At 65.8% G+C, this 110,627-nt stretch carries 112 protein-coding genes and 1 tRNA gene (2 of these 113 running past the window's edge); 73 read left to right on the forward strand and 40 right to left on the reverse strand.

Translation table 11 applies throughout. From position 1 onward, the window contains the following. From G3A50_RS03355 to gor, 3 genes are all read right to left on the reverse strand, one after another. Window positions 1-821, reverse strand: the 5' portion of a protein-coding gene (locus G3A50_RS03355) for a glycosyltransferase (protein ID WP_163073941.1). The gene continues 478 nt to the left of window position 1, outside the view; 821 of the gene's 1,299 nt are visible here — the first part of the coding sequence; it begins with the start codon at window positions 819-821; its stop codon lies beyond the left edge, outside the window. Between the two features lie 69 nt (window positions 822-890). Beyond that, on the reverse strand, window positions 891-2,276 hold the full coding sequence (locus G3A50_RS03360; protein WP_163073942.1) for a class II 3-deoxy-7-phosphoheptulonate synthase: 1,386 nt from the start codon (window positions 2,274-2,276) through the stop codon (window positions 891-893). Window positions 2,277-2,461: 185 nt separating this feature from the next. Next, complete coding sequence (gene gor, locus G3A50_RS03365) at window positions 2,462-3,868, reverse strand: glutathione-disulfide reductase (RefSeq protein ID WP_163073943.1); 1,407 nt, start codon at window positions 3,866-3,868, stop codon at window positions 2,462-2,464. A gap of 217 nt (window positions 3,869-4,085) precedes the next feature. Between gor and G3A50_RS03370 the strand changes: the two genes are divergently transcribed. The 3 genes from G3A50_RS03370 to G3A50_RS03380 all read left to right on the forward strand — a co-directional run bounded on the left by G3A50_RS03370 (window position 4,086) and on the right by G3A50_RS03380 (window position 7,143). Beyond that, the gene (locus G3A50_RS03370; RefSeq protein WP_163073944.1) at window positions 4,086-5,048 is read left to right on the forward strand and encodes a Bug family tripartite tricarboxylate transporter substrate binding protein; all 963 of its coding nucleotides are present in this window, start codon (window positions 4,086-4,088) and stop codon (window positions 5,046-5,048) included. Window positions 5,049-5,136: 88 nt separating this feature from the next. Continuing rightward, window positions 5,137-5,619 carry a tripartite tricarboxylate transporter TctB family protein gene (locus G3A50_RS03375; protein ID WP_163073945.1) on the forward strand — a complete coding sequence of 161 codons (483 nt, stop codon included), beginning with the start codon at window positions 5,137-5,139 and terminating at the stop codon, window positions 5,617-5,619. 12 nt (window positions 5,620-5,631) lie between these two features. Then, window positions 5,632-7,143, forward strand: coding sequence for a tripartite tricarboxylate transporter permease (locus tag G3A50_RS03380; protein ID WP_163073946.1), 1,512 nt, complete (start codon window positions 5,632-5,634; stop codon window positions 7,141-7,143). 90 nt (window positions 7,144-7,233) lie between these two features. On the opposite strand, the gene G3A50_RS03385 is transcribed toward G3A50_RS03380, so the two are convergent. The 3 genes from G3A50_RS03385 to G3A50_RS03395 all read right to left on the reverse strand — a co-directional run bounded on the left by G3A50_RS03385 (window position 7,234) and on the right by G3A50_RS03395 (window position 9,206). Further along, a complete protein-coding gene (locus G3A50_RS03385; protein ID WP_163073947.1) occupies window positions 7,234-7,806 on the reverse strand; it encodes a DUF2059 domain-containing protein in 573 nt (190 codons plus the stop codon). Between the two features lie 26 nt (window positions 7,807-7,832). Continuing rightward, the gene (gene rpiA, locus G3A50_RS03390; protein WP_163073948.1) at window positions 7,833-8,534 is read right to left on the reverse strand and encodes a ribose-5-phosphate isomerase RpiA; all 702 of its coding nucleotides are present in this window, start codon (window positions 8,532-8,534) and stop codon (window positions 7,833-7,835) included. A gap of 102 nt (window positions 8,535-8,636) precedes the next feature. Then, window positions 8,637-9,206 (reverse strand): hypothetical protein, encoded by a 570-nt coding sequence (locus G3A50_RS03395; protein WP_246252092.1) that lies wholly within the window; start codon window positions 9,204-9,206, stop codon window positions 8,637-8,639. 179 nt (window positions 9,207-9,385) lie between these two features. Here G3A50_RS03395 and G3A50_RS03400 point away from each other — a divergent pair, with 179 nt between their 5' ends. The 3 genes from G3A50_RS03400 (at window position 9,386) to G3A50_RS03410 (ending at window position 11,309) form a co-directional block, all read left to right on the forward strand. Next, window positions 9,386-10,075, forward strand: a complete 690-nt coding sequence (locus G3A50_RS03400) for an HAD-IA family hydrolase (protein ID WP_163073949.1) — start codon at window positions 9,386-9,388, stop codon at window positions 10,073-10,075. A gap of 87 nt (window positions 10,076-10,162) precedes the next feature. Then, window positions 10,163-10,237 (forward strand) — tRNA-Val (locus tag G3A50_RS03405). Window positions 10,238-10,712: 475 nt separating this feature from the next. Beyond that, the gene (locus tag G3A50_RS03410) at window positions 10,713-11,309 is read left to right on the forward strand and encodes a L,D-transpeptidase (RefSeq protein ID WP_425483439.1); all 597 of its coding nucleotides are present in this window, start codon (window positions 10,713-10,715) and stop codon (window positions 11,307-11,309) included. 23 nt (window positions 11,310-11,332) lie between these two features. Here G3A50_RS03410 and G3A50_RS03415 read toward each other — a convergent pair whose 3' ends face one another. After that, complete coding sequence (locus tag G3A50_RS03415; protein WP_163073951.1) at window positions 11,333-11,713, reverse strand: gamma-butyrobetaine hydroxylase family protein; 381 nt, start codon at window positions 11,711-11,713, stop codon at window positions 11,333-11,335. 250 nt (window positions 11,714-11,963) lie between these two features. Between G3A50_RS03415 and moaA the strand changes: the two genes are divergently transcribed. The 3 genes from moaA (at window position 11,964) to G3A50_RS03430 (ending at window position 15,408) form a co-directional block, all read left to right on the forward strand. Then, window positions 11,964-13,010 (forward strand): GTP 3',8-cyclase MoaA, encoded by a 1,047-nt coding sequence (gene moaA / locus G3A50_RS03420; protein WP_163073952.1) that lies wholly within the window; start codon window positions 11,964-11,966, stop codon window positions 13,008-13,010. A 162-nt stretch (window positions 13,011-13,172) separates the two neighbouring features. After that, on the forward strand, window positions 13,173-14,360 hold the full coding sequence (locus G3A50_RS03425) for an MFS transporter (RefSeq protein ID WP_163073953.1): 1,188 nt from the start codon (window positions 13,173-13,175) through the stop codon (window positions 14,358-14,360). A gap of 145 nt (window positions 14,361-14,505) precedes the next feature. Beyond that, the gene (locus tag G3A50_RS03430; protein ID WP_163073954.1) at window positions 14,506-15,408 is read left to right on the forward strand and encodes a DMT family transporter; all 903 of its coding nucleotides are present in this window, start codon (window positions 14,506-14,508) and stop codon (window positions 15,406-15,408) included. A gap of 40 nt (window positions 15,409-15,448) precedes the next feature. Here G3A50_RS03430 and G3A50_RS03435 read toward each other — a convergent pair whose 3' ends face one another. Then, the gene (locus G3A50_RS03435; RefSeq protein WP_163073955.1) at window positions 15,449-16,594 is read right to left on the reverse strand and encodes a TRAP transporter substrate-binding protein; all 1,146 of its coding nucleotides are present in this window, start codon (window positions 16,592-16,594) and stop codon (window positions 15,449-15,451) included. Between the two features lie 164 nt (window positions 16,595-16,758). Continuing rightward, window positions 16,759-17,847 carry a TRAP transporter substrate-binding protein gene (locus G3A50_RS03440; RefSeq protein WP_163073956.1) on the reverse strand — a complete coding sequence of 363 codons (1,089 nt, stop codon included), beginning with the start codon at window positions 17,845-17,847 and terminating at the stop codon, window positions 16,759-16,761. Window positions 17,848-18,239: 392 nt separating this feature from the next. On the opposite strand from G3A50_RS03440, the gene G3A50_RS03445 reads away from it, so the two are divergent. Continuing rightward, window positions 18,240-19,046 (forward strand): hypothetical protein, encoded by an 807-nt coding sequence (locus G3A50_RS03445; RefSeq protein WP_163073957.1) that lies wholly within the window; start codon window positions 18,240-18,242, stop codon window positions 19,044-19,046. A gap of 98 nt (window positions 19,047-19,144) precedes the next feature. Here the strand turns inward: G3A50_RS03445 and G3A50_RS03450 are convergent, their stop codons facing one another. Then, the gene (locus G3A50_RS03450) at window positions 19,145-20,335 is read right to left on the reverse strand and encodes an Mrp/NBP35 family ATP-binding protein (protein ID WP_163073958.1); all 1,191 of its coding nucleotides are present in this window, start codon (window positions 20,333-20,335) and stop codon (window positions 19,145-19,147) included. 245 nt (window positions 20,336-20,580) lie between these two features. Between G3A50_RS03450 and G3A50_RS03455 the strand changes: the two genes are divergently transcribed. The 3 genes from G3A50_RS03455 (at window position 20,581) to G3A50_RS03465 (ending at window position 22,912) form a co-directional block, all read left to right on the forward strand. Next, complete coding sequence (locus G3A50_RS03455; RefSeq protein WP_163073959.1) at window positions 20,581-21,357, forward strand: ABC transporter substrate-binding protein; 777 nt, start codon at window positions 20,581-20,583, stop codon at window positions 21,355-21,357. A gap of 83 nt (window positions 21,358-21,440) precedes the next feature. Continuing rightward, the gene (locus G3A50_RS03460; RefSeq protein WP_163073960.1) at window positions 21,441-22,163 is read left to right on the forward strand and encodes an ABC transporter permease; all 723 of its coding nucleotides are present in this window, start codon (window positions 21,441-21,443) and stop codon (window positions 22,161-22,163) included. Beyond that, window positions 22,163-22,912, forward strand: a complete 750-nt coding sequence (locus G3A50_RS03465; protein ID WP_163073961.1) for an ABC transporter permease — start codon at window positions 22,163-22,165, stop codon at window positions 22,910-22,912. The genes G3A50_RS03460 and G3A50_RS03465 overlap by 1 nt, the downstream gene beginning before the upstream one ends. 12 nt (window positions 22,913-22,924) lie before the next feature. On the opposite strand, the gene G3A50_RS03470 is transcribed toward G3A50_RS03465, so the two are convergent. From G3A50_RS03470 to cobT, 3 genes are all read right to left on the reverse strand, one after another. After that, window positions 22,925-23,620: a uracil-DNA glycosylase family protein gene (locus G3A50_RS03470; protein ID WP_163073962.1), complete on the reverse strand. Its 696-nt coding sequence runs from the start codon at window positions 23,618-23,620 to the stop codon at window positions 22,925-22,927. 140 nt (window positions 23,621-23,760) lie between these two features. Then, window positions 23,761-24,288 carry a thermonuclease family protein gene (locus G3A50_RS03475; RefSeq protein ID WP_163073963.1) on the reverse strand — a complete coding sequence of 176 codons (528 nt, stop codon included), beginning with the start codon at window positions 24,286-24,288 and terminating at the stop codon, window positions 23,761-23,763. Between the two features lie 55 nt (window positions 24,289-24,343). Continuing rightward, window positions 24,344-25,366 carry a nicotinate-nucleotide--dimethylbenzimidazole phosphoribosyltransferase gene (gene cobT / locus G3A50_RS03480; protein ID WP_163073964.1) on the reverse strand — a complete coding sequence of 341 codons (1,023 nt, stop codon included), beginning with the start codon at window positions 25,364-25,366 and terminating at the stop codon, window positions 24,344-24,346. A 153-nt stretch (window positions 25,367-25,519) separates the two neighbouring features. On the opposite strand from cobT, the gene bluB reads away from it, so the two are divergent. Genes bluB through G3A50_RS03500 form a run of 4 tightly spaced genes read left to right on the forward strand, consistent with a single transcriptional unit; the run spans window position 25,520 to window position 27,916 of the window. Next, on the forward strand, window positions 25,520-26,173 hold the full coding sequence (bluB, locus tag G3A50_RS03485) for a 5,6-dimethylbenzimidazole synthase (protein ID WP_163073965.1): 654 nt from the start codon (window positions 25,520-25,522) through the stop codon (window positions 26,171-26,173). A 17-nt stretch (window positions 26,174-26,190) separates the two neighbouring features. Continuing rightward, on the forward strand, window positions 26,191-26,985 hold the full coding sequence (cobS, locus tag G3A50_RS03490; protein ID WP_163073966.1) for an adenosylcobinamide-GDP ribazoletransferase: 795 nt from the start codon (window positions 26,191-26,193) through the stop codon (window positions 26,983-26,985). A gap of 14 nt (window positions 26,986-26,999) precedes the next feature. Then, window positions 27,000-27,194 carry a DUF1289 domain-containing protein gene (locus G3A50_RS03495; RefSeq protein ID WP_163073967.1) on the forward strand — a complete coding sequence of 65 codons (195 nt, stop codon included), beginning with the start codon at window positions 27,000-27,002 and terminating at the stop codon, window positions 27,192-27,194. Continuing rightward, window positions 27,191-27,916, forward strand: a complete 726-nt coding sequence (locus G3A50_RS03500) for a retropepsin-like aspartic protease family protein (protein ID WP_163073968.1) — start codon at window positions 27,191-27,193, stop codon at window positions 27,914-27,916. The genes G3A50_RS03495 and G3A50_RS03500 overlap by 4 nt, the downstream gene beginning before the upstream one ends. Window positions 27,917-27,920: 4 nt before the next feature. Here the strand turns inward: G3A50_RS03500 and G3A50_RS03505 are convergent, their stop codons facing one another. Then, on the reverse strand, window positions 27,921-28,769 hold the full coding sequence (locus G3A50_RS03505) for a sulfite exporter TauE/SafE family protein (protein WP_163073969.1): 849 nt from the start codon (window positions 28,767-28,769) through the stop codon (window positions 27,921-27,923). Beyond that, window positions 28,769-29,770: a tRNA dihydrouridine(20/20a) synthase DusA gene (dusA, locus tag G3A50_RS03510; protein WP_163077251.1), complete on the reverse strand. Its 1,002-nt coding sequence runs from the start codon at window positions 29,768-29,770 to the stop codon at window positions 28,769-28,771. Before dusA ends, G3A50_RS03505 begins: the two co-directional genes overlap by 1 nt. A gap of 112 nt (window positions 29,771-29,882) precedes the next feature. On the opposite strand from dusA, the gene G3A50_RS03515 reads away from it, so the two are divergent. Continuing rightward, on the forward strand, window positions 29,883-30,944 hold the full coding sequence (locus G3A50_RS03515) for a site-specific integrase (RefSeq protein WP_163073970.1): 1,062 nt from the start codon (window positions 29,883-29,885) through the stop codon (window positions 30,942-30,944). On the opposite strand, the gene G3A50_RS03520 is transcribed toward G3A50_RS03515, so the two are convergent. Continuing rightward, a complete protein-coding gene (locus tag G3A50_RS03520; RefSeq protein WP_163077253.1) occupies window positions 30,941-32,029 on the reverse strand; it encodes an LLM class flavin-dependent oxidoreductase in 1,089 nt (362 codons plus the stop codon). The genes G3A50_RS03515 and G3A50_RS03520 overlap by 4 nt on opposite strands. A gap of 115 nt (window positions 32,030-32,144) precedes the next feature. Between G3A50_RS03520 and G3A50_RS03525 the strand changes: the two genes are divergently transcribed. From G3A50_RS03525 to G3A50_RS03540, 4 genes are all read left to right on the forward strand, one after another. Further along, window positions 32,145-33,155, forward strand: coding sequence for an ABC transporter substrate-binding protein (locus G3A50_RS03525; RefSeq protein ID WP_163073971.1), 1,011 nt, complete (start codon window positions 32,145-32,147; stop codon window positions 33,153-33,155). 4 nt (window positions 33,156-33,159) lie between these two features. Next, complete coding sequence (locus tag G3A50_RS03530) at window positions 33,160-34,032, forward strand: ABC transporter ATP-binding protein (RefSeq protein WP_163073972.1); 873 nt, start codon at window positions 33,160-33,162, stop codon at window positions 34,030-34,032. Further along, window positions 34,025-34,837, forward strand: a complete 813-nt coding sequence (locus G3A50_RS03535) for an ABC transporter permease (protein WP_163073973.1) — start codon at window positions 34,025-34,027, stop codon at window positions 34,835-34,837. The genes G3A50_RS03530 and G3A50_RS03535 overlap by 8 nt, the downstream gene beginning before the upstream one ends. A 135-nt stretch (window positions 34,838-34,972) precedes the next feature. Beyond that, the gene (locus tag G3A50_RS03540; RefSeq protein ID WP_163073974.1) at window positions 34,973-35,422 is read left to right on the forward strand and encodes an RrF2 family transcriptional regulator; all 450 of its coding nucleotides are present in this window, start codon (window positions 34,973-34,975) and stop codon (window positions 35,420-35,422) included. 41 nt (window positions 35,423-35,463) lie between these two features. On the opposite strand, the gene G3A50_RS03545 is transcribed toward G3A50_RS03540, so the two are convergent. The 4 genes from G3A50_RS03545 to G3A50_RS03560 form a co-directional block, all read right to left on the reverse strand. Next, complete coding sequence (locus G3A50_RS03545) at window positions 35,464-36,243, reverse strand: MetQ/NlpA family ABC transporter substrate-binding protein (protein ID WP_163073975.1); 780 nt, start codon at window positions 36,241-36,243, stop codon at window positions 35,464-35,466. A 15-nt stretch (window positions 36,244-36,258) separates the two neighbouring features. After that, complete coding sequence (locus G3A50_RS03550; RefSeq protein WP_163073976.1) at window positions 36,259-36,924, reverse strand: methionine ABC transporter permease; 666 nt, start codon at window positions 36,922-36,924, stop codon at window positions 36,259-36,261. After that, a complete protein-coding gene (locus tag G3A50_RS03555) occupies window positions 36,914-37,954 on the reverse strand; it encodes a methionine ABC transporter ATP-binding protein (RefSeq protein WP_163073977.1) in 1,041 nt (346 codons plus the stop codon). Before G3A50_RS03555 ends, G3A50_RS03550 begins: the two co-directional genes overlap by 11 nt. Before the next feature lie 123 nt (window positions 37,955-38,077). Then, window positions 38,078-38,281 (reverse strand): hypothetical protein, encoded by a 204-nt coding sequence (locus G3A50_RS03560; RefSeq protein ID WP_163073978.1) that lies wholly within the window; start codon window positions 38,279-38,281, stop codon window positions 38,078-38,080. Window positions 38,282-38,729: 448 nt separating this feature from the next. Here G3A50_RS03560 and G3A50_RS03565 point away from each other — a divergent pair, with 448 nt between their 5' ends. The 4 genes from G3A50_RS03565 to G3A50_RS03580 all read left to right on the forward strand — a co-directional run bounded on the left by G3A50_RS03565 (window position 38,730) and on the right by G3A50_RS03580 (window position 41,887). After that, on the forward strand, window positions 38,730-39,530 hold the full coding sequence (locus G3A50_RS03565) for a MetQ/NlpA family ABC transporter substrate-binding protein (RefSeq protein WP_163073979.1): 801 nt from the start codon (window positions 38,730-38,732) through the stop codon (window positions 39,528-39,530). Window positions 39,531-39,608: 78 nt separating this feature from the next. Continuing rightward, a complete protein-coding gene (locus G3A50_RS03570) occupies window positions 39,609-40,388 on the forward strand; it encodes an amino acid ABC transporter substrate-binding protein (RefSeq protein WP_163073980.1) in 780 nt (259 codons plus the stop codon). Window positions 40,389-40,463: 75 nt separating this feature from the next. After that, the gene (locus G3A50_RS03575) at window positions 40,464-41,144 is read left to right on the forward strand and encodes an amino acid ABC transporter permease (RefSeq protein ID WP_163077255.1); all 681 of its coding nucleotides are present in this window, start codon (window positions 40,464-40,466) and stop codon (window positions 41,142-41,144) included. Then, window positions 41,141-41,887 (forward strand): amino acid ABC transporter ATP-binding protein, encoded by a 747-nt coding sequence (locus G3A50_RS03580; protein ID WP_163073981.1) that lies wholly within the window; start codon window positions 41,141-41,143, stop codon window positions 41,885-41,887. The genes G3A50_RS03575 and G3A50_RS03580 overlap by 4 nt, the downstream gene beginning before the upstream one ends. Window positions 41,888-41,955: 68 nt before the next feature. Here G3A50_RS03580 and G3A50_RS03585 read toward each other — a convergent pair whose 3' ends face one another. The 3 genes from G3A50_RS03585 to G3A50_RS03595 form a co-directional block, all read right to left on the reverse strand. Further along, window positions 41,956-42,705: a transporter substrate-binding domain-containing protein gene (locus tag G3A50_RS03585; protein WP_170308623.1), complete on the reverse strand. Its 750-nt coding sequence runs from the start codon at window positions 42,703-42,705 to the stop codon at window positions 41,956-41,958. Window positions 42,706-42,789: 84 nt separating this feature from the next. Continuing rightward, window positions 42,790-44,289, reverse strand: a complete 1,500-nt coding sequence (locus tag G3A50_RS03590) for a tripartite tricarboxylate transporter permease (RefSeq protein WP_163073982.1) — start codon at window positions 44,287-44,289, stop codon at window positions 42,790-42,792. After that, window positions 44,289-44,750, reverse strand: coding sequence for a tripartite tricarboxylate transporter TctB family protein (locus G3A50_RS03595; RefSeq protein WP_163073983.1), 462 nt, complete (start codon window positions 44,748-44,750; stop codon window positions 44,289-44,291). The genes G3A50_RS03590 and G3A50_RS03595 overlap by 1 nt, the downstream gene beginning before the upstream one ends. A 90-nt stretch (window positions 44,751-44,840) precedes the next feature. On the opposite strand from G3A50_RS03595, the gene G3A50_RS03600 reads away from it, so the two are divergent. The 11 genes from G3A50_RS03600 (at window position 44,841) to G3A50_RS03650 (ending at window position 58,212) form a co-directional block, all read left to right on the forward strand. After that, window positions 44,841-45,824: a Bug family tripartite tricarboxylate transporter substrate binding protein gene (locus G3A50_RS03600; RefSeq protein ID WP_163073984.1), complete on the forward strand. Its 984-nt coding sequence runs from the start codon at window positions 44,841-44,843 to the stop codon at window positions 45,822-45,824. Window positions 45,825-45,844: 20 nt separating this feature from the next. Then, complete coding sequence (locus tag G3A50_RS03605; RefSeq protein ID WP_163073985.1) at window positions 45,845-47,179, forward strand: LLM class flavin-dependent oxidoreductase; 1,335 nt, start codon at window positions 45,845-45,847, stop codon at window positions 47,177-47,179. A gap of 35 nt (window positions 47,180-47,214) precedes the next feature. After that, on the forward strand, window positions 47,215-48,363 hold the full coding sequence (locus G3A50_RS03610; RefSeq protein WP_163073986.1) for an ABC transporter ATP-binding protein: 1,149 nt from the start codon (window positions 47,215-47,217) through the stop codon (window positions 48,361-48,363). After that, complete coding sequence (locus G3A50_RS03615; protein ID WP_163073987.1) at window positions 48,360-50,093, forward strand: ABC transporter permease; 1,734 nt, start codon at window positions 48,360-48,362, stop codon at window positions 50,091-50,093. The genes G3A50_RS03610 and G3A50_RS03615 overlap by 4 nt, the downstream gene beginning before the upstream one ends. Before the next feature lie 14 nt (window positions 50,094-50,107). After that, window positions 50,108-51,667 (forward strand): FAD-dependent oxidoreductase, encoded by a 1,560-nt coding sequence (locus G3A50_RS03620; RefSeq protein ID WP_163073988.1) that lies wholly within the window; start codon window positions 50,108-50,110, stop codon window positions 51,665-51,667. An 8-nt stretch (window positions 51,668-51,675) separates the two neighbouring features. Further along, window positions 51,676-53,064 (forward strand): LLM class flavin-dependent oxidoreductase, encoded by a 1,389-nt coding sequence (locus G3A50_RS03625; protein ID WP_163073989.1) that lies wholly within the window; start codon window positions 51,676-51,678, stop codon window positions 53,062-53,064. A 23-nt stretch (window positions 53,065-53,087) separates the two neighbouring features. Beyond that, window positions 53,088-54,161 (forward strand): ABC transporter substrate-binding protein, encoded by a 1,074-nt coding sequence (locus tag G3A50_RS03630; protein WP_163073990.1) that lies wholly within the window; start codon window positions 53,088-53,090, stop codon window positions 54,159-54,161. Window positions 54,162-54,218: 57 nt separating this feature from the next. Continuing rightward, complete coding sequence (locus G3A50_RS03635; protein ID WP_163073991.1) at window positions 54,219-55,814, forward strand: rhodanese-like domain-containing protein; 1,596 nt, start codon at window positions 54,219-54,221, stop codon at window positions 55,812-55,814. 23 nt (window positions 55,815-55,837) lie between these two features. Then, a complete protein-coding gene (locus G3A50_RS03640) occupies window positions 55,838-56,602 on the forward strand; it encodes an SDR family NAD(P)-dependent oxidoreductase (protein WP_163073992.1) in 765 nt (254 codons plus the stop codon). Between the two features lie 177 nt (window positions 56,603-56,779). Beyond that, the gene (gene epsC, locus G3A50_RS03645; protein WP_210255273.1) at window positions 56,780-57,652 is read left to right on the forward strand and encodes a serine O-acetyltransferase EpsC; all 873 of its coding nucleotides are present in this window, start codon (window positions 56,780-56,782) and stop codon (window positions 57,650-57,652) included. Further along, window positions 57,652-58,212: a flavin reductase family protein gene (locus G3A50_RS03650; protein WP_163073993.1), complete on the forward strand. Its 561-nt coding sequence runs from the start codon at window positions 57,652-57,654 to the stop codon at window positions 58,210-58,212. Before epsC ends, G3A50_RS03650 begins: the two co-directional genes overlap by 1 nt. Here G3A50_RS03650 and G3A50_RS03655 read toward each other — a convergent pair. The 6 genes from G3A50_RS03655 to G3A50_RS03680 all read right to left on the reverse strand — a co-directional run bounded on the left by G3A50_RS03655 (window position 58,200) and on the right by G3A50_RS03680 (window position 63,816). Then, complete coding sequence (locus G3A50_RS03655) at window positions 58,200-59,390, reverse strand: YeeE/YedE family protein (RefSeq protein WP_163073994.1); 1,191 nt, start codon at window positions 59,388-59,390, stop codon at window positions 58,200-58,202. The genes G3A50_RS03650 and G3A50_RS03655 overlap by 13 nt on opposite strands. Before the next feature lie 78 nt (window positions 59,391-59,468). Then, window positions 59,469-60,401 carry a sulfurtransferase gene (locus G3A50_RS03660; RefSeq protein ID WP_163073995.1) on the reverse strand — a complete coding sequence of 311 codons (933 nt, stop codon included), beginning with the start codon at window positions 60,399-60,401 and terminating at the stop codon, window positions 59,469-59,471. Between the two features lie 165 nt (window positions 60,402-60,566). After that, window positions 60,567-61,517, reverse strand: a complete 951-nt coding sequence (locus G3A50_RS03665) for a sulfonate ABC transporter substrate-binding protein (protein WP_163073996.1) — start codon at window positions 61,515-61,517, stop codon at window positions 60,567-60,569. 54 nt (window positions 61,518-61,571) lie between these two features. After that, complete coding sequence (locus G3A50_RS03670; RefSeq protein ID WP_163073997.1) at window positions 61,572-62,351, reverse strand: ATP-binding cassette domain-containing protein; 780 nt, start codon at window positions 62,349-62,351, stop codon at window positions 61,572-61,574. A gap of 3 nt (window positions 62,352-62,354) precedes the next feature. Then, window positions 62,355-63,203 (reverse strand): aliphatic sulfonate ABC transporter permease SsuC, encoded by an 849-nt coding sequence (gene ssuC, locus G3A50_RS03675; protein WP_246252096.1) that lies wholly within the window; start codon window positions 63,201-63,203, stop codon window positions 62,355-62,357. Between the two features lies 1 nt (window position 63,204). Beyond that, window positions 63,205-63,816 (reverse strand): NAD(P)H-dependent oxidoreductase, encoded by a 612-nt coding sequence (locus G3A50_RS03680; RefSeq protein WP_163073998.1) that lies wholly within the window; start codon window positions 63,814-63,816, stop codon window positions 63,205-63,207. Between the two features lie 134 nt (window positions 63,817-63,950). On the opposite strand from G3A50_RS03680, the gene G3A50_RS03685 reads away from it, so the two are divergent. The 8 genes from G3A50_RS03685 to G3A50_RS03720 all read left to right on the forward strand — a co-directional run bounded on the left by G3A50_RS03685 (window position 63,951) and on the right by G3A50_RS03720 (window position 72,278). After that, window positions 63,951-64,931 carry an aliphatic sulfonate ABC transporter substrate-binding protein gene (locus G3A50_RS03685; protein WP_163073999.1) on the forward strand — a complete coding sequence of 327 codons (981 nt, stop codon included), beginning with the start codon at window positions 63,951-63,953 and terminating at the stop codon, window positions 64,929-64,931. Between the two features lies 1 nt (window position 64,932). Further along, on the forward strand, window positions 64,933-65,796 hold the full coding sequence (locus tag G3A50_RS03690; protein WP_163074000.1) for an ABC transporter permease: 864 nt from the start codon (window positions 64,933-64,935) through the stop codon (window positions 65,794-65,796). Between the two features lie 3 nt (window positions 65,797-65,799). Then, window positions 65,800-66,558 carry an ABC transporter ATP-binding protein gene (locus tag G3A50_RS03695; RefSeq protein WP_163074001.1) on the forward strand — a complete coding sequence of 253 codons (759 nt, stop codon included), beginning with the start codon at window positions 65,800-65,802 and terminating at the stop codon, window positions 66,556-66,558. An 8-nt stretch (window positions 66,559-66,566) separates the two neighbouring features. Beyond that, on the forward strand, window positions 66,567-67,745 hold the full coding sequence (gene ssuD / locus G3A50_RS03700; RefSeq protein ID WP_163074002.1) for an FMNH2-dependent alkanesulfonate monooxygenase: 1,179 nt from the start codon (window positions 66,567-66,569) through the stop codon (window positions 67,743-67,745). Continuing rightward, entirely contained in the window at window positions 67,742-69,169 is a 1,428-nt protein-coding gene (locus tag G3A50_RS03705; protein WP_163074003.1) for an FAD/NAD(P)-binding protein, read from the forward strand. The genes ssuD and G3A50_RS03705 overlap by 4 nt, the downstream gene beginning before the upstream one ends. A 263-nt stretch (window positions 69,170-69,432) precedes the next feature. Continuing rightward, the gene (gene tauA / locus G3A50_RS03710) at window positions 69,433-70,452 is read left to right on the forward strand and encodes a taurine ABC transporter substrate-binding protein (RefSeq protein WP_163074004.1); all 1,020 of its coding nucleotides are present in this window, start codon (window positions 69,433-69,435) and stop codon (window positions 70,450-70,452) included. Window positions 70,453-70,584: 132 nt separating this feature from the next. Beyond that, window positions 70,585-71,376, forward strand: coding sequence for an ATP-binding cassette domain-containing protein (locus G3A50_RS03715; protein WP_246252099.1), 792 nt, complete (start codon window positions 70,585-70,587; stop codon window positions 71,374-71,376). After that, window positions 71,373-72,278 (forward strand): ABC transporter permease subunit, encoded by a 906-nt coding sequence (locus G3A50_RS03720; protein ID WP_163074005.1) that lies wholly within the window; start codon window positions 71,373-71,375, stop codon window positions 72,276-72,278. Before G3A50_RS03715 ends, G3A50_RS03720 begins: the two co-directional genes overlap by 4 nt. Before the next feature lie 69 nt (window positions 72,279-72,347). On the opposite strand, the gene G3A50_RS03725 is transcribed toward G3A50_RS03720, so the two are convergent. The 5 genes from G3A50_RS03725 to G3A50_RS03745 are packed head-to-tail and all read right to left on the reverse strand — an operon-like array spanning window position 72,348 to window position 77,277. Further along, complete coding sequence (locus G3A50_RS03725; RefSeq protein ID WP_163074006.1) at window positions 72,348-73,571, reverse strand: acyl-CoA dehydrogenase family protein; 1,224 nt, start codon at window positions 73,569-73,571, stop codon at window positions 72,348-72,350. A gap of 7 nt (window positions 73,572-73,578) precedes the next feature. Next, a complete protein-coding gene (locus G3A50_RS03730; protein ID WP_163074007.1) occupies window positions 73,579-74,577 on the reverse strand; it encodes an NrtA/SsuA/CpmA family ABC transporter substrate-binding protein in 999 nt (332 codons plus the stop codon). 18 nt (window positions 74,578-74,595) lie between these two features. Next, window positions 74,596-75,324, reverse strand: coding sequence for an ABC transporter ATP-binding protein (locus tag G3A50_RS03735; protein ID WP_163074008.1), 729 nt, complete (start codon window positions 75,322-75,324; stop codon window positions 74,596-74,598). Beyond that, a complete protein-coding gene (locus G3A50_RS03740) occupies window positions 75,321-76,163 on the reverse strand; it encodes an ABC transporter permease subunit (protein WP_210255213.1) in 843 nt (280 codons plus the stop codon). Before G3A50_RS03740 ends, G3A50_RS03735 begins: the two co-directional genes overlap by 4 nt. A 31-nt stretch (window positions 76,164-76,194) precedes the next feature. Further along, entirely contained in the window at window positions 76,195-77,277 is a 1,083-nt protein-coding gene (locus G3A50_RS03745) for an LLM class flavin-dependent oxidoreductase (protein ID WP_163074009.1), read from the reverse strand. 301 nt (window positions 77,278-77,578) lie between these two features. On the opposite strand from G3A50_RS03745, the gene G3A50_RS03750 reads away from it, so the two are divergent. The 3 genes from G3A50_RS03750 (at window position 77,579) to G3A50_RS03760 (ending at window position 82,115) form a co-directional block, all read left to right on the forward strand. Next, entirely contained in the window at window positions 77,579-78,772 is a 1,194-nt protein-coding gene (locus tag G3A50_RS03750; RefSeq protein ID WP_163074010.1) for a DUF932 domain-containing protein, read from the forward strand. A 175-nt stretch (window positions 78,773-78,947) separates the two neighbouring features. Then, window positions 78,948-81,011 (forward strand): ParB/RepB/Spo0J family partition protein, encoded by a 2,064-nt coding sequence (locus G3A50_RS03755; RefSeq protein WP_163074011.1) that lies wholly within the window; start codon window positions 78,948-78,950, stop codon window positions 81,009-81,011. Window positions 81,012-81,080: 69 nt separating this feature from the next. Then, window positions 81,081-82,115, forward strand: coding sequence for a DUF7146 domain-containing protein (locus G3A50_RS03760; RefSeq protein WP_163074012.1), 1,035 nt, complete (start codon window positions 81,081-81,083; stop codon window positions 82,113-82,115). A gap of 102 nt (window positions 82,116-82,217) precedes the next feature. On the opposite strand, the gene G3A50_RS03765 is transcribed toward G3A50_RS03760, so the two are convergent. Further along, a complete protein-coding gene (locus G3A50_RS03765; RefSeq protein ID WP_163074013.1) occupies window positions 82,218-82,400 on the reverse strand; it encodes a hypothetical protein in 183 nt (60 codons plus the stop codon). A 30-nt stretch (window positions 82,401-82,430) separates the two neighbouring features. Between G3A50_RS03765 and G3A50_RS03770 the strand changes: the two genes are divergently transcribed. The 6 genes from G3A50_RS03770 (at window position 82,431) to G3A50_RS03790 (ending at window position 86,078) form a co-directional block, all read left to right on the forward strand. After that, entirely contained in the window at window positions 82,431-83,357 is a 927-nt protein-coding gene (locus G3A50_RS03770; RefSeq protein ID WP_163074014.1) for a DUF2493 domain-containing protein, read from the forward strand. Between the two features lie 85 nt (window positions 83,358-83,442). Beyond that, window positions 83,443-83,697 carry a FitA-like ribbon-helix-helix domain-containing protein gene (locus tag G3A50_RS03775; RefSeq protein ID WP_132036189.1) on the forward strand — a complete coding sequence of 85 codons (255 nt, stop codon included), beginning with the start codon at window positions 83,443-83,445 and terminating at the stop codon, window positions 83,695-83,697. After that, window positions 83,694-84,116, forward strand: a complete 423-nt coding sequence (locus G3A50_RS03780) for a type II toxin-antitoxin system VapC family toxin (protein WP_163074015.1) — start codon at window positions 83,694-83,696, stop codon at window positions 84,114-84,116. Before G3A50_RS03775 ends, G3A50_RS03780 begins: the two co-directional genes overlap by 4 nt. A 283-nt stretch (window positions 84,117-84,399) precedes the next feature. Next, window positions 84,400-84,567 (forward strand): hypothetical protein, encoded by a 168-nt coding sequence (locus G3A50_RS22365; RefSeq protein WP_170308624.1) that lies wholly within the window; start codon window positions 84,400-84,402, stop codon window positions 84,565-84,567. A gap of 107 nt (window positions 84,568-84,674) precedes the next feature. Continuing rightward, complete coding sequence (locus G3A50_RS03785) at window positions 84,675-85,115, forward strand: hypothetical protein (protein ID WP_163074016.1); 441 nt, start codon at window positions 84,675-84,677, stop codon at window positions 85,113-85,115. A gap of 636 nt (window positions 85,116-85,751) precedes the next feature. Further along, window positions 85,752-86,078, forward strand: a complete 327-nt coding sequence (locus G3A50_RS03790) for a DUF736 domain-containing protein (RefSeq protein ID WP_163074017.1) — start codon at window positions 85,752-85,754, stop codon at window positions 86,076-86,078. Window positions 86,079-86,160: 82 nt separating this feature from the next. Here G3A50_RS03790 and G3A50_RS03795 read toward each other — a convergent pair whose 3' ends face one another. Beyond that, on the reverse strand, window positions 86,161-86,409 hold the full coding sequence (locus G3A50_RS03795; RefSeq protein ID WP_163074018.1) for a helix-turn-helix domain-containing protein: 249 nt from the start codon (window positions 86,407-86,409) through the stop codon (window positions 86,161-86,163). Window positions 86,410-86,656: 247 nt separating this feature from the next. On the opposite strand from G3A50_RS03795, the gene G3A50_RS03800 reads away from it, so the two are divergent. From G3A50_RS03800 to G3A50_RS03860, 14 genes are all read left to right on the forward strand, one after another. Beyond that, a complete protein-coding gene (locus tag G3A50_RS03800; protein WP_149574633.1) occupies window positions 86,657-86,923 on the forward strand; it encodes a DNA -binding domain-containing protein in 267 nt (88 codons plus the stop codon). A gap of 117 nt (window positions 86,924-87,040) precedes the next feature. Further along, on the forward strand, window positions 87,041-87,382 hold the full coding sequence (locus G3A50_RS22530) for a transcriptional regulator domain-containing protein (protein WP_246252101.1): 342 nt from the start codon (window positions 87,041-87,043) through the stop codon (window positions 87,380-87,382). Between the two features lie 64 nt (window positions 87,383-87,446). Further along, window positions 87,447-87,773 (forward strand): DUF2285 domain-containing protein, encoded by a 327-nt coding sequence (locus G3A50_RS22535; protein WP_281355863.1) that lies wholly within the window; start codon window positions 87,447-87,449, stop codon window positions 87,771-87,773. A gap of 123 nt (window positions 87,774-87,896) precedes the next feature. Further along, window positions 87,897-88,178 (forward strand): helix-turn-helix transcriptional regulator, encoded by a 282-nt coding sequence (locus G3A50_RS03810; RefSeq protein ID WP_012172356.1) that lies wholly within the window; start codon window positions 87,897-87,899, stop codon window positions 88,176-88,178. 8 nt (window positions 88,179-88,186) lie between these two features. Then, a complete protein-coding gene (locus tag G3A50_RS03815; RefSeq protein ID WP_163074019.1) occupies window positions 88,187-89,074 on the forward strand; it encodes a replication initiator protein A in 888 nt (295 codons plus the stop codon). A gap of 211 nt (window positions 89,075-89,285) precedes the next feature. After that, entirely contained in the window at window positions 89,286-89,939 is a 654-nt protein-coding gene (gene parA / locus G3A50_RS03820; RefSeq protein ID WP_163074020.1) for a ParA family partition ATPase, read from the forward strand. Then, entirely contained in the window at window positions 89,936-90,187 is a 252-nt protein-coding gene (locus G3A50_RS03825; protein ID WP_163074021.1) for a ribbon-helix-helix protein, read from the forward strand. Before parA ends, G3A50_RS03825 begins: the two co-directional genes overlap by 4 nt. Continuing rightward, window positions 90,184-90,705: a DUF2840 domain-containing protein gene (locus G3A50_RS03830; protein WP_163074022.1), complete on the forward strand. Its 522-nt coding sequence runs from the start codon at window positions 90,184-90,186 to the stop codon at window positions 90,703-90,705. Before G3A50_RS03825 ends, G3A50_RS03830 begins: the two co-directional genes overlap by 4 nt. Continuing rightward, window positions 90,702-91,247 carry a S26 family signal peptidase gene (locus G3A50_RS03835; RefSeq protein WP_163074023.1) on the forward strand — a complete coding sequence of 182 codons (546 nt, stop codon included), beginning with the start codon at window positions 90,702-90,704 and terminating at the stop codon, window positions 91,245-91,247. Before G3A50_RS03830 ends, G3A50_RS03835 begins: the two co-directional genes overlap by 4 nt. A gap of 1 nt (window position 91,248) precedes the next feature. Next, entirely contained in the window at window positions 91,249-91,911 is a 663-nt protein-coding gene (locus G3A50_RS03840; RefSeq protein ID WP_163074024.1) for a lytic transglycosylase domain-containing protein, read from the forward strand. 244 nt (window positions 91,912-92,155) lie between these two features. Beyond that, the gene (locus G3A50_RS03845) at window positions 92,156-93,895 is read left to right on the forward strand and encodes a relaxase/mobilization nuclease domain-containing protein (protein ID WP_163074025.1); all 1,740 of its coding nucleotides are present in this window, start codon (window positions 92,156-92,158) and stop codon (window positions 93,893-93,895) included. Window positions 93,896-93,913: 18 nt separating this feature from the next. Then, window positions 93,914-95,905, forward strand: coding sequence for a conjugal transfer protein TraG (locus G3A50_RS03850; RefSeq protein ID WP_163074026.1), 1,992 nt, complete (start codon window positions 93,914-93,916; stop codon window positions 95,903-95,905). Window positions 95,906-95,910: 5 nt separating this feature from the next. Further along, window positions 95,911-96,357 carry a CopG family transcriptional regulator gene (locus G3A50_RS03855; RefSeq protein ID WP_163074027.1) on the forward strand — a complete coding sequence of 149 codons (447 nt, stop codon included), beginning with the start codon at window positions 95,911-95,913 and terminating at the stop codon, window positions 96,355-96,357. Window positions 96,358-96,740: 383 nt separating this feature from the next. Then, complete coding sequence (locus tag G3A50_RS03860; protein ID WP_163077267.1) at window positions 96,741-98,549, forward strand: phage exclusion protein Lit family protein; 1,809 nt, start codon at window positions 96,741-96,743, stop codon at window positions 98,547-98,549. 226 nt (window positions 98,550-98,775) lie between these two features. On the opposite strand, the gene G3A50_RS03865 is transcribed toward G3A50_RS03860, so the two are convergent. The 3 genes from G3A50_RS03865 to G3A50_RS03875 are packed head-to-tail and all read right to left on the reverse strand — an operon-like array spanning window position 98,776 to window position 102,805. After that, window positions 98,776-100,614, reverse strand: a complete 1,839-nt coding sequence (locus tag G3A50_RS03865; RefSeq protein ID WP_163074028.1) for a ThiF family adenylyltransferase — start codon at window positions 100,612-100,614, stop codon at window positions 98,776-98,778. After that, on the reverse strand, window positions 100,607-101,653 hold the full coding sequence (locus G3A50_RS03870; protein WP_163074029.1) for a cyclic GMP-AMP synthase DncV-like nucleotidyltransferase: 1,047 nt from the start codon (window positions 101,651-101,653) through the stop codon (window positions 100,607-100,609). The genes G3A50_RS03865 and G3A50_RS03870 overlap by 8 nt, the downstream gene beginning before the upstream one ends. Before the next feature lie 12 nt (window positions 101,654-101,665). Further along, window positions 101,666-102,805 carry a patatin-like phospholipase family protein gene (locus tag G3A50_RS03875; protein WP_163077269.1) on the reverse strand — a complete coding sequence of 380 codons (1,140 nt, stop codon included), beginning with the start codon at window positions 102,803-102,805 and terminating at the stop codon, window positions 101,666-101,668. A gap of 138 nt (window positions 102,806-102,943) precedes the next feature. Between G3A50_RS03875 and G3A50_RS03880 the strand changes: the two genes are divergently transcribed. The 4 genes from G3A50_RS03880 (at window position 102,944) to G3A50_RS03895 (ending at window position 108,743) form a co-directional block, all read left to right on the forward strand. Continuing rightward, window positions 102,944-103,855 carry a helix-turn-helix transcriptional regulator gene (locus G3A50_RS03880; protein ID WP_163074030.1) on the forward strand — a complete coding sequence of 304 codons (912 nt, stop codon included), beginning with the start codon at window positions 102,944-102,946 and terminating at the stop codon, window positions 103,853-103,855. A 133-nt stretch (window positions 103,856-103,988) separates the two neighbouring features. Beyond that, on the forward strand, window positions 103,989-104,591 hold the full coding sequence (locus G3A50_RS03885) for a hypothetical protein (protein ID WP_163074031.1): 603 nt from the start codon (window positions 103,989-103,991) through the stop codon (window positions 104,589-104,591). Window positions 104,592-105,096: 505 nt separating this feature from the next. Then, a complete protein-coding gene (locus tag G3A50_RS03890; protein WP_163074032.1) occupies window positions 105,097-106,911 on the forward strand; it encodes an ATP-dependent nuclease in 1,815 nt (604 codons plus the stop codon). A gap of 8 nt (window positions 106,912-106,919) precedes the next feature. Then, window positions 106,920-108,743 carry a UvrD-helicase domain-containing protein gene (locus tag G3A50_RS03895; RefSeq protein ID WP_163074033.1) on the forward strand — a complete coding sequence of 608 codons (1,824 nt, stop codon included), beginning with the start codon at window positions 106,920-106,922 and terminating at the stop codon, window positions 108,741-108,743. 221 nt (window positions 108,744-108,964) lie between these two features. On the opposite strand, the gene G3A50_RS03900 is transcribed toward G3A50_RS03895, so the two are convergent. After that, window positions 108,965-110,350, reverse strand: coding sequence for a transposase (locus tag G3A50_RS03900; RefSeq protein WP_163074034.1), 1,386 nt, complete (start codon window positions 110,348-110,350; stop codon window positions 108,965-108,967). A 264-nt stretch (window positions 110,351-110,614) separates the two neighbouring features. Here G3A50_RS03900 and trbB point away from each other — a divergent pair, with 264 nt between their 5' ends. Then, a protein-coding gene (gene trbB / locus G3A50_RS03905) for a P-type conjugative transfer ATPase TrbB (RefSeq protein ID WP_163074035.1) crosses the window boundary here: on the forward strand, window positions 110,615-110,627 show its beginning. It continues 956 nt past the right edge of the window; the window shows 13 of its 969 coding nt (coding positions 1-13); its start codon is at window positions 110,615-110,617; its stop codon lies beyond the right edge, outside the window.

The following is a 110,627-nucleotide window of genomic DNA, read 5'->3' on the forward strand; positions in this document are numbered from 1 at the left end:
TTGATGAGCATCCACAGATTCTTGCGCGGCAGCGCCAGCGGCGCGATCGAGAGCACGAAGCCGTTCGGGAACGCCGCCGGCAGTTCGCCCTCTTCCGTCACGTCGAATTCATGGGCGAGCGGCACCCGGCGGATCCACTCCACCTGCCCGCCGAATGTGGGAACCGTCGCGGCAACATCGCGGCCGGTGTAGTCGGAAATGACGATGAAGCGGCGCGTCACCTGCACCACCTCCGCGAACCAGTCGCTGAATTGCTGGTTCATCTCGTGGATCTCGGGCGCGACGATGGGAATGAGGTCGTGCACCAGCAGCACCACCTCGACATCCCCGCGCGCCTGCAGCCCGGCGAGCCGTCGGCTCTGGTCGCGCACGTTCCACGCCATGCCGAGCAGCGCGATGCGTACCTTCTCGGTTCCGATATCCCAGGGACGCAGCGCCCAGCCCTTGGGCCGGTCCAGCTTCGGCGCCGGCTCGCGCCACATCTTCGCCCAGTGCTTGAGACGGCGCTCGCTGGCGTGGGTGAAGGCGCGCAGCGGGCGCTTGCGGTACTTGGCGTGGTTCACCGAGAACAGCACACCGCGCAGGTCGAGCGCGTTGTCGACCACGTCCACACGCTCGCCGAGCGCGTCGAAGAAGAACTCCGGATCGATGCCGACAAAGGCCCGGCGCTTGGGGTGGTAGAAGATGAATTCCAGACGCCCTTCGGCGTCGTTGTCGCGGGCGTGGCGCATCAGGCGGGTGACCACCCGCAATATGCCACCGACATTGTTGCCGCTGTGGATCTGTATGATCACATCGGAAACGTCGAAGACGATACGCACCCGCCCGCTACCCCTCGCCCTGCTTTGGAAAATTCCCGCCGCGCCGTCCGCCGGCGCGACGGGAAGGTCTCATTCGGCCGCCGCGATCACCGGCCGTTCGCGCCCCGACCGCTCCTGCTTGAGCAGCTCGGCGACGAGGAACGCCATCTCGATGGCCTGCTCGGCATTGAGGCGCGGATCGCAATAGGTGTGGTAGCGATCCTTCAGGTCGGCATCGGAGATCGCCCGCGCGCCGCCGGTGCATTCGGTGACGTTGCGGCCGGTCATTTCCAGATGCACGCCGCCCGCATAGGTACCCTCCGCCGCATGGACGGCGAAGAAGTCCTTCACCTCCTTGAGGATGTGGTCGAAGGGGCGGGTCTTGTAGCCGGACGGCGACTTGATGGTGTTGCCGTGCATCGGGTCGCACGACCACACCACGGAACGTCCCTCGCGCTTCACCGCACGCACCAGCGCCGGCAGGTGGTCACCCACCTTGTCGGAGCCGAAGCGGGCAATCAGCGTCAGCCGGCCCGGCTCGTTGTCCGGATTCAGCGTGTCGATGAGCCGGATCATGTCGTCCGCCTTCAGCGACGGGCCGCATTTCAGGCCGAGCGGGTTCTTCACGCCGCGCGCGTACTCGATATGGGCATGGTCGAGCTGGCGCGTCCGATCGCCGATCCAGATCATGTGGCCCGAGGTCGAGTACCAGTCGCCGGTGGTCGAATCCACGCGGGTCATCGCCTGCTCGTAGCCGAGCAGCAACGCCTCGTGGCTGGTGAAGAAATCCGTCGAGCGCATGTCCGGGTTGGTCTCCGGATCGATGCCGATGGCGCGCATGAAGTCGAGCGCCTCGGTGATGCGGTCGGCCAGCGCCTGGTACTTGCCCGACTGCGGGCTGTCCTTGACGAAGCCGAGCATCCACTGATGCGCGTTGGCGAGGTTGGCATAGCCGCCGGTCGCGAAGGCGCGCAGAAGGTTCAGAGTCGCCGCGGACTGGCGATAGGCCTCAAGCTGGCGGCGCGGATCGGGGATGCGCGCTTCCGGCGTGAAGGCGATGTCGTTGACGATGTCACCCCGGTACGAGGGCAGTTCGACCCCGTCCACGATCTCGGTCGGCGCCGAGCGCGGCTTGGCGAACTGGCCCGCGATGCGGCCCACCTTCACCACGGGAGAGGCGCCGGCATAGGTCAACACCACCGCCATCTGCAGGAAGACGCGGAAGAAATCGCGGATGTTGTCGGCCGAATGCTCGTGGAAGCTCTCGGCGCAGTCGCCGCCCTGCAACAGGAAGGCTTCGCCGTTGGCGACCTTGGCGAGCTCGCGCTTCAGGCGGCGGGCCTCACCTGCAAAAACAAGCGGCGGAAACGAGGCGAGCTGACGCTCCACCGAGGCCAGGGCCTCCGTGTCCGGATAGTCCGGTACCTGCTGTACGGGCAGGGCCCTCCAGCTTTCCGGCGTCCAGCGTTCAGACATCTTTGCCTCCTAACCACGGCACGGCCATGCGGGTCTGTCCCGCATGGGAAAGGCCGGCCTTATACACCCAAGCCTCGCGCGAATGCCAGCGATGCGGCGCGAGGGTTCATTGCAGACGTGCACAGCCACATTCGCGTGGCCCGCACCTTGCCGCCGGTCCGGCCGGCCGAAGCGGTCGCCGGCGGTCAGATCGCCGGCGTCGCCTCGGTCGACACCTCCGGGATCGTGTCGCTGGTGGGATGCTTGCTGCGCAGTGTCACCAGTTCCTCGGCGGATGAGGGATGAAGCGCCATGGTGCGGTCGAAATCCGCCTTGGTCGCCCCCATGTTCATGGCGATCGCCGCCATCTGCACCATCTCGCCCGACCCCTCGCCGATCAGGTGCATGCCGATCACCTTGTCGCCCGCATGATCGACGATCAGCTTCATGAAGGTGCGCGACGTCGATCCCGACAGCGTCGCCTTCAGCGGACGGAAATCGGTCTTGTAGATGTCGAGCCGGCGCCCCTGCGCTCGCGCCTGCTCCTCGGTGTAACCCACGGTGCCGATCTCGGGCTCGGTGAACACGGCGGTCGGGATGACGTCGTAGTTCACTGTCCACGGCGAGCCGCCGAACACGGTGTCGGCGAAAGCATGGCCCTCGCGGATCGCGACCGGGGTCAGGTTCACCCGGTCGGTCACGTCGCCCACCGCGTAGATCGAGGGGATGTTGGTGCGGCCGGTATTGTCCGTCGTGATCGCGCCGTTCTCGGTGAGGTGCACGCCGACCGTATCGAGTCCCAGCCCGACCGTGTTGGGCGTCCGCCCGATGGCGAGCATCACCTCGTCGGCCATCAGGTCCCGCCCGTCATTGAGGCGCACGCGCTTGGCCCCGCCCTCGGCATGGATGCTGTCGATCGACATGCCGAACTCGAAGGCGACGCCGTGCTGCGCCATTTCCCCGGCGATGCGCTGGCGGATTTCCTCGTCGAAGCCGCGCAGCAGCTTGTCGCCCCGGTGCACCACCGTCACCTTCGAGCCCAGCCCGGCGAAGAGCGAGGCGAATTCCAGCGCGATATAGCCAGCGCCCTGGATCACGATGTGCCCCGGCTGGCGCTCCAGATGGAACACCTCGTTGGAGGTGATGCCCAGCTCCCGGCCCGGTATGTCGAGGCCGAGATTGGGATGGCCGCCCGTGGCCACGAGGATCTTGCCCGCGCTCACCCGGGTGCCATCGGCGAGGCGCACCACATGAGGCTCCTCGATCACGGCCCTCTGCGGCACGATCTCGACGCCGGCGCGGTCCAGATTGGCCTTGTAGGCGCCCTCCAGCCGCGCGATTTCCTTATCCTTGTTGGCGATCAGGGTCGGCCAATCGAAGCGCGCGCCCTCCACGCTCCAGCCGAAGCCGGCCGCATCCTCGAATTCATGGGCGAAACGCGCGGCGTAGACGAACAGCTTCTTGGGCACGCAGCCGCGAATGACGCAGGTGCCGCCGACGCGGTACTCCTCCGCGATCTTCACCTTCGCCCCGTAGCCGGCCGCGATGCGCGCCGCGCGCACACCGCCCGACCCCGCCCCGATGACGAACAGATCGACGTCGAACTTATCCATGCCTCGGTTCCCCGCTGCCGTTGCGCCTGAGTAACGGGCATGTCGCCCCGCGCGGCGCCCGCGTCAAGCCGGAGCATGGCTGATGCGCGTTTGCCCTTAGTCTTCCGTGGAACTCGACACCGGTTGTGCCGCGCTCTAGCTTCCCAAACTGTGTGAAGTAAAAATGAGCGGCGACCGGAATTTAGTGGCGCCGCCAAGCATCCTCTGGAGGAAAAAAATGAAGCATATCTTCCGCGCAGCGCTTCTTGCGGCGGCCGTCGCCGCGCCGCTTGGCGCCGCCTCGGCCCAGGTCGACGAGCTCAAGATCATGGCCCCGGCCGCCCCGGGCGGTGGATGGGACCAGACCGCCCGCGCCATGCAGCACGTGCTGCAGAACGAGAAGATCGTCCCCAACGTCCAGGTCCTGAACGTGCCGGGCGCGGGCGGCACCATCGGCCTCGCGCAGTTCGTGAATTCCAGCAAGGGCGACCCCAACGCCCTCATCGTCGGCGGCTATGTGATGGTTGGCGCCATCATCTCCAACAAGTCGCCGGTCACGCTGGAGCAGGTCACGCCGCTGGCTCGCCTCACCGGCGAGTATGAGGCGGTCGCCGTGCCGGCAGCCTCGCCGCTGAAGACGATGGACGATCTCGTCGCCGCGCTGAAGGCGGATCCGCAGAAGGTGTCCTGGGCCGGCGGCTCGGCGGGCGGCACCGATCACATCACCGCCGGCCTGATCGCCAAGGCGATCGGCGTCGATCCCACCAAGGTCAACTACATCGCCTTCTCGGGCGGCGGCGAATCGCTAGCCTCGATCCTTGGCGGCAAGGTCACGGTCGGCATTTCCAGCCTGTCCGAATTCGATGCCCAGGCCAAGGCCGGCAAGCTGCGCATTCTCGGCGTCTCAAGCGCCGAACGCCTGCCCGAGGCCGAGGGCGTGCCGACCTTCAAGGAGAGCGGCGTCGACGTCGAAATCCAGAACTGGCGCATGGTCGCCGCTGCGCCGGGCATCTCGCCGGAGCAGAAGAAGGCGCTGAACGACACCATCGCCAAGATGGTGGAATCGCAGGGCTGGAAGGAGATGCTGGCGCAGAAGGGCTGGGCCAACACCTATCTTGCCGGTGCCGCCTTCGAGGAGCAGCTCGCCAAGGACATCATCGCGACCCGGGCGATCCTGAAGGACATCGGCCTCGCCCAGTGAGGCGATCGCCGAGCTGAATGCGCTGTTGCTCCCCCGCGCCCTCCCGGCCGCGGGGGAGCCCGCCCTGGCTGTTCCCCGGAGTTCCGCGATGAGTGATTTCGACACCTCTTCCCGAAGGCGGCCGGACAAGGCCCGCTTCGCCATCGCCTTCGGGCTCGCGATCCTGGCGCTGGTCATCGGCTGGGACGCGTGGCGCCTCTCCCATGTCAATGTGTTCTCCGCCGTCGGCCCCGCCGCCTTCCCCACTGTTATTGCCGTCGGCCTCGCGCTGCTATCGGTGGCGACGGTGATCGAGGCCGTGCTGGAGGGTGCGGTGGAGCGCCCGCGCGACGAGGTGGGCCCCATGGCGTGGGTGCTCGCCGGCCTCGTCGGGCAGATCATCCTGCTGCCGTTTCTGGGCTTCTCCATCGCCACCGGCTGGCTGTTCGCGGCGACCGCCCGCGGTTTCGGCCGCGGCCCGGTGTGGGGCCACTTCCTGGCCGGCACGGTGATGTGCTTCGCGATCTATCTGGTCTTCGCCAAGGGCCTGCAGCTCTCGCTGCCGGCCGGCCCGCTCGAACGCCTGTTCTGAGGCCGCCCCGCCATGGAAACCTTCGCTGCGCTCGGATCGGGGGTTCTCGTCGCCCTCCAGCCGATGAACCTGCTCTTCGCCTTCGCCGGCGTCATGCTCGGCACCGCCGTCGGCGTGCTGCCGGGCATCGGCCCCGCGCTCACCGTCGCGCTGCTGCTGCCGATCACCTTCAAGCTCGACCCGGCCGGCTCGCTCATCATGTTCGCCGGCATCTACTACGGCGGCATGTATGGCGGCTCGACCGCCTCCATCCTGCTCAACACGCCGGGAGAAAGCGCGTCCATCGTCACCGCGCTCGAAGGCAACAAGATGGCCCGTGCCGGGCGCGGCGGGCCCGCGCTCGCCACCGCCGCCATTGGTTCCTTCGTCGCCGGCACCATCGCCACCATCGGCCTGGCCCTGGTGGCGCCCACCGTCGTCGACATCGCCATCTCCTTCGGGCCGGAGGATTATTTCGCGCTGATGGTACTGGCCTTCACCACCGTCTCGGCGGCTTTCGGCTCCTCGGTCACGCGCGGGCTCACCAGCCTGTTCCTGGGTCTCTCGCTCGGCCTCATCGGCATCGATCTGCAGAGCGGACAGGCGCGCCTGTCCTTCGGCATTCCGGACCTGCTCGACGGCGTGGAAGTGACCACGCTGGCCGTCGCCCTGTTCGCGATTGGCGAGACGCTCACCGTGGTCGCCGCCGGTGCCCGCGCCGAGGAGATCATCGAGCCGATAAAGGGCTCGGTGTTCATGACGCGTGAGGACTGGAAGCGCTCCTGGTGGCCGTGGCTGCGCGGCACGGCGCTGGGCTTCCCCATTGGCGCCATGCCCGCGGGCGGGGCGGAAATCCCGACCTTCCTGTCCTATGCGCTGGAAAAGCGGCTGTGCAAGAAGGCGGATGAGTTCGGCAACGGCGCCATCGAAGGCGTTGCCGGGCCGGAGGCGGCGAACAACGCGGCGGCCGCCGGCGTGCTGGTGCCGCTGCTCACGCTCGGCCTGCCGACCTCGGCAACGGCGGCGATCATGCTGGCGGGCTTCCAGCAATACGGTCTCAATCCCGGTCCGCTGCTGTTCGCCACCAATCCGGATCTTGTCTGGGGCCTGATCGCCTCGCTGTTCATCGCCAATGGCATGCTGCTCATCCTCAACCTGCCGCTGGTGGGCCTGTGGGTGCGCCTGCTCGCCATTCCCCGCCCCTGGCTTTATGGCGGCATCCTGGTGTTCGCCACGCTGGGCACGCTGGGCGCCAACCCCTCGCTGGTGGAACTCGGCATGCTGCTGCTGTTCGGCCTGCTGGGTTATGTGCTCAGGCGCTACGACTACCCCATCGCGCCGGTCGTGGTCGGGCTCATTCTGGGGCCGCTGTCGGAGCAGCAGCTGCGCCGTGCGCTGGCCATCAGCGTCGGCGACCCGCTGGTGCTGTTCCAGAGCCCCATCGCCATCACGCTCTACGCGCTCTCCGCGCTGGCGCTGTTCGGCCCGCTGATCTTCTATCTTCTCACTGGCCACCGCGCGCCGGTCGGTGCGGACGAGGACTGAGGGAACGCACCTCTTGAAAAGCAAATGCCCGGCGCGAAGCCGGGCATTTTTCATTTTCAGAACTGCCGGGACCTGCCGGACGGCAAAGCGTCAGATGGTGAAGCCGCGCTTCTTCATCTCTTCGCGTACGCGCGCTTCCATCTCGCGGGAGAACTTGGCGCTCCAGGCCTGGATGTTGCGCAGCCCGTCGTCGAGGATCTGCTGCCGACGCTCCACCAGCTTGCGACCCACGGGCGAGTTGTAGAAGGTCAGAAGCTCATTGAGTTCCTCGACCGTGAACTGCGCCGCATAGGTGCGCGCCAGGATCTGCACGATCTCGGTGCGGCGCTTCTCATATTCGGGCGCGAGCTGCTGGGCCACTTCGCGCAGGTCGCGAATGAGGTCCGGATTGGCCTGCACGAAGCTGCCGGCCGCCTGCTCGATGATGCCGGGGATCAGCGATTCGAAGCTCGACGCCTCGCCATTGGCGACGAGGAGCTGATTGGCGAGCTTGAGCTGCTCGGCGCTGGGCTCGGCGACGGGCGCCGCGGCCGGGGCCGCCTGCCCCATCTTGAAGGGCGCAGGCTGCTGCGCCACCGCCGGCGTCGCCATGATGACCAGTGCGGCAAGGCCGGAACCGACCAGCCCCCGTGCGCTGCAACGTCCCGAAAGGCCAAGCCGCATGAAATATCTCCCTCTGACGAATTCTGTCACGCGCGGTCGAGAACCGTCACGCCGTCGGCGCCCGCGAGAATGACGCGGTTCGCAAGATTGATGAAGAGGCCGTGCTCGACGACACCCGGCACATTGGCCAGGCTCGCAGCAAGCGCAGCCGCGTCGGGAATGACGCCAAAGGCGGCGTCGAGGATGAGGTGTCCCTGATCCGTGACGAAAACATGGCCGTCCGCTCCACGCCGAAGCGCCAGCAGCCCATGGCAGCCGGCCGCCCGCGCGGCCTTCTCGATGCCGCGGCGAATCGCGGCGACGCCGAAATCCACCACCTCGATGGGCAGCGGGAAGGCGCCCAGCGTCTCCACATGCTTGGAAGCATCGGCGATCACGATCATCTGAGCCGCGGCCGAGGCGACGATTTTCTCGCGCAGCAGCGCGCCGCCGCCACCCTTGATCAGCGTGAGGTCCGGCCCGACCTCGTCGGCGCCGTCGACGCACAGATCCAGGGCGGGATAGTCGTCCAGCGTGCCCAGCGGCACGTTCAGGCTCTCGGCCTGCAGGCGGGTAGCCTCGGAGGTCGGCACGCCGACCACCTCCAGCCCCTCGGCCACGCGCTCGGCCAGCAGTTCGACAAAGTGCTTGGCGGTGGAGCCGGTGCCGAGCCCGAGCTTCATGCCGGAGCGCACATGCTCCAGCGCGCGGGCAGCGGCCTGGCGTTTCAGCATCTCGGCGTTGGACATGGCGATCCGTAAGCTATCATCGACGATGGGTCGGTCGCAGCGGTGCTAGCGCCGAATTGCCGACACAGCAAGTTTTTGCCGTGCCGGCGGCGCGTGGGCGCGTCAGCGCGCGGCGCCCGTGCACACCACCGAGGGCTCGACCCCGCCACCTTCCTTCGGCATGTCGCGCACATAGCAAATGCTCATCTGCCCGGTCTCGGTGTTGACCCGAAAAATGCCCGTCTCGCCGGAATAGCGCGTGGAAACAAGGTCATAGGTACCCGGCTCCGCCGGGCCGGCGCTGCTGTCGCTGGGGAAGCACTTGGTCACGCCGATCACGCTGCTCTCGGGCCGCTCGAACTGGCAGGCCCGCACCGCGCCGGTGCGTACATTCAGCGAATAGAGCCGGTTGGCCTGCGCCGAAGGGGGCGAGCCGAACACGAAGGGTCCCGCATCGGCCTCCGCCTCAGGAGAGGGGGCGGCGGCAGCCGGCGCGGCAGCCGGATCCGGCTGCGAGGGAGCGGGCTCGGCCGAGGTCGTGCCCGGCGTTGTCGGGTTGCCGCCGGCCGGCTGCTGCGCCTGCGCCGGCGCGGTCGCCGCCAGGGCAAAGGCGAACACCGTCGCGGCGCACAGCGCGCGTCCGGTGCCGTGAAGGGCGGCGCCAGGGCGGTGGAGGCGGGTCGTCGACGTCATACAGATGTACTCCCGAAAGCGTGGTGTCACTTACCATCGGACCTCGCCCGACGCATGCGCCCGATGGACGCGGCACGCTGGACAGGAAAAGCGGCAGGATTGTAGGCCATAAGGTGCAAGCCCGTCTCGCGGCGCCGGGCATCCACCAGTCCTTTCATTCGATCCCGGAAACCGCAATCATGCCCGCCATGCCTTCCCACCCCGCCGTCATCGCCTTCGACCTCGACGGAACGCTGGTCGACACCGCGCCGGACCTGCTGGATACGCTTGATATCGTGCTCAATGAGGCCGGCGCCCCTCCGCTGCCGCGCGAGGATACGCGCCGGATGATCGGCGCCGGTGCGCGCGCGCTGGTGCAGCGCGGGCTGGATGCCGCCGGCATCGCGGTCGATCCCGCCGCCTTCGACAGGCTCTATGACCGCTTTCTGGAGCACTACGCCGATCACATCGCCGATTCGTCGCGCCCCTTCCCCGGCCTTCTGGCGGCGCTCGACGCGCTGGAGGCGCGCGGCCATGTGCTCGCCGTGTGCACCAACAAGCTCGAATATCTCTCGCGCCTGCTGCTCGACCGGCTCGATCTCACCTCCCGCTTCAAGGTGATCGCCGGCGCCGACACTTTCGCTGTCCACAAGCCCGATGCCGGCCACCTGATCGGCACGGTCGAGCAGGCTGGCGGAATGATCACCCGCGCGATCATGGTCGGCGACAGCCTGACCGATGTTCTTACCGCAAGGAATGCCGGCGTCCCGGTGATTGTCGTGCCCTTCGGCTACACCGAGACTCCGGCGGAGGAACTGGGTGGCGACGCCTTCATCGGTCATTACGACCTGCTGCCCGAAACGGTGGATCGCCTGCTCGCAGGCGAATGATCGCGCGGCGCGCTTGACACCGGATAGGGCGGCACACTAAATCCTGCCGCCGCGAGACGAACGGCCCCGGCACATTTCGGGGCCAGCGGGCGATTAGCTCAGCGGGAGAGCACTCCCTTCACACGGGAGGGGTCGCAGGTTCAATCCCTGCATCGCCCACCATTCTTTTTCTTGCTATCTCACAACACCTTACACTTTTTTCCCTGCGAGCCGGCGACGGCCCGACCTGCATCGGGCTGGGCACTGTTCTGCGCACTCAGATCCCGTGGAGCCCTGCGATCCCGCCGGACAGCCGTGCCGGCAGGCCCCGATCCGCTCCGCGTCCCGCCGGCTACGGCACCACACTCGCCATGCCGCGCCATGTGATCGCGCCATCTGATGAAGATCATGACCGCGCGGATACCGGATGCCGCCCGTGTCCGGCGCTGGCGCCTGTCCCCCCCTTGATGGACGTCGTCGGGGCGGCGTCAGGACGGACGCCCGCAAACGGCTTTGGTAGCGCCATCGTCACGCCGCAGTTTGCGCTTTGCCCGCCATACTGACAGTATTCGCAGCATTACGGACGACCGGGGCATGCTCCCGCGGCCGCCCGAGCGAAGTCCGTGCGTGATGATATGCATTTCCCATGGGGCAAATGATGCGACTGAAAAGATGTGCCGCCCTTGCAGCCGTCGCCCTTGTGGCCGGCGCGATGTTGGCGGGCTCGGGTCCGGCGAAGGCCGAATCGTCTTCCTTCTTCGGTATTTTTCCGCGACCGTATGATTTCGGGAACGGCCCCGGCAAAGGGGCCTCGCCGGTCCGTCGCCAGGTGGTGCGCTATGACGGCAAATATCGCCCGGGCACCGTGATCGTGAACACATCCGAGCGCCGGCTCTATCTGGTCCAGGACAACGGAACCGCCCTGAAATACGGCATTGGCGTCGGGCGCGACGGTTTCCGCTGGTCGGGCGTCAAGACCATTACCCGCAAGGCCGAGTGGCCGGGCTGGACCCCGCCGCCGCAGATGCTCAAGCGCCGGCCGGACCTGCCGCGCTACATGCCGGGCGGCATCGACAACCCGCTGGGCGCGCGCGCCCTGTATCTGGGCTCCTCGCTCTACCGCATCCACGGTTCCAACGAGCCGGAAACGATCGGCCAGGCGGTGTCCTCGGGCTGCTTCCGCATGACCAATGACGACGTCACCGATCTCTTCGAGCGGGTGAAGGTCGGCACCACCGTCATCGTGATGAACTGAACCTCTGCGCGACCGCCGGCACGTCAGTGCCGGCGCACCGTTCCGGCCGCATCGCGGGAGAGGTTCCGCGATGCCAGCTCCTGCTGGTAGCGGGTCCAGCGCTCCTCATTCTCCGTGCCGAGCTGGTGGAAGGTGTCCCAGGTGTAGATGCCGGTCGAATGGCCGTCGTCGAACACCAGCCGCACCGCGTAATTGCCGACCGGGATCACCTCGCGGATACGCACCTCGCGCTTGCCCGCCACCAGCTGGCGGTCGGACGGCGAATGGCCCTGTACCTCCGCGGAGGGGCTTTCCACGCGCAGATACTCGGCGGTGAGCGTGAAGCTCGCGCCGTCCTCGAAGGCGATGGTCAGGGCGCTGTGGTCCTTGTGGACCTTGATTTCGGTCGGCCAGGCATCGGTCACGGCGATCTTTCCCCGGTTGCACGTCCCCCATCGAGAGACCATCTCCTCACATAGAGGCCGCTAGCCCGTGCGCCAAGCCTCGCGGATACGCCACGCCCCGGCGTGCGGATGGGGAAGATGTCACCCCGACGTGATGATCAAGTGGCTGTGGCAATCGCCCCATAGGCGCCAGCGCCTTGGCACCGCTGGGGCAAGCGGATAAAACCTAGCCAATGGCGACGTTTAGCGGCGCCCCCGGGAGCAACATGCCGTGACTGTCCAGGAAGCCCTCATCGACCGGATCCAGCGCGAGGCCCCGCGCGCGCCGCTTGTCGACACCTTCGGGCGGGCGGTCACCTATCTGCGTGTCTCGGTCACGGATCGCTGTGATTTCCGCTGTGTGTACTGCATGGCCGAGCACATGACCTTCCTGCCCAAGCCCGAGCTGCTGACGCTGGAAGAGCTGGACCGTCTGTGTTCCGCTTTTGTCGCGCGCGGCGTGCGCAAGTTGCGGCTGACCGGCGGCGAGCCGCTGGTGCGGCGCGATGTGATGACGCTGTTCCGCTCGCTCTCACGCCATCTCGATTCCGGCGCGCTGGAAGAGCTGACCCTCACCACCAACGGCTCCCAGCTCGCCCGCTTCGCCCGCGATCTGGCGGCCTGCGGCGTGAAACGGATCAACGTCTCGCTCGACACCCTCGACCCGGACCGCTTCCGCGCCCTCACCCGCTGGGGCGACCTCAACAAGGTGCTCGCCGGCATCGACGCGGCGCAGGAGGCGGGCATCCATGTGAAGCTCAACGCCGTCGCGCTGCGCGGCGACAATGAGGACGAGATTCCCGGCCTCATCCAGTGGGCCCACGGACGCGGCATGGACATGTCGCTGATCGAGGTGATGCCGCTCGGCGAGACCGGGGCGGAGCGTCTCGACCAGTATCTGCCGCTGTCCGAGGTGCGCGCGCGGCTGGAGCAGGACTGGACGCTGACCGACATCCCCTTCCGCACCGGCGGCCCGGCGCGCTACGTTTCCATCGCGGAGACCGGCGGCCGTCTGGGCTTCATCACCCCGCTGACGCACAATTTCTGCGAGGGCTGCAACCGGGTGCGCGTCACCTGCACCGGCACCCTCTATATGTGCCTGGGCCAGGAAGACGCCGCCGATCTGCGCACCCCGCTGCGGGCGTCGGAGAGCGACGACGGGCTCAATGCCGCGCTGGACGACGCCATCTTCCGCAAGCCGAAGGGGCATGATTTCGTCATCGACCGCGCCGGCCGCCCGCCCGCGCTGGGTCGTCACATGAGCGTGACCGGCGGCTGAAGGCGGAACGCGAAAACCTGCTGGAATGCCAGAGCTGCGAGGCCGACGCATGGCTGCCGTGACGTGGGGTTTGTTGCTGCGTTGCAACGCGATGTGCTTAGCTGCCATCGTCCGGTAGTGCTACTGGTTCGCCGACCTGTTCCATAAACGCGAGTCTCTTCCATGCAGCTCCCGCTGTTGGCCCTTGCCATGGCGTCCTTTGGCATTGGCACCACCGAATTCGTCATCATGGGGCTGCTGCCCGAAGTGGCCGCCGATCTCGGCGTGACGATTCCCGCCGCGGGAATGCTGGTCACCGGCTATGCGCTGGGCGTGGTCATCGGGGCGCCGATCGTCGCCATCATCACCAATCCCCTGCCCCGCAAGCTGACGCTGATGGTGCTCGCCAGCGTGTTCGTGCTCGGCAATCTGCTGTGCGCCATCGCGCCCGATTACTGGCTGCTGATGGGCGCGCGGGTGGTGACGGCGTTCTGCCACGGCGCCTTCTTCGGCATCGGCGCGGTGGTTGCGGCCAGTCTGGTGCCGCCCAAGCAGCGCGCGAGCGCCATCGCGCTCATGTTCGCCGGCCTGACGCTGGCCAATGTGCTGGGCGTGCCGCTGGGCACCGCGCTCGGCCAGGCCCTTGGCTGGCGCTCCACCTTCTGGGCGGTGGTGCTTATCGGCATCGTGGCGGTCAGCGCGATCGCGATCTGGGTGCCGCGCGACATTCCCCATTCGGCCGGCAACATCCTGCGCGAGTTCGGCGTGCTGAAGCGCCCGCAGGTGGCGATCACCATGCTGATCAGCATGTTCGCCTCGGCCAACCTGTTCGTCGTCTTCACCTATATCGCGCCGATGCTGCGCGACGTCACCGGGTTGTCCCCGCACGCCGTGACCTATGTGCTGCTGCTGTTCGGCGTCGGCATCACCATCGGCAACATCCTCGGCGGAAAGCTGGCCGACTGGCGGCTGATGCCGTCGCTGATGGGCATGTTCCTGGCGCTGGCGGTCATTCTCGTCGCCATGGTCTTCGCCCTGCCGTCCCCGACGCTGGCGGTGATCGCGGTCTTCGTCTGGAGCATCGTCGTGTTCGCGGTAGTGGCTCCGATCCAGACCCGCGTGGTCGATGCCGCCGTGGAGGCCCCGAACCTCGCCTCCACGCTCAATCAGGGCGCGTTCAACCTCGGCAATGCCGCCGGCGCCTGGATCGGGGGCGTCGCCATCACGTTCGGGGCGAGCTACGCGGACCTGCCCTGGATGGGGGCGCTGCTCTCGGTCGGCGCGCTCGGCCTGTGCATGGCCTCGCAGGCCATGGAGCGCCGCAATGGCGGCCTGGCCACCATCCCGGACGTGGCCTGCGAGGAGTGCTGAGCGAAGGCGACCCGGCATGAAACGCTGAACCCGGCCGCAGTGGCGGCCACCGATCCTGTGCGGGCAGCCGGCGCTGCTGACCCGCCTCCTGCCTTCCGTCCTACCCGGTGGCGCACGGCGCGCGTCACCCCCGGCATCCGCTTCCATGAACGACCACATCGCCAATCGCCGCGGCATCCTGCTGATGATCGCCGGCTCCTCGGTCTTCGCGACCAACGACGCCTTCTCCAAGCTGGCGCTTGCCCACATTCCCCCGACGCAGATCCTCGCCATACGCGGGATCATGGCGGCGTGCCTGATGTTCATGGTCATCGCCGCCAAGGGCCAGTTGCCGGCGCTGCGCTTTCTGGTCGACTGGCGCGTGCTGGCGCGGGCGGGGGCGGAGGCCGGCGTCGCCGTGCTGTTCATCAACGCCATCATGACCATGTCGATCGGCGACGCGGCGGCGATCCTGCAGGTGGCGCCGCTCGCCACCATGGCGATCGCGGTACTGGTGTTCGGTACCCGCATCAGCGCGGCGCAGTGGGCGGCGGTGTTCGTCGGCTTCCTCGGCGTGACGCTCATCGTCAAGCCGGGCGGCTCCACCTTCGATGTCGTGGCGCTGGCCCCGCTTGGTGCCGCGCTGCTGGTCTCGGCGCGCGATTTCGTCACCGGCCGCATCGGCTCGCACGTGCCCACACTGGTCGTCACCCTCGCCACCGCGCTGATGGGCATGACCATCGGCTTCGCCGGCAGCACGGTCGAAACCTGGCAGGCGTTGGATCAGGTGACGATGGGCTATCTCTTCGGCGGCGCGCTGACGCTGTTCGGCGGGCACATGCTCACCATCGCCGCCTTCCGCGGCACCGATCCGGCGCTGATCTCGCCGTTCCGCTACGCGGCGGTGGTCTGCTCGGTCGGGCTGAGCGCGATGGTGTTCAACAACATGCCCGACCTTGTGTCGATCGCCGGCATGGCGCTGATCATGGCGGGTGGGTTCTACACCATGCACCAGCACCGCGCGGCGCCCGTGCGCGCCCCCGCGCCGGTGCCGGCCGAGAGCCCCTGACGCGGGCGCCCGGCCGCCACGGCGATCGCTGAGCGGCGCCTCACCCGCGCTGGCGGGCGCGGATCATGTAGCCGTCATAGGGATACTCGCCGACCTGCCACCACAGATATTCCTCGTTGCGGAAGGCGAGGAGCGAATCCATGATCTTCTTGAAGCCGGCGTTCTTGGCGCCGATCTCGGCATAGAGCTCGTTGGTCGCCACATAGGCGGCGTCAAGGAAGCTCTGCGGGAAGGGCCGAAGCTGCGCGCCGGCGCCCACCAGCCGGCGCAGCGCCGCCGGGTTGAAGGCGTCGTATTTGGCGAGCATGTCGGCATTGGCATAGCCCACCGCCGCCTCGAACATCGCCTGATAGGGTTTGGGCAGCGCGTCCCACTTGGCGCGGTTGACGACCACGTTCATCGTCGGCCCGCCATCCCACCAGCCGGGATAGTAGTAGTAGGGCGCCACCTTCACGAAGCCGAGCTTCTCGTCATCATAGGGGCCGACCCACTCGCAGGCATCGATGGTGCCCTTTTCCAGCGAGGGATAGATGTCGGACGGCGCGATCTGCTGCGGCACCACGCCAAGCTTGGCCACCACCTGCCCGGCAATGCCGCCGATGCGGAACTTCAGGCCCTTGAAGTCGTCGAGGGTCTTCACTTCCTTGCGGAACCAGCCACCCATCTGGGTGCCGGTATTGCCGCCGAGGAAGCCGACGAGGTTGTACTTGGCCAGCACCTCGTCCTGCAGCTCGCGTCCGCCGCCATGGTAGAACCAGGCGTTCTGCATCCGCGCGTTCAGGCCGAACGGCATGGTGGTGAAGCAGGCGAAGCTCGGGTCCTTGCCGACATAGTAGTAGAGCGGCGTCTGGGCCAGTTCGACGGTGCCGTTCTGCACCGCGTCCAGCGCCTGAAGACCCGGTACGATCTCGCCGGCGGCGAAGTTCTGGATCTGGAAATTGCCGTCGCTGGCCTCGCTCACATATTTCGACACCAGCTCGTTGGCGCCGAAGATGGCGTCCAGCACCTTGGGCACGCTGGATGTGAGACGCCAGCGCACCTGCGGTGCGCTCTGGGCGATCGCCGGGGCGGCAAGCACGGTCGCCGGGGCGGCGATGGCGGCGGCACGCAGGAGGTCGCGGCGCACAAGGCCGGCGCGATCGGTGCCGCCCCCGGAAGGGGCCGCAGGGTTGGAATTCTTCTTCATGGCGCACTCCCTGTCACTTCGGGCCCACCGATGCAATCGTGCCCGTGCCGGCCATGGCGGCCGCGCCGACCGTCACGGTTACGATTGCCCGCATCGGAGGCCTGACACAACCATGCCCGGCGCGAGGCCGGGCATGGAGATGTCGGCTCGCATTTTCCGCCGGCTCACCCGCGCGGGCGGGTGCGGATCTGGAAGCTGTCGAAGGTGTATTCAGCGACCTGCCACCACAGATTCTCGTCGTTGCGGAAGGCCTGCATGTTGTCGATGATGTTCTTGAAGTCCGGGTTCTTGGCCGAGATCTCGCCCCAGAGTTCGTTGGTCGCCTTGAGGCAGGCTTCCATGACTTCCATCGGATAGGGGCGCAGCTGCGTGCCATTGGCCACCAGGCGCTTGATCGCCGGGGGGTTCTGGGCGTCGTAGCGCGCCTGCATGATGGTGTTGGCGTAGGTAGAGGCCGCGATCAGCGCCGCCTGGTAAGGCTTCGGCAGGGCGTTGAACTTCTCAAGGTTGGCGAAGGCGTGGATGGTCGGGCCACCCTCCCACCAGCCGGGATAGTAGTAGAACTTGGCAACCTTGTAGAAGCCGAGCTTCTCGTCGTCATAGGGGCCGACCCACTCGGCGCCGTCGATGGTGCCCTTTTCCAGCGCCGGGTAGATGTCGCCGCCGGCGATCTGCTGCGGCACCACGCCGAGCTTGGACAGCACCTGGCCGGCAATGCCGCCGATGCGCATCTTCAGGCCCTGCAGGTCCGCCGTGGTCTTGATCTCCTTGGAGAACCAGCCGCCCATCTGGGTGCCGGTATTGCCGCACGGCATGCCGTAGACGTTGTACTTGGAATAGAACTCGTTGAAGAGCTTGTTGCCGCCGTGCTCATAAAGCCAGGAATTCTGCTGGCGTGCGTTGAGGCCGAACGGCACTGACGCGGCGATGGCGAAGGTGGGATCCTTGCCGACGAAGTAATAGGAAACGGTGTGGCACATCTCGACGGTGTTGTTCTGCACCGCGTCCAGCACCTGCAGGCCGGGAACGATTTCGCCGCCCGCGAAGACCTGGATCTGGAACTTTCCGTCGGTCAGCTCGGAGACCATCTTCGACATCACCTCGGCGCCGCCATAGATGGTGTCGAGTGACTTGGGGAAGCTGGACGCCAGGCGCCACTTCACTTCCGGAGCGGACTGGGCAATGGCCGGGGCGGCAATAGTCGTCGCCGCGACGCCGGTACCGGCGGCGGCGAGAAACTGACGGCGCTTCATCGGTGTATCTCTCCTTAGGGGGTTCCTCGTCGACCCGGTTCGCTTGACCGCATCCGGGCGCAAACACTTGTTTAGAAAGACGTACGCCAGCCCCGCAGGCGACGCAACCGCCCGTCTCTGCGCCTTTTGTCGAGCATGAGCGCGGGCCCCGCGCCCCGCCGTTCCGGGTGTTTACGAAGATGGCGCCGTTGCGGCAGCTCACGACATGGAATTGCCGTTCCCTTCTGGCACCCTTCACAGCAACATAGCCGTTTAACTTCCCATCTCATCCACTCTTCAAGTGTTATCGATTTCGTAACGCTGATGTCGCAAGGTGTTTTCTTGCTGCGTGCTTCAGACGTTCTACAGGGACACCCGCCCATCGTCCGCAAGGTCCATTACGGAGTGATCGCATGAAGTCTTCCGTCATCATGGCCACCGCTGCCAGCGGTATCGTCTTCTTCGCCATGGTCGCCGAGGCGGCCGCGTGGGGCCGCAACGGCAGCTTCACCGGGCGGCGCGGCCAGACATTCGGTGTCATGAGCCAGGGCGGCTGCGCGTCCGGCTCATGCTGGCGCAACCGTTCCGTCACCGGCCCGCGCGGCTACGGCACGACGCGTCAAGGCACCGTGACCCGCAACGCGCCGGGCAGCTTCGGCTATGCGGGCTCGGTCACCGGTCCCGGCGGCGGCGCCATCACCCGCCAGGGCAGTGCCAGCAGGACCGCACCGGGCCAATGGAGCTATGGCGGCACAGCCACCACCGCCAATGGCCGCTCGGCCAGCCGGCAGGGCACGGTGTCGGTCGGCAATGGCAGCGTCTCGGCCAGCAAGTCGGTCACGGGCGCGCAGGGCAACACCTACACGACGCAGAAATCGATCACCGGCACGCCGGGCAATTACAGTTATTCGGCCAGCGTGACCGGCCCGAATGGTCAGAGCGCCAGCAAGCAGACCGGCGTGGCCCGCACCGCGCCGGGCCAGTGGAACTACGCCACGACCGCGACCGGCCCGAACGGTGCCACGGCCACGCGCCAGGGCGGCGCGGTCCAGACGGCGCCGGGCCAATGGAGCTATGGCGCCACCGCCACCGGCCCGAATGGCGCCACCGCCACCCGCCAGGGCAGCACCACCCGCACCGCGCCGGGCCAGTGGACCTACAGCGACAGCACCACCGGCCCCTATGGCGGCACCGTCTTTCGCCAGGGCACCATCTACTGAGGCCCCTCTGCGGGCGGTCGCCCGAACCGCCCGGTCGCATGAAAAAGCCCGGCTCACGCCGGGCTTTTTGGTTTCCAGGACCACGGCGCGCGTGAAGCTCAGCTCTCGACCATGATGCGCGGGCCCTTCCGGGCCCCGGCCGTGGTGCCGGCCAGCGCGTCGCGCACCGAGCGGGCGATGGAGCGGTAGATCTCGGCCTCCGGGCTGTCGGGCTGCGTCGCCACCACCGGCAGGCCGGCATCGGAGGTTTCGCGGATCGACATCTGCAGCGGCACTTCGCCGAGGAAGGGCACGCCCAGGCGCTGCGCCTCGTGGCGCGCCCCGCCATGGCCGAAGATGTCCGAGCGCGTCCCGCAATGCGGGCACATGAAATAGCTCATGTTCTCGACCACGCCGAGCACCGGCACGTTCACCTTCTGGAACATGGCGATGCCGCGCCGCGCGTCGATCAGGGCGAGGTCCTGCGGGGTGGAGACGATCACCGCGCCGGCCAGCGGCACCTGCTGGGCCATGGTGAGCTGCGCGTCGCCGGTGCCCGGCGGCATGTCCACCACCAGCACGTCGAGCGGCGCCCAGGCGACTTCCTTCAGCATCTGGCTGATGGCCGACATCACCATCGGCCCGCGCCAGATCATCGGCGTCTCCTCCTCGACGAGGAAGCCGATCGACATCACTTTCAGGCCCCAGGATTCCAGCGGCTGGAGCATCTTGCCCTGCACGTCCGGCTTGCTGCGCAGGCCCATCAGGCGCGGCACGGAGGGGCCGTAAATATCCGCGTCCAGCAGGCCGACCTTCAGCCCGAGCGAGGACAGGCCGAGGGCGAGATTGGCCGCCAGCGTCGACTTGCCGACACCGCCCTTGCCCGACGCCACGGCGATGATGGCACCGACGCCGGGAAGTCCAGGCGATTCCTTCTGCGGGTCCGCGGGCGGGCGCGGCGCGGCGTGGGAATGGCCCTCATGCGCATGGCCGGCGTGGCCGGGCTGCGCGCCCTGCCCCGACACGCGCACCGGCTGGGCCGAACCGCCGGCGGGGGCGGACCCCGCCTTGCGCTCGGCGGTGAGCGCGACCAGCGCCGAGGTCACCCCCGGCGTGCCGCGCACGGTGCGCTCCACCGCGGCGCGCACCGGCTCCCAGGCCTGCGCTTCCGCGGCGTCGACCGTGATCGACATGTAGACCTTGCCCTCGGAAACCAGGATCTCGGACAGGGTGCCGGTCTGCGTCACCGGCCGGCCGTCCGGCGCGGAGACCTGCGCCAGCCGTGCCTTAACCTCGTCTGCGGTCGCCATTGTTACGCTCCTGCTTGAACTTGCGCCTTGGTGAGACACCAGCCTGCCGCAAGCGTCAACCCGGCCGCGCCTGTCGCGCGATCGGCGCGGTGAATGATGGAGGCAGTGCCCATCAATCAGACAAGCCTGCATTGCGCCTATGTATGAAGCACGCCCCCGTTGCGCAACATTCGGAAATAATGCCAGCATGAGTTGCCGGAGAAAAACAAGGCCCGGCACCAGAGCAACTTCAAGAGGGGAACAGCATGAGCCTCGTCATCCGTATCGCGGCTGCCGCCGTCATGGTCGCGGCCACGTTGAGCGGCGCTTCCGCCAAGGAATGGAAGGTCGTCCGCATCGGCACCGAGGGCGCCTACCCGCCCTTCAACTATATCGAAAACAACGTCATCAAAGGCTTCGACATCGATATCGCCAAGGCACTGTGCGAGAAGATGAAGGTCGAGTGCACCTTCGTGGCGCAGGACTGGGATGGCATCATCCCCGCGCTTCTGGCCGGCAAATACGACGCCATCGTCGCCTCGATGTCGATCACCGAGGAGCGCAAGCAGAAGATCGCGTTCTCGAACAAGTACTACAACACCCCCGCGACCTTCGTGGTGCGCAAGGATTCGAAGATCACCGACACCGCCCCCGCCGATCTCAAGGGCAAGGTGCTGGGCGCGCAGAGCTCCACCATTCACTCGAACTACCTCGAAGACGTCTATGCCAAGGCCGGCGCCGAGGTGAAGCTCTACGCCAAGATCGACGACACCCATCTCGACCTCGCCAATGGCCGCATCGACGCGCTGCTCTCCGACAAGGTGGTCGAGCTTGAGTGGCTGAACTCGAAGGACGGCGAGTGCTGCAAGTTCACCGGAGCCGAGTACAAGGACCCGAAGTACTTCGGCGACGGGGTGGGCGTGGGAATCCGCAAGGACGACCCCGACCTGGTCGCTATGTTCAACAAGGCGATTGACGAGATCCTCGCCGACGGCACCTACAAGAAGATCAACGACAAGTACTTCCCCTTCAGCGTTTACTGACCTCCGCTCCGCACGGCGCCGTTCCGCAGAGGCTCTCGGAACGGCGCCCCTTGTCATGACCATCGTGGAGCGAGCCCGTCCCTATGCTGGAACTGCTCGAGCTGCTCTCCTTCGGCCCGGATGGCTGGGGTGACGAGATTGCGCAAGGCGCGCTGCTGACCATCGAGCTGGCACTCACCACCCTGCCGGTGGGCATTGCCATCGGACTGGCGGTTGCCCTCGCCAAGGATTCCCATTCCCCGGTGCTGCGCGGCATCGGGAATGTCTACACCACGATCTTTCGCGGCCTGCCGGAACTGCTGACCCTGTTCATCGTCTACTACGGCGGGCAGATGCTGTTCACCCGGATCGCCAGCCACTTCTTCGCCGATGCGCAGATCGAGGTGAACCAGTTCGTCGCCGGCGTGGCGGCGCTGGGCCTGGTGCTGGGGGCGTTCTCCAGCGAGGTGCTGCTGGCCGCCATCCGCTCGGTGCCGCGGGGCCAGAAGGAAGCCGCCTTCGCGCTCGGCCTGCCGCGCGCGCGGGTTTTCCGGCTCGTCACCTTCCCCCAGCTCTGGCGCGTCGCCCTTCCCGGCCTGTCCAACAACTGGATGGTGCTGTTGAAGGACACCTCGCTGGTCTCGGTCATCGCCATCAGCGACCTGATGCGCCAGACCGCGATCGCGGTCGGCGTGACCAAGCAGCCGTTCTTCTTCTATCTCGTCGCGTGCCTGATCTATCTGGTGTTCTCGGCGGTCTCGAGCGCCGTGTTCGTCTGGCTTGAGGCGCGGGCCTCGCGTGGCTTCAAGCGGGTGGGAGGCCATTGATGAACACGCTCCTCGACACACTGGGCGCGGGCTTCCTCTGGCTGATGGAACTGATCGGCCTCAACGCCGATCTGATGCAGCGCTACGGGCTGCGCTTCATCGACGGCGTGGGCGTCACGCTGGAGCTGGTGCTGATCTCGGTGTTCCTCGGCGCGCTGCTGGCGCTGCCGCTGGCGGTGGCGCGGGTGGAAGGCGGCAAGTTTCTCGCGCGGGCGGCCTTCACCTATTCCTATTTCTTTCGCGGCACGCCGCTGCTGGCGCAGACCTTCCTGATCTATTACGGCGCCGGGCAGTTCCGCGAACAGCTCACCGATATCGGCCTGTGGTGGTTCTTCCGCGACGCGTTCAACTGCGCGGTCTTCACCTTCACGCTCAACACCGCCGCCTATCAGGCCGAAATCCTGCGCGGCGGCATCCAGACGCTTCCGGCCGGCCAGATGGAGGCGGCGCTCTCCATGGGGCTGTCGCGCTATCTCGCCTATCGCAAGGTGATTCTGCCGCAGGCCATCGCGGTCGGTCTGCGCCCGCTCGGCAACGAACTGGTGCTGATGATCAAGTCGAGCGCCATCGCCTCGGTGATCACGGTGTACGACCTGATGGGCGTCACCCGCCTCGCCTTCTCGCGCTCCTACGACATGGAGGTCTATCTCTGGGCGGCGGTGCTTTACCTCGTCATGGTGGAGGTCGTGCGCCGGGTCTGGGACGTGCTGGAGCGCCGGCTGAACCGGCACCTCACCGTGTCGCGGTGAGGGCGGCAGCCTTCACCCGATCAACCGCGCCACTTCCGCCCGCAGCACCGGCAGCAGCTCGGCCTCGAACCAGGGGTGGCGCTTCAGCCAGCCGGTGTTGCGCCAGGACGGGTGCGGCAGCGGCATGAGGCGCTCGCCCTCCGCCTCGTCCCGTTCCGCGCCGAATATCTCCTGCCAGCGCGTCACCCGTTCGGTCAGCGTAAGCCCGGCATAGGCGCCCAGGCCGAGCCGCCGCAGATGATAGGCCTGCGAGGCGCTGCCGACGGCGACCACAAGGCCGAAGGGCGGGCGTGACGCAAACAGCCTGTCGTGCCACAGCCGGGCGCATTCGCGGCGGGGCGGCAGGTCCCCGCCCTTGGCGTCCTGTCCGGGAAAGCAGAAGCCCATGGCCGCGATCGCGACCTTTTCCTCGTCGTAGAAGCGCGCACGGTCGATGCCGAGCCAGGCGCGCAGCCGCTCGCCCGAGGCGTCGTCGAAAGACTGGCCCGAGGCATGCACCTTGGTGCCCGGCGCCTGCCCGGCGATCAGCAGCCGCGCCCGCGCGCCCACATGCAGCACCGGATGCGGCTCATGGGGCAGCGGACGCCCGATCGGCGCCTCGACGCAGACCCGGCAGGCACGGATGCGCGCCAGCAGCGCCTCCAGCGTTTCGGGTGGCGCCGGTACGGGGCTTTGCAGGTGTGTGTCGGGTGGTGGGCGGGTGGTCATGCCCCTAGATAGGCGCGGCGGGCGAAAGCATCCACTGGCGAACACCTGTCCGGCCGGACATGCGCCAGAGCGGTGCTGGGGCGTTTTCGGGCGAGGTAGGTTCCGGTTCGCCTCAAGAAACCGCGTTGAAACCAGACGCCCTAGTTCGGCGGCCTCGGGTGGCGCCCCCGCCAGTCCGCCGGCATTTCGAACGGTCCAGCCCAGATGCCCGCACGCGCGGCCCGCGCCGCCCGTTCCTCGCCGGCATAGGAAAGGCCCGTCGCCACCGCCCAGCCCTGCCCGACCAGAACCGCGCCGATGTCGCGCTCCCCGGCCTCGCAGACCGCGACCGAGCGGCCATAGCGGTCCTCGTCCACCGGGCGGCAGGTCACGGCACCGCCCTGCTGCGCGAGGGCTTCGCCGATAACGGCCTCCAGGGCCGCCCTGGCGCGCAGCCCGCAGGGCCAGCGCGCGCCGGCCTCGCCGCAGGACTGATGCAGCTCGGGCGCGTCGATGCCCTCGATCCGCACCCGCGTGCCATCGATTTCGAGGCTGTCCCCATCCGCCACGCGCACCTCGCCGGTCAGCGGCGGGACCAGCCGCTGCACCAGCAGCGCGAGGACAACCAGCCCGGCCGCGAGCAGCAACGAACCCCAGGTGCTGCGACGCCAGCGGCGCGACCTCCTCATGGGCGGACCGGCACAAGGGCCGTCGATGATACGGCGCGCGGAGGGCGCGGCGCCCTCACCCCTCGGCCACGCCGGCTTCGGCGAAGGTCGCCATGCCGGAATGGCAGGCGAGCGCGGCCTTGATCACACCGATCGACAGCGCGGCGCCCGAGCCCTCCCCCAGCCGCATGCCCAGATCAAGCACGGGTTCGAGGCCGAGCCGCTCCAGCACCCGGCGGTGGGCGGGTTCGGCGGAGACATGGCCGGCCAGGCAGTGATCAAGCGCGTGCTCGTCCATGGCGCGCAGCACCGCGGCGGCGGCGGTCACCACATAGCCGTCGAGCACGACGGGAACGCGCTGCATGCGCGCGGCGAGAATCGCCCCGGCCATTGCCGCCACCTCGCGCCCGCCCAGCTTGCGCAGCACTTCCAGCGGATCGTCGAGATGACCCCTGGCGCGGTCCACGGCCGTGCGCACCGCCTCGATCTTGCGGGACAGCGTCGCGCCGGTGGCGCCGGTGCCGGGGCCGACCCACTCCTCGGCCTCCCCGCCATACAGGCCGTGGAAGATGGCGGCGGCGACCGTGGTATTGCCGATCCCCATCTCGCCGAGGCACAGCAGGTCCGGCTCGCCCGCCAGCGCCTCCATGCCAAAGGCCATGGTGGCGGCGCACTCGGCCTCGGTGAAGGCGTCCTCGTCGACGATATCGGGGGTTGGCAGGTCAAGCGCGAGGTCGAACACCCGCAGCCCCGCGCCGAACACGCCGCAAATCTGGTTCACCGCCGCCTTTCCATCGGTGAAGGTCGCGACCATCTGCTTGGTCACTTCCGGCGGATAGGGCGAGACGCCCCGCGACGCCACGCCATGGGTGGCGGCGAAAACGGCCACTGTCGGGCGGTTCACGACCGGGATCTCGCGCCCCTGCCAGGCCGCGATGTGGATGGCGATCTCCTCCAGCCGGCCGAGCGCACCCGGTGGCTTCACCAGCTGGCCCTGCCGCGCGGCGGCAGCGGCACGGGCGTCCTCGTCCGGCCCCGGCATGGTGGCGACAAGGTTGCGGATGTCGTCGAAAGGCAGACCGGAGACAGCGCGCGGCATCGAAATTCCTCTCGCGCCCGGGAGTTCGCGGCCGCCTCTCGCATCGGAGGGCTCGCGTCAGGCGCGGCGGCGGGGTAGACCCTCCTGCGGGAGCGCGCAAGCCCTCACCCCTCGCACGCCCTCGCCCATGCCCGTTCCCAGCCGAGCCAAAGCATGACGCTGCCGGCAAAAACCTCGCCCCGTTTCGACGACGCCTTCCGGGCGCGGCTCGACATGCTTTTCGCCTGGCGGCGCGATGTGCGCCATTTCGACCCGATGCCGCTGGCGCCGGGTCTTCTCGACGATCTGCTGACGCTGGCAACCTCGGCCCCAAGCGTTGGCCTCAGCCAGCCCTGGCGCTTCGTTCTGGTGCGCGCCCCCGAACGCCGCGCCGCGGTGCGGGCGATCTTCGAAGCTTGCAATGCCGACGCCCTCGCCGCCCAGCGGGACGATCGGGCAAGCCTTTATGCGCGCCTGAAGCTCGCAGGCCTCGACGAAGCGCCCGAGCAGGTCGGCGTATTTGTCGAGCCGGAGCCGGAGGCCGGCCACGGGCTTGGCCGTGCCACCATGCCCGAGACGGTGGCCTATTCGACGGTGATGGCCATCCATACCCTGTGGCTCGCCGCCACCGCGCGCGGAGTGGGGCTTGGTTGGGTGTCGATCCTCGACCCCGAGGCCGTCGGCGCCGCGCTCGAGCTGCCGGCCCACTGGCGACTGGTTGGCTATCTGTGCATAGGCTACCCGTCCGCGCTTTCGGACGTGCCCGAGCTGGAGCGGGCAGGCTGGGAGCACCGCCGGCCCGTCGACGACTTCCTCGTCCTGCGCTGAACCGGATCGAACGCGCCATGCCGATTCCCGTCCTCAGCGATGTGCCCGAAGCGCTGCGCTTCCTCTCCCGCCTGCCGATCCCCTCCGACGGGGATCTGAAGCGCGAGGAACACGATCGACCCTTCATGGAGCGGGTCGCGCCGGCGTTCCCGATCGCCGGCGGCCTCATCGGTCTCATCGGCTCCATCGTCCTCCTCATCGCCCTCACCGTCCACCTCGGCGCGTGGGTCTCCGCCATCCTCGCCATCGCCGTCACAACCGCCCTCACCGGCGCGCTGCACGAGGACGGACTTGCCGATTGCGCCGACGGACTTGGCGGGCAGAGCGTCGAGCGGCGGCTGGAGATCATGAAGGACAGCCGGGTCGGCAGTTTCGGCGTGCTGGCGCTGGTGCTGGCAACGCTTTTGAAGGTCGCGACGCTGCAGGCCCTTGTCGCCCACAGCAGTCTCGCCGCCGCCGCGGCACTGGTGGCGGCTGGCGCGATCTCGCGCGTGGCAGGCCCCTACATGCTCGCGCTCTTGCCCGCCGCACGTGCAGGCGGACTGGCCGCCGGTGCGGGCCGCCCATCGCGCAGCGCCTGCGCGACCGGGGCGGTGATCGGGATAATCATCGCATTCGTGATGGTTGTCCCCAGTTTCGGCGTGACAGCGCTGATCAGCGGCCTTTCCTTTGGAATCATTACATTTTTTGGCCTCCGTCGCCTTGCCCGCGCCCAATTCGGCGGGCAGACGGGGGATGTCGCGGGGGCGGCGATCGCGCTGGTGGAGATTGCCTTCCTGCTGGGGCTCCTTATCTTCGCACGGCAGTTTTGAGCCTCTCGAGTCCGATGCCGACATCCATCTCGACCCCCTGCGTTTCCGTTTGCACGCTCGACGCGCGCGGGCAGTTCTGCCTGGGCTGCGGGCGCACACTTGAGGAGATCGGCGCCTGGCGCGCGATGAACGAAAGCGAACGGCGCGCGGTCATGGCGCGCCTCGAAAACCACGCCCCGGCCGCCCCGATACCGGAGCCTTTGCGGTGAACAACGATCGCCTGATGTGGATCGTCGTGATCGGCCTCGCAGCCGGCATCGGCCTGATCGCCTGGAGTGACGCGACGGGCGGCATCGCCGGCCTCAGCGCGGGGCAGCTCGCCCATCTCGTCGCCTATGGCGCAATCGGACTGGTGGTCGGCGCCGGCGTCGTCGCGACCTTTACCGGGCGTCTCGGGGAAGCGCTGCGCGCCGCCGCGCTATGGCTGGTGATTTTTGCTTTTCTTGCCGTAGGTTACACCTACCGGGTGGAGATTCATGCCACCGCTTACCGGGTATTGGCCGAGCTCGCCCCTGGCTACGCGGTGCCGCTTGCCAGCACCGGTGGCCCCGCCGTCGAGGTGGCGCGGGCACGCGACGGCGACTTCAATGTACGGGTCGAGATCAACGGAAACCGCATTCCGATGCTGGTGGACACCGGCGCGTCGAGTGTGGTGCTGACGCCGGAGGACGCCGTCGAGGTCGGCCTGCCGATCGAGTTCCTGCGCTACGATATCCCGATCGATACCGCCAATGGCCGCGGCAAGGCGGCCGCTGTCGTGCTCGACAGGATAGCGATCGCGGGCAGCATCGAGGAGCGGGACGTGCCGGCGCTGATCGCAAGCCCGGGCACGCTCAAGCACAGCCTGCTCGGCATGAGCTTTCTCTCCCGTCTCGCGAGCTTCGAGATACGCGGCGAGAAGCTGGTGATGCGCGCCAAGATCGCCCAGTAGCGCCCTATTCCAGAATCAGAGCGGCCAGGAAACGCAATCCCATCAGCAGCAGGAACAGGCCAAAGCCGATTTCAAGCTGGCGACGCGTGAACGCGTGGGCAAGGCGTGCGCCCAGCGGCGCCACCAGCGTCGCGACGCCGCCGACCAGCACCAAGGCTGGCAGGGATACATAGCCGATCGACAGCGGCGGCAGATTGTCGAGATGGGGAATACCGCTCAGCATGTAGCCGATGGTGCCGGGCACCGCGATGAGCGCGCCAAGGCCCACGGAAGTCGCGATCGCGTCGTGAATCGGCACGCGGTAGAGCGTCAGGACCACCGTCGCAATGCCGCCCCCACTGATACCGATGAGCGGCGAGGCTGCGCCAATGCCAAAGCCATAAGCTGTCATGGCGGCGCGGCCGGGCAGCTTGTCACCCAGCGTCCATCGTGAACCGGCGAACAGCATCTTGGACGACATCAGCGCTGCGAAGCCGACGAAGGCCGCCTTCAAGACCACGTCGGGCGAAACCGCCGCGAGAAGCGTGCCGAAGATCACGCCCGCAACAACAGGCAACGCCCATCGACGTAAAAGGCTGCTGTCCACCTTGGTACGCAGGCGATGCGCGAAGAACGCGCGCAAAGCCGTTGGAACAATGATGGCCAGCGCCGAGCCGACCGCGAGATGCATGCGCTCGGAATCGTCGACGCCGACGGCACCGAACACTTCATAGAGCACCGGAACGATGATCGCTCCGCCGCCAACGCCGAACAGACCCGCGAGGATGCCGGTGGCAAAACCTGCCACCAGAAGCGCACCGCTGAGCCAAAGCATATGATCGAGTGGTATGGAGAAGGGAAGCGAATGAACCATCAAGCCACCAGTTTGCGTCGCGCTTCCGCCTGACGGACCTCGTCCACCGCGGCGCGCAGCACGTCGATACCGGCATCGGACTTCACGCCTTCCATGGCAAGTCGACGGCGATAAGCCCGCGCTCCTGCCCGGCCGGTGAACAGGCCGAGCATGTGGCGCGTGATATCATGAAGCCGGCCGCCCGTCTCCAGATGCGCCGCGACATAGGGTTCGAACGCCTCGACCGCCGCGAAGGCGTCATTGTGAGGGTCCTCCTCGCCGAACAATCGGCTGTCGACCTCCATGAGCAGTTCCGGCTGCTGGTACGCCGCACGTCCCAGCATCACACCGTCGACATGCGCGATCTGCGCCTCGACCTCGTTCAGCGAACCAATGCCGCCATTGATGCTGACCGAAACATGCGGCAGCCGCTGCTTCAGGCGATGCACGCGGCCGTAGTCGAGCGGAGGAATATCCCGGTTCTCCTTCGGCGAAAGGCCTTCCAGCCAGGCTTTGCGGGCATGCACGATGAGCGCATCCGCGCCGGCGTCGAGGACCGCGTCGGCCAGCTGATCAAGGGCCGTTTCCGGGTCCTGATCGTCCACGCCGATGCGGCACTTCACGGTGACGGGAACTCTCACCTCGGCTTTCATCGCAGCGACGCACTCGGCCACCAGAGCTGGATCGCGCATCAGGCAGGCACCGAAATTGCCGCCCTGCACTCGATCGGACGGGCAGCCCACATTGAGGTTCACCTCGTCATAACCCCAGTCGGCGCTGATCGAAGCCGCCTTCGCCAACGCCTCGGCATCGGAGCCACCGAGCTGGACAGCGACCGGGTGCTCACCTTCGCTGAAACCAAGAAGCCGCTCACGGTCGCCAAAAATCACCGCGTTCGCTGTGACCATCTCGGTGTAAAGCCGAGCCTTGCGCGACAGCGTGCGATGAAACGCCCGACAATGCCGGTCGGTCCAATCCATCATAGGTGCCACGGCAAATCTAAATGATTGATTTTTCGACATTATTTTTGTAGATTCAACGAGTTGGGACGCGTCGTGCGCACTCGATTTTTCGCCACGATACGCTCCAATTTCCGGTTTTTCGACGCGTGAGTGCACACGGAGCGCACACGGATTGGCTACCTTCACTAAACTAAAATCCGGCTCTTGGAGAGCCCAGATCCGTCGGAAGGGGCAGTACGTCAGCGAGACGTTCCTGCGCCGCAAGGATGCCGAGGAATGGGCGCTCGACTTGGAGCGCCGCATCGATCGCCAGGAGCCAGCCGTCACGCGCAAGTCGCGCGATGCAAAACGCTTCCGCGATCTCGTCGCGCTCCACCGCCAGGATATGGCTGAGGTGGGGGTCCGGATCGGTCGTTCCAAGGACTTCTGCCTTACGGCCCTCGAAGAGGCGCTCGGCGCGCTGAAGATCACCGAGCTCGACCGCGAGCGCCTCATCAAATACGGAAGGAACCGCGCCAAAGAAGGGGCTGGTCCGGTCACGGTCAGCATGGACTTCGGATACATCAAGACCGTGCTCTCCCATGCTGCGGCGGTCCACGGCGTGATCCTCTCGACCGAGCCCCTCGATCTCGCGCGCATCGCCCTGAAGCGCCTCGGCCTGATTGGAAAAGGCAAGGAGCGGGATCGCCGGCCGACGCTGGACGAACTTGACCGCATCCTTACGGCGCTGGACGAGAACCCTCGGCAAAGCATCCCCGTCGGAAGGATCGTGCGCTTTGCTGTAGCTACGGCCATGCGTCAGGAAGAAATCTGCCGGGTCGAATGGCGTGACTTCGATCCGCGAACGCGGATGCTGCTCATTCGAGATCGCAAGGACCCGCGCAGGAAGGACGGCAACCATCAGCGCATCCCGCTGCTCGATGTGTCGGGTTATGACGCGTGTGAGATCATCGAGGAGCAAGCCCGCTGCTCAAGCGCTCGAGAAGGCCGCATCTTCCCCTACAACGGCCGCTCGGTCGGCACTGCGTTTCGTCGGCAGTGCCAAGACCTCAAGATCGAGGACTTGCATTTCCACGACCTGCGCCACGAAGGCACCAGCCGGCTGTTTGAGGCAGGTTTCACCATCGAACAGGTGGCGCTCGTGACCGGCCACAAGGACTGGAAGATGCTGCGGCGCTATACACACCTCAAGCCGGAGGCGCTCCACACTATCCGGGCAGCGAGAGCGGCTTAGCAGACGAGAGAAAGATTAGGTCGCGACAGCAGAGGCAGCAGCGTTTCTCCCTGCCGCTTGATCTCGCGCAGATAGGGCGTGTCGGACAATATGAACTGAGTAATGCCGAGGTCCTGGTATTTGCGAAGCGAACCGGCGACATCGTCGGCCGAACCGACCAACCAGGTCGTGCCGGCGCCACCACCGCCGAACTTGCCCGGAGCCGTATAGAGATTGTCGTCGAGCACGTCGCCGCGGTGATGCAGGTCGAGCAGGCGCTGCTGACCAACGGCGGCTGGGCCCCTGTGATCCTGCCAGCCGGCGCCTCCGGTTCGGGCCATCTCCGCCACCTTTGCCTCGGCGTCGGCCCAGGCTTGCGCCGTCGTGTCCCGCACCAGCGTCGTGATGCGCAGGCCGAATTCGAGGGGCGGGAGATCCCGGTCCAGCGTGCGGCCCAAGGCCTTCAGACGTTCAATCCGCTCGGCAACGCCGTCGCGCGGCTCGCCCCAGAACAGCTGCACGTCGGCTTCGGTCGCCGCCACCCGCTCCGCCGCCTCCGAGGCGCCACCAAAATAGAAGCGCGGGTGCCGCCGCGCGCCGCGCGCCGTGATGCGCGGCTCGACCGTCGCGTTCGTCACCTGGAAGTAGTTGCCGCTGAAGGTGACATCTTCCTCGGTCCAGAGCCGGCGCACCAGCCGCATGAATTCGCGGGTGCGCGCGTACCGTTGCGTGGTATCTCCCTCGCTGTCGCCATAGGCGGCGAGATTGTCCTTGCCCGAGACGATGTTGAAACGGGTTCGGCCATCCGAGAGCTGGTCGAGCGTTGCCGCCGCACATGCGAATTGGGCCGGCTGCCAATAGCCGGGACGGATCGCGATCAGGGGCTCGAAACGGGTCGTGCGCGCAGCAAGCGCCGCTGCGACCGTAAAGGTGTCTGGCCGCCCCCAACCGGTGCCGATCAACGCACCGCTCCAGCCGTGCTGTTCAAGTGCCTTCGCCTGATCGGTCAGGCTGTCGAGGCTGCCGGAATTTGACGCCGGCACGTCGCCACGATGGCCGGCTTTCACGTCGTTGGGGATGTACCAAAGGAAGTCAGAACGGCTCATTTCAATCCACGTTCCATGAGCGCCGAGGCAGCGGCGGAGAGAAGTCTCTATAGTATATTGACTTTGTATAATAAAGCTCTGAATGTTGGTCATCCCAAGACATGGAGCCTTTCCCATGCGCGTTCGCGCCCTGCTCGCTGCTGCCACATTTTCACTAGTGTGGGTCGCTGGTTCATCCGCTGTCTCCTCCGCCCGCGCGGAGACGAGTGAGTTGCGGATCGCCCAGCAGTTCGGAATCGCCTATCTGCCCCTGATCGTCGCGAAGGAGCAGAAACTCATCGAGAAACACGCCGCCACCGCCGGCGTAAACGATCTCAAAGTCGAGTGGCTGCGTCTCTCCGGCGCAGCGGCGATGAACGACTCGCTCATTTCCGGTGGGCTGGATTTCGCGACGGCCGGCGTTGCTCCGGCGATCCTCACCTGGGATAAGACGCGCGGCAAGACTGACATCCTGCTGATCGCCGCCCTTGGCTCGATGCCGAATGTGCTGACCACCAACAACCCTGCTGTAGAGACCATCAAGGACTTCACCGATACCGATCGCATCGCCCTGCCCTCGGTCAAGGTCGGGTTCCAGCCGATTGTGCTCCAGATCGCAGCCGAAAAGACGTTCGGCCAGTACGACAAGCTCGATCATCTCACCGTGAGCCTGCCACATCCGGATGCGACGGCCTCGATCCTCTCCGGCACCGGCGGCATTACCGCTCACTTCACGTCGCCGCCCTTCTTCGAGCAGCAGCTCCAGAACGACAAGGTTCATGCGGTGCTGAACAGCTACGATGTGCTCGGCGGCCCGCACACCTTCAACGTCGTCTACGGCACGAAGAAGTTTGCGCTGGACAACCCCAAGACCGTCGATGCCTTCGTTACCGCGCTGGACGAGGCCAATGAGTGGATCAAGGCGAACCCGAAAGACGCCGCCGCCCTCTATATCGCCGCCGAGAAGTCGAAGCTGGATCCCGGTTTCGTCGAGGCCATCATTCGCGACCCGCAGATCCGCTTTACGACCGTCCCGGAGCGGGTGGAGGTGTTCGTCGATTTCGAGCACCGCATCGGCCTCATCAAGCAGAAGCCGAGCTGGAAGGAATTGTTCCAGCCGGGCCTGCACGCACGCAATGGGAGTTGAGCCGGTGGGTTGGCTCCCTCCGCAGAACCAGCCGGCGGCCGGTGGCCCACCGCCGCTGGCGGTGGAGCATGTCACTCTGCGCTACCAAACCGATGCCGGAACGGTCACGGCGGTGGAGGATGTGTCCTTCACCATCGGCGCCGGTGAGCGGCTCGCCCTGCTCGGTCCCTCCGGCTGCGGCAAGTCCACGCTGCTGCGCGCCGTGGCCGGCTTCCTCAAGACGAGTTCCGGCGAAATCAGGCTCCATGGCGCGCCGGTGCGCGCGCCGGGGCCAGACCGCATGGTGGTGTTCCAGGAATTCGACCAGCTTCTGCCCTGGCGGACGGTGGCGGGCAACATTGCTTTTGCCCTTCGCCGTGCCCGCGGGCTGGGTCGGGCTGAATCCTTTGAACGCGCGCGCGACTGGGCGGGACGCGTCGGTCTCGGCGGCTTTGCCGATGCCTACCCTCACACCTTGTCGGGCGGCATGAAGCAGCGCTGTGCCATCGCCCGCGCTTTCGCCGTGCAGCCGGCGATCCTGCTGATGGACGAACCCTTTGCCGCGCTCGACGCGCTCTCCCGGCGGCGCATGCAGGACGAACTGCTGGGCCTGTGCGAGGAGACCGGAGCCACGTGCCTGTTCGTCACCCATGCCATCGATGAGGCATTGCATGTGGGCACCCGCGTATTGGTCATGACGCCGCATCCCGGCCGGATCGGGGCGGAATATGCCGTGCCAGATGCGGCACGGCATCGGGGCACCTCCGATTTCGGCCGGCTGGAGATGGAGATCCAGCAGCGCATCTTCGGCGCGGCGCTGCCGGAGGCGAAAACCGCCGCCAGTCTTGCGGCCAGGACGGACGCTCATCACCGCGTCAAGGTTACCCACAATGTCTGAAAGCACCCTCTCGACGTCCGCCCGCCCTGCCCCGTTCACCTTGGGATCCCGCGCACGCCGTCTCGTCATCCTCGTGGGACTTGCCCTGATCTGGGAGTCGTATGCCCGCTGGCTGGGAAACTCGCTCCTGCTGCCAAGCTTTCTGGAGACCTTGGTGGCCTTGTGGGAGAACCTGCGCAACGGCGAACTTCCCGAGCGGGTGCGCGCCTCGCTCGGCATCCTTCTCACCGGCTACGGCATCGGCATCGGCGTCGCCGCGATCATCACCGCGCTGGCCGCGCTGAGCCGTTGGGGCGAGAGCCTGCTGGGCCTGCTGACGGCGATGTTCAATCCGCTGCCCGCGATCGCCCTTCTTCCCGTGGCGCTGCTGTGGTTCGGCGTTGGTGCCTCCAGCCTCGTCTTCGTCATCGTTCATTCAGTGCTCTGGCCCTTGGCGCTCGCCTGTCACGCGGGCTTTCGCGCCGTGCCGCCGACGCTGCGCATGGCGGGACGCAACATCGGGCTCACCGGCCCATCCTATGTCGTCGGGCTGCTGATTCCCGCCGCGCTACCGTCCATCCTGTCGGGACTGCGCCTCGGCTGGGCTTTCGCCTGGCGCACCCTAATCGCGGCCGAAATGGTGTTCGGGGCCAGTGCGCGAGAGGGTGGCCTCGGCTGGTTCATATTCGTCAACCGCTCTCAGCTCGAAACCGCCAATGTCTTCGCCGGTTTGCTGACCGTGATTCTAATCGGGCTGGCCGTCGAGAGCTTTGTGTTCGCCACTCTCAACCGTCTGACCGTGCAGCGCTGGGGACAGGAAGCCTGAGAGTTGGCGCACCGCGGCAAGACGCTTTCTACCTCAACAAACTCGCTCGATTGAATATCTGCCCCGTTACTGGCACATCAGGGCGGGCTCGCCATATGTGGTATGCGCCCAGCAGGCTTTGAGGACGGATCATCTATGCTGACGAACCGGGGCAAGTATGGCCTCAAGGCGATGCTGCACCTGGCGGCGCAAGCGCCGGGCACCAGTTTGGGCGGACAGGAAATTGCCGACGCCAATAACATTCCCAAGAAATTCCTGGACGCCATTCTGCTCGATCTGCGCCATGCTGGAATGCTACGCTCGCGCAAGGGGCCGGGCGGTGGCTATACGCTTGCGCGCTCCATCTCCGACATCCGGGTCGGGCACATCATTCGCGTGCTCGACGGCCCCCTGGCGCCAATCGGCTGTGCCAGCAAGAGTGCCTATGTGCCCTGCCAGGATTGCCGCGATGTTGGCTCCTGTGCCGTACGTATCACCATGACCAAGGTGCGGGACGCGATGTCGGATATTCTCGACCGCATGTCGCTGAAAGACATGATGACCTATGCCGAGAATGCCGACATCGACCTGATGTATCACATCTGAGCCGAGCCACGCTTATCCCGAATTATCATGGGTGAGTCGCCTCACCACGCCGGCAGGACCGCGCCCTTGAATTTTTCCACGACGAACGCCTTCACCTGCGGCGAGTGATAGGCTTCGATCAGCGTCTTGATCCCGGGCCTGTCTTTGTCAGCCGAGCGGATCGCGATGACGTTCACATAAGGGCCCTTGGCCTCCTCCTTGAGGATCGGATCCTTGGTGGGATCGAGCCCGGCTGATACGGCGTAATTGGTGTTGATCGCGGCGGCGGCGACATCATCGAGCGAACGCGGCGTCTGCGCGGCATCGAGTTCGATGAAGCGCAGCTTTTTCGGGTTGCCGATTACGTCGGCCGGGCTCGGCTTGAAGCCGACGCCGGCGCGCAGCGTGATGACACCGCGATCCTGCAGCAACAGTAGCGCCCGCCCGCCATTGGTCGGGTCGTTCTGGATCGCAATGGTGGCGCCATCCGGCACCTCGGCCCAACTCTTGTAGGTCTTGGAATAGATGCCGAGCGGAAAATTCACTGTGGGCGCCACGCTCTCGATCTTGTAGCCCCGATCGGCAACCTGGTTGTCGAGATAGGGCTGGTTCTGGAACGAGTTGGCGTCCAGCTCGCCGGCATTCAGCGCCTCGTTCGGCACCACGTAGTCCGAGAATTCGGTGATGATCAGGTCAAGCCCCTTGGCGGCAGCTACCGGCTTCACGGCCTCCATTATCTGTGCGTGCGGTCCGGGCGTCACGCCGATGCGCAGGATTTCCGCCTGAGCGGCGCCGGTAAGGAGAGTGACGCCGAGGACGACGAGCGAGCGAAGCAATGTCATGGTTGATCCTTCAGCCTATTGCCGTCGCAGGCGTCGGTTGACCCGCCGCGCGACATATTCACCGAGGGTTTGAAATCCCTGAACCAGCACGATGAGCACGATCACCACGACCAGCATCACCTCCGGCATAAAGCGCTGGTAGCCGTAGCGGATGCCGAGATCGCCCAAGCCTCCGCCGCCGACCGCGCCAACCATGGCGGAGTTCGACAGCAGGCTGACAACAGCCAGCGTGATGCCAAGCACGAGACCCGGCAGCGCCTCGGGGATCAGCACCTTGCGCACGATCTGCAACGGTGTGGCTCCCATCGCCAATGACGCTTCCACCAGGCCGTAATCGACTTCCCGGATCGCCGCCTCGACGATGCGCGCGATGAATGGTGTCGCGGCAATGGTCAGCGGCACGATGGCCGCCGTGGTGCCGATGGAGGTGCCGGCGATCAGCCGGGTGAAGGGGATGATGGCGACGACGAGGATGATGAAAGGTGTCGAGCGGGTAGCGTTCACCACCACGCCGAGCACGCCGTTCAGCTTCGGGGCGGCGAACAGCTCGCCCTGGCCGCTGGTGGCGAGGAAAATGCCGAGCGGCAGGCCGAGCAGCGTGCCAATGAGGGTCGCGACGCCGACCATGTAGAGCGTCTCGAGCGTCGAATTGAGGATGAGGCGGAGGAGTTCAGGCGACATGGCCGAGCATCTCCAGCTGGATGTCCGGGCTCGCCAGTGCCGCGCTCACCGCACCGCTGGTCCAGCTCGCCGTCGGCACGCCCATGAACAGCAGCGCGAACGGGTGGCCGCCAATGCTGTCGATCTGGCCGCCGAGGATGGCGACATCGATGCCGAGCGCCCGCGCCAGCTTGGTTACGGTCGGCTGGGTGGCCGCCTCCCCGGTCAGCGTCAGACGCAAAATAGTCTGGGACGATGCCTCCACCGGCGCGCCGAGCTGGGCCTTGACGCTGGCGGGCAGTTCGCGCCCGGCAAGGCTGCCGACGAAGGAGCGCGCCGTCGCGGTCTGCGGGTGTGCGAACACCTGGTGGACCGGGCCCTCCTCGATGATCGCGCCGTCGTCGATCACACCGACGCGGTGACAGATTTCCTTGATGACGGTCATCTCGTGGGTGATCAGCACGATGGTGAGGCCGAGCTCGGCATTCACCCGCGCCAACAGCGCGAGGATGGAGCGTGTTGTCTCGGGATCGAGTGCCGAGGTCGCCTCGTCCGACCGCAGCACCTTGGGCTCGGTGGCCAGCGCACGGGCGATGCCGACGCGCTGCTTCTGGCCGCCGGAGAGCTCCACCGGATGGCGGTCACGTTTGTCGCCCAGCCCAACCAGCTCCAGCAGCGGCGTCACGCGCTTTTCAATCTCGCGACGGCTAAGGCCGAGCAGCTCGAGTGGCAGCGCGACATTGCCGAAGGCCGAGCGTGAGGACAGCAAATTGAAGTGCTGGAAGATCATGCCGATCTTGCGGCGCTCCTCGCGCAGCGCACGCTCATCGAGCTTGTCGATGGCGATGCCGTCGACCCGCACCTCACCGCCGGTCGGGCGCTCCAGCCCGTTAATTGTGCGGATCAGGGTCGACTTGCCGGCGCCGGAACGGCCGATGACGCCATAAATCTCGCCACGCGGCACATGCAAGCTCACGCCGCGCAGCGCCTCGACGGCCGTGTCGCTGCCGCGGGCCGGAAAGGTCTTCCACACACCGTCGAGTTCGATCATCGGGCGCGCATCATCACTCCCGTTCCGGTTTTCCGGGGCTGGCTTGGCAACCGCCGGCGGTCCGGCGCCGCCAGCGGCACTGTTCAACGGAAAAGTCTCGGACAGCCTGGCACGCTCAGCCTGTCAGGCCGCGCAGGCCAGAGCCGGTGAACCGGCGGCCCGGCGCGGCACGCTGCCGAACCCGAGCCGGCGCTGCTCGCGCGCCAGCAGGGCGGCAACCCGCTCGGCGCTAAGGCCATCGCGCTTCAGCACAAGGCCAATGATGGGGTCGGCCAATATGTCGTCGAGCCGCGGCTCGCCGGCGGCAAAGGAGATGAAATCGGTCATGGTCTAGGTCCCTGAACCGGAGGGCGCCTGTGGCGCAACTGCAATCCGGCTAAAGCTGCTGAAAAGATACGAGACGAAGCAACGTCACACGCAGCAGGGACAACACATCTTGGTCATGGCTCGGCCTCCTAAAGGCATCGTCAAAACGACCCGACCACGACCATCGTGGCGCTTTAGCAATTGGTGACGCGGTGCAAGCTGCCGGGCTCAAATCCCGCGGCCAATCAGCGAATACAAATTATTCACCGATCAACAACGGCTTTACGATTAACCAACCACTTCAAATTGTCAATTGGATTGATAGGCCCTTGTGCGGTCGCCCACGATCTGTGCATCACGCCTAACAAATATGCATACCTAGTATTCCATAAATTAAATAGATTATTGTCGGATTCGGGGCTCCTCTCAGGGAACAAGGCGCGTGGCGCCGTCATTCAGGGGAGCCTCCATGTCCATTAGCCGTTTCATCAACGTTGCGGCCGGCATCGCCGTTGCCGCCCTCATAAGCGCCCTGCCCGCGTCAGCGGCTGAAAAGATCAAGCTCGGCGTCATCGGCGGCGACGAGGAAGAGATCGCCGAAGTCGTCAAGAAGGTCGCGGCCAAGGACGGCATAGACATCCAGATCATCGCCTTCTCCGACTACACGCTGCCCAATGAGGCGCTGTCGCGCGGCGATCTCGACGCCAATGCGTTCCAGCACCAGCCCTATCTCGACGCGCAGATCGCCGCGCGCGGCTACAAGATCGTCCCCGCCGGCTTCACCATCGTCGAGCCGATCGGCTTCTATTCGACCAAGCTCAAGGCGTTCAAGGACCTGCCGCAGGGCGCACAGATCGGCATTCCCAACGATCCCAGCAATGGCGGCCGCGCGCTCAACCTGCTGGCCGCCAACGGCCTGATCAAGGTGAAGCCGGGCAAGGGCCTGCTGCCGACGACCCTCGACGTGATCGACAATCCCAAGCAGGTGAAGTTTCGCGAGCTCGACGCCGCGCTGCTGCCCAAGCAGCTGCCCGATCTCGACGGCGCCGTGATCAACACCAATTACGCCCTCGGTGCCAAGCTCGACCCGCGCAAGGACGCGCTGGTTCAGGAAAGCCGTACCGAAAACCCCTATGGCAATTTCGTCGCGGTGCGCTCCGGGGATGAGGGCAAGCCCACGATCCGCAAGCTGGTCGCAGCCTATCAGTCGCCGGACGTGAAGGCGTTTCTGGAAACCCGGTTCAAGGGCGCCGTGCTGCCGGCGTGGTGAGCCACTAGCTGCCCGCCTCGATCACCCCACTTTAGCATTCAAGCAGGCAGCGCCCCTTAGAGCGCAGGAGACAGACCCATGAAATGGATGCACTCACTTATCGCAATCGGCCTCGTCGCCGCCTTGCAGACGGTCGCTGCCGCGCCGAGCCGTGCCGACGACCTCGACGCTATCAAGGCCGCCGGAATCATCAAGATCGGCACCGAGGGCACCTATGCCCCCTTCACCTATCATGACGGCAGTAACAAGCTGGTCGGCTTCGATGTCGAGATCGGTGAAGCCATCGCTGCGAAGCTCGGCGTGAAGGCGGAATTCCTCGAGGGCAAATGGGACGGGCTGATCGCCGGCCTCGATGCCAAGCGCTACGACGCCGTGATCAACCAGGTCGGCATCACCGACGCCCGCAAGGCCAAATACGACTTCTCCGATCCCTATATCGCCTCAAAAGCCGTGCTGATCGTGCGTGACGACAATACCGACATCAAGGGCTTCGCCGACCTGAAGGGCAAGAAGGCGGCGCAGTCGCTGACCAGCAATTTCGGCAAGCTTGCCGAGACGAACGGCGCCAGCCTTGTCGGCACGGACGGCTTCGACCAGTCGATCCAGCTGGTGCTCAACGGGCGTGCCGACGCCACGGTCAATGACAGCCTGTCGTTTCTCGACTTTAGGAAGCACAAGCCGGACGCCAAGGTGAAGATCGTCGCCACCGAGGACAATGCCGATTATTCCGGCGTGATCGTGCGCAAGGGCAACCCGAAGCTGGTCGAAGCCATCAACAAGGCGCTCACCGACATCAAGGCGGACGGCACCTATAAGGCGATCTCGGCGAAATATTTCGGCGCCGACGTTTCCAAATAGTCCCACCGTCCTAATGTGACGACAGAAGGGGTCGCCCTGCCTGGGCGGCCCTTTCTCATGAACGGAAGCCGCGCTGTGCCCTATTGGCTCGAACTTATGCTGAACTCGGCCGCCCCGCTGCTGTGGGCGGCGCTGGTGTTCACGGTCCCACTTACCCTGCTGTCCTTCGCGCTCGGCCTGACGCTTGGCTTCGTCGTTGCGCTGATCCGCTTGTTCGGCCCGAAGCCGCTGGTGGCGGTGGTGCGGTTCTATGTCTGGATCATTCGCGGCACCCCGCTGCTTGTGCAATTGTTTCTGATCTTCTACGGCCTGCCGAGCATCGGCATCGTGCTGGACGCGTTTCCGGCCGCGCTGATCGGCTTCACGCTGAACGTCGGCGCCTACACCTCGGAGATCGTGCGCGCGGTGATCGGCTCGATCCCCAACGGGCAGTGGGAGGCGAGCTATTCCATCGGCATGACGTGGCAGCAGGCGCTGCGCCGGACCGTGCTGCCGCAGGCGCTGCGCGTGGCGGTGCCGCCGCTGTCGAACTCGTTTATCTCGCTGGTTAAGGACACCTCGCTGGCCGCCGCCGTGACGGTGCCGGAGCTGTTCCAGGCGGCGCAGCGCATCGTCGCCACCAGCTATGAGCCGCTGATCATCTATATCGAGGCCGCGCTGATCTATCTGGCGCTTTCTTCGGTGCTCTCCGCCCTGCAGGTGCGGCTGGAGCGCCATTTCGGCCGCTATGGCGGCTTCGTGAAAGCGTCGTCATGATCGCGCTCACCGACATCGAGATGAGCTTCGGCGATCTCGCCGTCCTCAAATCCGTCAGCCTCAGAATTGCCGAGGGCAGCGTCACCGCGCTGATCGGCCCGTCCGGCTCGGGCAAGAGCACGCTGCTGCGCTGCGTGAACCTGCTGGAAATCCCGCAGGCCGGCGAGCTGGTCATTGGCGGGGACCGTGTAGAATTCGTGCCCGGCAAGCGGCCGGAGCGCGACGCGATTTTGCGGGTGCGGCGCCAGACCGGCATGGTGTTCCAGAACTTCCAGCTGTTCCCGCACCGCACCGCGCTGGGCAATGTCATGGAGAGCCTCGTCACGGTGCTGAAATGGCCGGAGGGCAAGGCCCGGGCCCGCTCGCTGGAACTGCTCGACAAGGTCGGCCTCGCCCACAAGGCCGATGCCTGGCCGGCGCAGCTGTCCGGCGGGCAGCAGCAACGCGTGGCGATCGCCCGCGCGCTGGCCCCGGCGCCGAAGGTGTTGCTGTGCGACGAGCCGACCTCCGCGCTCGACCCGGAGCTTGCCGTCGAGGTGGTGGAAGTCATCGCGCAGCTGGCGCGCGAGGGCACCACCATGCTGATGGCCACGCATGATCTGCGGCTCACCGCGAACATCGCGCATGAGGTGGCGTTCCTTGATGGCGGCCACATCCTTGAGACCGGCCCCGCCCGCGCGCTGTTCGCCGCCCCGGTCCAGGAGCGCACCCGGCAGTTCATCTCGACGCTGCTGACGCAGTAAGGACTGCGAACCTTCCGGCCCATCAGCGGTGAGGCGGCTCCGCCACGACGCGCACCCGCGCTTCGCCGTCACGCAACGGAGACGCTCAGTCCCTGCACACGGTGCCTCGCGATCAGTTCGGCGACGAAGCCGGAGCTCTTGGCTGCCGCAATGAAGCTCGTGAGGTAGGCGAGCGCCGCAGCTTTCGCCTTGGGCGTTCCAATCGCCTGCTGCACCGCCATGAAGCGCCCCGGCAACAGGGTCGACCCGGGAAGCAGAGCCTGATCCGAAATCAACCGCGGGCGAAGCCCCGCGAGCGCGTCCAGTCCTTGATCGGCAAAATCCTCCCGCGCCGCGTCCATGGTCGAGGAGCGCACCAGCGTGGCGTGCTGGATGTTGCGGTCGAGCCATAGCCCATAGGCGGTGCGCCCCGTCACCGCGATGCGAAGACCCGGCGCATCGACGTCCCCCGTGCTTTGCAAATTAGAGCCTTCGGGGACCAGATAGGTCGCCTCGATCTCCACATAGGATGGGGTGAAGCTGATCACTTCGGCCCGCTGCGGCTCGGCCCCAATCAGCCCAATATCCCATTCGTCGTGCAAGGCCGCGTCGGCCAGAAGACCGGGCGACTCGTACGGCACCAATTGCAGCCTGACCCCGAGGTGGTTGGCGATCGCGCCGGCCAGGTCGGGCGACACCCCGACCGGCGAACCCTGCGCATCGCGGCTCGAGACCAGCAGAAAGTTCGAGAGATTGATGCCGGCGCGAAGTACGCCGCCTGGGGCAAGCAGGTCGCGCAAGGCGGGAGAGATGGGATCGATGGTCGGGCTGAACGCCATGTTGGCTACTCGGTACTGAACAGAAAGGATCCGGCCCGCATCCTATGCCGGATCATGACAAACGGTCATGGGACATCGCTCTCCTTACTCCACGAACACCTCCTCGCGACGCTTGCGCACCGACGGCAGAACCGCCACGACCAGTAGGGCAGCCGTCGCCAGCAGCAGCGTCAGGCTGATCGGCTTTTCGACAAACGTCATCGGGTTGCCGTGCGCGACCAGCATGGCGCGGCGGAAATTCTCTTCCAGCATCGGCCCGATGATGAAGCTGAGCAGCAGGGGCGTCGGGTCGCAATCCAGCCGCGACAACGCGTAACCGAACAGCCCGGCGGCGAACAGCACGACCACATCGAAAGTTGAGTTGTTCACGCTGTAGGCGCCGATGCAGCAGAACAGGATGATCGCCGGCACCAGCCGCCTGTAAGGGATGCGCAGGATCGACACCCAGATGGCGATCAGCGGCAGGTTGATGATCAGCAGCATCGCGTTGCCGATCCACATCGAACACACCAGCCCCCAGAAGAGATCCGGGCGCTGCGTCACCACTTGCGGCCCCGGCGAAATGCCGTGGATCGTCATGGCACCGATCATCAGCGCCGTGACCGCGCCGGACGGCATGCCCAGCGTGAGCATCGGCACGAAGGAGGTCTGCGCCGCGGCATTGTTGGCGCTCTCGGGCGAGGCGAGCCCCTCGATCGCGCCCTTGCCGAAGCGTTCCGGCGTGCGGGAAATCTTCTTTTCCAGCATGTAGGCGGTAAACGAGGCGAGCAGCGTGCCGCTTCCCGGCAGGATGCCGAGTACCGTGCCGACGCCGGTGCCGCGCAGGATCGGCAGCGCCGAGGCTTTCAGGTCCGCCCATTTCGGCCACAGCCCGGAAATCTTGTTGCTCAGCACCGAACCGTCGCCCGGTGTCTCCAGCGTGCGCAGGATTTCGGATATGCCGAACAGCCCCATCGCCAGCGGGATGAAATCGATGCCGTCGCGCAGTTCCTGAATGCCGAAGGTGAAGCGCGCCTTGCTGGTCTCGACATCGGTGCCGATGAGCCCGAGCGACAGGCCGATCAGCACCATCACCAGCCCGTTCAGCACCGAGCCCTTGCCCATGACGATGACCGCGACGATGGCGAGCACCATTAGCGCAACATTCTCCGCTGGCCCGAACAGCAGGCCGAGCTCGGACAGCGTCGAGGCCGATCCGGCGATGAAGAAGGTCGAGACCGTGCCGGCGAACAGCGAGCCGATCGCGGCAATCGACAGCGCCACGCCCGCGCGGCCCTGCTTGGCCATCTGGTGACCGTCCAGCGCGGTGATGATACCCGAGGACTCGCCGGGCATGTTTACGAGGATCGCCGTAGTCGAGCCGCCATATTGCGCGCCGTAATAGATGCCGGCCAGCATGATGAGAGCGCCAACGGCTGGCAGCTCAAAAGTCACCGGGAGCAGGATGGCGATCGTGGTCGCCGGCCCGATGCCTGGCAGAACACCGACCAGCGTGCCCAACAGCACGCCGATCAGGCACAGCAGAAGATTCTGCCAGGAAAGCGCGACATCGAAGCCGAGCGCGAGATGACCGAGAAGTTCCATCACAGGAAGTTCGGCAGGATCGGCAGCGGCAGGCCAAGCCCATAGGCGAACACCGCCCCGGCAATGGCAGCGAGCGAGCCCGCAAGCACGACGCGTTCAGCCCAGCCCTCTCCCTGTTGGGCGAGTGAGGAGAAGAACACCGTCGCCGTGGCGCTGGCGAGCAGGCCGATCGGCTGGATCAGCAGCGCGAACGTCAGCACGCCGAAGCTGATGCTGGCTGCCCCACGCCAGTGAAACGGCGCTTCCGGCGCGGCATCGTCTGCGCGGGCGGGCCGGGCAAGCAAAGCCTTGATCAGTATAAGCACGGCCACCGCGAGCAGACCTATGGCGACGGCACGGGGAATAAAGCCGGGTCCCATGCGCACCGCCGTTCCCACCGGGAGATGGCTGCCGAAAGCCAGCAGAGTCAAGGCAAAGGCGGTGCCGAGGCCGGCGGTGAGAACGTCGCGATTAAGGGGCACTGGCAATCTCCAAACTCATTAGTCCATATTTTCTATAGACAATTAGAAATGTCAATTTAGGATCGTGGCGAATTACGGAGGTTCTCAGCGATGAATGGTGTTTTCAGTCTATTAGCCGGCGCCGCACTGGCACTGACGCTCGTCCCCGCGTCCGCCGACGAGGTGGACGTGTCGAAATACCCGCAGTCCCAGGTGCGCATCGTCGTCACCTCGTCAGCGGGCGCCAGCGCCGACGCGCTGACACGGACGGTGGCCCGCGAGCTTGGCAAGATCTGGGGCAAGGACCCCATCGTCGAGAACGTTGCCGGCTCCAACGGCAATATCGGGCTGGAGCAGATCGCGCAGGGCAAGCCTGACGGGCTCTCGATCGTGGTCGGCGGCGACAAGGTGCCGCTCAACGCCATCTTCTTCGGCCCGGAGCTGAAGAGCGACCTGATCAAGGACCTCTCGACCGTCACCAAGGCGGTGTCGAACCCGCAAATCCTCGTGGTCCGACCCTCGCTCGGCGTGAAGAACCTCGATGAATATCTGAAGCTCGCCCGCGAGAAGAACGGCACGCTCACCGTCGGCACGCCGTCCAATGGCGGGGCCCATCACATCGGCCATGAACTGCTCGGCCAGCTCACCGGCACCAAGTACACCTTCATCCCCTACAAGGGCGGCGCCCCGGCGGTGACCGACCTGCTTGGTGGCCATATCGACGCGGTGATCATTACGCTTGCCGCCGTTACCGAGCATGTGCGCGCCGGCCGACTGGTGCCCATCGGCGTCAGCACCGCCAAGCGCTCGGCAGCCCTGCCCGATGTTCCGACCTTCCAGGAGCAGGGCATCAAGGATTTCAACATCGAGACCTGGCAGGGCTTCTTCGTCTCCGCCAAGACGCCGCGCCCGCTGGTCGAGAAGATCAACCGCGACTTCGTTGCCGCACTTAACGCGCCCGAGGTGAAGGGCTTCCTCGAAGGTCAGGGCTTTGCCGTCGTCGCGTCAACCGCCGCCGAAGGCGATGCCGCGGTGCGCAGCGATTTCGAGAACTACAGCCGCGTCATCAAAGCCGCCAACATCAAGCTCGATTGAGCGTTTTCAGGACGACTGCCGTGACGGACAAGCACATCCATCTCAACGTCTTCGTGCCGACCACCGGCCATCACGAGGCGTCTTGGCTCTACAGCGGATCACAGCCCGAGCGCCTGACCGATGTCGATTATTACCGAGAGATCGCGGCGATCGCAGAGCGCGGCAAGTTCGACTCGCTGTTTCTCGCCGACCAGCTCGCGATCGGGCGCAGCGTGAAGCATGTCGCACAGGGCAAGTTGGAACCGCTGACGCTGCTCTCGGCGCTGGCAGGTTCAACCTCGCATATCGGCCTGATCGCCACGGCCTCCACCACCTATTCCGAACCCTATAATCTGGCCCGGCAGTTCGCCTCGCTCGACCATATCAGCGGCGGTCGCGCCGGCTGGAACATCGTCACGTCCTGGTCCGCCGAGGCGGCCGGTAATTTCGGGCTCGACCAGCGCAACTCGCACACCGACCGCTACCACCGCGCGACGGAGTATGTCGAAGTGGTGCGCAAGCTGTGGGACAGCTGGGAGGACGACGCCCGCGTGCTGGACCGCACGCGCGGCATCTATGCCGACACCGCCCGCATCCACGCCATCCACCATCAGGGCGAAACCTTCCGGGTCCGCGGGCCGCTCGACGTGCCGCGCTCGCCGCAGGGCAACCCGGTGCTGGTGCAGGCCGGCTCGTCCGATGAGGGCCGGGGCTTCGCCGCGCGCTACGCCGAGGCGATCTTCACCGCCCAGCAGGATCTTTCCGAGGCACAGGATTTCTACGCCGATGTGAAGCGCCGCGCTCTTGCGTTCGGCCGCGATCCGGAGGGCATCAAGATATTGCCCGGCCTGTCGCCGATCCTCGGCTCTACCGACGTTGAAGCCCGCGCGCTGGAAGAGGAACTTGACGACCTCACGCTGCCCGTGGTCGGCCTCAAGCACCTTTCGCAGCGCTTTGACGGCTTCGATTTCAGCGTCTTTCCGCTGGACGAGCGCATCCCGATCGAGTCGTTCCCCCGCCCGGAGACGGTGCAGGGTGCGCAGAGCCGCTCGCAGGTCATTCTCAACATCGTCGAGCGCGAAAAGCCGACGCTGCGCCAGTTGCTGCGCCGCCTTGCCGGCGGTCGCGGCCACAAGGTGCTGGCCGGCACGCCGAAAGCGGTTGCCGACCATATCCAGTTCTGGGTCGAGCAGCGCGCGGCGGACGGCTTCAACATCATGCCGGCCTTCATGCCGGGCGGGCTCAGCGCCTTCGTCGACGAGGTCGTGCCGATCCTGCAGGCGCGCGGGCTGTTCCGCCGCGACTACACCGGCCGGACGCTGCGCGAGCATTACGGCCTCACGCGCCCCGAGAGCCGCTACGCCCGCTCGGCATGAACCATCCTCAAGACGACGCGTACCCGGAGTTCGCCATGAACTTTTATTCGCCTGCCACCGGCATCGTGCTCGATGCTCCCGTTGCGACCGACCAACCCCCGCGGCTGGAATTGCGCGACCTGCGCAAGCGGCTCGGTGATACGGCGGCCGTGAACGGCATCGATCTGCAAGTGGCGGCCGGCGAAAGCGTGGTGCTGCTCGGCCCCTCCGGCTGCGGCAAGACCACGACGCTGCGCATGGTGGCGGGCTTCCTACAGCCGGAGGGCGGCGAGATCCATCTCGACGGCGTGCTGGCCTCGAACGCCTCCTTCGCGCTGCCCCCGGAGAAGCGCCACCTCGGCATGGTGTTCCAGACCTATGCGGTGTGGCCGCACAAGACGGTGGCGGAAAATGTCGGCTACGGCCTCGTGGTTGCCGGCAAGAAGCGCGCGGAAATCGACCGCGAGGTGGCGGCGGTGCTCGATCTGGTGCAGCTCGGCGATCTTGCCAGGCGCTACCCGTCCGAACTCTCCGGCGGCCAGCAGCAGCGCGTCGCGCTGGCGCGGGCGCTTGCCACCAAGCCGAGTTTGTTGCTGCTCGACGAGCCGCTCTCCAACCTCGACGCCTCGCTGCGGCAGGAGATGCGCTTCGAGCTGCGCGCGCTGCAGAAGCGCATCGGCATCACCACGCTCTATGTCACCCACGACCAGGACGAGGCGCTGGTGCTCGCAGACCGGGTCGTGGTGATGAACAAGGGCCGCATCGAGCAGGTCGGCACCCCGGAAGAGGTCTACCGCACCCCCGCCAGCCGCTTCGTCGGCAATTTCGTCGGCACCGCCAACCTGCTGGAAGGAACCATCGTCACTGTGGATCGCGCCGCCGGCCGGGTGTCGGTGGCGCTCGACGCCGGCGACATCGCCACGGCGCGCGCATCGGCCGGCTGGCTCGCCACCGCAGCGCCCGGACAGCACGCAACATTGCTGCTGCGCCCCGAGGACATCCGTTTCGACCGCCCGCAAAAGCCCGACCAGCAGACCGGCCTCAATGTGCAGTTCGGCTCGGCCGCCTTCCTCGGCAGCCGCTACGAACTCCAGCTCACCGCCAAGGACACGCCCTTGCGCGTGCAGTCGCGCACGCCCGGCACCTTCACAGACGGCCACGCCCGGCTATGGTTCCGCCCGGACAGCGCCTGGGTGGTGGCATGAGCAGCGCCACCCTCTTCACCGACGACCCGCGTGATATACCGGCGGGGCCCGCGCTGCTTCAGCGGCTGTCGGGAATCCAACCGGTCAAGCTGCTCGTCATCGCGTTTGCCATCGTCGTTCTGCTCGCGCTGATCGCCTACCCGCTGGTGCTGCTCACCGGCTACAGCCTGATCGACGCGCAGGGCAACCTGACCTTCGACACCTTCGAGAAGGCGTTTAATCGGCGCGGCATGTGGGCGGCGACGGTGAACTCCACCGTGCTGGTCGGCCTGGTGACGGCAGGTGCCTGCGCACTCGGCATTCCGCTCGCCTGGATCGTGGCGCGCACCGATGCGCCCGGCAAGATGCTCGTGACGCTGGCGGCCGGCATCTCGTTCGTCATCCCCTCCTTCATCTCGGTGGTGTCGTGGATTTTCCTCGCCGCGCCGAACTCCGGCTATCTCAACAAGCTGGCCGTCGAGTATCTCGGCTTCACCCACGCGCCGTTCAACATTATGAGCTTCGGCGGTCTCGTCTTCATCGAAATCATCGGCGTCTATCCGCTGGTGTTCTTTGCGGTCAGCGCGGCGCTGCATAATGTCGATGCCAGCAACGAGCAGGCCGCCCGCGTGCTCGGCGCGGGCCGGCTGCGCACCACGCTGACCATCACGCTGCCGCTGGTGCGGCCGGCGATCCTGTCCGCCATCATCCTGGTGATGCTGGACGCGCTGTCGTCCTTCGGCGCGCCGGCGGCGATCGGCACAATGGCAAACTTCTCGGTCATCACCACCAAGATATACGACCTGCTGAAATTCCCGCCGCAGTTCAACTATGCGGCCGCGGTGGCGATGCCCATCATGGTGTTCACCGCCGTCAGCCTGCTGATCCAGAAATACGCCGTGCGGGCGGAGAACTTCCGCACCCTCACCGGCAAGGCGACCTCCGACCAGATCACCACGCTCGGCCGCTGGCGCTGGGCGGCGGGCGGCTTCTGCATCGTCGTGGTGTTCGCCACCGCCGTGCTGCCCATCGGCGCGCTGCTGCTGCTCTCGGTGCTGTCATCGTTCGGCGCCGACATCACCTTGAGCAACCTCGTCACCAAACATTACGCGCTGATCTTCGACGCCGATTTCGTCGCGCGCGGCTCCATCATCAACAGCCTGCTGCTGGCGCTCGCCACCGCGACGGTTTGCGCCGGGCTCGGGCTGGTGCTCGGCTGGGTGGTAGAGCGGGTGAAGTTCTTCGGCCGCGAGGCCATCACCTTCCTTGTCATGATCGCCTATGGCTTTCCCTCCATTGCCTATGCGGTGGGAATACTGATGGGCTACGTGAACCTTTTCTACGGCACACTGACGCTCATCCTCATCGCCTATGCCGGCAAGCTGCTGCCGATCGCCTTCGTGCTGGTGCGCAACGGCATCCAGCAGCTCTCCACCGACCTGGAGGAGGCCGCGCGCATCTCCGGCGCCGGCTGGCTGCGCAGCGTGCGCGACGTCACTTTCCCGCTGGTGCGCGGCGCGGTTGGCATCGCTTGGGTGCTGGTGTTCTCGCTCAGCCTGCGCGAGCTGTCGATGTCCGCCATCCTCTCTCAGGCGGACACGCAGGTCATGCCCACCGTGGTCATCCAGTTCATCGAGGACGGCGCCATCGAGCTCGCCGCCGCGCTGTCGGTCGTCATCGTCACTGTCAGTCTCTCCATCCTCGGCCTCATTCGCTTCTTCTCGCGGAAGAAGACGGCCGCGGTCAGCTAGCCGGAATGCCCGCCATGCCTGTCAACACATCCACCCCGCCCTTCGACGAAGTCTGGGACGTGCTCGTCGTCGGTTTCGGCTTTGCCGGCGGCGCCTCGGCGATCGCCGCCCATGATGCCGGCGCGCGCGTGCTGCTGATCGAGAAGATGCCCGATCCGGGCGGCATCTCGATCTGCGCCGGCGGCGGCATCCGCACCATCGTGGAGCGCGACGGCGCCCGCGCCTATCTGCGCGAGACGGTTGGCCCCGACGTGCCGGATGACGTGCTCGATGTGGTCGCTGCCGGCATGGCCGAGCTGGAGCCCTATTTCCGCGACCTCGCCACGGTCAACGGCGCCGAAATCGCCGTTCACCGGCGCATCGCCAACTATCCGTTCGCCGGCAATGACGCTTTCGGCACGGTGGAGGTGCTGTCCATCCCCGGCTTCGACGCGCGCACCGAATACCCGCAGGTGCGGGGCCGGCTGCGCGGGCCGAACGTGTTCAAGCTGGTGCACGACAATGTCCGGGCGCGCGGCATCGAGACACGCCTCAATACGGCCGCCGAACGGCTGATCCTCGGCGCCAACGGGGAGGTGCTTGGCGCCATCATCCGCACCAATGGCGAGGTGAAGCGCATCGGCACACGGCGCGGCGTCATCCTCGCCTCCGGCGGCTTCGAGGCCGCGCCCGATCTGCAGCGCAAATACTGGCAGATCCGCCCGGTCCTTCCGGTCGCCACGCGTGGAAATACCGGCGACGGCATCCGCATGGCGCAGGCCGCCGGCGCCGACCTTTGGCACATGTGGCACTTCCACGGCTCCTACGGCTTCCGCCACACCGACCCGGCCTATCCCTATGGCCTGCGGGTCAAGAAACTGCCGGACTGGACGCCGCAGCTGCAGGAGCCGGACGTGCGCATGTCCTGGATCGTGCTGGATCGCCAGGGCCGGCGCTTCATGAACGAGTACCAGCCCTATATCCAGGACACCGGCCATCGGCCGCTCGACCAGTACGACGCGCAGTCGCAGCGCTTCCCGCGCATCCCCGCTTTCCTTGTGGTGGATGAGGACGGACGCAAGCTCTACCCGCTCGGCCAGACCGTGATCAACGACCGCTCGGTCGAGCCCTATGAGTGGAGCGACGATAATTTGAAGGAGGTCGGCAACGGCATCCTGAAGCGCGCCGACAGCGTCGAGGAACTCGCCGCACTGATCGATGCCGATCCCGCCACGGTCGCGGCGAGCCTCGCGCGCTGGAATGCGGCGGTCGCGGCCGGCACGGACGGCGACCACAACCGCCCGGCTGGCTCGCTTTTCCCCGTGAAGAACCCGCCCTTCTATGTCGGCGAGCTGTGGCCGGTGGTCAGCAACACCCAAGGGGGGCCCGCGCATGACGCCCGCCAGCGCGTCCTCAATGCGCATGGCGAGCCAATTCCCGGTCTCTACGAGGCCGGCGAGCTCGGCAGCATCTGGGGCTTTCTCTATCTCGGCGCCGGCAATCTCGCGGAATGCTTCGTCACCGGCCAGATCGCCGGCAAGGACGCCGCCGCACAGCAGCCCGCCGCCCTCCCTTCCGAACTCACAGCCGCCTGAGGTTTCCTATGACCAAGCAGATGGCGCTCGGCGCCTTCCTCTACCCCACCGGCCACCACGCCGCCGCTTGGCGCCACCCGGAGGCGCAGGCCGATGCCGGCATCAACTTCAAGCATTACGCCGAGGTCGCGCAGGCGGCCGAGGCCGCCAAGTTCGACATGCTGTTCCTGGCCGACAGCGCCGGAGCTCGCGGCGAGGACTGGGGCGCGCTGGCGCGCTTCTCCACCCATTATGTCGCGCAGTTCGAGCCGCTGACGCTGCTCGGCGCGCTGGCCGCCGTCACCGAGCGTATCGGCTTGGTCGCCACCGCCTCGACCACCTATAACGAGCCCTACACGCTGGCCCGCAAATTCGCCTCCATCGACCATATCAGCGGCGGGCGTGCGGGCTGGAACCTCGTAACCTCAGGCAATGAGGGCGAGGCCTATAATTTCGGCCGCGACCGCCATCCCCCGCATGATGAGCGCTACAGGCGCGCCACCGAGTTCCTCGCCGTCACCGAGGGGCTGTGGGACTCATGGGAGGACGACGCCTTCGTCCGCGACAAGGACAGCGGCGTCTTCTTCGATCCCGACAAGGTCTACAGCCTCGATCATCGCGGCGAGTATTTCGGAGTTCGCGGGCCGCTCAACATTCCGCGCTCACCGCAGGGCTGGCCGGTGCTGGTGCAGGCCGGCTCGTCTGAGGCCGGCAAGGCTCTGGCCGGCGCCTCGGCCGAAGTCGTCTTCACCGCGCAGCAAACCCTTGCCGACGCGCAGGCGTTCTACCGCGACGTGAAGGCCCGTGCCGTCGCTGCGGGTCGCTCCCCCGACGACGTCAAGATCATGCCGGGCATCTTCCCGTTAGTCGGCCGCACCGAGGCGGAAGCACAGGCGAAGTTCGAGGAACTGCAGAACCTCATCCACCCGGACGTCGCGCTTTCCATCCTCGAGCATCGCCTCGGCATTACGCTGCGCCATCTGCCGCTCGACGGCCCGCTGCCCACCGACATTCCAGTCACCAATGCCGCGCAGAGCCGGCAAGTGCTGCTGCTAGAGCTCGCCCAGCGCGAGGGGCTGTCGATCCTGCAGCTCGGACTGCGTGTCGCTGGTGCGCGCGGCCACTGGCAGGTGATCGGCACGCCGGAGCAGATCGTCGACAAGATGGAGGAGCGCTTCCTCAACGAGGGCGCCGACGGCTTCAACGTCATGCCGCCCTATCTGCCCGGCGGCCTCACCGACTTCATCGAACTTGTGCTGCCCGAACTGCGCCGGCGCGGCCTGTTCCGTACCGATTATGAGGGCCGGACCCTGCGCGAGCATCTCGGGCTCAAGCGCCCGGCCCGTCACCACAAGCACACCAAGGCGATCGACGCCGCAGCCGAGCATACGGCGGCGAAAACGTCCGCCGCCGCCTGATCATTTGACCCTCGGAGACTGACATGACCCTCAATAAGAGAACCCTGCTTAAGGGCGCAGCCGCCGCGCTGCTGATCGCGGGCTCGCTCGCCACCTCGTTCGCCCCTTCCCGCGCCGACACACTGCCGGAGCGCTTCAAGGACCTCTATGAGGCCGCGAAGAAGGAAGGCTCGGTAGTGTTCTACACATCGTACCGGCAGGAAACGAGCACCCAGGTGCTAGAGTTCTGGCGCAAGAACTTCCCCGATGTGAAGCTCAACATCGTGCAGAAGCAGACGCTCGACTTGATCCCGACCATTGAGGCGGAAAAGGCGGCGGGGCGCACCAATCCGGACGTGGTGTTCATCAGCCAGCGCTTCATTCTCGACGACTGGAAGAAGCGCGGCTACCTCACGCCCTACAAGGTGCGTGACTTCGACAAGATCGGCGGCAATTACAAGGATGCCGACGGCACCTATCTCGCGACCGCAGCGACGCTGCTGTCCGCCGCCTACAACCCCAAGGCCTTCCCCGACACATCGGTGCTGCCGAAGAAGATCGCCGACTTCCTCGACCCGAAGTGGAAGGGCAAGATCGTGTTCTCCGACCCGAAGTCGGCGGCCTCGCAACTGACCTGGTTCCAGACCCTCCTGGCCCACAAGATCATCACCTGGGACACCATCAAGGGCTTCGCGAGCCAAGACTTCCTGTTCACGCGGGGCAATGCGGAATCGGTGCGCCTGCTGGTGGCCGGCGAGCGTGATCTCTCGCCGCTGATCTCCTCGCAGAACGTTATCACCGCAAAGGAGAAGGGCCAGAGCATCGAGGCCTACATCCTCGAGGATGGCGTGGTCACCAACGAGAACTACCTCGCCATCTTCAAGGGCGGCCCGAACCCCACGGCAGCCAAGCTGTTGGAAGAGGTGCTGACCAGCGCCGAGGGTCAGGAACTCGTGGCCAATGCCGGCTCCTACATCCCGACCCACCCCGACGCGAAGACGCCGGAAGGCCTGCCCAAGCTCGCCGACCTGAAGATCATCGTCGCGGACCAGGATATCGGCGGCGAGGCCTCGACGAAGTTCCTCGAGCAGTTCGACGCGGTCTTTAACCGCCAGTGACACCCCAGGCCCTTCCGCACGCCGGAAGGGCCTTTTTCCTGACAGGTCAAGAATACGATGAGCGCCCATTTCCCCCGCATCGACGCGGCCACCCTCCACGCCACGCTTCTGGGCGACACCGAGATCGCCCTGCTCGACGTACGCGAGGAAGGCGTGTTCGCTAGCGCGCACATCCTCACCGCCTCGAACGCGCCTCTCTCCCGCTTCGAGCGCCTCGTGCCCGCGCTGGTGCCGCGCGCCGCCACCGCGATCGTTTTGGTCGATGATGACGAGACCCTCGCGGCCCGTGCTGCCGAGATCCTGAGCAAGCATGGCTACGAGGACGTGTCGATCCTGCACGGCGGCGTGCCAGCATGGAAGAGCGCCGGCTTCGAGCTGTTCGCCGGCGTCTATGTGCCGAGCAAGGCCTTCGCCGAGTTCGTCGAGGTGGAGTACGCGACCCCGCATATCGACGCGCACGAACTGCAGGCCCGCCGCGCCGCCGGCGAGGACATCGTGCTGCTCGATAGCCGGCCTTATGACGAGTACAACTGGATCACCATTCCCGGCGCCATCGATTGCCCCGGCGCCGAGCTGGTGCTGCGTGCCCGCGAGGTCATTCCCTCCGACGAGACGCTGGTGGTGGTGAATTGCGGCGGGCGCACCCGCTCGATCATCGGCGCGCAGATATTGATCGATGCCAGCCTGCCCAACCGCGTGGTGTCACTCAAGGACGGCACACAGGGCTGGCATCTGGCGGGCCTGGACGTCGCGCGCGGCCAGGACCAGATCGCGCCAAAGCCCTCTCCCAAGACCCATGACTGGGCACGCAAGGCCGCCGAGGCCCTGGCCACGCGCCTCAACGTGCCGACCATCGGCGCGGCGACGCTGGCCCGCTTCGAGACTGAGCGCGACGACACCACGCTCTACCGCTTCGACGTGCGCGGCACCGACGAGTACCGTCATGGCCATCGCCCGGGCTTCCTCTCGGCGCCCGGCGGGCAGTTGGTGCAGGCCACCGACACCTATATCGCCGTGCGCGCCGCGCGCATTGTGCTGGCCGACAGCGATGGCGTGCGGGCCCGCACTACGGCGGCGTGGCTCGCACGGCTCGGCTTCCCCAATGTCTATGTGCTCGACGAGAACGCCCCGGCGGGCCGCGTCGAGACTGGCGCCGCACCGGAGATCGTTCTCGGCCTTGATGGAGCCAGCGCCGAGACCGTCACCGCCGCCGAACTTTCCGCGCTTCTGGCGCAGGGCGACATCATTGTGGTGGACCTCGCCACCAGCCGGCAGTACCGCGCCGGCCACATTCCCGGCGCCTGGTTCGCCGTGCGCGGCCGGTTGGCGACGGATGCGTCGAAGCTCCCCGTCGCGCCGCTCTACGTCGTGACCTCGCCCGACGAGGTGATCGCACGCCTCGCGGTGGCCGAGCTGGCGCAGGCGACCGGTGCCGTTGTGAAGCTGCTGGCTGGTGGCACCGACGCCTGGAGCACGGCCGGCCTTCCGCTGGAGACCACGCCGGAGAACCTCGCCTCCCGGACCGATGACGTGCTGCTCAAATCCTTCGAGCGCCGCGAGGACCGTGAGGCGGCGATGCGGGAATATCTGCAGTGGGAACTCGACCTGGTCGAACAAGTGCGCCGCGACGGCACGCTGCAGTTCCGCCTCTGACATAAACGAGCATCGGTAGAGATATGAGTTCGCATCAGCAAAAGTCCCTTCACGGCAAGATCGCCCTCGTCACCGGCTCGGCCCGTCGCATCGGCCGCGAAAGCGCGCTGCTGCTGGCGTCAGAGGGTGCCCATGTCGTGGTCCACGCCAAGACGTCCAGGGACGAAATCGAGGCAGTGGCCGACGAGATCCGCGCGGTCGGGGGCAGCGCCAGCACGGCGCTCGCCGACATCACCGATGAGTCGCAGGCGCAGGGCCTCGTCGACGAAATCGTCGCGGCCCATGGCCGTCTGGATATCCTCGTCAACAACGCCGCCATCCGGCGCGAGACGCCGTTCGCCGAGATCAGCCTGGCCGCATGGCGCGAGATCAATTCGGTGATCGTCGAGGGCGCCTTCCTCGTCACCCGTGCCGCGATCCCGCACATGGTTCGCCACGGCTTCGGCCGCATCGTCACCATTGGCGGCGTCAGTGCGCATTCTGGCGTGTTCCACCGCGTCCATGTCGCTACCGCCAAGGCGGCACTGACCGGCTTCACCAAGGCGCTCGCGGTTGAGTTCGGCGAACATGGCATCACCGCTAACCTCGTTGTCCCGGGGCGCATCGGCGGCAACCGCTCGGCGACCTCGGGCGCCGGCGGCGCGTTTCCGGGCGGCGGTCATCTGCTGGTTGGGCACGAAGGCGAGCCGCGCAACGTCGCCGAGTTCGTGCGCATCCTCGCCCTGCCGGCCGGCAGCTTTACCAGCGGCCAGACCATCCATGTGAACGGCGGAATGTATCTGCCCTAGTCCTTTGATGTCGTCAGCCGACGGCCGGACCGTCGCGCAGGGGAGCTTGCTGTGGGTGATTTAGGGATCGACGGATGGGCGAGGTCTTCGACATCCCTTGGCGACCTCGCCGGGCTTCCAGCGACCTCGGCCAGAGACTCCGGGGAAGCCCTTAGCGCTGGCTGGAACCTTGATGAGATCGTCGCGGCGCTGCGGCAGTCGCGCGATGTCACCCACAATATCCGCCATCGCGGGCGCCTGCGCCCGCCGCCCTCCCGCGAGGCGATCACCGAGGCGCTGAAGGGCTTGGCTTCCGCGCTGTTTCCAGCGCATTACGGCCAATCCGGGCTGACCTCGGAGACGATCGATTACTTCGTCGGCGCCACGCTGAATACCGCGCTCACCACGCTCGCCGAGCAGGTAAAGCGGTCCTTGCCCTTCTCACTGCAGGAAGACCGCAGCGACGACGAACTGCGCCGTGAGGCACAGTCCATTACCCAGGCCTTTGCCCGCGAATTGCCGGGCATTCGCGGGTTGCTGGTGAGCGACATTCATGCCGCCTATCACGGCGACCCGGCCGCCACGGGCCACTCCGAGATACTTCTTGTCTACCCCGGCCTGACGGCCGTCATTCATTACCGCATATCCCATGCGCTGCAGCAGTTGGGCGCGACCTTCCTTGCACGGCTGATCACCGATATCGCCCACTCGCGGACCGGCATCGACATCCACCCTGGGGCGCAGATCGGCGGCAGCTTCTTCATCGATCACGGCACCGGGGTGGTCATCGGCGAGACCACGGTCATCGGCGAGCGAGTACGACTGTATCAGGCGGTGACGCTCGGCGCCCGCAGCTTCCCGTCCGATGCCCAAGGCGCGTTGATCAAGGGCAACCCGCGCCATCCCATCATCGAGGACGACGTCGTCATCTATGCCGGCGCCACCGTGCTCGGCCGCGTCACCATCGGGCGAGGCTCGAGCATCGGCGGCAATGTCTGGCTGACACATGACGTTCCGCCCGGTAGCGCCATCACCCAGGCCCATAGCCGAACCACAGGAAGGAATGAGTGATGACTCTTGCTTTCAGGCGGCCCGAATTGGCGGCCCCGCCGGTAGACGATTCCTGTCGCACCGCGCTCAAGCAAGTGGTTGGCGGTGTCGCCATTGCGACAACGGGCGTGGGTGACGAGTGCTGGGCCACGCTCGGGACCGTCTCCACCCTCCCCGGCGAGGTGCCGGCGCTGCTGGTTGCGGTTCGGGTTGATTCGTCGTTCCATCATGCGGTTCTCATGCAGCGCGTCTTCGGCATCAGCCTGCTGTCGGTGCGACATGCGGAACTTGCCAGCCGACTCGGGCGGATTGAGGAGGGCAATGTCCGGATCCCCTCCAACGACGAGCAGTGGACCCTGCTCGACGACAACGTCTCCATCCTGGTGGACGCCATGACGGCCTTCGACTGCGCGATGGAGAACGTCATCGAGCGCGACAGCCATGCGCTCCTGATCGGCCGCATCCGGGCTGCACGAACCAGCCCCCAGGGTGATCCGTTGCTGTCATGGCGCGGCGGCTATCGCTCGCTAGTCGGAGCGGGTGATGATTGGGCCCCGCTTATCGAGAGCTATCGGCTGTGAACCGTCATCAGCGCGCGACGGATAGGCAGACCGAGCAGCGTCCCGAGGAGGCAGGCGGCAAGAAACACCCATCCGGACATCGCACCGGCGTGAATGCCGGAGAGCAGCACGCCCACCGTGCATCCCAGCGCCGTCATGGCGCCCCACCCCATCAACGTCCCTCCGACAAGTCCGCTGAACACATCGCGTGCTGACGGCCAGCGCGGCGTGAACTGGCCTGCCGTGAGGGCTGCGGCGAAACTGGCGGCGACCAGTCCGCCGATGAAGAGCCCGTTCTCGGACAGCAGAGCCGCCTTGACCACCGTTGCACAGCCGCGAAAGCCGTCAAGGCCGTGAAGCGTCTCCGGCAATAGGTCGAACAGGCCGGCCCCGCTGCGCGCCAGGCTTCCGATCTCCGCCGTCACCCCGAGTGGACCAACCCGCAAATAGCTTGCAGCTGACAGCACACCGACGGCCGCACCGCCGATCGCCGCCGGCCAGCGCGCGATAAAGATGGCACGCGCCAGGCCGGTAAGGTCGATGCCAGAGGCCCGCGCTTCGATAACTCTGCCGGGCCGCGCGCGCCACACGGCCAACCCGCCCAGCAGCGCGAGGATACCGAATGTCGCCCCGAGCGTGCCGGCATAGCCGAGATAATGCGGCAGCCAGATCATCGGCGCCTCGGAGATCGCCGCCATGTAGAGCGGGTTCCAGGTGAGGAAGCCGAGCACGAACCCCGCCCCCGCCCCCAACAGGGCGAAGGGTGCGGTCGACGATCCCTCACCGAGCCGATAAAGATGCGCGGAGATGCACGAACCCGACAGCGCCATGCCGAAGCCGAACAGCAGGGCGGCGCCGGCAAGCACAAGGCTAACCGGACCGATATGGGCGTCGGGCGGCAGGCGCTCGGGCGACGGCACCGGCAGCCAGGCGCCGATCACTACCAGATAGCCAGCCGCACCGACCGCCAGCGCGACCAATATCGCCAGCACGCCCCGTGGATCGCCGTTGTCGACCAGATCACGCGTGTGACAGAAAAAGCAGAACCGCGAGCGCTGCAACACCACGCCGAACACCGCGCCAAGCGCCAGCGAAAGCCCTAGGGATCGCCCTTCGCCGTCGCCCGAAGACAGGTGCAGCACGCTCGCGACGATCGTCGCCGCGACGGCAAGGGAAATGAACACGGGGAGAATACGCATCAAGCCGCCGCATAAGAAACGGCGCGGCGGCACTAAGCCCCGCGCCGCAGCCTGGAGGGAAACGTCAAGCGAGATCGTCTACTTGCCCTGCCACACCGTGCCGGCGAGATTGACGACGGGCACGCCGACCGAATTGCCGTACTCGGTCCAGGAGCCGTCATAGTTGCGCACGTCGTAGCCGAGGATGCGCGACAGCGCGTACCAAGTGTGGCTGGAGCGCTCGCCGATGCGGCAATAGACGATGATCGGCTTGGAGCCGTCGACGCCGGCATCGGCATAAAGCTTCTTGAGCTCTTCCTTCGACCTAAACTTGCCGGTCTCGGCATCGACCGCCTTCGACCAGGGGACATTCTTCGCGCCCGGCACGTGGCCGGCACGGATCGACAGTTCCTTGGAGCCTTCCGGGGCGAACAGCTTGCCGGAGAACTCGTCACCGGACCGGATATCGACGATCACCGCGTCCTTCTTAGCCTCGACCACCTCCAGCACATTGGCGAGCCGCGCGCGCAACTCCGGCTTTGCTGGCGGCAACGTCAGGTCGGACTTGGCATAGGAGGGTGCCTTGGTATCGAGCGGCAGAGCCTGCTTTTCCCACAGCTTGCGCCCGCCATCGAGCAGCTTGACCTGGTCGCCGAGACCGTACTGGTTGAACACCCACGCACCCCAGGCGGCGAACCAGTTATTATTGTCGCCATAGAGGACGATCGTGGTGTCCTTGGTCACGCCGGCCTTTTCAAGCAGCTCCTCGAACTTGGCCGGGCTGACGATGTCGCGTTTCACGGGATCGACCAGATCGGTGTGCCAGCTGATGTTGACCGCGCCCGGCACATGGCCGCGCTCATAGACTCCGGGATCGACGCTTACCTCGAACACCCGGACTTTCGGGTTTTCCAAGTTCTTGGAGAGCCATTCGGCATCAACCAGCGGCCCCTGCTGAGCGCTGGCTGGGGAAACTATTGCCGTCAGCAGGACGCCAACGAGCAATCCGCCCGCAAGACGGAGGTTCGACATGGGATATTCCTCAGATTGCTTGATTCTGTTGGGAGCACGAAGCTCTGAGGCTGATCATTACGCAACGTAATATGACGGTCAATATATTTATATAAAAATAGTAGATTATCGTTGCCTACAGCGAGGCAGGGCCGACGCGGTGTGACGCCGGCCCGAGGCCTCACGTCAGGACGCGCCCTTCCTCACGGCATCGGCCACCACGATCTTCTTCGGCAGAAGCCCGAGCCCGAAGAAGGTATCGGCGACCAGCTGCTGGTCCGCGATGACCTTCGGCGTGAGCGCTGCAACGCCGAAGCTCTGCCGGCCGACAGCGACGCTCAGAATGGGCGCCGGGATGCCGGTGATCGGCGCCAGTTCGGCGACCGCCGCCGCCGGATCCTTCTGTATCCACGCATCCGTCTCGCCAATCGACGCGATCAGCGCATCGATCACCGCCGGGTTGGCGTCGGCAAACTTCCGCGAGCCGAGATAGAACTGGTAGTTCGGCACGATGCCCTCAGCCGTCGTCAGTACGCGGGCGCCGATCGCCAGCTCGGCCGAAGCCTGGAACGGGTCCCAGATCGCCCAGGCGTCAAGCGCGCCCTTCTCGAAAGCGGCGCGGGCATCGGCCGGCGGCAGGAATTTGGTCGTGATGTCGGTATAGGCGAGACCCGCCTTTTCCAGCGCCTTGACCAGCAGGAAATGGACGTTGGAGCCCTTGTTGAGGCCGACCGTCTTGCCCTTGAGCTCCGCCACCGACTTGATCGCGCTGTCCTTGGGCACAAGGATCGCCTCGCCCTTCGGCGCCGGCGGCTCGTTGGCGAGGTAGAGCAGATTGTCGCTCGCGGCCTGCGCGAAGATCGGCGGCGCTTCGCCGGTCTGTCCGATATCGATGGCGCCGGCGTTCAGCGCTTCCAGCATTTGCGGCCCGGCGGCAAACTCCGCCCACTTCACCTTGACGCCCAGTGGCTCCAGCTTCTTCTCCAGAATGCCGCGGCCCTTGAGCAGCACCAGCGTGCCGTATTTCTGGTAGCCGACGCGCACTTCGGTCTCGGCGGCGAAGCCTACGCGCGAGCCGAGGGCGAGGGCGAGACCGGCGGCCCCGGCAAGCGCGGTGCGGCGCGTGATCGACGTCATGATAAGTCGTCCTTCTTTGCAACGTTGAGATTGAAAGGAAAGGAGCCCGCCGCCCTATGAGCCCAGCAGTCGCTCCAGAATGAGGCCTTCGAGCCGCGCGCTGTCGGCGTTGCCGCGTCGGCGCGGACGTGGCAGCGGCACGTCGAGGTCCAGCGCGATGCGGCCGTCATCGATCAGGATGATGCGGTCGGCGAGCGCCACGGCTTCGGACACATCATGGGTCACCAGAACGGTGGTAAAGCCCTGCTCGCGCCAGATATGCTCGACGAGGCGCTGCATCTCGATGCGGGTGAGCGCATCAAGCGCGCCCAAGGGTTCGTCCAGCGCCAAAATCTGCGGGCCGCTGATCAACGCCCGCGCCAGCGCGACGCGCTGCTTCTGGCCGCCGGAAAGAACGGACGGCCACTCGCCGGCCCGATCGGCAAGCCCTACCTGCGCCAGCGCCGCAAGCGCGCGCTCATGGCGTTGCTCGCCCTTCACCTCAGGCGGCAAGCCGACTTCGACATTGGCCAGCACGCGCTGCCACGGCAGCAGGCGCGGCTCCTGGAACATGATGCGCGTCAGGCCTTCTAGCGGCTTGCCGTCCGAGGTGATCGACCCGCCGGATGGCTGGTCGAGCCCGGCGAGCAGCCGCAGAAGCGTGCTCTTGCCGCAGCCGCTCTTGCCGACAATGGCGATGAACTGCCCCGCCTCAATCTGCAGATCAATTCCGGCGAGCACGCGCTTCGCGCCGAAATCACGGCGGACCGCGTTGAAGCTCGCAGCAATGCCTCCGGCAACCGGTGGCTCGGCAGCGCGCTGTAGAACATTCAGAGGGCGAAGCGGGGCGTTCATCGCTCAACCCTCGGCTTTCTGAAATGAGGGGTGCCACTTCAGGCTCGCCCGTTCCAGCAACTGCGTCACGACGTCGGCCAATTTGCCAAGCAGCGCGTAAATCACGATTGCCAGCACAACGATGTCGACGAGCAGAAATTCACGCGCCTGCATTGCCATGTGGCCGAGCCCGGATTCCGCGGCAATGGTTTCGGCAACGATCAGCGTCAGCCACATAATCCCGAGCGCGAAGCGCAGCCCGACGAAGATCGAGGGCAGCGCACCCGGCAATACGACATCACAAAACAGGGTCCACCGCCTCATGCCGTAGGCACGCCCCATCTCGATCAGTTGTGGATCGACGCTGCGCACGCCGTGCAGCGTGTTGATGTAGATCGGGAAGAACACGCCGAGCGCGACAAGGAACAGCTTGGCTTCTTCCTCAATCCCGAACCACAGGATCACCAGTGGGATCAGCGCCAGATGAGGAATATTGCGGATCATCTGAAGCGTAGTGTCGCTATAGCGATGCGTGAGATCGGAGAGCCCATTGGCGATGCCGAGGACGAATCCGATGCTGCCACCCATCGCGAGGCCCGCCAGCGCGCGCGCCGTGCTCACCGCCATATGATGGATGAGTTCGCCCGACTTCAGTACCTGCCAGCCGGCGCTTGCCACGGCGGACGGCGCAGGCAGCACGTTGGGGGCGAGATAGCCGACGCGCGACAGGACTTCCCATACCACCAGCAGCAGCGCGGGCAGGAACCAGCCGGCGATCCGCGCTTCGAAACGGGCAAGCACAGCGGCGCCTGTCGTCCCCTTGCGGTTGGCCCTTGCCGTGCCGAAGCGGGCGCTGCGTTCCACAAGCGACATGTCAGGCCGCCTCTTCGATCGTCGCGTGAGGCTTCATGCGCCGCGCGGTCAGGGCGTGAACCGCCTCCTCGACGACGCGCGCAAAGCGCTCCTGCGCCGCGCCGGCGCTGACGATTCCATTGGCGAAATCGCTTTCGGTGAAGAATGCGCCGGTTCCGAGCGGCTGTGCCTGGAAGAAGGCGAAGAGCGGCCGGAGCTGATGCTCGATCACCAACGCATGGCGCTCGCTGCCGCCGGTGGCGAGTAGAGCGACCGGCAAACCGACAAGCCCGCGATAATCCAGGAAATCCACGAAATGCTTGAACAGGCCGGAATAGGAGCCCTTGTAGACCGGCGAGCCGACGACCAGGAAATCGGCTTCCTCAACCGCCCGCAACGCCGCCTCGATGGGCTCGCTGGCCGGGCGCGTCCGCAGCGCGCCAATCCCGTCCAGCCCGGCGATGTCGACGAGTTGCGTGGTGGTTGCGAGACCGGCCACGCTCGCCTGCGCGCTGATACGCCCGAGCGCCAGATCGACCAGCGACAGCGTGCGCGAGGGGAAAGACAGGCCGCCGCTCAGTCCCACGATCTTCAGCGGCTCGACGCTCAAACTACCGGCTTTCAACAGGGTCATGTCGCATCTCTCATCGGTTCGATAGGGCGGACAAATGCCTCGTCAGCAAAAATCAGATCCCCGCCACATAGGTCTTGCACAGTCAAAACTAATAATCTATCGATTTTATAGATATTGCAATCAGGGCCTCGGTTATGAACGTTTCCCTCACTCGGCGCGCTTTTACGGCCCTAGCAGCCGTCGCTGTCGCGACGAGCCTTGCGAGCCTGTCCTCCGTCGCTGCACCGCTGGCGGAGATCCGGGTCGACTGGGCGACTTACAGCCCGGTCTCGATCGTGCTGAAGGACAAGAAATTCCTCGAGGAGGAATTCGCCAAGGATGGCACCACCATACGCTGGGTGCAGTCGGCGGGCTCCAACAAGGCGCTGGAGTTCCTCAATGCCGGCTCGCTCGATTTCGGCTCGACGGCCGGGGCCGCGGCGCTTATCGGCCGCATCAACGGCAACCCCATCAAGTCGATTTATGTCTATTCGCGCCCGGAATGGACAGCGCTGGTGACCCGCAAGGACAGCGGCATCTCCAAGGTCAGCGATCTCAAGGGCAAGAGCGTTGCCGTCACGCGCGGCACCGATCCGCACATCTTTCTGATCCGCGCGCTAGCCGCCAATGGCCTGACCGACAAGGACGTGCGTTTCGTCCTGCTGCAGCACGCCGATGGCCGTCTCGCGCTGACGCGCGGCGATGTCGACGCCTGGGCGGGGCTCGATCCGCTCATGGCCTCAGCCGAACTGGATGATGGCGCCGTGCTGTTTTTCCGCGACCCTGCCGCGAATAGCTGGGGCGTACTCAACGTGCGCGAGGAGTTCGCGAAGGATAACCCCGAGATCGTCAAGCGCGTTCTCGCCACCTATGAGAAGGCGCGCAAATGGGCGGTCGAGAACCCTGCGGACCTCGCCGCCCTGCTGCAAGGCGCCACCAAGCTGCCCGCACCGGTCATCGCTCGTCAGCTTGAGCGCACCGATCTGACATTCGGCCCGATCGGCAACGAGCAGAAGCAGACCATCATCGCTTCCGGCAAGGCGCTGCAGGAAGCCGGCGTCATCGCCGCCAGCGTTGACCTTCCCGGCACCGTCGACGCGCTGATCGATTCCCGCCACCTGCCGCCGGGGCCCTGAGATGAGCGCCGCCGAGGGCATCGTCGAAACACCCAGCGCGCCGCAGAGGCGCCGCTGGCGCGTGAGACGCCCCGGGGAACAGCTCCTGGGCTGGCACCGGGTACTGCTCGGCCTCGCCCTGCCGGTTGGCGCGGCGCTCGCCTGGGAAATCGCCATTCGCACGGGTCTTAGCCAGGGACGGTTGTTGCCGGCGCCGACGACGATTCTGGCAACGCTCAATGATCTCGCCCGCAACGGCGATCTCGCCCTTCATATCCGCGCGACCCTCGCCCGCGTCGCCGCGGGTTTCGCGCTCGGCATCGCCGCCGGCACGTTGCTCGGCGTGCTGGCGGGGGCTTCCAGCCTTGCCCGCGCGCTGATCGACCCGACACTGCAGGGATTGCGCGCCATTCCCTCCATCGCCTGGGTGCCGCTGTTCATCCTCTGGCTCGGTATCTTCGAGGCGTCTAAGGTCAGCCTGATCGCGGTCGGCGTTGCCTTCCCGGTCTATCTCGGCACGCTCGGCGCCACCCTCTCGGTCGATCGCAAAATCATCGAGGTCGGCCGCAGCTTCCGCCTGACCCGGCTCCAGCTCGCCCGCCGCATCCTGCTGCCGGCGGTGCTGCCGCACTACATCGTGGCGCTGCGCTCCGGGCTCGGCCTCGGCTGGATGTTTGTCGTCGCTGCCGAGTTCATGGGCGCCTCGGAAGGCCTCGGCTATCTACTGGTCGATGGCCAGCAGCTCGGCAAGCCGGCGCAGATCGTCGCGGCCATCGCGGTCTTCGCCGTGCTCGGCAAGCTGACCGACGCGTCGCTGGTGGCCGCGAGCGCGCCGCTGCTGCGCTGGGAGGACACCGCGCAGCGTGCCGCGGCGGCGGAGGGCTGAGCCTTGCTGCGTATCGAGAATATCGGCAAGACCTACCCTTCCGGCGCCCAGGCGCTGGCCCATCTGACGCTGAACGTGCGGCCGGCCGAGATCCTCGCCGTGGTCGGCGGCTCGGGCTGCGGCAAGAGCACGCTGCTGCGCCTGATCGCCGGCCTCGACCGGCCGAGCACCGGCCGCATCGACCTCGATGGCGAGACCATTACCGCGCCACACCCGGCGATCGGCATCGTGTTCCAGGAGCCGCGCCTGCTCGCCTGGCTTAGCGTCGCGGAGAATATCGGCTTCGGCATCGCCCATGTGCCGCGCGCCGAGCGCGCCAAGCGCATCGAGGCGGCACTCCAGCGCATCGGCCTTGCCGGGCACGGCGACCGCTGGCCGCGCGAACTCTCCGGCGGCCAGGCGCAGCGTGTTGCGCTGGCCCGCGCGCTGGTCGCCCGGCCGCGTGTGCTGCTGCTGGACGAGCCGTTCTCCGCGCTCGACGCCTTCACCCGCGCCGATCTTCAGGACCACCTGCTCTCCTTGTGGGAAGACACCCGCCCGACGCTGGTTCTCGTCACCCACGACATCGACGAGGCCCTGTTGCTCGCGGATCGCATCGTCGTCATGCAGCCTCACCCCGGTCGCATCGGCGCGCTCCTCGATGTCACGCGGGAGCGTCCGCGCGAGCCCGGCGCGCCTGACGTCGAAACCCTCAAACGCCAGATACTGAACGTCCTCGGTCCCATCCGCCGCCAAGCGGCGGTGCCAGCCGCCGCAGAATAGGAAAACCCATGTCTCACCCTGGCTCCTCAAACGACGGACTGAATGTCCTGTGGTTCCTGCCCACCCATGGTGACGGGCGCTATCTCGGCACCGGGATTGGTGCGCGCGAGGTCGATATCGATTATCTGCGCCAGGTCGCGCAGGCGGCCGACCGGCTGGGCTATTACGGCGTGCTGATCCCGACAGGTAAGAGCTGCGAGGATAGCTGGCTTGTCGCCTCGGCCCTCGCCCCGGCCACCAAGCGGCTGCGCTACCTCGTGGCGGTGCGCCCGGGCCTTGCTTCGCCGACGCTTTATGCCCGCATGACCGCGACGCTCGACCGCATCTCGGACGGACGCCTGCTCATCAACATCGTCACCGGCGGCGACCCGGTGGAGAATGCCGGCGACGGCATCTTCCTCAATCATGACGAGCGCTACGCGGTCACCGACGAGTTTCTGCAGGTCTACCGCCGCCTGCTGGCCGGCGAGCACGTCACCTATTTCGGCAAGCACATCAAGGTCGAAGACGCCCATCTGCTGTTCCCGCCGCAACAAGCGAACGGCCCGGCGCTTTATTTCGGCGGCTCCTCGGAAGCGGCGAACAAGGTCGCGGCCGAGCATGTCGACAAGTACCTGACCTGGGGCGAACCCCCGGCGGCCGTAGAGGCGAAGATCAAGCAGGTGCGGGCGCTCGCCGAAGCCGAGGGCCGCAAGGTGAGCTTCGGCATTCGTCTGCACGTTATCGCTCGCGAGACCGACGCCAAGGCGTGGGACGCAGCGGAAGACCTCATTCGCCACCTCGACGATGACACCATCGCCGCGGCACAGAAAGTGTTCTCCCGTCTCGATTCGGTTGGCCAGGCGCGGATGAGCGCCCTGCACGGCGGTCGTCGGGACCAGCTTGAGGTCAGTCCCAATCTGTGGGCCGGCGTTGGACTGGTGCGCGGCGGTGCCGGCACGGCCCTCGTCGGTTCCGGCGAGACGGTCGCCCAGCGCATCCGGGAATATGCCGATCTCGGGATCGACAGCTTCATCTTCTCCGGCTACCCGCATCTGGAGGAAGCCTACCGCGTGGCCGAGCTGGTGCTGCCGCGCCTCAAGCTCAATCACTCTATCGCGCAGGCAAGCGGCAAGGTGAACACCGGCCCCTTCGGCGAGACCATCGCCAATGACTACCGTCCCCCGGTGCGCGCGGCACAGTCGTGAACGTGCCTCTGGAGGACAGGGAGGACAGGGTGATCGACACCCGCGTGGCCATTATCGGCGGCGGCTTCTCCGGTGCTGCCGTCGCATGGCACCTGCTTCAGCAGCAGCGGGAACTCGACCTCGTCATCCTCGAGCCGCGGGCGGAACTCGGCCGCGGCCTCGCCTACAGCGCCGCCGACCCGCAGCACCGCATCAACGTGCCGGCAACGCGCATGTCGCTGATCCCGGATACACCGGATCACTTCAACGACTGGCTGGAGACTTCCGGGGCGATCGACGGCGATCCCGCTGCCCGGCATGAGGGGCGCAGCTTTCCCTCCCGCGCGGTGTTCGGGCTGTATATGTCACAGACGCTGGCGGCCTTTACCCCGCGCCTCCACCATATCCGGGGGCGGGCAGAGGACATCGCCTCGGTTGGCGAGCGCTATCACATCGCGGCCACCGATGGCACGCTGATCCGGGCGGATATCGTGGTGCTGGCGGTGGCCCATGCCGCGCCTTCTGCCCCGACCTCCGTCGAAGCGGCGCTGGACGGCCATCCCCGCTATGTCAGCGATCCCTGGCAGTCCGGCGCCTTTGATGCCATCCGGCCAACCGACCGCGTGCTGATCATCGGCACCGGACTCACCATGGCGGACATCGTGGCGAGCCTCGAGGCACGCGGCCATACAGGCGAGATCCTCGCCATTTCCCGGCGCGGCCTGCGCTCGCGAGGCCACCCCGCCGCGCAGCACGATCCCGCCGGCGATTTCCTCACGCCGCCCATCCGCACCGCCGGCGATCTGGTGCGCCGTATCCGTGTCGCGGTGGCCGAAGCGGCGCACCAGGGCAAGAGCTGGCACTGCGTGCTCGACCAGGTGCGCCTCCAGGGTAGTGCGATCTGGCAGGGCCTGCCACTGACCGAGCGGGCCCGATTGCTGCGCCACCTGCGCCCGTTCTGGGACGTTCACCGCTTCCGCATCGCCCCGCAGATCGAGGACGCGCTCGACCGCCGGATCGCTGCCAGTACGCTCGCCGTTCGTGCCGCCTCGCTGAAGTCCGTCACGCGGGAGGGGGACGTCATCCGTGTCGGGCTCCACACACGGCGCGACGGCACTCTAATGCAGGCAAGCTTCGACGCGGTCATCATCGCCACCGGGCCTGCCCATGGCTCGGTCTTCGCCGCCAACCCGGCGCTTGCGTCGTTGGAGGCACACGGGCTCGCACGTCCGGATCCGCTGCGGCTTGGCATTGACGTCAACACTGAAGGCGAGGCTATCGATGCGCGCGGCAACGCGCAGCCCACGCTGCTGGTCGCCGGCCCGCTCGCGCGGGGCACGATCGGCGAGCTGATGGGATTGCCCGACGTGACCCATCATGCCATCCGCATCGCCGGGGCCGTCGATCGGGCTTTGGAAAGCCGAGAGTCGGAGCGGGCGGCGTAACGCCCGCCAAAGAAATCTACTAATTTAGTATATTTATTCTTGACCACTCTTGGCGCCTCTGCTCAGATACCTCACCGACGCTGGAGCACTGCCTCCGCAATGGCCGCCCGGCCGGCGTCGCGCAGGGGGGCGCATCATGACTTGGACCTGTCGACGCCACTGACCGCCCGCCGGAGCAGCCGGCTCTAGCCATCGCCACATCGCAATCGGCCGACACGCCGGCGCCGCATGAGCGCCGCGACGGCGCACTCATGGAAATTCCAATGTCCAGCATCTCCCGCCGCGGCGTTCTCGCCGCCACTGCCGCGCTTGGTCTCTTGATCGCCGGCCAAGCCTTCGGTTCCCCCGCCGGCGCCGCCGAGTTCACCATCGCCTATCAGACCGGCGCCGACCCGGCCAAGGTTGCCCAGGCCGCCGGCACCTATGAGGCCGCCACCAAGTCGACGATCAACTGGCGCAAGTTCGACTCCGGCGCCGACGTGATCGCCGCCATCGCCTCGGGCAGTGTGCAGATCGGCTATGTCGGCTCCTCGCCGCTCGCCGCCGGCGCCAGCCGTGAAGTCCCGATCGAGACGATTTACGTCGCCGCTCTGCTCGGTGATGCCGAGGCGCTCGTCGTGCGCAACGGCTCTGGCATCGAGAAGCCGACGGACTTCAAAGGCAAGAAGGTCGCCGTCCCCTTCGTCTCCACCACCCATTATTCGCTGCTGGCGGCGTTCAAGCATTGGGGAGTCGATCCCAAGAGCGTCGAAATCCTCAATCTGCGCCCGCCGGAGATCGCCGCTGCCTTCACCCGCGGCGACATCGACGCCGCCTATGTCTGGGACCCCGCGCTCGGCAAGGTCAAGGAAACCGGCAAGGTCTTTACCTCCTCCGCCGAAGTCGCCAAATGGGGCGCGCCGACCTTCGACGCCTGGATCGTGCGCAAGGACTTCGCCAAGGCGAACCCCGAGATCGTCGCCCAGTTCGTCAAGGTGACCGCCGATTCCTACGCCGATTTTGCCAAGAACGGCGCGACCTGGACGGCAGCCTCGCCGCAAGTCGCCGCCATCGCCAAGCTCACCGGTGCCAAGCCGGAGGAGATTCCCGAGCTGCTGAAGGGCAACAAATTCCCCCTCCTGGCCGACCAGCTTTCCGAGGCGCTGCTCGGCGGCGGCACGGTCGAGGCGGTCACCCAGACTGCCGCCTTCCTCAAGGAGCAGGGGCGCATCGACGCCGTGCTTAAGGATTACGGCCCCTATGTAAGCCGCGCCCCCGCCGAGCAGGCGGCCAAGCTAAACTGACGGACCTGATCGCGTTTCCCGAGCGTCGCGGAAGGTGAGACCCGCGACGAACTTGAAGGCCCGGCATTCGGCCCGTCTCGACGGGTCGGTGTCGGGCCCCTTTTCTCACCGCTCCTCATGAGGCTGACGCTCATGACCGTCCCGATGAAACTGACGATATTCCGCCTCGGCATGCGCTTTCAGCTCCCGCGCGGCGGTGACGTCGAGGTGTTGCGCGACGTGAACCTCGACGTCCCCGCCGGTGAACTGGTGGTGCTGCTGGGCGCTTCCGGCTGCGGAAAGTCCACCCTGCTCAACGCGATAGCGGGCTTTACCCGGCAGACCGAGGGCGAGGTATGGGTGGACAAGCGGCGCGTCACCGGCCCCGGCGCCGATCGCGGCGTCGTCCTTCAGACCGACGCGCTCTACCCCTGGCTGAACGCGCGCGAAAATGTCGCCTTCGGACTGCGTCTGCGCTCCATTGCACAAACCGAGCGGACCGCCCGCGCCGACGAAGCGCTCGCTCTGGTCGGCCTGGCCGGCAAGGGTGACCACGCGACCTGGCAGCTCTCCGGCGGACAGCGCCAGCGCGTGAGCCTTGCCCGCGCGCTCGTCGCCGATCCTGACATCCTGCTGATGGACGAACCCCTCGGCGCACTCGACGCGCTGACCCGCGAGCAGATGCAGGATCTCGTGCTGGAGGTCTGGCAGCGCACCGGCAAGACCATCGTCTTTGTCACCCACAGCCTCGACGAGGCGCTGTATCTCGGCACGCGCCTTATCGTGCTGGCCGGGCCGCCTGGGCGGATCGTCCTCGACGAGCCCCTCCCCTTCGCCCGCCGCGCCCTCCGCGAGGGCGGCGGCGCGAAAATCAAGTCCGCGCTCGACTTCGCCGCCGCCCGCGAAAGGTTGCGCGGTGTGATCTTTGCTGGAGCCCAGCCATGAGCCTTCATCCCGCTCCCTTCGTCAGTCCCGTCCCGGTAACGGAGCTCTCCCTGCCGTTCATCGTCCCGGCCGAAGGCGTGCCACGTGACGCGGACCAGACCGTTGACCGTCAGCGCACCAAAATCTCCCTCCCCGCGATCCCGGCGCGGGTCGCGATATCGCTGGGCACGATCGCCGGTTTCCTCGGCCTGTGGTGGCTTGTCACCGCGCTCCAGCTCGTCCCGGCGCTGTTCCTGCCCGCGCCCGGCGCGGTCGCCGAACGGCTTCTCCGCCTTGCGAACGAAGGCTTTGTCGATGCCACCCTGGCCCAGCATCTGGGTGCGAGCCTTATGCGCGTCTTCGCGGCGCTGCTGGCGGCGCTCGTGCTCGGCGTGCCGGCGGGGTTCGCCATCGGGCTCAGCACGGTGGGGCGCGGCATCCTCGATCCGGTGGTCGAGTTCCTCCGCCCGATCCCGCCGCTCGCCTATCTGCCGCTGGTCATCATCTGGGCCGGCATCGGCGAAACAGCCAAGGTGCTGGTCATCGCCCTCGCCATGCTGCCGCCGATCATCATCGCCACCGCCTCGGGTGTGCGCGCGGTCGACCGCAACCGGGTGAATGTCGCGCGGGCGCTCGGCGCAACACCGGCGCAGGTGCTGCGTTTCGTGGTGCTCCCCTCGACACTGCCCGCCCTTCTCACCGGCACCCGCATCGCGCTGGGCGCGGGCTGGTCGACGCTGGTCGCTGCCGAACTTGTCGCCGCCACGCGCGGCGTCGGCTTCATGATCCAGTCAGCGGCGAACTTCCTCGCCACGGACGTGGTGCTCGCGGGCATCATCGTCATTGCCGCTGTGGCGTTCGCCTTCGAATGTTCCGTGCGCCTCATCGAGCGCATATTCGTCGGATGGGCCGGCAGAGGCTAGGCTGCCGACCATTGCTCGACGTCTCCGTGTCCGGTGCCGCGCGGCCTTCCTGCGTGGCCGGCAGCCAGATCAGAAGAACCCCTTGGCCGGCAGCCGCGTCCCGTTCGCCTCGAAGGCGCCAATCGCTGCCGCCTTGGTCACACCGGGATTGTGCGTCGCAAGAGTCCGGGCGTTCCGCCAGTGGCGATCGAGGTTCCTGGCGCGGCTGGCGGCGCTGGCGCCCGCGAGATCGAAGATGCGGCCCGCGCTGCGAATGGCGAGTTCGTCCACAATAAGCTTGGCCCTTGCCGCGGCAAGAGCGGCGTCATGGGCGAGGGCGGCGTCGTCGCGTCCGCTGTCGCGCGCCGCGCCGACGGCATCGAGCACCTCGGCGGCCGCGAGCACGGCAGCTTCGGCCGCGAAGGCGTCGGTCGACAGCTCGCCGAGCACCTGCTGCAACAGCGGATCGTCCGCCGGCCGCTCGGCGTTGGCGTAGTAGAACGTGCGGGTACGCCCCAGCAGCAGCCGCCTTGCATCGTTCACCACAGCGCGCGCGATGCCGGCGACGATGGCGGTCACGTAGAGCTGCGCCAGCGTGTTGGAATAGGCGTGGCCATAGCCCACCCCGTCGGCATCGAAGACGACCTCGGCGCCCTCGACCCGCACATGGCGGAAATGGCCGGTGCCGGAGGCGGTAAGGCGCTGGCCGACGCCGTCCCAGTCATTGACGATCTCGATCCCCTCGCGCCGTACCGGGATGATCACTGACGCGAGCCGCTCGTCCGGCGTCGCCGCGCGCACCAGCACATAGTCGGCGTAGAGCGTGCCGGTGGTGTAGTATTTGGTGCCCTCCAACCGGAAGCCGTCGCCCTCCGGGGTGATGGTCGTCGCAGGCAGCACGCCGCCGGCCGACTTGGCGCCCAGTTCAATGTTGCCGAGGCCGAAGATGGCACCCCGCGCGATGGCGTCCTGCCAGACGCGGCCCTGGCCCTCCCGGGCCCGGCGCGCATAGAGCTCGTTCACGGTGAAATGGTTGCGGAAGATGTGCGCCACATTGGAGTCGGCCGCGCCGAGCCGGATGACGATCTTGAGTAATTGCCGGAAGGTCAGGCCGACAGTGTCGCCCCGCGGCAAACGCAGTGCGCCATAGCCCGCCTCGCGCAGCAGCGCCACCTCGGCGAAGGGGAGGATCCGCTCGCGTTCGCGCTCGCTGGCCCCGGCCTCGATCCGGTCGAACAGCGGCTGAAGGCGTGCAAGTTCGGCCTCTCCATCGGCGGGAGGCCGAAGGAAGGAAGCATCGACGGGCTTGTTCATGACACCCTCACACCACGGCCACGTAATCGGTGACCTTCACCTTCTCCGGCAACACCTTGCGCTCGCTCAGCCAGTCCGCAGCGGTCTGGAACTTGGTGAGGAAGCCCTCGTCGGTGACGGAATAGGCCGTGTATTTGCGCTTCAGCGAGATGAAGTGGTCGCGCACGGCTTCTGGGTATTTGAGCCCCTTGAAGGCGATGGTCTCCGCCTCGACATTGTTAGCGTTTGCCCACTCGGCCTCCGCGACGATCGCGGTGTTGAAGGCGCGCACCAGGTCGGGGTTCTCCTCGGCGAACTTGCGGCGGGTCAGATAGGTGTTGAAGTCGATCTGGAACGGAAGGTCCCGCTCCTCGATGAACACATCCTGCGCGTCGTACTCGACGCGGGCGATGTCGACACCGGGGCTCCACATCGACCAGGCATCTACCTTGCCGGCGGCCAGCGCCGGGGCGGCGTCGGGCGGGTTGAGATAGACGAAATTGACCTTGGAGCGGTGGATATTGTGCTTCTCCAGCGCCGCGACGACGAGGAATTCGCCGAGACCGGAGCGGTTCACCGCCACCGATTTGCCGATGAGATCTTCGACCTTGGAAATGCCGGAGCTTTTCTTCGCGATGATAGCGGTAGTGCGCGGCTCATAGATGAAGAACTGGGTAAAGACGAGCGGCGAGCCGGCGAGGATCGCCGCTAGCGCCGGCGTCGTGCTGCCGCCGAAGGCATAGTCGGCCGTGCCGCCGGTCACCGCCTGCATGGTCGGCGCATGATTGGGAAATGGGCCGATCCATTCGACCTTGATGCCCTGGTCGGCGAGCCGCTTCTCCAGCGCCCCATGCTCCTTGGCGAGGTAGCTCAAGCCGAAATAACCCCAGGTCAGGCGCAGCGTGTCGGTGTTGCGCCCGGTCGCAGAGAATGCCGGGCCGGTGCCCGCGAGACCCGCCGCCGCGACACCGGCGAGCGACGTCGCCAGAAACCTGCGGCGCGACGGGGTGAAGATCGAGTTCGACATGGAGATATTCCTGTTAAATCAATAAGATGGTGATTTTTCATTGCGAACGGAGACGCCAAGCTCGCTCAGCAGTTCGGCTCGTGCGGCAGCCACGTCCTGGTCGGGGGTAAGGCGATGTTCGGCGGCGATGACGCCGTCGCGCATGACGAGGATGCGATCACCGAGCCGGATCGCCTCGTCGACATCGTGGGTGACCAGCAGAACGCCCGGCTGGTGACGGGCGACAAGGTCCTTGACGAGGCCGTGCATGCGCAGGCGGGTCAGCGCATCGAGCGCGGCGAAGGGCTCGTCGAGCAGAAGCAGCTTCGGCTCCTGCACCAGCGCGCGGGCCAGCGCCACGCGCTGCGCCTGCCCGCCGGACAGGTTGCGCGGCCAGTCGTCGAGCCGGTCGCCGAGCCCTACCTCCCCCAACGCAGCCGCCGCACGCGCGCGCGCATCGGCGACAGTAAGGCCGAGCGTCACATTGCGCCACAGCGTCTCCCAGGGCAGCAGCCGGTGCTCCTGAAACACCACCGCCGGGCGGCCAGGCACCTCGATCGTGCCGCCCTGAACCGGGTCGAGCCCCGCCAGGGCCCGCAGCAGCGTGGTCTTGCCGCAGCCACTCTCACCCAGAAGCACGACGAACTCGCCCTGCCCGATCACCAGATTGAGGTGGTCGATGACGCTCCGCTCGCCATAGGCACGGCGCAGATTCGAGACCACCACGGCGTTCTTCTGGAACGCCTCGGCACGCGGCTGCACGGTCATCGCCCGGCTCCATAGTTCGGGTGCCATTTGAGCAGGCGGCGTTCGAGCAGCCGCGCGAGGCTGTCTGCCGCCACGCCGATCAGCGCGTAGATGATGACGGTCAGCACAATGACGTCGGTGCGCAGGAACTCGCGGGCGTCGAGCGCGAGGAAACCGAGCCCCGCCTGCGCACCGATGGTCTCGGCGACGACGAGGGCGAGCCATGCGGTCGCCAAAGAGAAGCGAACGCCCGTGAGGATGGAGGGCAGTGCGCCCGGCAGGATGATCCGCGCGATCAGTTCCCAATTGCTCAGCCCCTGCACGCGGCCAAGCTCGACCAGCTTCGGGTCGACCTGCCTTATGCCGAGCGTGGTGTTGACGTAGATCGGAAAGGCGACACCAAGCGCGACGAGGAAGATCTTCTGCCCCTCCCCCACGCCCAGCCAGACGATGACCAGCGGCAGCACGGCCAGGAACGGGATCGCCCGCACCATCTGCACGCTGCGGTCGATGAAAGCCTCCGCGATGCGGGAAAAGCCGACAAGCGTGCCGAGCGCGAAACCGATTCCACCGCCAATCGCAAAGCCGATCGCCGCGCGCAGCAGGCTGACCGCGAGGTCGTGCAGCAGCGTGCCGGAGACCGTGAGCTTGTAGGCGGTCAGGGCCACCTTGCTGGGCGCCGGCAGGAGGTGCGGCTCGATCCACCCAAGCCGCGCCAGCACCTCCCAGGTGACGAGCAGCAGCACTGGGACGAGCCAGGACAGGGCGACGAGGCCGTTCTGCCCCAGCCGGAAGCCCGGCGACGGTGCGGACGAATACGTCCGGCCCTCAATGGCAGCGAACTGCGTTGTCACACTCATTCCGGCTCTCTCTCGTCAAGCGGCTAAGGTTTCAGGCGTCGGAAAGCGCGAGCGCCGGCGCGACGTTGCCGGCGGCACGCAGGCGGGGGATGACCTCCCCCGCGAAACGGCGCAACTCGGCGCGCAGCGGCTGGAATTGCAGCATGAACAGCTCGATCCCGGCGCGGTGGAAGGCGAGGATCCGCTCGCTCACCTGGTCGTAGGACCCGACGAGTCCAGCGGCGGTTCCGCCATTGGTGCCGACACGCACCGACTGCGCCATGGTTTGGAACATCACGGTCTTGGGGTCGGCGTGCTTGCGCTGGAGCGCGTGGACGTCCGCATCCTGTTTGGCTAGGTCGACAAGGCGCTTATAGGCCTCGCGCGCCTCGGCCTCCGTCGCGCGGGCGATCACGAAAGCAGAGAGGCCGAAGCGCAGCGGCGCGCCCTCGCGCGGGCGGCGACGCAGATCGGCGATCAGGCTGGCGACATCGGCGAGCGGCTGGCCGTTGATGAACCAGACATCGCTGTGGTCAGCCGCCAGCGCCCGGGCGGGCTCGGATTCGCCGCCGATATAGATGGAGGGACGTGCCCGATGCAGGTCGCGCGGCGTCAGTTTGTAGTCCGTGATCGAGAAATGCTGTCCCTTATGGCTGACGGTCTCGCCTGACAGCAGCCGGGAGACGATCGAAATCCACTCCCGGCCATAGTCGTAGCGGGCATCATGCTCGCCGAAGGCAATGCCGGCCTTCTCGAACTCGGCGCTGTTCCAGGCATTGATGAGGTTGATGCCGAACCGGCCACCGCTGATGTTCTCGATCTGCAGCGCCATCTTGGCGAGGAAGACCGGGTGGAAGATGAACGGCTTGATGGCTGCGATGATCTCGATCCGGCTGGTCAGCGCCGCCAGCGCCGCCGCCGCCGTCCAGGTTTCCAGTTGGTCATGGTTCGGCAGATGGGGATTGACGGTATGCTGGGCGATCAGCGTCGAATGGAAGCCAAGCTGCTCGGCTTCCAGGATGACCGCCTTGTTGTGCTCCCATGACGCATCGAACGCCTCTTCAGGATCGTTCAACGCCGCGCGCGGACCGTGCACCGGCGCCCATACGCCAAAACGGATACCCTGGAACGCCATGGCCTGCCTCTCAGCTAATAATCTATAGATTAAATAGATATTTGTAGGCGGGGTGTCAAATACGTCATCCGCCGGTCGCCCGGTGGATGAGTTCGAAGCCGAGGCCAGGGCATCACCGCCGTCTCTGAAATCAACGGGGACATGCATTTCCGAGGCGTTGCCCCTTGCCGGCGTGACGGCTCAGACGCTCCATCTGGGTGCCCTTCTTCAGGCCTCATAAAGTTAAAGGCACGCGTCGGCTTCGTGACGGGTTGAGTGCCGAGAGAGAGTCTTCCGGCGCCCGTCATGGAGATTGAACCCCATGAATATGCAGGTTCTGGATGCCGGTCGGGACGCCGCCGGCGGCTACAAGGTTGATGTCACACGCGGCGAGCGGGTCGGCCGCGTGTCGTCGGAGTGGTTCTCCCGGCCGGATGACGAACGGTTCCTGTCGCTCGACGAGTTGGCCGAGATGGTGCGAGGCCGGGCCGATCACAGCCAGTCGCGCCTCGTCGAGACGTCCCGCATCCACGTCGAGGTGAGCCGCTCCAATGCCGAGCGGCTGTCGCTGGTCCTGCCCGGGGCAGACGCACCCGCCGAGCCGAACCATTGGTCGTTCGGCCAGCTCGCTGCCCAGATCGGTGCACCGGCCGCCTATCTGCGCCAGCTTCCCGCCGCGCTCGCCGGCATCAATCTGCAATATGGCCTGACCTCGCACCGCGCCGAGCAGATCAAGACCTATGAGACCACCAATGGTCGCGTCGAGCTCCGCGCGGTGACCGGCCCCGACTATGGCCGCATCTATGATCACGAGCTGGTCGAGGCGGTGCAGCGCATCGCCGGCAACGGAACCGGCGACACACGCTGGAAGGTGCCGGGCGTGCTCAACTGGTCGACGGGCGTCTACAATCCGCATGTCGACATCACCAAGGATACGACGACGCTCTACGCCTCTGACCGTGACGTGTTCCTGTTCCTGGTAGACGATCTGAACCCGATCGAGGCCGGGCATTTGCCCGACGGCTCGCCGGACCTCTATTTCCGGGGCTTCTACTGCTGGAACTCGGAGGTGGGCGCCAAGACGCTTGGCATCGCGAGTTTCTATCTGCGTGCCGTCTGCCAGAACCGCAATCTCTGGGGCGTCGAGGATTTCCAGGAGATCACCATCCGCCACTCAAAATACGCTGCCTCCCGCTTCGCGCACGAGGCAGCGCCGGCACTCACTCGCTTCGCCAATTCCTCGCCCATGCCCTTCGTCATCGGAATCAAGGCAGCACGGGAGAAGATCGTCGCGCGCACCGACGAGGACCGCGGCGACTTTCTGCGCAACCGGGGCTTCTCCAGGGCCGAGACCGCCAAAATCATCGACACGGTACTGGCCGAGGAAGGGCGCAAGCCCGAGAGCATCTTCGACTTCGTGCAGGGCATCACCGCGGTTGCACGCGACAAGTCCCACCAGGATGCGCGGCTCGACCTCGAGGGCCGGGCCAAGAAGCTGCTCGATCGAGCAGCCTGACTTCCGGAAAGCCGGAGATGCGGAGATCCGTGTCTCCTGCTTTGCGCTTTTGCGGATCTGCGGTTCTGCGGTTCTGCGGCGTCGCCCTCCAGAGTGAGAGGGCGGCGCTGCGCTTCGTGACGGGTTGGAAGGCCGAGAGAGAGGCTCCCGGCCGCCCGTCGCGGAGGTGCCTTCCATGGCGACCAATGTTCAGAAGATCACGCTCTCGCCCTCGCGCGACATCCCCTTCAACAAGCTCCTACTCAGCCAGTCGAACGTCCGGCGCATCAAGGCTGGGGTGTCGATCGAGGAACTGGCCGAGGACATCGCCCGCCGCGGCCTGCTGCAGGGCCTGAGCGTCCGGCCCGTTGTCGATGACGCCGGTGTCGAGACCGGCATGTTCGAGATCCCGGCCGGCGGGCGGCGCTATCGGGCGCTAGAGCTGCTGGTGAAGCAGAAGCGCCTCGCCAGGACCGCGCCGGTGCCCTGCGTCATCCGCGAAGGCGGTATCGCCGAGGAGGATTCGCTCGCCGAGAATATCCAGCGCGCGCCGCTGCACCCGCTTGACCAGTTCCGCGCCTTCCTCGCTCTGCGTGAGAAGGGCCAGTCGGAGGAGGAGATAGCTGCTGCCTTCTTCGTCTCCGTCGGCGTGGTGAAGCAGCGCCTCAAGCTCGCCTCGGTCTCGCCGGTGCTGCTGGAGGTCTATGCCGAGGACGGCATGACGCTTGACCAGCTCATGGCTTTCACCGTCTCCGGCGACCATGCGCGCCAGGAACAGGTCTTCGAGCGGCTGAAGACCTCCTATGAAAAGCAGCCCTATGCCATCCGCCGCATGCTGACCGAAGGGGCGGTCCGCGCCTGTGACAAGCGCGCCCAGTTCATCGGCCTCGAGGCCTATGTCGAGGCCGGCGGCACCATCCTGCGCGACCTGTTCCAGGGCGACGACGGCGGCTGGCTGCAGGATATCGCGGTCGTCGACCGGCTGGTGGCCGAGAAGCTCAAGGCCGAGGCCGACGCTGTCGCCGCCGAGGGGTGGAAGTGGGTCGAGATGGCCCCGGACTTCGCCTATGGCCACACCTACGGCCTGCGCCAGCTGCGCGGCGAGACCGTCCCGCTCACCACCGAGGATGAAGCTAGCCGCGACGCCCTGCAGGCGGAATATGATCGCATGTCGGACACCTATGCCGAGGCGGATGAACTGCCGGACGATGTCGATGCGCGGCTCGGCGAGATCGAGACGGCGATCGAAGCCTTCGAGGCGCGTCCGATCACCTTCGATCCGCTGGATGTGGCGCACGCCGGCGCCTTCGTCAGCATCGCCCATGATGGCGCATTGCGCATTGAGCGCGGATATGTCCGACCCGAGGACGAACTGCCGGTGGAGCCCGAAGTCGCAGCCGAAAACGCCGAGCCGCACCTTGTCGCGGCTGCGGCTATGCGTACCGGCGAGGCCGTCATGGCAGATGCGCCGACGCCCGAGCCCGAGGAGGACGAAGGGCTGTCTGCGCTCTCGGACCGGCTGATGACCGAGCTGACCTCGCATCGCACGCTCGGGATCCGCCAGGCGCTGGGCGAGCAGCCCGACGTCGCCTTCCTCGCGGCCCTGCATGCCCTGACGCTGAAGAGCTTCTATCGCTACGGCTCGGATAGCTGCCTCGAACTCGACCTGAAGAGCGTAGCGTTCAGCGCGCAGGCGCCGGGGCTGAATGACAGCGCCTCGGCCGCGGCAATCCATGCCCGGCATGAGGGCTGGGCCAAGGTTCTGCCGAAGGAGTCGGGTGAGCTCTGGGAGGCCCTTCGGGAATGGGACAGCGACAGCCGCTCCGGCCTGTTCGCCCATGTGGTGAGCCTGTCGGTGAACGCCGTTCATGAGGCCTGGCACCGGCGCCCGCGCGCGCTCAACCATGCCGATCAACTCGCCCGCGCCGTTGACCTCGATATGGCGGCAGCCGGGTGGAAGCCGACCGTGGACAATTTTCTAGGCCGGGTCACCAAGGCCCGCATTCTGCAGGCGGTGAGCGAGGCGAAGGGCGCGCACGCTGCGGACCGCATCGCGCACCTGAAGAAGGGCGACATGGCCCGCGAGGCCGAAGCGCTGCTCACTGAGACCGGCTGGCTGCCGGAACCGCTGCGCGGAGCCGAACCGGAAGCCGGCGAAGCAACGGCGGCGCAGGACGGCACAACGGCCATGGGCGAAGACGAATGCCCTAGGGATACTGAGGACACCACGGATATCCCCCCTGCCGTGGCGGCGGAGTAACCTTCAACACGATCCTGAACCTCGGCCCGCCGGCTCCGTTGGCGGGCCTTTGCTTTTGAAAAGCTCGCCATGTCCGGGACTGCTCAAGATCTGTCGCGCCGGCTCGCGGATAGGGCCGAAGCCGTCTGCCGTCGCTATCTCTCCAATGGACGCCGGGAGGGCCGGTACTGGCTCGTCGGCGATATCAGAAACACGCTCGGCCGCTCGCTTTTCGTCCGGCTCCATGCATCCGCGAAGGGGCCGGCTGGCAAATGGACCGATGCCGCCACCGGCGAACATGGCGATCTTCTCGACGTCATCCGCGGATCCCTCGGTCTCACCGACTTCATTGACGTTGCCGACGAAGCACGGACGTTTCTCAGCCTGCCGCATCCCGAACTGGAATCCACATCACCACCTCGCCGTGTCCTGCCGGCTCCATCAGGGTCAGTCGAAGCGGCACGGCGGCTGTTCGCCATGTCGCAGCCCCTCGCCGGGACTATTGCAGAGACGTATCTGCGCCGACGCGGCATCACGCTTTTGCACGGAACCGGAAACCTGCGTTTTCATCCGCGCTGCTACTACAAGCCCGACGACCGCCCGTCAGAGACCTGGCCCGCCATGATCGCCGCCGTCACCGACCTCACCGGTAGGATCACCGGCGTACACCGCACCTGGCTCGCGCCCGACGGCTCGGACAAGGCTTCAGTCGACACGCCGCGCAAGGCGATGGGTGATCTGCTTGGGTCTACCGTCCGCATCGGCGTGCCAGACAGCGTGATGGCGGCGGGCGAAGGCATCGAGACCATGCTGTCGCTCCGACAGGTCCTCCCCAGCATGGCGATGGCGCCGGCGCTCTCGGCATCGCATTTGGCCGCCATCCTGTTCCCGCCTGCCTTGAGGCGGCTCTATATCGTCCGCGACAACGATCCTGCCGGTGACTCCGCGCGGGACACGCTGATCGAACGGGCGAACGCCGAGGGGATCGAGGCCGTTCCGTTGTCGCCAGCGCTCGGGGACTTCAACGAGGATCTCCAGCGGCTGGGTATGGATGCCCTCCGGATGGGTGTTCGGGTGCAACTCGCACCGGAGGACGTCGCGCGCTTCCTAAGCCCGGCCCCATAGCCGGAAAGGGCTGAACGGCGATGCGTGGCCGCCATATCCGCAAGGATGCGTCAGTAACAGCAAGAGGACCGCGCCTTGCGCCTTCGAGAGGGCGATCGGCCATCAGCCGGACCGGATCGGCAATGGCTGCCGCCGACGATTTTCCGGCGCGGCCTTCAGGCCGCTTTCCATCGCGAAGCAAAATCGCCGGCTTGTCGCCATCCTCCGCTGCGCTTCGGCCCTGCCGCTTCGCTCCGGGTGCAGGTCCGTCCCGTCCGACGGCTTCGTCGCCATGAAGGCCGCCACGGCAAGCGGTCCACACCGACGGAGCATCCCATGAGCGTGCATGACGACCACGAGCCGCACCACGTCTCATCCCCAACCGAGCACCTGATCCAGGAATTGCAGCTCCACGGCCATCGTCCGTCCGACGACGAACGCGACCAGCGCCCGCCACCGCAGGACCGCCTCATCGACGGCGCCATCGCCGATATCTTCGACGCCCTGGTCGCCACGATCACCGACACCAGCCTCGATGCCGAGCTTCCCGATCTCCTCTGGTCGACCGTCAACATGTTCCACCGCGCCGTGGACCGGATCGAGCAGAAGCTTGACGTCAACGAGCAGGCCCAGAAGCAGCTTCAGCATGAACAGGACGGCTCCGAGGTGAAGTCCCTGGAGCTCGAGCGTCTGATCGACATCGGCATGAACCTGATCGGCCGCCGCGACGGCATGGAAACCTTCCGCGAGGCCGCCGCCGAACGCTACCGTATCGCCACCGGCTCTCCCTGGACGCCACGCGCCGGATCACGGGTCAACCATCGCCACCTCACCGCATCGCTGATCGACAGCCGGGATTTCCTCGCCGCCAGACGGCGCGCGGATAACGAGTTGCTCGTGCCCGCCGGGCCGAAGATCGCCTTCTCGGGTGGCGATACCGCCGAGCACAGGCAGATCTGGGCCAAGCTCGATCAGATTCACGCCAAGCACCCGGACATGGTGCTGCTGCATGGCGGCTCGCTCAAAGGCGCCGAGAAGATCGCGTCCCTCTGGGCCGACAGCCGCAAGGTGCCGCAGGTGGCCTTCAAACCCGACTGGACGAAGCACGCCAAGGCCGCGCCTTTCAAGCGCAACGACCAGATGCTGAACGTGGTGCCGATCGGGGTTGTGATCTTCCCCGGCACCGGCATTCAGGACAATCTGGCCGACAAGGCCCGTAAGATGGGCATCCCGATCTATCGGTTCGGCTCTGGGGGCGCATAAGCGCCACAAAACCCGCCAACTTGAAAATGATGGCAAATTATCTATTTTGCTATCAACGCTATCAGATGTGCTGGGAGGCGCCATCATGCCCGCAGTGACGATCCGGAATCTCTCCGAGGCGACGCACCGCGCCTTGAAGGTGCGCGCGGCCCAGCATGGCCGCAGCACCGAAGCCGAGATGCGCGACATCCTTGAGACCGCCGTTCGCCCTGACACGCGCCTCCGGCTCGGGACGGCGCTCGCGGAGCGTAGCCGCCGCCTCGGCTTGACCAATGAGGACATCGACGCCCTCAGCCCGGCGCGAGATAGAACGCCCGCCGAGCCCATGAGCTTCGAATGATTCTTCTCGACACCAATGTTATCTCGGAAGCGATGAAGCCCGTCCCCGACGACGCCGTGCGGGCGTGGCTCGACGAGCAGGTGGCCGAGACGCTCTATCTCTCCAGCGTCACCATTGCCGAACTGTTGTTCGGCATCGGCGCGCTGCCAGCTGGCAAGCGCAAGGACAAGCTCACGGAGGCCTTGGGCGGGGCGATGGAGCTGTTCACTGATCGCGTTCTGCCGTTCGATGTCGCTGCCGCACGACGCTACGCCGACCTCGCGGTGAAAGCGCGGGCGGCTGGGAAGGGCTTTCCGACGCCCGATGGCTATATTGCTGCGATTGCGGATTCCCGGGGCTTCGCTGTGGCCACGCGCGATACCAGTGCGTTCGACGCCGCCGGTGTGGCGGTCATCAATCCGTGGAATGTGGAACGCTGACAACCTGCCACGAGCAGCACGCGTTGGACCTGGCAACCCCGCGGAAGCGACCGGCGCGGCAACCCACCATCCAGGTGTCCTGACCGGACGCCCCCCCCCCGCTTCACGACGCTGATCCTTGGGTCCAGCCGATGGCCTGACGCCATCAACCCATGGAGGGTCGGGCTACGCTGCGCGTGCCGCCGCTCCGGCTGCGCCTCGCGCGGTGATTGCGGCCACCGGCCGGCCTCTTCGGGCGCCTGTCAGCGGGGGATGGACCTCCGCTCGAGCAGGAGCCAGGTCGATGTCCGCCCAGATCGCTCACGCCTTCGCCTTCAGCCTCGCCACCACCCTGATGGCCACCGTCGTCATCTTCCGCGCCGGTGACGGCACGCTCTCCGTCGCCCCAGCTGCCGAATATGACGGCGAAGAAGCCGCGATCGTCCGCGAAATCGACCCCTTCGCCTCCTGAGAGGCGAACAGGCGGCCATGAATGGCGGCCGCCGCCAATTCTGCTTATCGGGCGAGTGCGTCGGAGGCGGTGGCGACGCATCCCTCTGATCTTACGGAGCCGCCCCCATGATCTTCATCGGCATTCTGCTTAGCATCGCCGTCATCGGGTTCCTCTGCTGGCTGCTCTTCACGCTGGCGGTATTCGCGTTGCCGCTGTTTGCGGGCATCACGGCGGGCACATGGGCCTATGGCACCGGCACCGGATGGCTCGGCGCTATGCTTGTCGGCTTTGCTGCCGTAGCCCTGACCTTCGGCCTAGGCAGTTTCCTACTCTCCGCCGTCCGCGCCACCTGGGTGCGCCTGCTCATCGGCGCCGCCTTCGTCGTCCCGGCTGCGGCGGCAGGCTTCCACGCCACCCATGGCATCGTGAAGCACACCATGCCCTCGCAGACGTGGCACATCGCGTTTTCGGTTCTCGGAGCCGGAGTGGTCGGCATTGTCGCCTTTGTGCGCATCACCGGAAGGAAGGCGTTCGGCCCTTCTGACGGGCACAGCTCCCCTCCCTGACACCGCGATATGCCTTCGGAGCACCGGACCGCTGCTGACTTGATCATCCGCGTCATCCGGTTGGCCCGGGAGGGAGTGAAGATCCGGAGCGTAGGCTTAGCTCTGTAGTGTGGCCGGGCTGGCGCGTGTGCAGGACGGCGGTCCGCATCGCAGTCGGAGGGGCCCCTCGGGTTAGGGCATTCGCGACGTAGGCGGGACGGGAAATGCGTAGCTTGGCCAAGCTCAGGGCATCGTGTGGCGGTGCTGGCCGGTCGGGTCTCTGTACCCGGCACGACGGCCTGTACCTCTCGGTCATCCATCCGCGCTGTGCCCACTCCCGACGGCCTCTTCAATGGCCTGATCTGGCCGAAGGACGGCTTCGCCTCGAGCGCCTATGCCACAACGGCTGGCCCCGACTTTCTTCCCCTGCCGACGCTCACCCCGCGCGCTGCGCGGGGACCCCGGATCGCCGTCATTCCTCGCGAAGCAACAAAGTCGCGCCTGTGCCGTCCTCCGCTGCGCTGCGGTCGCAATCCTCACCCCATCGCGCGATCGCGACGGGGACCCCGAGGCGATGTGCCGTCGCTCGCCTTCGGCCTCCCGATCGCCACCGAGGCCGCAATGGTGCGGGCTCAGAAGACAGGACGGAGACGGAACATGGCCACCATCGGCACCTTCAAGAAGACCGGCACCAACGAGTTCACCGGCGACATCGTCACCCTCGGCGTGCAGGCCCGGGGCGTGCGCATCGTCCCGGACACCCGCGCCACCGGCGAGAACGCCCCCAGCCACCGGGTCCTGGTCGGCCGCGCCGAGATCGGGGCCGCCTGGTCCAAGCGCTCCACCGAGGGCCGCGACTATCTGGGCCTCAAGCTCGACGATCCGAGCTTCACCGCCGCCATCTACGCCAACCTCTTCGATGACGAGGACGGAGAGAACTTCTCCCTCATCTGGTCCCGCCCCAACGGGCGCCGCAGCGACTGACGTGCGGGCTGCGCCCCCGGCCGACAAGGCCGGGGGCGCTATCCATCGAAAAGCGGGAATACGCGATGGCGCCAATAGAGCCCTACTTGTCGTCCTCAGGATCGATCTCGGTCGGCTCTTTCGGCGGACGCAGGAGCAGGTCGGAGGCCTCGGCGCCGAGAACCGAGGCTAGCCGCTCCACCACATCGATGCTGGCATTGTAAACGCACCGCTCGAGCGAGCTGACATAGGTGCGATCAATGCCCGCGAGGTGCGCAAGCTCCTCCTGCGACAGCCTCTTGGCCAGCCGCAAGGCCTTCAGATTGCGCGCGAACACCTCTCGGATCTCCATGGCCGAGAGAGCAGTCGCTTGATGAGTATTTCACCACGGAGTATTCTCTACATCGCACTGACGACGGCGTGGGCGGCGGTCGCAGTGTGCCTCACATCGTCAGTGCCAAGAGACCGTAAATCAGCTTTGCGCACCGGCGACGCGGCGTTCGGCTTTGTGAGCACCCATGATAGAATGATCCCAAATGCAGTCCCATACCGTCGCCGACGGCTCGGCCTGCGACAGAAGAAACGGCAGCCTGCGGGAGATGGACGTGGCCAAGGCGTTTGATGATAAGGCGCCGTCTGTTCAGAAACTGACTGCCTATGACCGCACCCATATCAAGCTCTATATGCGCCTCCTCGACGCGACCACTGAGGGAGCCGACTGGCAGGAAGTGGTGATTGTCCTGTTCGGGATTGATCCGGCGCAGGAACCTGCCCGCGCCCGCGCGGTGCATGACAGCCATTTGGAGCGCGCCCGCTGGCTCGCCCAGACAGGCTATCGCGATCTGCTCCCGCATCGTGTGAACTGAAGCCCCAGTGCAGGTGATGCGCACACCGCATCACCTGTTGCCTGTCGGGTGAGTTCTGCCTCGCGATGCAATCCTTAATTGCTGATCCCAACGGCATGTACCGTCTGGGAGTCGATCATGAAGCCCGATACGTCGCGCTGGCGAGACAGTCGGACCTACGACTATTTCGATGATCTCTCTGTGGAGGGATTGGCCTGGGAGTGCCTGAGGCGGGATCCATCCTACCAGCAGGCCTATCGCGGCCTCATGGAGACCGGCAATTCGGCAGCGCCGCTGCCAGCCGAGGCCGAACATCTCTGGGGGTTGCGATGTTGCCGCGAGACCCTCGCTCCCCGCGACCCGGCAGCTTGTCTACTGGTCCCCGCGGATCAACCCGGCCGTCACCGTCCTGACAGAGCTTCCCGACTATCTGCTGGGCACCGGCACGACGCCGCAGGCTGTACCTGCCGAAGCACCTGATCATGCAGCGCCGCCGCATCTTTCGCTTTCTAGCGTTGGCCCCGGCGTACCGATTGCCGCCCTGATCCCCTTCGACGATGACCTGCCCGGCCGCATCGAGGCGCTGAACCGCCTCTGGCATGCGCACCGTGGAAGGCGCGTGCCGCCCGACACCCGCATGACCCACCAGCAGCGTGCGCGCCTGCGGCGGATGCTTCAAGCCTGCGACGGGCGAAACCGGGGCGCGAGCTACCGCGACATTGCCGAGGCCATCTTCGGCACAGAGCGGGTCGCGGCCGATCCCTGGAAGACGTCTCCCTTGCGCGACCGCGTCATCGGCCTTGTGGAAGGCGGCACCGGCCTGATCGCGGGCGGCTATCTGCGGCTGTTCCGTCACCGCCGCCGCGCGTGACGAGGTGGGGATTTTAGCCCCCCCAATCTTCCCCATCCCTCCCGACATTCCTCCTCCGCCACCGTGGTCACCGTCCGCCGCCGCACTCCGGCGGCTCCCGCCACGCCCACGGAGGCCCGCTCCATGCGACCCGATCTCGCCACCCTCCCGCCGCGCTATCTGCGCACCAAGGAAGCCGCCGAGTTTCTCAGCCTGTCGGCCCGCACGCTTGAGAAGCATCGCACCTATGGCACCGGCCCCGCCTATCGCAAGCTCGGCGGGCGCGTCGTCTATTCCATCGACGACCTGCAGGCCTGGACGGATCGCGGCGCGGTCACCTCGACCTCCGATCCGCGCGGCACCGTGCTGCCGGCCAAGCGCCACGCGCTTGCCGCCGGTTCGTTCGCCGGCCGCGCTGCGCGCTGAGCGCCCCCATGGCGGCGCGGCATCACAGTCTCTCGGAGCGCGGACAGCTCGATCTGTTCCGCGCCCTGCCAGGCGACTTCGCGCCACGAGACGCGCAGGATCTCATGGCCTATCCCTTCTTTTCCCTCTCCAAGACGCCGCGCGTCGCGCCGATCGATTTCCGAACTGGAAGCATCGCCATCAGGGTCGAGGCCGTGCCCGACCACGGCATGGCGACCATCTGGGACGCCGACATTCTCATCTGGGCGGCAAGCCAGATCGTTGAGGCGCGCGACGCGGGGCTTCGCACCTCGCGCCTGATGGCGGCAACGCCCTATGAGATCCTAACCTTTGTCGGGCGCGGCACCTCGCTGCGCGACTATCAGCGCCTCAAGGCCGCGCTTGACCGTCTCCAGTCGACGACGATCTCGACCACCCTCCGCCAGCCGGCGGAGGGACGCCGGCACCGCTTCTCCTGGATCAATGAATGGCAGGAACGGACGGACCGCAACGGCCGGCCCGATGGCGTCGACCTTATCCTGCCGGACTGGTTCTACAGGGCCGTGCTCGACGACGCCCTCGTGCTCACCATAGACCGGGCCTATTTCGGGCTAACGGGCGGGCTGGAGCGATGGCTTTACCGACTGGTGCGCAAGCATGGCGGGCACCAGGACCACGGCTGGAGCTTCGACGTCGCTCACCTCCACGCCAAATCCGGCAGCCTCTCGCCCCTCAAGCACTTCGCCTATGACCTGCGCGCGATCGTCGGCCGCCAGGCGCTGCCCGGCTACCGGCTCGGCATGCGCCGCCAGACGGACGGTGCCGACATCCTCTCCTTCGTCGAGATCGACGCTGCACGCCTTGCCCTGCCAACCCGCCGCCGTCTCGCGGCCATCCGATCTGGGGACAAGCTGTGAATCATCTCGTGCTATCGGGGACCAGCACCCTCGTGCGATCAGGGACCGGTTCCTCGTGCTATCGGGGACCAAAATCGACGATTCAGCCTTCAGAATCAGAGACTTCCGGCGTCCGTAACTTCTCTAACCCGGATTCCTTCGGAATCCTTCTAACGGAACTACGCCATTATACTGCGACGAGCGCGTCCCCGATGAACGTGTGGAGCGCGCCATGATCGTCGCGCTCCTCAACCAGAAAGGCGGGGTCGGCAAAACGACGCTGGCGCTCCATCTCGCCGGACAATGGGCTCGGCAGGGACAGCGGATCACGCTGATCGACGCCGATCCGCAGGGCTCCAGCCTCGACTGGTCGCAGCTGCGCAGCCGCGAGGGCCTGCCACGGCTGTTCGGGGTCGTCGGGCTCGCCCGCGATACGCTGCACCGGGAGACGCCCGAACTCGCACGTGACGCCGATCACATCGTCATCGATGGACCGCCCCGCGTCGCCGGGCTGATGCGCTCGGCTCTGCTCGCCGCCGATCTGGTGCTGATCCCGGTGCAACCCTCGCCCTTTGACGGATGGGCGTCGGCCGAGATACTGGCGTTGATCCGCGAGGCGCGGATCTACCGCCCGGAGATGCTGGTCCGGTTCGTCCTGAACCGCTGCGGCACTCGCACCGTTCTCGCCCGCGAGACCGCGCGGACGCTGGCCGATCACGATCCTCCGGTACTCACCCGTACCATCGGCCAGCGCATCGCCTTTGCGGCGGCGGCACAATCCGGACGTCTCGTCTTCGAGCACGACGACGCGGGGCCGGCCACGCGCGAGATCGCTGAGGTGACTGCGGAGATCGACGGTCTCGAGGTCGGGAGGTCGTCGCGATGAGAGAGCGCCCGATCCGCCGCGATTTTGCCTCTCGGCCCGCCGATCCCGAGCACTGGATCAAGGCGGCGGATGTCGCGACAGACCACCGCCCCGGCGCCGCGTTCACCGCGCGGCTCACCATCGATGTGACGCCCGACCTGCGCGGGCGGATCAAGGTCGCCGCCTTCAGGCGCGGCGTCACCGTCGCCGAGATGCTGCGCGACTTGCTCGCGCGCGAATTCCCTCCCACATCAGGAGATCAGCCATGAGCGAGGTTTTTGCGCCCCGCGCGGCAAGCACGGCAACCGTGTCCAGTCCCCCGCCCGATGCCCTGACCCATGTTGAGCTGACCCATATCGAGAAGCGCATCGAGAACTGGATCCGCTTCGGCCATCACGCGCATGAGCAGCTTCTGGATCGCCGTCGGCGCATTCTCTCCTTCCCTCCCGGCTGCATCTTCGCTTTTGTCCGATGGGCGTCGAATGACTTCGGCACCGTGGTCTCCCGCCTCGACATCGTGCGCTGCGTGGCGCCGGACGAAGGCTACCAGACGCTACCTTTCGTACGTCCCGGCGGCGAGATCCTGCTGCGGGTGGATGGCTGGCCGAAGGTCGAGAAAATCCTTCAGCAAATCGACGCCGTTGAAGCGATCGGCATCGATGCGGCAACCGTCGCCCCTGATCACTGGTGTCATGTCGCGCACCGCATCAGCGTCGGCTTCGAGCCGCGCGCCTACACGATAGAGCGTCATCAGGCGTGGCTGAAGCGGCAGGAGTGCGGGAAATGAGCCGCGTCGCCTATGTGCTGATGACGACGGCCGCCAGCGTCGGTGCGGCCTTCGCCGCCACGGTACCGACGCCACTCAAACTGATCTGGAATGTCACCGCGAGCGTGCCGGTCGGGCTCTATTCTGTCGAGCCAGCCGATCATCTTGAGATCACCGATCTGGTCGCGGTGATGCCGCCACCGCCGCTCGCCGCGTTCCTGATCGGGCGCGGCTATATCGGCGAAGGCACGCCGCTGCTGAAGCGCGTGATGGGGCTGCCTGGGCAGGATGTCTGCCGTCTCGACGACGCCATCACCGTCGATGGCGTGCCGCTGGGCGAAGCGCTGCCACGCGACCGCATGGGCCGGGATCTGCCGGTCTGGCAGGGTTGCCGGCGTATAGCTGCCGGCGACCTATTCCTCATGAACCCGGACGTCGGCGACAGTCTCGACGGGCGCTACTTTGGCCTGATCCCGGCTACGACCGTCATCGGGCGGGCAATGCCACTGCTTACGGATGAGGCCGGCAACAGTGACTTCATCTGGCGCGCAGCGGTGCGCTGACATGTATCGCGCTGCGTTCTTTCTTGCATCCGGACTGCTGATCGGCGGTGCGTCGCCCAGCACTGCCACCGCGCAGACCATGTCGCCGACTGTGGCGTATGCCGTCCCGTCTTACGCCGCCTTTATCGAGGAAGCCGCGCAGCGCTTCGAGCTTCCGGCCAGCTGGATCCGTTCCGTCCTGCACGCCGAGAGCGGCGGCGATCCGCGCGCCGTCTCTCCGGCCGGCGCAATGGGGCTGATGCAGATCATGCCCGCGACCTGGGACGAGCTTCGCGCCCATCACGCTCTCGGTGCCGATCCGTTCGACGCGCGCGATAACATCCTCGCGGGCGCCGCCTATCTGCGCCAGCTTCACGACCGCTATGGCAGCATCCGCGCCGTGCTTGCAGCCTACAATGCCGGGCCGACGCGCTATGAGGCCTCGCTTGCCGGCAAGCCGCTGCCGCCGGAGACACGCAATTACATCGCGGCCTTGGCGCCGATTATCGACAAAGAGCCTGTTGCCGGCGCCACCGGATCGGTGCGGCCAACGGCGCAAAGCTGGCGCGAGGCGCCGCTGTTCGCCGCGCAGCCCGCGCGCAGCAATCCTACCGATTCCCCGTTCCTCGCGCCGCGCTCCGATGCGCTTTTCGTTGCTCCTTGGCCATCGAGGAGGGCGCCATGAGCAGGCGGGCCCGTTTTCGCACCCTGTCGGGCTCTGGCGCTCCATGGAGGGTGAGGAGGCGCAGTACAACAACCACGACCGCACGAGGGCAGGATAAAAGGGCGCACATTGCGCAGCGGTCGAGATGTTGGCTCTGCCTGCGTTTCCCCGGTGCTTCGGCACCTTGCGGAGCCAAAGCACACGTTTCACGCGTCCCACAAATAACTGCAAATCAACAGATTTCTACACATTGCGAGGCTTCGGCATGAGCGATGAACGCGAGTTCCGCGTCCGTCCCGGCCGCATCCGCTCGACGCGCGCCCAGCAGGCCCGCCCGTTCATCGCCCAGGCTCTCGCCGCTGCTCGAAAGGCCGGCGGCGGGGTTTCCCGTTCGGGCAAGATCGCCTCCGGCAACCGCTCGCGTTTCGGCAGCGGACAGGTCGCCAGCCTTCAGGCCAGCCGCCGGATCACACCACGCTCGCGCGGAGCCGTGGTGAAAGCGCGGGTCGTCCGACACACGGCCCGCGCGGGCTCCCTCAGTCAGCACCTCACCTATCTTCGCCGCGAGGGGGTGACGCGAGACGGGGAGAAGGCTCGGCTGTTCGGTCCCGAGATCGACAGCGTGGATGTCGGCGCCTTCACCGAGCGCTGCCGCGATGACCGTCACCATTTCCGTTTCATCGTGTCGCCCGACGACGCCCTGGAGATGGAGGACCTGCGGGCCTTCACCCGTGACCTCACCCGGCAGATGGAGAAGGACCTCGGCACCGGTCTCGACTGGGTCGCCGTCGATCACTGGAACACAGAGCATCCCCATGTACATCTGATCGTGCGAGGCCGCCGCGACGATGGCCAGAACCTCGTGATCTCCCGCGACTACATCAGCGAGGGCATGCGCGACCGCGCCCGCGACCTGATCACCCAGGAACTCGGCCCCCGCACAGAGCTCGATGTCCGCCGAAGTTTGGAACGCCAGGTCGAGGCCGAGCGGTGGACCGAGCTCGACCGCCAGCTTGTCCGCGAGACCCGGGAGAGCGGCATCATCGACATGGCGCCGGCTCCAGGCCGACAGCCGGACGAACACCATGCACTGAAGATTGGGCGCCTCCGGAAGCTCGAGACGCTCGGCCTCGCCAGCGAGATCGGCAATGCGCATTGGGTGATGGAGCCGGAAGCCGAGGCCACCCTGCGTCAGCTTGGTGAACGCGGCGACATCATCAAGCGCATGCACCGCGCCCTCACCGAACGCGGTATCGAGCGTGGCACGGCAAGCTATGTCCTCGCCGCCGAGAGTCTCGATGTGCCGGTCATCGGCCGGCTGGTCGCACGGGGTCTCGATGATGAACTCCACGGCTCCGCCTATGCCATCGTCGACGGCGTGGACGGGCGCTCCCACCACATCCGCTTGCCTGACCTCGATGCCGCTAGTGACGGGGTGGCCGGCTCCATCGTCGAACTCAGGACCTTCGACGATGCGCAGGGCAAACGGCGCGTTGCGCTCGCCGTGCGCTCCGATTTGGACCTCGCTCATCAGGTGACCGCAACCGGAGCCACCTGGCTCGACCGGCAGGCCATTGCGCGTGCCCCCGTTGCTCTGTCGGACGGCGGCTTTGGCGCGGAGGTGAGCCAGTCACTCGGCCGGCGCGCCGAGCATCTCATCCGCGAGGGCCTCGCCGAGCGGCAGGGACGGCGCGTCGTCTTCGCCCGCAATCTCATCGACACGCTCCGCCGCCGGGAACTGGAGGCCGTGGGAGAGAAGCTCGCCGCCCAGACCGGCCTGACATTCAACAAGGCCGGCACCGGCGAGTATGTCGCCGGCACCTATCGTCAGCGCCATGTGCTCGCCTCGGGCCGCTTCGCCATGCTCGACGACGGCCTCGGCTTCCAGCTCGTGCCCTGGTCGCCCTCTCTGGAGCGCCAGCTCGGCAAGCATGTCTCCGGCGTCGCTCGTGATGATGGTGGTGTCGACTGGAGCCTCGGTCGCAAACGCGGCCTTGGCCTCTGACCCCAGAAAGGGACCACTATGTCGGCGACGAAAATCCTGTGGGGGCAGATCTTCACGGTCCTGCTCATCGTGCTGGCGGCGATCTGGGGCGCGACACAATATGTGGCCTGGAGCCTCGGCTATCAGGCGCAGTTGGGCGCGCCCTGGTTCGTGCTTCTCGGCCTTCCGATCTACTACCCACCGGCCTTCTTCTGGTGGTGGTACTTTTTCGACGCCTATGCGCCGGACGTATTTTTCCGGGGCGCGCTGATCGCCGCCTCCGGCGGCTTCCTCTCCATCGCGGTCGCCATCGCCCTGTCGGTCTGGCGGGCCCGCGAGGCCTCAAAGGTCGACACCTATGGTTCGGCGCGCTGGGCCGAGAAGAAGGAGGTCCGCATCGCCGGGCTGCTCGGCACCGATGGCGTCATCCTCGGTCGGTATGAACGCGACTATCTACGTCATAACGGGCCGGAGCATGTGCTGTGCTTCGCGCCGACCCGGTCCGGCAAGGGCGTCGGGCTGGTCGTGCCCTCGCTACTGACCTGGCCGGGATCGGCCATCGTCCATGACATCAAGGGCGAGAACTGGCAGCTCACCGCCGGCTTCCGCGCCCGGCATGGCCGCGTTCTCCTGTTCGACCCGACCAACGCCAAGTCCGCCGCCTATAATCCGCTGCTGGAAGTGCGCCGTGGCGAGTGTGAAGTCCGTGACGTCCAGAACATCGCCGACATTCTCGTCGACCCCGAAGGCTCGCTGGAAAAGCGGAACCATTGGGAGAAGACCAGCCACGCGCTGCTCGTCGGTGCCATCCTCCACGTGCTCTATGCCGAGACGGACAAGACGCTCGCCGGCGTCGCCGCTTTCCTCTCCGATCCGAAACGTCCGATCGAGACCACGCTCGATGCCATGATGAAGACCGCCCATCTCGGCGAGGCGGGCCCGCATCCCGTCATCGCCAGCGCTGCCCGCGAGCTCCTCAACAAATCCGACAATGAGCGCTCGGGCGTGCTCTCCACCGCCATGTCCTTCCTCGGCCTCTACCGCGATCCGGTGATCGCCGAGGTGACGCGGCGCTGCGACTGGCGCATCGCAGATATCGTCGGCGGCATGGCTCCCTCAACCCTCTACCTCGTGGTGCCGCCCTCCGACATCAACCGGACAAAGCCGCTGATCCGCCTGCTCCTCAACCAGATCGGCCGGCGACTGACCGAGGACCTGCAGGCGAAGGGCGGCCGCCATCGCCTGCTCCTCATGCTCGACGAGTTTCCCGCGCTGGGGCGGCTCGACTTCTTTGAATCGGCGCTCGCCTTCATGGCCGGCTATGGCCTGAAAGCCTTCCTCATCGCCCAGTCGCTGAACCAGATCGAGAAGGCTTACGGCCCCAACAACTCGATCCTCGACAATTGCCATGTCCGCGTGTGCTTCGCGACCAATGACGAGCGCACCGCCAAGCGCGTCTCCGATGCGCTCGGCACCGCCACTGAGATGAAGGCGATGAAAAACTATGCCGGCCACCGGCTCTCACCCTGGCTGGGTCATCTCATGGTGTCGCGTTCCGAGACCGCACGCCCGTTGCTCACCCCCGGCGAGGTTATGCAGCTGCCGCCCACGGACGAGATCGTCATGGTCGCCGGCACCCCCCCGATCCGCGCGAAGAAGGCGCGATACTACGAGGACTCGCGCCTCCGGGACCGGCTCCTGCCGCCGCCAACGCCCACTCGTGGTTCGGCCGTGCAGCATGATGACTGGACCGCGCTGCCGGTGCCCGCAACACAGGAGAGCACGGGCGGGAGCGCCGCCATCGAAGGTCAAGACGATGATCCGACCGGCTCCGAGCACCGGCATCAGCCCGAGCTCAGCCGCGTGAGGGCGGTCGAGAAAATACAGCCCATCGAGAACGAATTCGAGTTCGACAGAGATCGCGACGACGAGATGGATGACGTCGCCGCTCGGAACCGGCGCATGACCGGACTGATGCAAGGCGTGGCCCGACAGGTCAGTCTCAATCCTAATGACGGCATGGAGCTGTGATCGCTATGGCAGGTCGCACGAAGAAGGCGCAGATCTCGGTCTACCTCGAGCCCGACATAATGGACATGCTGGCGCACTACGCCGTCCAGCGCGACCAGTCCATGTCCCTGATCGCCCAGGCCGCGATCGCCTCTTTCCTGTCGCCCGACAGTGCCGAGCGTCAGGAGGCCGCTCTTGCCCGGCGCCTCGGTCAGATCGATCGCCGTCTCGCGCGGCTGGAGCGCGACGTCGGCATCTCGACCGAGGCCTTCGCCACCTTCGTCCGTTTCTGGCTGACCACCACACCGGCGCTGCCGGAACCGGCCGCCCAGGCGGCAAAGGCCAAAGTCTCCGAGCGTTACGCAGCCTACACCCGCGCGCTCGGTCGGCGCTTGGCCAAAGGGCCGCAGCTGCGGCAGGAAATCGTGGAGGATGTTGCAGGGCTGGAGAACGACGGGAGCGGTCGGTATTGACCCATACCTGGCTCTCCGCGGCTCCTCCAGCGACGTCCGCTTCGCGCCCGCTTCTCGGCCGTTCATCCGGCAACGGCCGAGGCCCGAAAGCCGACATAGCGAGGTGGGGCACCTCGGCACTTTTGAGCCATTGCCAGACTCTGGAGCCGCGCCAAAAACGTGTCGTTCAGCTGCTTGCGTAGAAGGCGAACGTCGGCTCGAAGCTTAAGGGCGAGAGCGAGCCAAAACGGCATTTCGACGTAGCGATCCGCTGCAGCCAGATATGGTCCACGGCGGCTGGTTGAAACGGGCTAACCCGAAGGGTATCGGAAGGAGCCGTCACTTGAGCGCATTAACGTTCTAACCTTCGCTGCATTGAGGTGCCGCCCCTATAGAGGACTCCAATGCGCAAGCCTGACCTAAAGGCCAATGACATATGCACCTGCGGCAGCCGGCGCACTTATGGGGAGTGCCATCAGCCGATCTACGAAGCCGCCAAGGGCAAAGCCGTCGCGGTGGCGCAGGAGATCTACGCTCGGGAGTGGGGTGTGAATTCCGATCATTACGGCGCCGAGGGGCTTTACGCCGCCCTAGCGTCCGAGTTGGTCGCCGCCGGCAGAATCTCGCGGGTGCTCGACATTGGCTGCGGCCTGGGCCAAGGGCTGGAGGCCCTATCAGAGGCTGTCCATGGTCCCGACCGGCTGATCGCCGGTGTCGATGAGAACCCGTATTGTCTGGCCGCGGCTGCCACGCGGCTTCGCCTTCCGGCCGAGGCAGTCGCCAGCCCGCGGGTAACATCGAAGCTGGGCTTGAAGCTCTACGACACCGTTCCCGCAGCAACGCCGATCGCCGTCCAAGGCGACCTAGTTCTGGTGCAGGCCAACGTGCTCGTCTCGGACAGGCCATTCGAGAAGTGGCTTCGGGCAAACGGGCAGTTTGACGCCATTACTCTGTGGTTTACTGGCGGCCACAAGGCCCGGTCGCTGACTAAGGTTGCTGAGCGCATCGAGGCCGAGAGCGACGAGGACTTCCGCTGGGCGATCGAGGATCAGGTCATGGAGATTGCGATACGCCATCTGCGCGCGGGCGGGCTCATCCAGATCGTGACTCGAGCTACCGGCGACGTGGAGGCCCTGCGCCTTGAATTGGAGTGCCATCGGCGTGACGCCATCGTGGACTTTCCAGTCGAGTTGGTCGGGGTGAAGGCTTACCCCTATGCCGAGCCGACAGCTTCGGGCGCCATTGTCGTGGGAAGTGCTTGCGGCGTTTCTGTGACGGGCCAGCGGGCGGCGTTCTCCACTTTGTTGCGCGCCCGCGAGGTTTCGACCGAGGCTGCGACGGCCGAGCTTTTCAAGCGGGTCAACAGGACGCCATTCAACATCGCTCCTGAGCGGGGTCCGGAGCTGTCCGAGGCAGTGTTCGGATCCGGCGACTGGACCCTCAATCCGCGCGCCTCCAAGGCGGACTTTTGGGCGGTGCCCGAAGACAAGGCGGTCTATCTCACCTGGGCGGGGCTGGGCAGCTTGTGGAGCGTGGCGTTCGTGACCTACTCCATCATCGACGCCGCCTCGGCAGCCTCACGCGAAGCGGGGCTCAAGGATGCCGCGGCCATCAACATTGGCCAGCTCTGGCACGACCTCAACCTGCAAGGTTATGTTGACTACGCCAAGCTGTTGATCAAAAAGGACTCGCCTTGGCCGCCGGGTTTGGGGATGCCCGACCCCGACGCGCCATTGTCGTCACCACAAGGTCGCCTGAACAACCTGTTCTATGGCGCCTTGAGCTGGATTCTACTGCACGAGATCGGTCACGCTCACCTTGAGCATATCCCCTATCTGTCGGCGTCGGACATGGTCCGCCAGGAGGTCCAAGCCGACGATTTTGCCACCGAGTGGGTGCTGAACGAGGCCGGCGCTGGCTTGGACCGAGAGTTCCGGGTGTTTATGGTGATTACCGCCTTAGCCTGGCTCTTCCTGTTCGAGCAGGCGGGCGGTCAGGACACCCAGCATCCGCCGGCGATCAGACGCTTCGCCGCCGCCGCTCGTTCTTTTAATCTCGGTGAACGAAGCGTAGCCTATGAAAATGGATACTACGTTCTGAAGGCCCTTTTCGACCCGCGAGGCTCGGTGCCGCCCAAGCGGCCGACGCCGCGGCAGGCTTTCGAGGCTATTGCCAAGCGCCTGGAAGAGCTGTTCCCCGCACGCGGCGAATGACTGTATCGTGCGTGATATCGGCTTGTTTCCCGAGCGGCCGAACGCGGCCGGCGGATGCAGCCCATGGCGAAAACGGCCATGCAAGAACCGCATGGCCGTTTCTGCCTGTCCTACTGAGGGTCGGCCTCGCCGGCGAGCCCGCGCCAACAGCTGACATCGACAGTCCGTCTAAAACGTACATTCACAGCAGCAGCGTTGACGCGAGCAGCTTGATATCCGCACACCATCAGGCCACCTCGTCGAGGCGCTTAGGCCCGCACGCTACGCAACGAGCAGAAGGCCATCGCCGATTGACCGTTCGAACGCCCTCTTCAACTTCGCCAAAAGCGGAGCGCCAGCCTTCGGTCAGCTGCCCGCCAAGTGACGCGATACGGCGTGGCGACGCGACGAATACACGACTGAAAGATTGCGCGGGTGGATCGAGAAGACAATCCAGCGCGACTTCTGCGATCATCGCGTTCACGTAGGCCAACTCCACCGGCCCGTAGGGCTGATAATGCGCACCGCAGGCTGGCTCCTCCTGAGCGATATTCCCGCCGTCCGGCCACTCCACAGCCGTGATTTCGGGTGCGCCGGTACGCCCGATGTGACATTGAAGGCAGCCATCCCCTTGGCCAATGGCAACCGCGTGGCCGGCGCAGGCATGGGCCTCAGTCCACCCGTAGACAATGGGCCGTCCACGCCCTTGCCGGACATGCCAGCGATTGAGCGCGCTCTCTGCGACCCAGTTTCCGGTCGCGGCGACGATCATATCGGCCGCTGCTAGCTGATCTTTGTTGCGCGCGATTAGTTGATGCAGACTGCAAGCGCGATATTCGACCTTCAAATGCGGAAAATCGGCCTGCAGCCTTTCGGCCAGAGCTTCGGCCTTGTTGCGCCCCACAGCGGCGGCGCCGAGCGGATGGCGCCCGACGTTGGGCCAGGCTAACGCCTCGGGGTCGACCAGGATGAGGTGGCCGACGCCCGTTTGGGCCAGCGCGCAGGCGACCGGCGCCCCGACGGAACCGCAACCAATCACCACAACCGTTGCGCCGAGCAGCCGGCGCGTGCGGGGATCCTGGCCGCGCCCATGCACCCAATCGGCGTCGGCCCGCTGCACCAGGGTTCTGACGACCGGAACCGCTCCGAAAAAGCGGCCGAGCAGCAGCGGCTGTGGGGTATGACCAGGCCGAAATCCCACGGAGAGGGGTTCGTCAGGCGCTCGCGGCCGGCCCTTGCGCCGCTTTGGATTGTGCGCCCTTACCGCGATTAACGCGGCACCCCCGCGTCCAATCGCGCCAAGCAGCGCCAGCACCTCATCCGGCTCGCCTTTTGCCGCCTCCTCCAATACCATCTTTGCCCCGCCATCGAGCCTTTCAGCTAAGCGGTACAGATCGGTGGCAGTCTCCGGGTATTCCGCAGGAAGCAGTGGCGCGTCGAGCCAGAGGAACGCGGCGGCTTCCGTCTTCACCGGAGTTTTGTCGCCAAAGCGGTTACGCACCCATTTCGCAATCGCGTCCTGGTCGTCTCCGGCGACTTCGAGACCCTTGCCGCGCCACACATGAACCACCCGCGAGGGCGGCTGGGGTGCTACCAGGCTAAACAGGTTTTCGCCCTGCGAATGCACCCGGTAACCCCAGTAGGTGACAAACTCCTCGCGGAAGTCGCGCTCGACGGTGCCGCCTTCCAGCAGTTCCTCGGTCAGCCGGACCGAGCGGTTTAGTAGATCCATCGCGACCTCGGAGGGATCATCAGGATCCCACTCGGCCATGTTAGGCAATAGGCACAGAATGCCGTCGCTCTCGACGTGCGGCCACGTCATGGGCTCGGGATGGTCGACCAGCGCAGTCCTGACCGGCGTTGTCGGAAACAGCGCGCCGGCTACAAGATCGATTTGGCGGGTCACTCCGTCGGAAAACACCACGCTGATCCGCCAAGCGGCGACGATCCAGTCCCGGCTCGGATAGTCGCTGGCGATCGTTGCACTGTCGAGACGCTCGGGCGCCTGCCCCGCTCGCTCGCGTAGGGTCTTTTCGAGCAGGAGCGCCGCCCGTCGCCAATCGAGGGGGAGACCATCCTCAGGCATGACGGCCGCCGCCGGCACTGCTGACCGCGTCGGCCGCCGCAGCCGTCGCGCTGAGCAGGCCGGCCGAGCTGATGATGGCGGGGGCGGACACGGATGCGCGCTGCTCTTCCTCCAACCGCTCGCTGAAGAAGGTGGTCGCGAACACCTTGTCCCAACAGTTGAGCGCTTTCTCGCGCGTGCAGTCGGCTTGGAAGAGCGGCTCAAGCGTGTCGATCGCCTCTGTCAACTTCGCACGGAAGTAGCGCGCCTTGGCGTCGTCGGCCCCACTGGTGATGGTGTCGCCCGGGGTCACCGGGTGGGCGACGACGAGGTTCCAGTTCAGCCGATCACGGATGGCAACCATGGCGTCGTAGAGCGCGCGATCCTCGCGATCTTTCGCGCAAAACTTCTCGGTCGTCAGAACCGAGATGCCAAAGCCGCTGAGGATCGAGCCGCGCCAGCTGTAGCGGCTGCGGGCGTATTTCTTCAGGTCGCGATTGATGCGGCGCAGCTGGATGCCGTTGGCGGATGCGGCGCGCTGGTCCTCGTACCAGTCCGACACATCGCGGGCATCGGACCGCTTCCAGCCGCTGCTCGCCGCCAGCTCGTAATGCACCTCTTCGCCGAAGACGGTGTCGGTGACGACGCGACGGTAGACCGGCAGATCAACGTGGTAACCCTTCTCGTAGAAGACACGCACGCAGTTGGACCGCACCTCAGGCGCATACTTGAACTTGCCGTCGTCGACCGCGTCGCGCACCATCCAGCGCGCCTGCAGGGACGTCATCTCGGCCTCGCGATCGCCGACCAGATCCTTCTTGTGAAAGTAGACCCCGTCGTCGATGTCATAGTCGTTGTCGGGATCGCGGCACATCGTCTTCATGGCGTAGCTGCCCTGTTTGACGAACTCGATCGGCTTGGGCTTGCCGGCCTTATCCAGGCCGTTCCGCAGCCGCGTCCGGTTGGAGTTACGCCGGTCGCGCATTGCATCCTGCTCGCTCTTGGGCAGCGTCACATCCTGATCGTGGTACGCACGCACATCTTTGGCGCAGTCGAACATCGCCTATCCTTCCTATTTGTCAGTGAAAGCGGGACGCCAGACGGCGCCGGTGGCCGGCATCGCCGGCAGATCGTGCATGAGTTGACGAATCATGCACCCGTCGGCGCTGTTGGAATCGTCGCAGGCGCTCTTGGTCAGATCGGCGTCGGTGTGCGCCTGGCCGACCAGCCGGTCCATCGCCTCTGGGCGGGAGTCGTCGAGGGCAAGATACGGCATCATGCTTGCCGGAACCGGCTTGTTGGGAAAGCGCACGCGACGGATCGAGCGGCCGCAGTTGCTGATGGCGTTCGTTAAAAGCCGCGCCATGTGGTCGAAGGCGAACTCCTGTGCCGAGATGCTGAGCGGCGCGACGTCAGCACCCAGCGACCAGTCGAGCATGGAGCGGTGCGCGCTCTCTGCGTCGAGGTGATCACCCTCGGGACGCGGACATGTGCCGAGTGAGTAGATCTCGATCGGACGGTCGGGCGGCGCCACCGTCAGCGCGTCCACGAGCCCGACCATTATCGGATTATTGGCCCAAAGCCCCCCGTCGGCGAACACCTGCTTTGGCCCGCCCGGATCGTTTGGGTCGTCGATGGCGGCGAGCGAGCGGTAGATTGGCGCGGCGCTCGTCGCCATGCAAACGTCCACCAGCGGATAGCGATCGTCGCGTACGCCGCTCTTGGGAGTCTTCTTGAAGACCCACGCCCGGTGCTCGCTCATCAGTACTGTCGGGATCGCGAGCGAGATGCCGCGACCTTCGAATACGTCGATCATGGTTACGTCGTCGAGCACGCCGCGCAGCGCTTCGCGCAACGCCTTGTCGCCCTCGCGTACGAAGCGGCTGCCTTGGCTCGCTCGGTAGATCGCACTACGCTTCCCCGCGATCCGATGAGGAAAGATCTTGGGGCCGTGCTCACGATAAAGCGCCACCACTTCCGTCATAGGCCGCCCGACGGCCAGTGCGCAGCCGACGATCGCGCCGGTGCTGGTCCCGGTGATCAAGTCGAAGCCACGTCCCAGATCGAGGGCCGATTCGCCTCGAATTCGCGCGAACTGATCAGTCAGGCGGGCGAGAAACGCCGCTGTATAGATGCCCCGCATCCCCCCGCCATCCAAACTAAGTACGCGGTAAGGCCGGTCAGCCCTCTGATTTTGCTCGTCTTCCCCCATTTGCGCGACCTTCTTCCCCTGATCGAACGGTTGCCCCGCCAGCAACTCACGTCCATATGATGTGGGGGCGCGGAGTTATCGCGTCAAGTAACTAGATGCGATAATGTTGATAGAATCGCGTTTGTGGACGGATATGTTATGGATGAGAATGGCGAGCGTCGGCGCTGGGGTGTTCAAAGGCGCCTTGAGTTCATAGACTTCAGGCTGTTCTGGGACGGCCGCTTCAACCGTAGCGACCTCTCGGCCACTTTCGCTATCTCAGCCCAGCAGGCGTCAGCCGACATATCGCAGTACGAGAAGATCTCGCCTGCTAATTTGCGATACGATCGCGCAGAGAAGGCCTACATTCGTACCGATGGCTTCTCGCCCGCGTTCATTGGCCAAACGATTGAGCGCTACCTGTTGCAGTTGGTGGCCATCGAGAACCGATGGATGCGCCCAGAAGATACTTGGTTCGATGCGATTCCACCGGTCGAGGTTATTACTCTAGGCCGGCGGCCAACCGACCCGACGGTTCTGTTGCGCGTGCTGGACGCGATCCGGAAACGGCAGGAGATCGACATCGGCTATGCATCGCTCACCGGTTCAGTGCAGCCCTCTAGAACGATCGCTCCTCACGCACTCGCTCATAGTGCTGGTCGTTGGTACGTCCGCTCGTGGTCTAAAGACCACAACGACTTCCGCGACTACAATCTGAACCGCATAGCGGCCGTCAGCGATAACCGGCCCGCTGCGATTGATCCGACCCTCGATTTTGAGTGGGTCCATAAAATCAACCTCGACATCCGGCCTAACCCGAAACTTTCGCCCGAACGCCGGGCGGCCGTAGCAGCCGAGCACGGTATGACGGACGGAAGGCTGTTGCGGCCGTGTCGCTTGAGCCTCAGCTTTTACCTGATGAGCGAGTATAATCTCGACGTCGAGGCGGGCGTTCTTAAGCCGGAAAAGCAGCAGATCGTGCTGCAAAATCGGGACGAGGTGACTCAGGCCCGAGCTCTATCGCGTCAGATGTCGATCGAAGCGTTGACGCGTGCCTTGCAGGTGAACTGATCGTGAAAAGCCAAGATCAAATACCCTTTCTTCGGTCCAAGCGCCGCTGCCTGTCATGGCGATAGCGGCCAGCCTTTTGTTCGGAAGCCTTGCCCGAGCCGATTCTGGGGAAGGGTCCGACACCGACATTCTGATGATCAATCTCGAAGACGAGACGCGCCATGTGTCGATCGGTCATCTCTCCCTCTTCGTTTATCCTTGGCGTCGACTGGAACAGGACGCGCAGTCCGGTGACCTCTTCACTTGCCACCTGGTTAAGGAAGCGAAGGCGTTAGTCGATCCCGACGACTATCTGGGGCAGCTTCAGCGCTCGTTCCAGTTTCGTCAAAGCTACCGAAAAGAGGTCGAGCAAGCATCGGACCTCGGTTGGTATCTGGTCCTATTCGGCGATGAGATGAACTCGGCGTTGCTCGCCAAACGCGCGCTGTGGTGCATCAGAACTGTCTTGATCGCCCGTAGCGCCGAGCAACGTGCTCCGATCTTCGCTCCCCAAGAACTCGCCAAGCAAACACGATCTCCGCCGGCACGGGACCTGCTTGTCCGACGGCACCACCATCGCGACGACGACAGCCTTCGACAGGCCCTACGCGTGTTCCTGGAAAATGAAACTCCCTCAACAGCTCCCCCGATTGGTGCTGACAAGAGTATATTCATCACGCGGTTTGCCGAGACTGCGAACAAGGTTGCTCTGCAGACCCTTAGGCAGGAGGACGAGAGCAGAGCAGGCTATCTATAGCTTGATCTAAATACCTCGATCAAAAGGGAGACGCTCTAGCCCGCGCGACCTGCAAATCTCGGCCGGTGCGGGTCATGACCCTGATCGCAGTGAAACGGAACTTGTCGATATCAAGATTGCACGATATGGGGCAGGAAGGGCAATTCCTTGAGCTTACTTCGCAGCCAATCGGCTACCCGACGACGAACACTTGGCTGTCAGGAATGGGTCAATTCAGGATGCCGCGTAGGTCACAACCACGACCTCCGCTTTGACCGGCCTGACACTAGAAGCTGACAGTCTGCTACCGGCCCCGAAGCCGTCCGTCAGCAAAGCGCCCGCATCTCGGACGTTCAGGAAGCTCCCGCTTACTCCCAAAAGCTGCCGTTAAAATTCTGACAAAGAGCTAAGCCCATCCAAGGCCCGTACCGACTACTCGAGCCGTTTCGCTCCTTTGCTTCACCATCAAATAGGAGGTAGCAAAGGAGACGATGAATTATGAAGATGCTCGGGGCCGGGGGCGGTTTTGAAAGTTCACGCTGTATCGATCGATAATTTCCGCGGCATAAGTTCAGCCAAGCTGGTTCTGCCCGATCATGCCGTCCTCATCGGCGACAACAACACCGGCAAATCCTCCGTTCTCGAAGCCATAGATCTCGCTCTTGGGCCGGATCGACTAAGCCGCCGGCCCCCTGTCGACGAGCACGATTTCTATGAGGGCAAGTATCTGGCTGTGGCTCCGGCCCCGGCCGAGGATGGCGCAGCCCCAGCAGAGCCGCAGCCCGCCCCGCAAATCACCGTAGAGGTCACGATCATTGGGCTGTCGGAGGAGCAGGAAGCCCGGTTTGGCGGCAACATCGAGTGGCTCAACGTCGAAACCGGAGACTTTTTCACGGAAGCAAATCCCGCTGGCGTGGATGCGGCGAACGTCAAGGCGGCGCTGCGCGTCACGTTCATCGGCGCATATGACGGCGAAGAGGACGATTTCGTTGGCAATACCTATTACGCGCGCAGCCTGACGGAGGAAGATACTCCCGTACCCTTCTCTAAGAAGGACAAACAGCACTGCGGTTTCCTCTTCCTGCGCTCGCTGCGCACGGGCTCGCGGGCGCTCAGCCTGGAGCATGGCAGCCTGCTCGACATCATCTTGCGGTTGAAGGAAATTCGGCCGCAAATGTGGGAAGGCACGATCGGCACGCTCGCCGGATTCGATGTCGCGGGCGATCCCGCGATCGGCATTTCGGGCGTGCTCGAAAGTATCGACAAGTCGCTGAAGAAATATGTGCCGCGGGAATGGGGCGTTAAGCCCCATCTCAAGGTCTCGAACCTCACGCGCGAGCATCTGCGCAAGATCGTGACCGCCTTCATCGCCACCGGAGATGGCGCACATGCCGCACCCTTCTTCCGGCAGGGCACCGGCACGATCAACATGCTGGTGCTGGCGATGCTGTCGCAGATCGCCGAGGACAAACAGAACGTCATCTTCGCGATGGAGGAGGTCGAGACCGCGATTCCGCCATATGCCCAGAAGCGGATCGTTCACGAACTGCGCAAGCTGGCGGCCCAATCGATCGTCACCTCGCACTCGCCCTATGTCCTTGAAGAGTTCAAGCTCGACGAGACGGTGATCCTGTCGCGGGCGAATGATGGCATCCTTAAGCAGGCCCAGATCGCGCTGCCCGACAGCGTGAAGCACAAGCGCTATCGCCAGGAGTTTCGGACGCGGTTTTGCGAGGGCCTGCTGTCGCGGCGTGTCCTCATCGCCGAAGGCGCGACCGAGGCGAGTTCGTTTCCGGTCGCGGCCCGCCGGCTCTCTGAATTGAACGCCGGCGTCTATTCGTCGCTCGAAGCGCTCGGCATCTGCATCATCGATGCGGGCACCGAATCGCAGATCGCCGATCTCGCGGGGCTCTATAAGGGTCTCGGTAAGCGGACGTTCGCACTTTGCGACAAGCAGACCGACCCCGCGAAGGCCGCAATCGAAGCCCAGGTCGAACGCCTTTTCATGCACGAGGAAAAGGGCATCGAGGACCTAATCCTCAAGAACACGACCCAGGCCGCGCTTGAACGCTTTTCCAATGCGCTCGATTGGCCGCCGCACCTGTTGCAGAAGTTCCCCGATCCTAAGACCAACCTCATCGCCGCGCTGAAGGAGTATTTCGGCTGGGCGAAGGGAAATTGGGGGATCGCGGATTTCCTCGGCCAATGCTCCGAGCCCGAAATCCCATCGTGGATTCGCGACGCCTGCGTGACCCTCAAGGCGCTCTGCGATCCACCGCCCGCACCGCCGTCGCCTCTGCAGGGGAATGGCCAGGACGCCGCCGTCGAGCCCGTCGAATAGAGGGACGGATGGTCGACCTGACTCCCGCGCAGAAGGATGTTCTGATCGCCGATGGGCACCAACTCGTTGTGGGTGGGCCTGGCTCCGGCAAGACCACTGTGTCCATCCTGAAGGCAGCGAAGATTGCCCGCGAGAAGCTCAAGCCGGGGCAGCGCATCCTGTTCCTGAGTTTTGCGCGCGCGACGGTCTCGCGCGTCTTCGAAGCGATCGACGAAGAGCGGTCCGTGACCAAAGAGGAGAAGACAAGGATCGAGGTCGATACCTATCACTCCTTCTTCTGGCGCATTCTCAAGGCGCACGGCTATCTGGTCGGGTTTCCGCGCCGCATGACAATTCTGACGCCGCCTAACGAGGCGATCGCGCTTTCAGCGATCCGCAGCGCCTTCAAGGCGCCGTTCAAGCTCTCGGACGAGGAGAAGGCGCAGAAGGCCGCGCTGGAGATTGCCGAGCGGATGCGACTGGCGACCGAGGAAGGCAAAATCTGCTTCGACCTGTTCGCGGAGCGCGTGGCCATCCTGTTGCACGGCTCCGCCAAGGTCCGCGATCTCGTATCGACCATGTACCCTTTCATCATCCTCGACGAGTTTCAGGATACCAGCGCCCAGCAGTGGCGCGCGGTCGCGGCAATCGGGAAGAGCAGCACGCTGATCGCGCTGGCCGACCCGGAACAGCGCATCTTTGATTTCATCGGCGCTGACCCGGAGCGTCTCGACCACTTCAGGGAGGCTTTCAAGCCTTCCGAGCATGATTTGGCCGGGGACAACCATCGCAGCAAGGGGACAGACATTGCCTTGTTCGGCAACCACCTCCTTATCGGCAAATTTCGGGAAGAAGCGTATCAGGGCATCGACTACGAGGGGTTTGCCTCGAATCCTAATCAGGCTTTCGCCTCGCTTGTCGCTCAGGTTCTGAAAGCGCGTAAGCGGCTAATCGCGACGGGCCGCCGGGACTGGTCGCTTGCGATTCTGGTGCCGACTAAGCGTATGACCAGGCTGGTATCCGACAATCTGCGCGAGCCCTTCGGCAACGTGCCTCCGATCGCGCACACGGCCGCCGTCGACATGGAAGGCCCGATCCTGGCGGCGGAGGTAATTGCCTTCCTTCTCCAGCAGCGAAGTCACATCGGTTGCTTTGACGAGTTCGTCAGCGTGCTTTGCAGCTACTTCAGCGGCCGAGGGGGTCAAGCGCCGACGAAGGGCGATCTGGCGGAAGCGGCACGGTTCCGCTCGGCGCTGGGCAAGTGGAATGACTGCCTTGCGAAGGGGAAGGCCGTTCCGGCGAACAGCGTCCTGCAAGCCACGTTCGCGGTCCACGAGGCTGCAACGGCTGTCGCGCTGTCTGGACAGCCTGACGACGACTGGACCGCCGTTCGAGCGGTGCTTGAGGCTGGGGCTTGCACTCGGCTCGGAGAGGTTGCGAAGGAGGCGCGCAACGTCAGGCTTCTCGAACGCGGAACGCAGCTCCGGCAAAGCCTATCGCAGGACTGGCGAAATACCGGCGGATACAAGAACGCGCTGGCTGTCACTCGCCAAGCGTTCGTGCAGGAGCATTTCGCGAACGCCCATAAGCCGGAGTCAGGGGTCGTCGTGATGAACATGCACAAGGCGAAGGGGAAGCAATTCGATGAGGTAATCATTTTCGAAGGGTGGCCGAAGCGCTACAAGGGCGAGATCGTCGGCAACCCGGATCGTATTGTGGGCGGCAATGTCCGCGCGGGCGCGATGACGCAAGCTCGCCAGAATTTCCGCGTGAGCGTAACGCGCGCGAAAACCCGCACGACGATCATGTCGCCTAACGACGATGTGTGCGTCCTGCTAATCCCCGATAAATAGGCAATACGAAGGCGCTGTGAGTATGTAATGTCACCAACTGGTGGCTGCGGCGGCCTATTGTGACGGCAACGCGGTCAAACAATTTGCCGGCGACTTAAGGCAGTCCATCCATGATCTGCCTCCAGCAACGGACTGACAGCTTCCGGCGGATTTCGTTGAAAAAGTCGGTCTGCATGCCAGGGCCGGTGGCGTGTCGGATTGGATTATCGAACCTCACCAAGTCATGCGGTCCTGGTGCGCGGCCCGCTCGGGAGCAGCTTGGCGAGCTTCCGGAGGTTTTGGGCGGCTGCGGCGAGGTGGAACTCGTCTCTGGCGCCATTTGGGCCGCGCAGTCGCAGTCGATCCAGCCTCAGGATGCGCTTCAGATGGGCAAACAGCATCTCCACCTTCTTTCGCTGTCGACGTGAGGTGACGTAGTCGTCGGTGGTGGCGATGTCCCGCGCCATGTCGCGTGCACCTTCATGGATCGAGCGCGGTATCTTGCGGGCGGGCGTGTTCGGGCAGCAGCGGTCCTTTAGTGCGCAAGCATCGCAATCCAGCTTGCTAGCGCGGTAGCGCACCATGCCGTCATCATCCACCAGCGGGCGGGGCGTCCGATAGGCCCTTTGGCGCTGCCGCAACTGCTTGCCTGCCGGGCAGATGTAGGCGTCCGCCTTGCGATCGTAGGTGAAGTCGGACCGGCTGAAGGTGCCGTCCTGGCGCTCGGACTTGTCGAACACGGGGATATGCGGCTCGATCCCGCGCTCGTGGACCAGCCAGGCGAGGTTTTCCGCGGAGCCGTAGGCGCTGTCGGCAGCGAGGCGCGCGGGCCAGAGGTCGAAGCGGTCCTGTGTGCGCTCGATCATGGTGCGCGCTGCCCCGACTTCGGCCTGCCGGATGGCGCGGCTCGCCTCGACATCGACGATGACGGCGTGGTCGAGATCGATCAGGTAGTTGGTTGCGTAGGCGAAGAAGGCATGCCCCTTCAGCGCGCCGGTCCACTGTGCGGCCGGGTCCGATTTCGACACGAACTTCGGCTTCACCTCGCTGGCCGCTCCCCAAGCGGCCTCATCGAGCGTGTCGAGATATTCCCGGACCGAGCGGCGGGTCTGGGCGAGGTCGTCCCAATCGACTGAACCCGTACCTTCGGCGGAGCGTTGCCTGTTGGCATCCGCCTTGATCAGGCTGGCATCGACCGCGAAGCCTTCCCCGCCCACGAGCCCTTCCGCGATGCAGCGCCAGACGGTCGTCTCGAACAGCTCCCTCAGGAGATCGCTATCGCGGAAGCGGCCATGGCGGTTCTTCGAGAAGGTGGAATGGTCAGGCACGTTGCCTTCCAGCCCGAGCCGGCAGAACCAGCGATAGGCGAGGTTGAGGTGAACCTCCTCGCACAACCGCCGCTCAGATCGGATGCCAAAGCAATAGCCAACGAGCAGCATCCGGATCATCAGTTCCGGATCGATCGAGGGCCGGCCGATATCGCTATAAAATGGGCGGAGATGTGCACGGATGCCCGACAGGTCGACGAACCGGTCGATGGCCCGCACAAGGTGGCTGGCCGGGACATGCCGCTCAAGGCTGAACTCGTAGAACAGCGCTTCCTGCATCACTGTCCGCTCGCCCATCATCAGATCGTCCTCCTCTACAGAGACAACTGAATCAGGACTTCACGCCGCCAGCAACACCGACTTTTTCAACGATATCGGCCCAAACCGGCCATTCGTAGTTGTCGCAGCGAACTTCTGCTGCCGGCGCAGTCACGCCATTCGCCTGTCATTGCACGCTACCCTACGAAGCTGATCGAATCTTGTTGAACCGACCCGATTGCGGGCTCTTTTAATCATCCCCGCCCGGGATGAGATCGTCAGGACCCCGGCACTGTCGGGGTTGGGATGGCGGCAGCAC

Origin of the sequence: Ancylobacter pratisalsi (genome assembly GCF_010669125.1) — a bacterium.
In the GTDB taxonomy this organism is placed as follows: Bacteria; Pseudomonadota; Alphaproteobacteria; order Rhizobiales; family Xanthobacteraceae; genus Ancylobacter; species Ancylobacter pratisalsi.

Excerpts from the sequence above, each read along its gene's own strand:
- G3A50_RS03360 (WP_163073942.1), bottom strand. The coding sequence starts at position 2,276 with ATGTCTGAACGCTGGACGCCGGAAAGCTGGAGGGCCCTGCCCGTACAG.
- gor (WP_163073943.1), bottom strand. The coding sequence starts at position 3,868 with ATGGATAAGTTCGACGTCGATCTGTTCGTCATCGGGGCGGGGTCGGGC.
- G3A50_RS03370 (WP_163073944.1), top strand. The coding sequence starts at position 4,086 with ATGAAGCATATCTTCCGCGCAGCGCTTCTTGCGGCGGCCGTCGCCGCG.
- G3A50_RS03375 (WP_163073945.1), top strand. The coding sequence starts at position 5,137 with ATGAGTGATTTCGACACCTCTTCCCGAAGGCGGCCGGACAAGGCCCGC.
- G3A50_RS03380 (WP_163073946.1), top strand. The coding sequence starts at position 5,632 with ATGGAAACCTTCGCTGCGCTCGGATCGGGGGTTCTCGTCGCCCTCCAG.
- G3A50_RS03385 (WP_163073947.1), bottom strand. The coding sequence starts at position 7,806 with ATGCGGCTTGGCCTTTCGGGACGTTGCAGCGCACGGGGGCTGGTCGGT.
- rpiA (WP_163073948.1), bottom strand. The coding sequence starts at position 8,534 with ATGTCCAACGCCGAGATGCTGAAACGCCAGGCCGCTGCCCGCGCGCTG.
- G3A50_RS03395 (WP_246252092.1), bottom strand. The coding sequence starts at position 9,206 with ATGACGTCGACGACCCGCCTCCACCGCCCTGGCGCCGCCCTTCACGGC.
- G3A50_RS03400 (WP_163073949.1), top strand. The coding sequence starts at position 9,386 with ATGCCCGCCATGCCTTCCCACCCCGCCGTCATCGCCTTCGACCTCGAC.
- G3A50_RS03410 (WP_425483439.1), top strand. The coding sequence starts at position 10,713 with ATGCGACTGAAAAGATGTGCCGCCCTTGCAGCCGTCGCCCTTGTGGCC.
- G3A50_RS03425 (WP_163073953.1), top strand. The coding sequence starts at position 13,173 with ATGCAGCTCCCGCTGTTGGCCCTTGCCATGGCGTCCTTTGGCATTGGC.
- G3A50_RS03430 (WP_163073954.1), top strand. The coding sequence starts at position 14,506 with ATGAACGACCACATCGCCAATCGCCGCGGCATCCTGCTGATGATCGCC.
- G3A50_RS03435 (WP_163073955.1), bottom strand. The coding sequence starts at position 16,594 with ATGAAGAAGAATTCCAACCCTGCGGCCCCTTCCGGGGGCGGCACCGAT.
- G3A50_RS03440 (WP_163073956.1), bottom strand. The coding sequence starts at position 17,847 with ATGAAGCGCCGTCAGTTTCTCGCCGCCGCCGGTACCGGCGTCGCGGCG.
- G3A50_RS03445 (WP_163073957.1), top strand. The coding sequence starts at position 18,240 with ATGAAGTCTTCCGTCATCATGGCCACCGCTGCCAGCGGTATCGTCTTC.
- G3A50_RS03450 (WP_163073958.1), bottom strand. The coding sequence starts at position 20,335 with ATGGCGACCGCAGACGAGGTTAAGGCACGGCTGGCGCAGGTCTCCGCG.
- G3A50_RS03455 (WP_163073959.1), top strand. The coding sequence starts at position 20,581 with ATGAGCCTCGTCATCCGTATCGCGGCTGCCGCCGTCATGGTCGCGGCC.
- G3A50_RS03460 (WP_163073960.1), top strand. The coding sequence starts at position 21,441 with ATGCTGGAACTGCTCGAGCTGCTCTCCTTCGGCCCGGATGGCTGGGGT.
- G3A50_RS03465 (WP_163073961.1), top strand. The coding sequence starts at position 22,163 with ATGAACACGCTCCTCGACACACTGGGCGCGGGCTTCCTCTGGCTGATG.
- G3A50_RS03470 (WP_163073962.1), bottom strand. The coding sequence starts at position 23,620 with ATGACCACCCGCCCACCACCCGACACACACCTGCAAAGCCCCGTACCG.
- G3A50_RS03475 (WP_163073963.1), bottom strand. The coding sequence starts at position 24,288 with ATGAGGAGGTCGCGCCGCTGGCGTCGCAGCACCTGGGGTTCGTTGCTG.
- cobT (WP_163073964.1), bottom strand. The coding sequence starts at position 25,366 with ATGCCGCGCGCTGTCTCCGGTCTGCCTTTCGACGACATCCGCAACCTT.
- bluB (WP_163073965.1), top strand. The coding sequence starts at position 25,520 with ATGACGCTGCCGGCAAAAACCTCGCCCCGTTTCGACGACGCCTTCCGG.
- cobS (WP_163073966.1), top strand. The coding sequence starts at position 26,191 with ATGCCGATTCCCGTCCTCAGCGATGTGCCCGAAGCGCTGCGCTTCCTC.
- G3A50_RS03495 (WP_163073967.1), top strand. The coding sequence starts at position 27,000 with ATGCCGACATCCATCTCGACCCCCTGCGTTTCCGTTTGCACGCTCGAC.
- G3A50_RS03505 (WP_163073969.1), bottom strand. The coding sequence starts at position 28,769 with ATGGTTCATTCGCTTCCCTTCTCCATACCACTCGATCATATGCTTTGG.
- dusA (WP_163077251.1), bottom strand. The coding sequence starts at position 29,770 with ATGTCGAAAAATCAATCATTTAGATTTGCCGTGGCACCTATGATGGAT.
- G3A50_RS03520 (WP_163077253.1), bottom strand. The coding sequence starts at position 32,029 with ATGAGCCGTTCTGACTTCCTTTGGTACATCCCCAACGACGTGAAAGCC.
- G3A50_RS03525 (WP_163073971.1), top strand. The coding sequence starts at position 32,145 with ATGCGCGTTCGCGCCCTGCTCGCTGCTGCCACATTTTCACTAGTGTGG.
- G3A50_RS03535 (WP_163073973.1), top strand. The coding sequence starts at position 34,025 with ATGTCTGAAAGCACCCTCTCGACGTCCGCCCGCCCTGCCCCGTTCACC.
- G3A50_RS03540 (WP_163073974.1), top strand. The coding sequence starts at position 34,973 with ATGCTGACGAACCGGGGCAAGTATGGCCTCAAGGCGATGCTGCACCTG.
- G3A50_RS03545 (WP_163073975.1), bottom strand. The coding sequence starts at position 36,243 with ATGACATTGCTTCGCTCGCTCGTCGTCCTCGGCGTCACTCTCCTTACC.
- G3A50_RS03550 (WP_163073976.1), bottom strand. The coding sequence starts at position 36,924 with ATGTCGCCTGAACTCCTCCGCCTCATCCTCAATTCGACGCTCGAGACG.
- G3A50_RS03555 (WP_163073977.1), bottom strand. The coding sequence starts at position 37,954 with ATGATCGAACTCGACGGTGTGTGGAAGACCTTTCCGGCCCGCGGCAGC.
- G3A50_RS03560 (WP_163073978.1), bottom strand. The coding sequence starts at position 38,281 with ATGACCGATTTCATCTCCTTTGCCGCCGGCGAGCCGCGGCTCGACGAC.
- G3A50_RS03565 (WP_163073979.1), top strand. The coding sequence starts at position 38,730 with ATGTCCATTAGCCGTTTCATCAACGTTGCGGCCGGCATCGCCGTTGCC.
- G3A50_RS03570 (WP_163073980.1), top strand. The coding sequence starts at position 39,609 with ATGAAATGGATGCACTCACTTATCGCAATCGGCCTCGTCGCCGCCTTG.
- G3A50_RS03580 (WP_163073981.1), top strand. The coding sequence starts at position 41,141 with ATGATCGCGCTCACCGACATCGAGATGAGCTTCGGCGATCTCGCCGTC.
- G3A50_RS03585 (WP_170308623.1), bottom strand. The coding sequence starts at position 42,705 with ATGGCGTTCAGCCCGACCATCGATCCCATCTCTCCCGCCTTGCGCGAC.
- G3A50_RS03590 (WP_163073982.1), bottom strand. The coding sequence starts at position 44,289 with ATGGAACTTCTCGGTCATCTCGCGCTCGGCTTCGATGTCGCGCTTTCC.
- G3A50_RS03600 (WP_163073984.1), top strand. The coding sequence starts at position 44,841 with ATGAATGGTGTTTTCAGTCTATTAGCCGGCGCCGCACTGGCACTGACG.
- G3A50_RS03610 (WP_163073986.1), top strand. The coding sequence starts at position 47,215 with ATGAACTTTTATTCGCCTGCCACCGGCATCGTGCTCGATGCTCCCGTT.
- G3A50_RS03615 (WP_163073987.1), top strand. The coding sequence starts at position 48,360 with ATGAGCAGCGCCACCCTCTTCACCGACGACCCGCGTGATATACCGGCG.
- G3A50_RS03620 (WP_163073988.1), top strand. The coding sequence starts at position 50,108 with ATGCCTGTCAACACATCCACCCCGCCCTTCGACGAAGTCTGGGACGTG.
- G3A50_RS03625 (WP_163073989.1), top strand. The coding sequence starts at position 51,676 with ATGACCAAGCAGATGGCGCTCGGCGCCTTCCTCTACCCCACCGGCCAC.
- G3A50_RS03630 (WP_163073990.1), top strand. The coding sequence starts at position 53,088 with ATGACCCTCAATAAGAGAACCCTGCTTAAGGGCGCAGCCGCCGCGCTG.
- G3A50_RS03635 (WP_163073991.1), top strand. The coding sequence starts at position 54,219 with ATGAGCGCCCATTTCCCCCGCATCGACGCGGCCACCCTCCACGCCACG.
- G3A50_RS03640 (WP_163073992.1), top strand. The coding sequence starts at position 55,838 with ATGAGTTCGCATCAGCAAAAGTCCCTTCACGGCAAGATCGCCCTCGTC.
- G3A50_RS03650 (WP_163073993.1), top strand. The coding sequence starts at position 57,652 with ATGACTCTTGCTTTCAGGCGGCCCGAATTGGCGGCCCCGCCGGTAGAC.
- G3A50_RS03655 (WP_163073994.1), bottom strand. The coding sequence starts at position 59,390 with ATGCGTATTCTCCCCGTGTTCATTTCCCTTGCCGTCGCGGCGACGATC.
- G3A50_RS03660 (WP_163073995.1), bottom strand. The coding sequence starts at position 60,401 with ATGTCGAACCTCCGTCTTGCGGGCGGATTGCTCGTTGGCGTCCTGCTG.
- G3A50_RS03665 (WP_163073996.1), bottom strand. The coding sequence starts at position 61,517 with ATGACGTCGATCACGCGCCGCACCGCGCTTGCCGGGGCCGCCGGTCTC.
- G3A50_RS03670 (WP_163073997.1), bottom strand. The coding sequence starts at position 62,351 with ATGAACGCCCCGCTTCGCCCTCTGAATGTTCTACAGCGCGCTGCCGAG.
- ssuC (WP_246252096.1), bottom strand. The coding sequence starts at position 63,203 with ATGTCGCTTGTGGAACGCAGCGCCCGCTTCGGCACGGCAAGGGCCAAC.
- G3A50_RS03680 (WP_163073998.1), bottom strand. The coding sequence starts at position 63,816 with ATGACCCTGTTGAAAGCCGGTAGTTTGAGCGTCGAGCCGCTGAAGATC.
- G3A50_RS03685 (WP_163073999.1), top strand. The coding sequence starts at position 63,951 with ATGAACGTTTCCCTCACTCGGCGCGCTTTTACGGCCCTAGCAGCCGTC.
- G3A50_RS03690 (WP_163074000.1), top strand. The coding sequence starts at position 64,933 with ATGAGCGCCGCCGAGGGCATCGTCGAAACACCCAGCGCGCCGCAGAGG.
- ssuD (WP_163074002.1), top strand. The coding sequence starts at position 66,567 with ATGTCTCACCCTGGCTCCTCAAACGACGGACTGAATGTCCTGTGGTTC.
- tauA (WP_163074004.1), top strand. The coding sequence starts at position 69,433 with ATGTCCAGCATCTCCCGCCGCGGCGTTCTCGCCGCCACTGCCGCGCTT.
- G3A50_RS03715 (WP_246252099.1), top strand. The coding sequence starts at position 70,585 with ATGACCGTCCCGATGAAACTGACGATATTCCGCCTCGGCATGCGCTTT.
- G3A50_RS03720 (WP_163074005.1), top strand. The coding sequence starts at position 71,373 with ATGAGCCTTCATCCCGCTCCCTTCGTCAGTCCCGTCCCGGTAACGGAG.
- G3A50_RS03725 (WP_163074006.1), bottom strand. The coding sequence starts at position 73,571 with ATGAACAAGCCCGTCGATGCTTCCTTCCTTCGGCCTCCCGCCGATGGA.
- G3A50_RS03730 (WP_163074007.1), bottom strand. The coding sequence starts at position 74,577 with ATGTCGAACTCGATCTTCACCCCGTCGCGCCGCAGGTTTCTGGCGACG.
- G3A50_RS03735 (WP_163074008.1), bottom strand. The coding sequence starts at position 75,324 with ATGACCGTGCAGCCGCGTGCCGAGGCGTTCCAGAAGAACGCCGTGGTG.
- G3A50_RS03740 (WP_210255213.1), bottom strand. The coding sequence starts at position 76,163 with ATGAGTGTGACAACGCAGTTCGCTGCCATTGAGGGCCGGACGTATTCG.
- G3A50_RS03745 (WP_163074009.1), bottom strand. The coding sequence starts at position 77,277 with ATGGCGTTCCAGGGTATCCGTTTTGGCGTATGGGCGCCGGTGCACGGT.
- G3A50_RS03750 (WP_163074010.1), top strand. The coding sequence starts at position 77,579 with ATGAATATGCAGGTTCTGGATGCCGGTCGGGACGCCGCCGGCGGCTAC.
- G3A50_RS03755 (WP_163074011.1), top strand. The coding sequence starts at position 78,948 with ATGGCGACCAATGTTCAGAAGATCACGCTCTCGCCCTCGCGCGACATC.
- G3A50_RS03760 (WP_163074012.1), top strand. The coding sequence starts at position 81,081 with ATGTCCGGGACTGCTCAAGATCTGTCGCGCCGGCTCGCGGATAGGGCC.
- G3A50_RS03770 (WP_163074014.1), top strand. The coding sequence starts at position 82,431 with ATGAGCGTGCATGACGACCACGAGCCGCACCACGTCTCATCCCCAACC.
- G3A50_RS03775 (WP_132036189.1), top strand. The coding sequence starts at position 83,443 with ATGCCCGCAGTGACGATCCGGAATCTCTCCGAGGCGACGCACCGCGCC.
- G3A50_RS03780 (WP_163074015.1), top strand. The coding sequence starts at position 83,694 with ATGATTCTTCTCGACACCAATGTTATCTCGGAAGCGATGAAGCCCGTC.
- G3A50_RS22365 (WP_170308624.1), top strand. The coding sequence starts at position 84,400 with ATGTCCGCCCAGATCGCTCACGCCTTCGCCTTCAGCCTCGCCACCACC.
- G3A50_RS03785 (WP_163074016.1), top strand. The coding sequence starts at position 84,675 with ATGATCTTCATCGGCATTCTGCTTAGCATCGCCGTCATCGGGTTCCTC.
- G3A50_RS03790 (WP_163074017.1), top strand. The coding sequence starts at position 85,752 with ATGGCCACCATCGGCACCTTCAAGAAGACCGGCACCAACGAGTTCACC.
- G3A50_RS03795 (WP_163074018.1), bottom strand. The coding sequence starts at position 86,409 with ATGGAGATCCGAGAGGTGTTCGCGCGCAATCTGAAGGCCTTGCGGCTG.
- G3A50_RS03800 (WP_149574633.1), top strand. The coding sequence starts at position 86,657 with ATGGACGTGGCCAAGGCGTTTGATGATAAGGCGCCGTCTGTTCAGAAA.
- G3A50_RS22530 (WP_246252101.1), top strand. The coding sequence starts at position 87,041 with ATGAAGCCCGATACGTCGCGCTGGCGAGACAGTCGGACCTACGACTAT.
- G3A50_RS03810 (WP_012172356.1), top strand. The coding sequence starts at position 87,897 with ATGCGACCCGATCTCGCCACCCTCCCGCCGCGCTATCTGCGCACCAAG.
- G3A50_RS03815 (WP_163074019.1), top strand. The coding sequence starts at position 88,187 with ATGGCGGCGCGGCATCACAGTCTCTCGGAGCGCGGACAGCTCGATCTG.
- parA (WP_163074020.1), top strand. The coding sequence starts at position 89,286 with ATGATCGTCGCGCTCCTCAACCAGAAAGGCGGGGTCGGCAAAACGACG.
- G3A50_RS03825 (WP_163074021.1), top strand. The coding sequence starts at position 89,936 with ATGAGAGAGCGCCCGATCCGCCGCGATTTTGCCTCTCGGCCCGCCGAT.
- G3A50_RS03830 (WP_163074022.1), top strand. The coding sequence starts at position 90,184 with ATGAGCGAGGTTTTTGCGCCCCGCGCGGCAAGCACGGCAACCGTGTCC.
- G3A50_RS03835 (WP_163074023.1), top strand. The coding sequence starts at position 90,702 with ATGAGCCGCGTCGCCTATGTGCTGATGACGACGGCCGCCAGCGTCGGT.
- G3A50_RS03840 (WP_163074024.1), top strand. The coding sequence starts at position 91,249 with ATGTATCGCGCTGCGTTCTTTCTTGCATCCGGACTGCTGATCGGCGGT.
- G3A50_RS03845 (WP_163074025.1), top strand. The coding sequence starts at position 92,156 with ATGAGCGATGAACGCGAGTTCCGCGTCCGTCCCGGCCGCATCCGCTCG.
- G3A50_RS03850 (WP_163074026.1), top strand. The coding sequence starts at position 93,914 with ATGTCGGCGACGAAAATCCTGTGGGGGCAGATCTTCACGGTCCTGCTC.
- G3A50_RS03855 (WP_163074027.1), top strand. The coding sequence starts at position 95,911 with ATGGCAGGTCGCACGAAGAAGGCGCAGATCTCGGTCTACCTCGAGCCC.
- G3A50_RS03860 (WP_163077267.1), top strand. The coding sequence starts at position 96,741 with ATGCGCAAGCCTGACCTAAAGGCCAATGACATATGCACCTGCGGCAGC.
- G3A50_RS03865 (WP_163074028.1), bottom strand. The coding sequence starts at position 100,614 with ATGCCTGAGGATGGTCTCCCCCTCGATTGGCGACGGGCGGCGCTCCTG.
- G3A50_RS03870 (WP_163074029.1), bottom strand. The coding sequence starts at position 101,653 with ATGTTCGACTGCGCCAAAGATGTGCGTGCGTACCACGATCAGGATGTG.
- G3A50_RS03875 (WP_163077269.1), bottom strand. The coding sequence starts at position 102,805 with ATGGGGGAAGACGAGCAAAATCAGAGGGCTGACCGGCCTTACCGCGTA.
- G3A50_RS03880 (WP_163074030.1), top strand. The coding sequence starts at position 102,944 with ATGGATGAGAATGGCGAGCGTCGGCGCTGGGGTGTTCAAAGGCGCCTT.
- G3A50_RS03885 (WP_163074031.1), top strand. The coding sequence starts at position 103,989 with ATGATCAATCTCGAAGACGAGACGCGCCATGTGTCGATCGGTCATCTC.
- G3A50_RS03895 (WP_163074033.1), top strand. The coding sequence starts at position 106,920 with ATGGTCGACCTGACTCCCGCGCAGAAGGATGTTCTGATCGCCGATGGG.
- G3A50_RS03900 (WP_163074034.1), bottom strand. The coding sequence starts at position 110,350 with ATGATGGGCGAGCGGACAGTGATGCAGGAAGCGCTGTTCTACGAGTTC.